The sequence below is a fragment of the Vicinamibacterales bacterium genome (genome assembly GCA_035699745.1).
GTDB lineage: Bacteria > Acidobacteriota > Vicinamibacteria > Vicinamibacterales > 2-12-FULL-66-21 > JAICSD01.
The window spans coordinates 57,672-173,014 of the sequence record DASSPH010000032.1 but is presented as its reverse complement, the minus strand read 5'-3'; the positions used below and the strand labels follow the sequence as shown (position 1 = coordinate 173,014).

Sequence of the window (115,343 nt, the reverse complement as noted above, 5' to 3'; positions counted from 1 at the left end):
CGTTGTTGTGAATCAGGTTGCGCAGCACGACGATGTCGGTGTGCGCGCCGAGGTAGACGGCGCTGCCGCCGGGTGCCGGGGTCATGCCGCGGATCTCGTTGTCGCGGACCGACTGATGATGGCCGACCGGCGCGACCTGCAGATTCTCGATGATGAATCCTTCGAGGACGACGTAGGAGCCGATCAGCGCGATGTTGCGGTTGTTGACGGTGCCGACGATGCGGGGCTTGCCGACGCCGCGATAGAAAATCGGCGCCGTCACCGTGCCGTTGCCGCCGACCGAGATGTTGACGCTGGTCGAATACGGACCGCCGTGCACTTCGACCACCGACCCCGCGGCGATTGCCGTTGGAATGGTCTTGCGGGGGACGCCGGGCGTGCCGTACTGCACCGAATCAGTGGACGCCGCGGCCGTGTTGTCCACGTAGTAGAAACCGGGCGTTTCGCGCGTCCAGCTCGACGGCACTGCCGGGGCCGTCTCGCGGACGCCAAAGGCCGGCGCCGGCACGCCGAGCGGCGCGGTCCAGAACTCGGCCGATTGCGCAGACACCCACGCGGGAATCAGTACCAGAACCGCCGCTGCTGCCGCGCTGAGCGCCGCACGAATCGTTCTACGGGACATTCCGCCTCCTGCCTCAGGCGCCGCGAACGATTGCGCCTGAGCTCACCACCCTGTTGCTTCCTGCTGACCTGCAGCCTTGTGCAAGGGAAACGCCACATGCGGGTTTCCCTATGAAATGGGCAAAAACGCCCCGGAAATCAGCCTCAGCCGCTGGGTCGGCGGTTCTCATCAGGACGCAAGTCGCGCAATTTCTACATTTTGCGGCAACTGAAGGATGAAAGATCTGCCTAGCTCGGCCGCTGAATCGGGGGCTGGTCAATCACGAGATTGACACGAGAAACGCAGCATTGCGGCCGGGCTTGGCGGCATTACAGATTTTTCCAGCGCATCCTCGTAAGATAGGCGAGCACCCCAAGGAACGCGGCGATTGGTTCATTTGAAAAGAGTGCTCAAGGCGACGCTCGCCCGATCTCCGTTCTGGGAACTGAGCGCCGCCGTCAGAGCAGCGGGCTGTGCCGTGCTGACGTATCACCGGGTCGGCACCAACCCGCACGGTTTCAAGCACGTCCCGGAAGACACATTCCGCCGCCAGATGCTCTGGCTCAGCCGTCATTGCCGGCCGGTCGCTCCTCACGACTTCCGCGAGGCGTGCGTGGATGGAAATCGCCGCCGCCCTCCGGTCTTGATCACGTTCGACGACGGCTACCGGGACTACCGCAGGGTCGCGTACCCGATCCTGCGGGAGCTGCGCATTCCCGCCATCAACTTCGTCGCCACGCAGTTCGTCGAGGATGGCGAGGCGCGGTTCTGGTGGGACCAGGTGGACCTCGCGGTGTGGGCGTCGACGCGCCCCGCCATCGAGCTGTTCTGGCGCGACGGGGAGCGGGTGACGCTGGACCACGCCGGCCGCGAACGGGTCCGCATGGACGTCCGCCGCTATGTCTGGAGCCGCCCCGACAGCGAAAAGCCGGCGACACTGGCGAGGCTGCTCGACGCGCTCGACGTGCGCCCGGCCGCCATCGCCATCGAGCGCCAGGTGATGACCTGGGAAGAGATCCGCGACGTCGGCGAGCTGACCACGATCGGCGGCCACACGCACACCCACCCGCTGATGTCCCGGGTGGACGGCGACCGGCTGCGGGAGGAAGTCGCCGCGTGCCGGGAGCGGATCGCACGGCACATCGGCGCGCCGGCGACGTTCGCCTACCCGGCAGGGGCGACGTCGGATGCCGCCAAGCGAGCCGTGCGCGACGGCGGCTTCGACCTGGCCTTCTGCACTGCGCCCGGCCTCAACGATCGCCGCACCGACTGGCTCGCGGTGCGGCGGTTCAACGCGCCGCGGGACGTCGATCGTCTCGCGTACCTTCTCTCGGGCCTCGCCTATCATTGAACAATGGCTGAGCGTGTTCTCGTCACCGGCGCCGCCGGTTTCATCGGAAGTCACCTGGTCGAGCGTCTGGTGCGCGAGGGCTACGCCGTGCGCGCCTACGTCCACTACAACGCGCTGAGCCACTGGGGGCATCTCGAGAAGCTGCCGCCCGACGTCCTGGGGCACGTCGAGATCATGCCGGGCGATCTCGCCGACAGCTTCATGGTGGATCACGCGGTCAGCGGCTGCGCCCTGGTCTTCCACCTCGGCGCGCTGATCGGCATTCCGTACTCCTACACGGCGCCGGCCGCCTACGTCGCGACCAACGTGACCGGCACGCTCAACGTGCTCCAGGCCTGCCGGCGCCACGGCGTGCGCCGGCTGCTGCACACGTCGACGAGCGAGGTCTACGGCACCGCGCAGTACGTGCCGATCGACGAACGGCATCCGCTCGTCGGCCAGTCGCCGTATTCGGCGTCGAAGATCGCCGCCGACAAGCTCGCCGAGAGCTTCTTCCTGAGCTTCTCCACGCCGGTCGTCACCGTGCGGCCGTTCAACACCTACGGTCCGCGGCAGAGCGCGCGCGCGGTGATTCCGACGATCATCTCGCAGGCGCTGAAAGGACCCGACGTTCAACTCGGGTCGACCGAGACGGTCCGCGACTTCACCTACGTGGAAGACACCGCCGCCGGGTTCCTCGCCGCGGCGCGCGCCGCGGACGTGGAAGGGGAGGTGCTCAACCTGGGCACCGGCGAGGCGGTCACGGTCGGCGAGCTGGTGCAGCGCATCGGCAAGATCGTCGGACGCACGCTCGCCGTGCGGCAGGACCCGGTGCGGATCCGCCCCGCGGCGAGCGAGGTCGGCCGGCTGATCAGCGACAACCGCCGCGCGCGCACGCTGCTCGGCTGGGCGCCGCAGGTCGGCCTGGACGCGGGACTCGCGCGAACCGTGGACGCGATCGCCGCGTCGCTCGGCGAGTACAAGACCAACGTCTACGGCGCCTGACGCGGGGCATATGAACGCACCCGATCCCGAAAACGTCACCGTCGCGCTGCTCACCGGCGGGCGCGGCACGCGGCTCGCGCCGCTCACCACCGTCTTTCCGAAACCGCTCGTGCCGCTCGGCGACAAGCCGGTGCTCGAGATCCTGCTGCGGCAGCTCGCGCGGCATTCCTTCCGCAACGTCATCCTGGCGACCGGCTACCTGTCCGAGCTGCTGATGGCGGTGGTCGGCGACGGCAGCAAGTACGGCGTCGCCGTCTCTTACCAGCACGAAGACACGCCCCTCGGCACCGCCGGCCCGCTCGCGCTGCTGCGCGATCGGCTGAGCGATCCGTTCCTCGTCATGAACGGCGACCTGCTGACGACCCTGAGCTTCACGTCGCTGCTGGCGCACCACGTGCGCGAGAAGAACGACGCGACCGTCGCGGTGTTCCCGCGCGAGGTCAAGGTCGACTTCGGCTTGATCGAGAGCGACGCCGAGGGCCGGTTCACCGGCTACCGCGAGAAGCCGGTCTACCGGTTCGAGGTGAGCATGGGCGTCTACGCGATGAGCCGCTCGGTGCTGCAGTACGTGCCCGACGGCGAGCGGCTGGACATGCCCGACCTGATCGCGCGCGTCCACGCCGGCGGCGGCCGCGTCGGCTGCTACCGCGAGAACTGCTACTGGCTCGACATCGGACGGATGGACGACTACGCCACCGCGCAGGATCAGTTCCAGCGCAACGCCGCGATGTTCCTCGGTCCCGACACATGAACGAATCCGTGTGGATCACCGGCGTATCCGGGTTCACGGGACGGCACCTCACGGCGTTTCTCCATCGGCTCCCCTCGCGTCCGCGCCTCATCGGCCTCGATCTCCGTGCCGCGTCCGTGCCGCATCTCGACGCGCTGCACGGCATCGACATCGGCGACGCCGCCGCGATCGGCGAGCTGGCGCGCGCCGAGCCGCCGACGCGGGTGATTCATCTCGCCGGGCTGATGCCGCCGGCGGCCGACGCCGACATGTGGCGTGCGAACGTGGGCGGCACCGGGTCGCTGCTGCATGGGCTCCACGCCGCGCGCGTCCCGATCCGCCGCATCGTCAGCATCGGATCGGCCGCCGAGTACTCGAGGGACGCGGCCAGTCCGCTGACCGAGGACGCGCCGTGTGCCGGCGCGTCCGCTTATGGCGTCACGAAGGTGGCGCAGACGCTCCTCGCCCGCCATCTCGGCGCCCAGTTCGGCTTCGCGGTGGACGTCGCGCGTCCGTTCAATCTCCTGGGACCGGGCCTGCCCTCCCATCTGGTTGCCGGATCGCTGGTGCGGCAGTTCGTCGAGGCGGATTCCGGCGCGGTGCGCGTCGGCAACACGCATACGGCGCGCGATTTCGTCGACGTGCGCGACGCCGTCCGGGCCTACTGGCTGCTGGCGTCGCGGGACGGCGCCGGCGGCGTCTTCAACGTCTGCTCGGGCGCGCCGACGACAATCGGGCGGTTGGTGCAGACGCTGCAGCGCCTCTCCGGACGCGAGATCCGCATCGAAACCGATCCAGCGCGGGTCCGCCGCGACGACCAGGCGGAAGTCTACGGCTCGGCTGCGCGGCTCAGCGCCGCGACGGGCTGGGCGCCCCAGATTCCGCTCGAGCGATCGCTCGGCGACATGCTGGAGCCGGCTTGACGCCGCTCCGCATCTGCATCGTCGGACTGAAGTGCTACGACCTGCTGGCGGAACGGGCGCGGCCGCGGTACGTCGGGGGGGCGGAGCGGCAGCAGGTGCTGCTCGCGCGCGGACTCGCCGCGCGGGGCCATCAGGTCACGCTGGTGACGCTGGATCACGGGCAGGCGGACGGGACGTCGCACGCCGGCGTGACGGTGCGCCCGGCCTACGCGGCCGCGGTCGGCGTGCCGGTGCTGCGCTTCTTCCATCCGCGCTGGACCGGGCTGGTGCGCGCGATGCGCCGCGCGGATCCCGGGATCGTGTATCAAATGGGCGGAGACGCCGAGACCGGGCAGGTGGCGCTCTGGTGCCGCGCGTCCGGCCGATCGTTCGTGTTCGCTCTGGCGTCCGACGCCGACGTCGACCCGGCGCTGCCGCTGCTGCGCACGCGGCGGCAGCGGGTGCTCTACCGCGCCGGGCTCCGGCGCGCGCGCGCCGTGGTGGCGCAAACCGAGGCGCAGCGCAGCCAGCTGCGCGCCGCGTTCGCGGTCGAGTCGACGGTGATCCGGAACACCTCGCCGGATCCGGGCTTCGCCGAGGACGGGTACCGGCAGCGTGCGGGGAATGAGCATCCCCGGCTGTTGTGGGTCGGACGGTTCGTTCCGGTGAAACGGCTCGAGGTGCTGCTCGATCTCGCCGCCGCCGAGCCGGGCTGGGACTTTCACGTGATCGGATCCGCCCCCGGCAGCGATTACGGGCGCAGCCTCGAAGCGCGGGCGGCGGCGCTGCCCAACGTGACGCTCCACGGCGGCATCAGCGACGCCAGCCTCGACGAGCAGTATCGCCGCGCCAGCGTGCTGCTCTCCACCTCGAGCGTCGAAGGGGTGCCGACGACGTTTCTCGAGGCGTGGGCGCGCGGCCTGCCGGTGGTCTCGACGCTCGATCCCGACAACGTGATCGCGTCGTGCGGCCTGGGAGCCGTCGCGGCGCCGGACGGACTCGCCGCGGCAGTGCGCGCGGTGATGTCGCAGGACCCCGCCGCGCTGTCGCGGCGCATCCGCGCCCACTATCTCGCGACGCACACGGTCGACGCGTACGTCGCCCGGCACGAGCAGCTGTTCCTGTCGCTCAGACGGTAGCGCGGGCGCCCGCGCCCAGCCGCTGGTACAACGCGACGGTCGCCGCCGCGACCGCGTCCGCGTGCCAGCGCTCCCGCGCGCTCCGGCGCGCCGCTGCGCTCATCGCCGATCGCAGCGAGGCGTCGCGCAGCAGCCGTCCCAGGCGATCGGCGATCATCTCCGGCTGCGCCGGATCGATCAGGAAGCCCGTGCGCCCTTCCTCCACCATGTCAGGGATGCCGCAGGCGTCCGTGGCGACCACGGGTACGCCCGCCGCCAGCGCTTCGGCGATCACCATCGGCGCGTTCTCCTGGAGCGACGGCAGCACCAGGGCGCACGCCCGGCTCAACTCCTCGCGGATGCCTTCGCGCGGGACGCTGCCGAGCAGCCGCACGTGGGGCGCGAGCTGGTGGGTGCGGATGTACTCGTCGATTCGCGCGGCGTACGCCGGGTCGGACGCGGCGCCCGCGGCGTGCAGCTCGATCGGCTGGCCGGCGCGCGTCAGCAGGCGGACGGCTTCGAGCGCGGCGAGCAGGTTCTTGCGCGGGTTGAGCCATCCGGCGAACAGGACGCGCCCCGCGACCTCGCGGCGCGCCACGGTGAAGAACTCGCTGCTGATCGCGTTGGGAATCTCCGCGATCTCGGCGCGCGAGACCCGGCGCAGCATCCGCGTGACGTAGGGGGCGATCGACACGAGATGCCGGTGCGGGCCGATGCCCGCCTGCTCCGCCAGCCGCCACAACGGCGCGCGCAGGCGCCAGGCGCGCCGCCGCTCGGTGCGCAGATTCAAGCTGTCGAACCCGTGCACCGTGAACACCACCGGCACCGTGTAGCCGCGCGCGCCGAACCCGTAGGTCTCCTGAAAATGGACGACGTCGGGATGCAGCGCGCGGATGTACGAGTCGATCGCGCGGCGGCCCGGACCGACGAAGACATCCGCGAGCATCGGCCACGTGCTGCGCGGCAGGCGGTGCACGGTGACGCCGTCGTGGACGGAGACCCGCGGCCGCTCGACGCCGCGCTCGAGGGTCACCACGTGGACGTCGACGTCGCCGCGCGCGGCGAGGCCGGAGACGAGGCCGACCGTCGCCGACTCGACACCGCCCCTGGGCCGGCCGGGCTGCTCGGGGAACCGACTGCAGATTGCGACGCGAATGGGCCGGGCGCCGCCGCTCACCGGCGCTATCGCTTCTCGACCAGCACGGGGGCCGACCATCGGCTGATCAGATTCTTGGGCCCGTCCTTGGCGACGGCGATCAGCCGCAGCTGGTGGACGCCGTGAGGAATCGGCGGCAGCTTGCCGCTGCACACGAATGGACCGCCGGCCGCGCCCCGGGCCTCGCAGCGTACGTCCTCGACGTCGCGCGGCCACTGGCCGATGACCGCCATGTAGCGGAATCCCTGCACCTCGGCGAGCGATTTGCCCGCCTGGTCCCACTCCACCCGCTCCTGGCCATCCAGGCGCGCCGGCTCGGGACCCGAGCGCCTGGGCGATTCGCTCTGCGCGAGCGCCGGGCTCCTGCGGCAGGCGCCGAGCGTGATCCCGCCGGCGAACAGACCGGCGAGGATTGCCGCGGCGGCGCACCGCCGGCCGCCGTCCCGGAACCCGAAGCTCACTGGCCTCCTTCGCGCGGATGAAGACGGAGGATGACGCCCCCCGCATCCGTATCGGCTCCGGAAGCAGCCGGCTGCACGCGGCCGGCAGCGGCCACGAACACGCTGCCGTATTCGTCCACGGTCATCGCACTCACCCGTCCGGCGTCGCCGAGCGAAATCTCGATCGACGCCCTGGCGGGCGTGCTCACATCGATCGCCTGCAGCGTCGCGCCGGCGGTGCCGACGAGCATGCGCCCGGCGAACGCGGCGATCGCCGTCCCGCCGTACCACGTCATCGCAACGGGACGCTCGGCCGCTGCCCACGCGTGCACCGGGTCCCCCTCGCGCCGCGCGGCCTCTGGACGAAGCCTCGTCAGCACGCGCGGGCCGTCCGGCGCGGTCATGGCGTAGACGTCGCCGCTGTCGGACGCCAGGTCCAGAGCGGTCACGTGCGGAACCACGGCGATGACGCCGTCCCTCGACGTGCTGCTCTCCGGCGTGCCGCCGCCGGCGTCGAGGCGATACACCCGATCGGCTGCCGCGATGGTCAGCGCGCCGTCGCGCGCGACGCGAACGATCGCCGCGCCTCCCGGCAGCGCCGAACCGATGGTGACGAGCGTCGCCAGCTCGCCGATGCGCCCGCCCACTTCACGGCCAGTGACGAGACGGTACGCGATCCCTTCCGGCACGGGCGCGCTGTAGACGAAGTACAGGCGGCGGCTCTTCTCGAAATCCGGCGCCACCGCGATCGAGAGGAGCGCAAGCGGCGCCGTGTCGCGCACCGCCTCCGGCAGCACGAGCGCGGGATCCCCCAGCGCGCCGCGGCGCAGGATGCGAATGATGCCCCGGCGCTGGGCGACGAAGACGCCGCCGCCGGGCGCGGCAGCGAGATCCGTCACGTCGCGGACGCCGCGGGCGACGACGTCGATCGACGGACGCGCGTCGTCCGCCGCGGCGGGGGCGTCCGCCGGCGCCGGTTGCGCGGCGGCGCTCGGCGTCACGGTGGACGCGCCGGCCGCGAGCATGTTCACGATGATGGCCGGCGAGCGAGCACCTTCGATGAAGCCGGCGGTCGTCTGGCGCACTGCCGCGAGCTGCAGCAGATGCCGTCCCGGACTCATGGGCGGCAGCGATGCGGAGCACGAGGCGGTGCTGCCGCCGCCGGTGCACGAGGTATTGCCGAGCATGGCGCGCGCGCCGTCGATGAACGCGACGAAGGCGAAGGTGCCGACGTCGGCGCCGGAAAGGCTCTGTTCCCACGCCAGCCGCTCGCTGCCGTTGAGCGTGACTTCGCCGGGAGACGGCGCCGGCGGCGGCGGCGGCGGTGGCTCGTCGGGATTCTGTGACTGCGGCCGCGACCCACACCCCGCAACCAATGCGAGGAGGAGCACGACGGCGGCGGCGGGTTTCACACGAGGACCCTGTCGAACATTGCCGGCAGCCCCTGCACGCCGGCCGCGGCGTAGGCCGCTGTATGCACTGTAGCCGGATCGGCCCAGTCCGCACCAGTGGCCAGCGACGCGTAGCTGTTGGCGCCGTAGCGCTCGACCAGGCGCTCGCGCCATCGGGGTTCGACCGGCGAGTCCGGCGCGGGCATCAGCGTGACGACGTGCGCCGTCGCCGGGAGCGGCCCCGCGGCAATGTCCACGGCGCGGATCTGCGCCTCGAGATCGCGCCCGAGCCGCATGCCGAGGACGCAGTTCTCCTTCCGCTCCGCGTCGGCCGGAGCGCGCCGCGACGGGTCCGTCAGCCACTCCTGCTCGAGCTGGCGCAGCCGATCGAAGTAGGCGCTGCCCGACACGACCGGCTCCCACATCGTCAGGATGTCGACATCGGTGCGGGTGAGGCAGGCGAGCCACGCCAGCGCCGCGCCGAAGCGCAGCCCGACAATCGACACGCGCGGCGTGCCGGACCGCCGCTTCAGCTCCTCGATCGCGGACGCGATATCCGCCTGCCAGCGGGCGATCGTCGCCGTCGACGAGTCGCCGTGCGAATCGCCCGTGCCGTAGTAGTCGAAGCGCAGCACGGAGAACCCGACGCGGGACAGGGCCACGGCGATGTTGCGGAACGCGCGATGGACCCGGAAGTACTCGTGGCCGATCGGCAGGCAGAGCAGGATCGCGCCGGGCCGCGGCCGCACGCGCGCCGCCGGGTGAAAGACGCCGAAGAGGGATCCATCCGGACCGAAATACAGGGGCTCGGATTGAACGGGACGAGAGGGTCGCGAAGACATCGTCGAGGGCGTGAACGGGGCGACGGGACTCATCGCCGCACCCATTGTTCCACGCCGGTCTGGAACTGTCGACGGCTCACCGCCATGGTGAGGCTGTGATCGCCGCGCGGCAGCATCAGCGTCTGCACGTTGCCGCCGCGGCCCAGGTGGCGCCCGAGAATCGCTTTCAGGTACTCGAGGCCGAGATCGTCCTCCGAGCAGGCGAGCAGCAGGCGCGTGCCGCGCGCCTGAAGACTGGCGAACTGTCCCGCGAGGCCGTCGGCAACCTGTGCGACCGACTCGTTGCGCGTGACCAGCGATTCGGCCCGCCGCTTCATGATCCCGGCCAGCAGCCGGTACTGGCTCTTGCCGGTGAGCGCCTTGCGCCAGCTCTGGAGACTGAACAGCTTCTGCCGCCAGTACTTCCGCGCCTTGGCCCTGCTGACCACGTAGTCGTTCCACTCGGCCGAGGAGACGAACCCCTGCGGGTTGATCAGCACCGCGCCGCAGACGCGCTGGTCGGCGACCGCGGTGTTGAACGCGACCACCGCCCCGGAGCACAGCCCGCCGGTGATGAACTCCGACACGCCGTAGTCCGCGGTGATGGCGGTCATCACCGACTGCGCTTCCATCACCGCGGCGCGCTCGAACGGGGTGTTGTCGCGCCGCGACTCGCTGTCGCCCAGTCCCGACAGATCGAGGCGCACGACGACGAACCCGCGCGCGGCGAGCCCGCGCGCGATTTCGACGTGCATGCGGTTGGGACCGACGCGGTGCACCACGCCGGCGTTCATGAGCACGACCGCGGCGCGCGGTGTCACCCCCGCCGGCGGCTCGGTCACGATGCCGACGAGGGTGTTGTCGTCGCCGAATCGCCGGGCGCGTTCGGTGACCTCGGCGTCCGCCGCCGCACCCTGTTGGCGGCTGTCGGCGATGGCCGTCGCGGAGGCGTGCTTCATACGAGGCGTTCCCTGGATGCAGCTTACGGCGTGCCGCCGGGCGTGGTGTTGATCACCGCGTAGTCGGCGCAGATCACGCCGCCGGTGCTCGTGCTCAGCGTCGACAGCGCGACCACGCGGCCGACGGGCGCGAGCGAGATCGGGATCGACGTCGACACGGCCGGCGCGATCGGCGGCAGCGCCGCGGACCACAGCAGATACGGCACGTTGTTGACGTACAGGTACTTGTTCCACGTCGTCGCGGTCGGCGCGCCGATCGTGAAATTCATCGTCAGCGTGTTGTTGGCGTACGCCAGCGAGACCGACTGGGTGCACGCGGGCAGCGCGGCCGGATTGGGCGTCGCCAGGAAGCCGCAGCCCCGGGCACACTCGGGCGACTGATAGCTGCCGACGACCTGGCCGCTGTCGTTGATCGCCCGCGCCAGCGAGGCGGTCGCGCCGGCGAACGGCACGGTGAACGACCGGAACGAAGCGAGGCTGGTGACGACGTAGCTCGACTTGAGCGTGCCCTGCTGGCTCCAGCCGGTGATCACGTGGCTGTTGTTGATGCCGCCGGCGTAGGTCTGGAGCGCGCCCGGGTAGTTCAGCGAATTGAAGATGCCGTTGAAATACCAGTAGCCGCGAAGGCGGTTGAGCGCATCCACCCAGGTGCCGGTGATCACGCCGTAATCGTTGATGCCGAAGGTGTAGGTCTTCGGGGCGCCGGGGAAATCGAGGCTGGTGTAGGTGCCGCCGTCCTTCACGAAACCGTGATCGGGCGTGCCGTAGCCGGCGTTGTAGATGCCGACCACCTGCCCGAGATTGTTGATGCCCCGCCCGTCCGTTTCGTTGAGCGGATAGTCGAACTCGGTGAAGACGCCGTTCTGATAGATGAACCCGTGATACGGACCCAGCGGGTTCGTCAGCGAGTATCCGCCGGTGAGCTGCCCGGCGGCGTTGATGCCGAACACGTAGGTGTAGAGCGCACCGGGATAGTCGATCGTCGTATAGGCGCCGGCGCTGTAGACGAACCCGTGAACGAAGCCCTTCGCGTCCGCATAGGTGCCCGCGACCGCTCCCGAATTGTTGACGCCCGTGGCCTCCGTATACGTGGAGCCCGGCACGTTGACCTTCACGAACGTGTAGCTGTTCGACTGCCCCGCGGCGGGCGCCGCGCCCGCGAGCACGACGGCTACCACGAGGCAAACCTGAGCCCGGACGGCTCGCATTGAACGCTTGATCACATCTCCTCCGTCTGCAGCGCTATTGGATGACGGCCGGTCGCCCCGCACCGGCGACAAAAGTCGCCGATCCGCTGGACTTCCAGCCACAATTCAGCCTTCTTCCGACCACGTGCCGAGCTGGTCCGCAATCGCCATGCCCGGCGACGCGTACCGCGGACTCCAAAACTGTCAGTACTGGGCGAGCGTCCCGGCGTAACGCGCATGCCTGAACGCCCAGGCAAAGAGCACCATCGACACCACGAACAGCACCAGCGTGAAGGCGGCGAGGACCACCACGTCCCCCATCACCGCCGGCAGGGGCACACCGTCGATGAACAGCCGCCGGATCGAGCGGAGGCCGTAGGTGAGCGGCACCACCGCCGACAGGGCCGCCAGCCATGACGGAATGACGTTGGTGGGGTAGTACACCCCGCCCAGCAGCATGGAGCCGGCAACAATCGCGGTGGGCAGCGGCCCGGTGGTGCGGAACGCCAGGACGCAGGCTGCCGCGACGATGCCCAGGGGCACGTACGCGAGCACGGTCAGCACCAGCACCAGTGCGGTCGGCAGCGCCTTGCTCCACACGATGTGCGCGCCGAGCGCCCACGCGCCGATGAGCAGCAGCACGGTGCGGATCAGCGTCCAGGTGAAGGCCTGCCCGAGCATCCCGGTCAACAGCGACGGCAGCGAGATCGGCGTCGCCAGGACCGCTTCGAGCGATCCGTTGCCGATGTCGGTGGTGAACGAGGTGTGCAGCGCGCTCGTCGCGGTGTTGACGAACGCCATGGTGACGAGACCGACCACCAGGAAGGCGAAGTACTCCTGCCCCTCGCCGCTGATCTTTCCCGCCATCATCGGCTGCATCGCGCGGCTGATGAAATAGATCGGCACGATCGACACGACCAGTCCCAGGGTCGAGAAGATCAACTGCAGCCGGTAGCTCAGCACGATCAGCCACCGGGCCCGAATCAACGCCATCGCCTCACGCATTGCTCTGCTCCTGGGCGCGGCTGCTCTGCTGCACGCGCTCGATCAACTCGGCGAGCGACACCTGCATCGGCTCGAACCGCGCGACCTCGACATGCCGCGACACCAGCGACGCCAGCACGCGCGCCGCCGCCGACGGACCTCCCGGCAGCCGCATCTCCATCACCGTCCAGCCGTCGTCTTCCACCGAGGTCTGCCGCACGTCGAGCACCTGCCCCGACGCCGCCAGCTCGTCGAGCGCGGCGCGGCCGGTCGCGCGCACCCACACGCGATAGCGCTCGTCGGTGAACGCCTCGGCCAGGCGCGAGGCGCGGCCGGTCGTGAGCAGCCGTCCGCGGTCGAGAATCGCCACCCGGTCGCACACGTTGAACGCCTCTTCGGCGTTGTGCGTGGCGAGGACGACGGTGCAGCCCTGCCCGCGGCAGACATCGTCCTTCAGGACGGTGCGCAGCGCGCGCGCCGAGAGCGGATCGAGCCCGCGCGTCGGTTCGTCGAGCAGCAGCACGCGCGGACGGGCGAGCAACGCGCGGGCAATCAGCAGCCGCTGCTTCATCCCGGACGAGAACTGCCCGGTCGTCTTGGTGCCGGTATTCGCCAGGCCGACGACGTCGAGCACGTGCTCGATTCGGCTCTTCATCTCGGCCTTGGGCACGCCGTAGAGCACCGCATAAAGGCGCAGGTTCTCCCAGGCGTCGAGACGCCAACGCAAGCTGCGCTCGTCGGCCACGACGGGGACGAGCTGGCGGCGCACCTCGCGCACCTGGCGCACGCAGTCGAAGCCGTTCACCAGGGCGCGGCCGCTGTCGGGAATGATCAGCGTCGCGAGAATCTTGAACAACGTCGTCTTGCCGGCGCCGTTGGGGCCGAGCAGGCCGAAGAATTCGCCGCGCTCGATGGTGAAGCTCACGTCGGTGAGCGCCTGGGCGTAGTTGTGGGTGAACGGCGACTTCAGGATCTGCGCCCACGTGCGCCGCAGTGCGAACCGCTTGTTCAACCCCTCGAGCGATACCGCGACGGACGCGGCCGTCTCGCGGGCGGCGGCGACTGGCGGAGCGAGCGCGACCACGCTCGAGACGGAATCCTCAGTTGTAGCAATCATGTGTGTGTTCACGCGCGCACCGTGGCGACCCCGGCGGTGTGTCCCTGCCGCGAGTCGACCAGCGCGGCGAGCTGGCTGGCCGTCTGGAAGATGAACTCCTCGATGGTGACCCGGATCCCGGTCTGCTCCTCTATCCGGCCGATCACCTGGATGGCGGTGAGCGAGCTGCCGCCGAGATCGAGGAAACTGTCGTAGATCTGCACGCCGGAGATCCCGAGGACGCTCTCCCAGATCGCGAGAACGCGCCGTTCCGTCGGCGTGAGCCCGTCGTCCACGATTGCCGCCGGCGCCGCCGGCGACGCCGACGCCGCGGCGTCCGATGCGGCGGGCCGCGGCGCGACCGGCTTCGGCTCGGTGTGCTCGCGGATCCGCGCCGCGAGATCGGACGTGGAGACGAACACCTGGCCGAGGCCGCGGGCGCGCATCAGCCAGTCGAACACCGTGACGCCCTGCGTCGGCGTCATCGCCAGCCGGGCGAGCAGCGAGGTCTTCGGCAGCTCGCCGCCGAACGGCTGCCAGGCGTCCCAGTTCACGACCGACCAGCCGCTCGCCTCGGCCTGATTGCGCGCCTGCACGTAGGCGTCGACATACGCGTTGGCAGCCGCGTAGGCGGCGTAGCCGACGCCGCCGAGGACGACGGAGAGCGACGAGGCGACGAGGCAGAAGTCGGGGCGCCGGCTGCCAAGCGCGCGATCCAGCGCGCGCAGGCCTTCCGTCTTCGGACGGAAGTGCGCCTGCACGGCCTCGCGATCGAGCGCCGCGAGCGGGGCAAAGCCGGTGTCGTCCATCAGGCCGGCGGCGAACACGACGCCGTGTATCGGTCCGAACCGCTGCTCGGCGGCTTCGAATGCCTGCTGCAGTTGGCGTGCGTCGGCGGCGTCCGCCGCCAGCGATGCCACGACGCCGCCCATCTGCGTCAGCAGCCGCGCTCGCTGGATCCGCACCGTCGTCGGATCGTGCGCCGGGTGGGTCTCGAGCCAGCGGTTCCACTCGTTCTCCGGCGGCAGCGCGGTGCGCGACACGAGTGAGACCCGCGCCTGCACCACCTTGGCGAGATAGCAGCCAATGGAGACGCCGATCGTCCCGAAGCCGCCGACGATGACGTAATGGCCGCCCGGACGAAGCGCGTGCTGATACGCCGGCTCTCCTTTGAGGCGCTCGACGTCAGGAATCCAGCGGCGCCCGCCCCGGATCGCAACCTGCGGGTCGGGCGCGTCGGACAGCAGCTCGGTCACCAGCGCTTCGAGATCCGCGTGCGACAGGGTTTCGGAACCCGGCGCGATGTCGACGCGCTGGCACGCGACGTTCGGCTGCTCCTGCGGCAGCACCAGGCACGCCGCCGACATCGTCGCGCGCGCCGGAACGATCGGTTCCGCTCCGGTGACGGAATCGACCCCCGCGGTGACGACCTTGACGATAGCGGCGGCGGGTCCGACGCGCGACAGGGACGCCGCGAGGCGTCCGAGCGCGAAGAACCCGTTCTCGAGCAGGAGGCGCTCGTCGTGCGCCGCATCGGCGCGGCCGGCACTGCCCAGATGCAGGATTCGCGGCGCCGCGTCGTGAGCCGGCAGCGACGCGAACAGGCTGTCGCTGACGTCGGGCGCGACGATCAGGCGATCCGCGCCGATCCGCGCCCGCAGCGCGCCGACGATCTGCGCCGAGATCGGCGAGCCGTCCGCGATCACGACGCAGGAACCGGAAGCGGCACCCGGTGCCGCCGTTCCCCAGCCCGACGGCGTCGTCTGCGTCCAGCAGCGCACGTAGAGCCACTCCGACGGGAACGGGCTCTTCTCGTTGGCGCGGACGCGCGCGCGCTTCCGCTCGACCTCCTCCTCGTCCGGCTCGATCCAGTGGCGCTGACGTTCGAACGGATACGTCGGCAGCGGCACGCGTCGCCGGCGTTCACCGGCGTAGAAGGCCGTCCAGTCGATTTCCGCGCCGCGGCCCCACACGCGCCCGAGCGCATCGAGCAGGACCTCGTGGTCGGAGAGCGGATCCTGCGCGCCCGGCAGGCTCGCCGCAACCGCAACGTCGGGCGCCTGCGCGCGGGCGAGCGTCGCGAGCGTCCGGCCCGGCCCCACCTCGAGGAGGAAATCGAAGCCTGCGTCCACGAGCGTCTGGACGCCGGCCGCGAACATCACCGGGGCGCGCAGCTGCTGCGCCCAGTAGGCCGGGCTCGTGGCCTGCTGGTCCGTGATCCAGGTGCCGGTCACGTTCGAGATGAAGCGCCGCTGCGGCGCGCGCAGCGCGACCCGCGAGACGGCGGCGGCGAAGGCGTCGAGCACGGGATCCATGGACGCCGAGTGGAAGGCGTGCGAGGTGTGCAGGCGGCGGCACGCGACCCCCGCTTCCCGCTGACCGGCCTCGAATCGCTCGATTTGATCCGTCGGGCCGGACACGACGACGAGCGCCGGTCCGTTGATCGCGGCAATGCTCAACGCCGATCCCGATTCGAAGCGCAGCGTGTCGGCCGGCAGCGGCACGGCAGTCATCGATCCGGCCGGCATGTCCTGCATCAGCCGGCCGCGCGCGGCGACGAGCCGGATTCCATCGGCCGCGGAGACCACGCCGCTGAGCGCGGCGGCGACCCACTCGCCGAGGCTGTGGCCGATCGCCGCGTCGGCGTCGACGCCCCAGTGCCGCCACAGCTGCGCGAGCGCATACCCGACGGCGAACAATGCCGGCTGCGCCAGCGCGGTCGGCGTCAGCGAGGCGCCGTCGCGATCCGCCGTGAGCAGCGCGAGCAGATCGATCTCGCTGCCCAGCGCCGCGGCGCAGGCGTCGATCTCGCGGCGGAACACCGGTTCGGACTGGTAGAGCGCTCGCGCCATTCCGGCGTACTGCGCACCTTGTCCGGTGAACATGAAGGCGATCCGCGCCGGCTGCCCGTCGAACCGGTGCGTCGCGACGCGCTCGCCGCTCTCGAGCAGATCCGCGGCTTCCGCGGCCGTGCGGCAGGCGACGCTGCGCCGGTGCGGGAACACCGCCCGGCCGGTATGCAGCGTGAACGCCGCATCCGCCAGGTTCGAATCGGGCGTGCCGCGCAGATGCTCGACGAGACGGCTCGACGCCGCATCGAGCGCCGCCGCGGACCGGGCGGACAGCGTCAGCATCTGTGCCGGCCGCGAGGGGCTCGACGGCGGCACTGCCGGCGCCTCTTCGATGATGGCGTGCGCGTTCGTGCCGCCGATGCCGAACGAGCTGACGCCGGCGCGCCGGGGAACGCCCGGCGCGGCGCCGGCCGCCCAGGGCGTGGCGTCCGCGGCAATCCGGAACGGGGTGCGGTGCAGCTGCAGCTCCGGGTTCGGACGGCGGTAGTGCAGCGTCGGCGGAATCAGGCGGTGCTCGAGCGCGAGCACCGTCTTCATCAACCCGGTGACCCCCGCGGCCGCGTCGAGATGGCCGATGTTCGTCTTCACCGAGCCAATCAGGCAGCTGCCCGGCTTCCGGCGCGCGGCCTCGAACGCCTTCGCCATCGCCTGGATCTCGATCGGATCGCCGAGCGCCGTGCCGGTGCCGTGCGCCTCGACGTAGCCGATCGACTCGGCGCCGACGCCCGCGGCGGCGAGCGCCTCGACGATCACCTGGCTCTGTCCGGTGACGCTCGGCGCGGTGAACCCGACCTTCAGCGTGCCGTCGTTGTTGATCGCGGTGCCGAGAATGACCGCGCGGATCGCGTCGCCGTGCTCGATCGCATCCTCGAGCCGCTTCAGCGCGACGATGCCGGCGCCGTTGCCGAACACCGTGCCGGCGGCATCGGCGTCGAACGCGCGGCAGTGCCCGTCGGGCGAATAGACGCTGCCTTCGTGGAAGAAGTAGCCGTGGCGGCGCGCGACGTCGACTGCCACGCCGCCGGCGAGGGCGATGTCGCTCTCGAAGTTGAGCAGGCTCTGGCAGGCCATGTGGACGGCCACGAGGGACGTCGAACAGCCGGTCTGCACGTTGCACGCGGCGCCGCGCAGATTCAGCTTGTAGGCGACGCGCGCCGTCATGTAGTCCTTCTCGTTCGCCAGCACGGTCTGCAGGATGCCGGCCTTGTCGTCGAACACGCCGGCCGGCAGCAGGTTCCACGTGACGTAGCTGTCGAAGATCCCGCCGCCGAACACCGAGATCGCGCCGTCGTAGCGCCCCGGATCGTAGCCGGCGTCCTCGAGCGCCTCCCACGCGCATTCGAGGAACAGGCGGTGCTGCGGATCCATCAGCTCCGCTTCACGCGCCGGGATGCCGAAGAACGCGGCGTCAAACCGCTCCATGTCGACGAGCGCCGCCGCCGGCACGTGCTTCGGGTTGCCGAGATCGGCGGGCGACGCGCCGGCCGCCAGCAGCTCGTCGGCGGACAACCGGCGGATCGATTCGACGCCGTCGCGCAGATTGCGCCAGAACTGACCGGGCGCATCCGCGCCCGGCAGGCGGCAGCCCATGCCGACGATCGCGACCGCCGAATCGGGATGCGGCTGCGCCACGCTCAGGCCCCCAGCGCTTCCCCGGACCCGACGGCCCGCAGTTTCTTCTCCCGCCGCCGCTCGCCGCGGGCGCGGCTCGCGTCGAACGCGGCCGCCGGCGCGGCTTCCGCCTGCTGCGCCTGGAGCAGCGCCGCCAGCGCCGCGATCGTCGGCGCCTCGAACAGCGTCACCGCCGAGATCTTCGCGTCCAGCTGCTTCTTCACGGTGGACGTCAGCTGAATGCCGAGCAGCGAATCGCCGCCCAGCTCGAAGAAGCTGTCGTTCACCCCCACGCGCTCCAGCCCGAGCAGGTTCTGCCAGATGGCGGCGAGCTGCTTCTCGAGATCGGTGCGCGGCGCGACGAAGTCGGTCTGCAGGTTGGGGCGCGGCAGTCTCACGCCCGCAGGCGCGGCCGAGGCGTCCGTCTCCGGCGCGGCCGCCGCGGCGGCAATCTTCACCCACTGATCGAGGCGCGTCTGCAGATCGCCGGTCGAAACCACGACCTGCGGGCCGCTGTGGTGCGCCAGGATGCGCCCGAACGCATCGGCCCCTTCCGCGCCAGTCATCAGGAACCCAGTGACCGGCTTGCCCGCCGCCGCCAGCGCCGCTTCTTCCTCGGCGCGGATCCAGCCGTCCCAGTTCACCGTGATCCAGCGAGTCGGGCTGGTGCGCGTGCGCGCGCGCGCCGCCCCGTCGAGGAACGCGTTCGCCGAAGCGTAGGCGGCGTAGCGAAGTCCGCCCAGCGTCACCGACAGCGACGACACCAGCATGCAGAAGTCGAGCGCGCGCGGCCCCAGCGCCGCGTCGAGCGCGAGCAGGCCCGTCACCTTCGGCTCGAACTGCCGCTTCACGATGTCGTCGTCGGTCTCGAGGATGGTGCGGAAGGCGTCGCCGGTCACGAGGCCGGGCGCATGAATGACGCCGTTCAGCGGGCCGAACCGGGCTTCCGCCTGTGCCAACGCGCCGCTCAGCGACACCGGATCGGTGACGTCGGCCTTCAGTACCAGCACGTCGCCGCCCAGCGACTGGATCCGGCGCAGCCGCTGAATGCGCAGCGCCGTGAGGTCCTTCGGGTTGCGGCGGAGATACGCGTCCCACGCCGATTCGTCCGGCGGCACCGAGCGCGCGATCAGCACTAGCCGGGCCTGTGCCGTGCGCGCGAGATACTCCGCGAAGTTCAACGCGATGTCGCCGAGACCGCCGGTGATCGCGTAGACGCCGCGCGGCCGCAGCCCTGCGGCGCCGTCGGCCGCCGGCAGCGCGACCGGGCGGAACGTCTCGACCCAGCGATGGCCGCCGCGATAGGCGACGAACGGATCCGCGCCGGGCGTGGACGCCTCATGCAGGATGTCGTCGATCGCGCGCGGCTGCAGCGCCGCGTCCGCCGACGCCAGGTCGATGCTGACGCACGACAGGTTCGGATGCTCCTGCGGGATGACGCGGCAGACGCCGAGCGAGGTCGCCTTGCCGGCGCGCAGCGGCTCGTCGCCGGTGACGTCCTGCGCCCCGGTGGTCACCACGACGACACGGACCGTGCCGGCGTTGGCGTCGGCCAGCGCCTGCGTGAGCAGCGTGAGGCTCCAGAAGAGCACGTAGTGCTCGCGCTGCATCGCGATCGCCGAGGCGTCCTGCGGCACGACGTCGCCGGCGCCCCAGCAGTGCAGCACGCGATCGAACCCCGCATCCTCGGCGGCGATCGCCTTGAGCAGGTCGTCGTAATCGCGGCGCGAGAACGGATCGATCGCCCACTCGCCGGACGCGAGCGAACGGAAGGCCGTCCCCTCCCGCACCACGGTGACGCGATGGCCGGCGGCGCGCAGGCGCGCGACGCAGGCGTCAGCGACGCCGGCGGCGTCGGCGAACACCAGCCACGACGCCGGCGCGGCGAGCGGATCCACGTCCGCGCGGCGGACCGACGCGGCCCGCGTCCAGCCCGGAATGTAGAACCAGCGCGACACGTCGGCAATGCGATCGTGCTTCTTCTGTGCCGCGGCCGGGCGCGGCGCGGCTGCCGGCGCCGACGCCCGCGACACCCAGTAGCGCTGGCGATCGAACTGGTAGGTCGGCAGCGGGATGCGCCGCCGCCGCGCGCCCGCGTGATACGCAGTCCAGTCGATGCGCGCGCCGGCGATCCACAGCTTCGCGAGCGCCGCCGCCACGGTCGCCGCGTCCGCGGCCCGCTCCTGCGGACGCCGCAGCGACGCGACCGGGGCGGGAGCGCCGGCGCCCGCCTGGCGGCGCACCAGCGTGGTCAGCGCCTGGCCGGGCCCGACTTCGACGAACAGGCGATCGGGCGTGGCGAGCAGCGCGGCGACGCCGTCGGCGAACCGCACGGCTTCCCGAATCTGTTTCCCCCAATAGGCCGGATCGGTCGCCTGCTCGGCGGTGATCAGCGCGCCGGAGACGTTCGAGACGAACGGAATCGACGGCGCCGTGAGCCGCACCTGGCGCACCGCCCCGACGAACCGCGGCACGGCGGCGTCCATCATGCCGGAATGGAACGCGTGCGACGTCTGCAGCCGCTGTCCGTCGATCCCGTCGGACTGCAGCCGCGCGTGCAGCGCGTCGATGCGCTCCGCCGAACCGGAGACCACGCACATCGAGGGCGCGTTCAGCGCCGCGAGCCACAGCCCGTCGCCGAGCATCGGGCGCACCGAGGCTTCCGGCAGCGGCACCATCATCATGACGCCGCGCGGCATCTCTTCCATCAGCCGCCCGCGCAGCGCGACCAGCTTCAGCGCGTCGGTCAGCTCGAGGACGCCGGCGAGGCACGCCGCCACCCACTCGCCGACGCTGTGGCCGATCATCGCGTCGGGGCGGATGCCCCACGACAGATACAGCTTCGCGAGCGCGTACTCGATGACGAACAGCGCCGGCTGCGCCAGCGACGTCCGGGTCAGGCGCTCGCCGTTCGCGGCGGTCGCGCCGTCGGCGGGGAACATCACCGTCCGCAGATCCACGCCGAGGTGCGGCACGAGCTGCGCGGCGCAGTCGTCGACGATCGAGCGGAACAGCGGCTCGGCGTCGTAGAGGCCCCTGGCCATGTCGACGTGCTGCGAGCCCTGCCCGGGGAACATGAACACGACCTGCCGGCCCGGCCCGTCATACGCGCCGGTGAAGACGGCGTTGGCGTCGAGCGACTCCATCGCCGCCGCCGCCTCCTCCGTCGATCGGCAGACGACGGCGCGGCGCTGCGCGAAGGCGCGCCGGCCGACCTGCAGCGTGTAGGCCGCGTCCGCCAGGCCGGTGCGCGGATGGCGGCGCAGGTGTCCCGCAAGGTTCGCGGTCGCGCGGTTCACGCCGTCCGCACTGCCGGCCGAGATCGGCAGCACCTGCCACTCGCGGGCGGCGTCGGTCGGATCGGGTTCCGGCGCCTCTTCGAGGACGACGTGCGCGTTCGTGCCGCCGAAGCCGAAGCTGCTCACACCGGCGCGCCGCGGCGCCTCGGCTTCGGGCTGCCACGCCTTGAGCGCGGTGTTGACGAAGAACGCCGTGTCCTCGAGGTGCAGATCGGGGTTCGGCCGCTCGAACATCGCCGCCGGCGGCAGCTGACGGTGGTGCAGCATCAGCGCGGCCTTGATCAGGCCGGCGACGCCGGCCGCGGCGTCGAGGTGACCGATGTTCGACTTGATGGTGCCGATCGCGCAGTACTGTTTGCGCGAGGTGTCGCGGCCGAACGTCTTCTGCAGCGCCTGGATCTCGATCGAGTCGCCGAGCGAGGTGGCGGTGCCGTGCGCCTCGACGTAGCCGATCGTGTCGGCCGAGACGTCGGCCGACGCCAGCGCGTCGGCGATGACCTGGCTCTGGCCGTAGACGCCCGGCGCGGTGAAGCTGGCGCGCCGCGAGCCGTCGTTGTTGATGGCCGAGCCGCGGATCACCGCATAGATCGTGTCGCCGTCGGCGAGCGCATCGTCGAGCCGCTTGAGCGCGACGACGCCAAGGCCGTTGCTGAAGACCGTCCCCGCCGCCCTGGCGTCGAACGAGCGGCAGTGACCGTCGGGCGAGAGGATGCTCTCTTCCTGATAGAAGTAGCCGGCCTTCTGCGGAATCCGCAGCGAGGCGCCGCCGGCGAGCGCGAGGTCGCACTCGGCGTTGAGCAGCCCCTGGCAGGCGAGGTGAATCGCGACCAGTGAGGTCGAGCACGCCGTGGTGACCGGACAGCTCGGTCCCTTGAGATCGAGCTTGTACGACACGCGCGTGGTGAGAAACGGCAGGTCGTTCGCGATCGCGATCGAGAGCGCGTCCGGATTCGGCAGCAGATCGTAGTGGGCGTAGAGGTACGGCTGGTACGAGCTCTGGGTCGCGCCGGCGTAGACGCCGATCAGCCCCTTGACCGCGCGCGGGTCGTAGCCGGCGGTTTCGAGCGCCTCCCAGCAGCACTCGAGGAACAGCCGATGCTGCGGATCCATCAGCAGCGCGTCGCGTCCGCTGTAGCCGAAGAACGCCGGATCGAACTGCTCGACCCCGTCGATGATCCCCTTCGCTTTCACGTACGACGGATGGCGCAGGACGGCGGGATCCAGGCCGAACGGATCCAGCTCCTCGTCGGCAAAGAACGAGATCGTCTCCTTCCCGTCGCAGATGTTGCGCCAGAACGTCTCCAGGTCGCGCGCGCCCGGGAACCGGCCCACCATCCCGACAATGGCGATGCCGTGGCTCAGCGTCTCGTCGCGTTCGTCACTCATGTTCTCGAAGTCTCCCGCATGGCGCCGCGGCGTCGTGCCTGCTGCTCTCGCTGCCGCCGCGCCCGATCGCGCCGCCGCTCGTCGTCTTCCGGATCCCCTTCCTCGACCGCCGGCGCCGAATGCGCCGCGCCGCCGCCGCCCGCCACGCCGGCCAGGAACGCGACGGTGAGCCCGTCGTAGAGGCGCGCGACCGGCATGTCCGACTGGAGCACGGCGTTGATCCGTCCCATCACGGTGATGGCGAGCAGCGAATGGCCGCCGAGCTCGAAGAAGTTGTCGTTCACGCCGACCCGCTCGATGCCGAGCAGGTCTTCCCACACGGCGCAGATCTTTTCCTCCGCCGGGGTGCGCGGCGCGAGGTATGGCGTCTGCAGCGCCGGCCGGGGATGGCGCGAGCCGCCGCTGGACTTCTGCGGCGCCGCGGCGGGCGCGTCGGCCGACGCCGCCGCCGCGACGCGCGGCCTGGTCTCGGCCGGCAGCGTCGCCGCCTGGAACAGCAGCCCCAGATCGTTCGGCATGATCGCGACCTGCCGCTCGCTGCTGCGCGCCAGGATCCGGCGGAAGGCGTCGATGCCGTCCTTGTTGCTGATGCCGCCGGCGAGCATCGCTCCCTTGAGCGACTCACGCAGATCCGCCGGCACGTTGGTGTCGACCGCCATGCCGACTTCCTGCCACGCGTTCCAGTTGATGGCGACGCTGAAGGTGCCGGTTTCGGCGGCGAACTGCCGCGCGAAGGCGTCGAGACAGGCGTTGGCGCCGCAGTAGTCCACCTGGCCGACGCCGCCGACCACCGCGGTCAGCGACGAGCAATACACCATGAAGTCGAGCGGCTCGCGGGCGAAGATCCGCGAGAGAATCCGCGCCCCATACAGCTTCGGCGCGATCACGTCCGCGGCGACTTCCGGCTTCTTCAACTGGATCACGCCGCCGCCGGCGATACCCGCGGAGTGCACGACGCCGTCGATCCGTCCGAACCGCGCCTTCGCCGCCTCGACGACCGCACGCATCTTCGCTTCGTCCGCGGCGTCCGCTTCGCCGACGAGGACTTCGGCGCCGAGACGCTCCAGCTGCTGGACCGCCTCGATGCGCTTGCGCAGCGCGTCGCCGGCGGGCGCCTGCGCGACGTAGCTGCCCCACTGGTCGCGCGGCGGCAGCGCCTTGCGCGCGGTGAGCACCAGCCGCGCCTGCAGCGTCGCCGCCAGATGCTCCGCCAGCACGAGGCCGATGCCGCCGAAGCCGCCGGTGATGAGATACACGCCGCGCTCGCGCAGCCGCGGCGCCGGTCCTTCCGGAACGGCCTCGAGCCGCGCCCCTTCGTAGCCCTGCATGTAGCGGCGGCCGCGGCGGTACGCCACCGAGAAGTCGCGCGTCGTCCGCAACGCGTCCGCGAGCAGGACGTCGAGCGCGCCGTCGCTCAGACCCGCGGACTCGGATGCGTCGAGGTCGATGTGGGTGCAGGAGACGTTGGTGAATTCCATCGGCACCACGCGGCACGGCCCGATCACCGTCGCCTTCTCGGGGACGATGGCTTCGCCGCCCGTCACTTCGTGGATGCCGTCGGTCAGCACCGCGAGCCGGACCGGCGTCGTGACGCCCAGCTCGCCGTACGCCTGCGCGAGATACAGGAGACTGTAGAACCCGCGCTGCTGCTGCTCGGCCGCGCGCGCATCGTCCGGATCCGGTTCGGCGCGTCCGGTCAGATTCCAGGCATGGACGACGACCGACGGCGGCGCGCCGCCGTCGCGCAGTTCCTTGAGGAGCGCCGCGTAGCCGGCCCGGTCGGGCGAGACGGTATAGGTGTCCGGCGCGATCCGCTCGACGCGGGATCCGGGCCGCACGGTCACGACGCGGCGTCCTGCCGACAGCCGCGCGGCGAGGCGCGCCTGCACGGGAGAGTCATCGGCGAACAGCAGGCAGGGTCCCGCCGTGGTCGGCGCGTCGATCGCCGGAGTGGGCGCGACGGACCGCTTCCACGACACGACGTGGAACCAGTCGGTCAGGTCCTGGCTCATCATCGAGCCGATCCGCTCGATCGACTTCCGGCGCGAGAACGGCTCCGGGTCGACCCAGTGGCGCTGGCGCTCGAAGGGATAGGTCGGCAGCGGCACGCGGCGGCGGCGCTCGCGTCCGTAGAACTCGGCCCAGTCGACCGTCGATCCTTCGCACCAGAGGCGCCCGAGCGCGGTGAGCAGCGTCACCACGTCCGGCGTCGGATCGTTCGGATGGCGCAGCGACGCCACCACCAACGGCGCGCCGCCGCGGCTCTGCTGCCGCACGAGTCCCGACAGCGTCGTTCCCGGACCGACTTCCAGCATGACGCGCGTCTGGTCGTTGAGCAGCTCGGCGATGCCTTCGGAGAACCGCACCGGCTGCAGGATGTGCTTCCCCCAGTACGCCGGATCGGTCGCCTGCGCGTCGGTGATCCAGGTGCCGGTGATGTTGGAAATGAACGGCACCGCCGGCGTGGCCGGCTCCGCGGCGCGCACCGCGTCGGTGAAGGCGGCGACGGCCGCTTCCATCAGCCCGGAGTGGAACGCATGCGAGGTGTGCAGGCGGCGGCAGTCGATCCCCTCGCGGCTGCGCGCTTCGATGAAGCGATCGACCGCCTGCGGCTGACCCGAGACCACGCACAACGACGGCGCGTTCACCGCCGCGAGCCACAGATCGGGCCCGAGCGACGCGCTGACGCGGTCCGCGGGCAGCGGCACCGCCGCCATCGTCCCCGGCGGCATCGCTTCCATCAGCCGTCCGCGGACGGCGACCAGCTTCAGCGCGCTCTCGAGCGTGAACACGCCGGAGAGGCAGGCGGCAACCAGCTCGCCGATGCTGTGCCCGATCATCGCCGCCGGCTTGATGCCCCAGGAGATCCACAGCCGCGAGAGCGCGTATTCGATCACGAACAGCGCCGGCTGCGTCAGGGACGTGTGCTTCAGGCGATCGGCGTCCGCTTCGCCGTTCCCGCCGAAGATCACCTCGCGGATGTCGACGCCGAGCTCGGGAAGGAGGAGGTCGGCGCACTCGTCGACGAGCTCGCGGAAGAGCGGTTCCTGCTCGTAGATGCCGCGCGCCATGTCGACGTGCTGCGCCCCCTGCCCCGGGAACATGAACACGACGGGCCGATCCTTCGCGCTGACGGCCGCGGTCGAGACGCGGCGCGGATCGCCGGTCTGCATCAGCTCGACGGCTTCGCCGCGCTCGCCGCAGACGACCGCGCGGCGCTGCGCGAAGGGGCGGCGGCCGACCGCCAGCGTGTAGGCGGCGTCGGCGATGGACAGCGGCTGGCGCTGCAGTTCGTCGGCGAGCCTGGCGGTCGCGGACTCGAGCGCCGTCGGCGTCCGCGCCGAGAGCACCAGCAGCTGGTGGCTGCGCGACGGGGCGCTGGTCTCGGCCGCCGGGGCTTCTTCGAGGATGACGTGGGCGTTGGTGCCGCCGAAGCCGAAGCTGCTCACGCCGGCGCGGCGGGGCGCCCCCTCGCCCGCCGTCCACGGCTGCAGCGTGGTGTTGACGTAGAACGGGCTGTTGTCGAAATCGATCTTCGGGTTCGGGCGCTCGAAGTTGATCGTCTGCGGGAGCTGCTTGTGCTTGAGCGCCATGATCGTCTTGATCAGGCTGCTCACACCCGCCGCGGCGTCGAGGTGGCCGATGTTCGGCTTGACGGAGCCGATCGCCACCGCGTGCCGCCGGCTGTCGCCGCCGTAGGCGCGGGTGAGCGCGGCGATCTCGATCGGATCGCCGAGCTCGGTCCCGGTGCCGTGCGCTTCGATGTACGACACCGTGTCCGGCGCGACCCCCGCGGCGCCGAGCGCCTCGGCGACGACGCGCGCCTGGCCGACGACGCCGGGTGCGGTGAAGCCGACCTTGAGGGAACCGTCGTTGTTGGCCGCGGCCCCCTTGATGACCGCGTGAATCGTGTCGCCGTCGGCGATCGCGTCCTCGAGACGCTTGACCACGACCAGGCCGACGCCGCTGCCGAACACCGTGCCGCGGGCGTTGGCGTCGAAGGTGCGGCAGATGCCGTCGGGCGACATCATGCTGCCTTCTTCGTAGACGTAGCCGCTGCGCTGCGGCACCGGCGCGGACACGCCGCCGGCGAGCACCATGTCGCACTCGTGGTTGGCCAGGCTCTGGCAGCCCATGTGCACGGCGACCAGCGAGGTCGAGCAGGCGCTCTGGATGAACACGGCCGGCCCGCGCAGATTGAGCTTGTAGGCGACGCGCGTCACCATGTAGTCGGGCACGCTGCCGAAGATCGCCGCGCGCATCCCGACGCTCTTCACCAGCTCGGGATTGCGCAGGATGGTCGCGTTCAGATAGCTGCCCAGCGTCGCGCCGCCGAAGACGCCGACCGAGCCGGGGAAGGTCTCGGGGTCGTAGCCGGCGTGCTCCATCGCCTGCCACGCGCACTCGAGAAACAGCCGATGCTGCGGATCGAGCAGGTCCGCCTCGCGCGGGTTGATGCCGAAGAAGCCGGAATCGAAGTGCTCGATGTCGTCGAGGATGAACGCCGAGCGCACCAGCTTCTTGTTCTGCAGCGCCGCCGGACTGTAGCCGGTGGCGAGCAGGTCCTCGTCGGTGAGGATGGTGCGCGACTCGACGCCGGCCTTGAGGTTCTGCCAGAACGTGTCGATGTCGGCGGCGCCGGGGAAGCGCCCCGCCATGCCGACGATCGCGAAGCCGCGCGCCGACCGATCCGGCGAAGGAATCAGGGACATTCTCGAACTCTCCTTGCGGCCCTCGGCCGGTTCCACTGGACGGGGCGCGACGGCGGCGCGGCGCCGCTCGCCACGCTCGCGGCCCGGTTGCGCGGCCTGCTTGCGGCCGCCTTCGTCCTGGATGAACGACGCGAGCGCCGCGACGGTCGGCGCTTCGTACAAACTCACCGGTGACAGCTCCGTCGACAGCTCCTTGTTCAACCGCGCCGTCACCTGCAGACCGCGCAGCGAGTCGCCGCCCAGCTCGAAGAAGTTGTCGGTCGAGCCAATCGGCTCGATGCCGAGCATGTCGCGCCAGACCGCGGCGATGCGGCGCTCGAGATCGGTCGCGGGCGCGACGTACTCGTTCCGCAGCGCCGGACGCGGATGGCGCGGCACGTCGGCCGGCGCCGACGCCTGCGCGTGCACGTCGTTCAGCGTCACCCACTGCGCGATCCGCTCCTGCAGATCGCCGGCGGAGACGACGACGTGGTCGAGGCCGTCCGCCGCCAGCACGCGCATCAGCGCGTCGATCCCGTCGGACGGGGTCACGCCCGGACGGCCCGCCGTCGCCGGACCCATGTGCCAGCCGTCCCAGCTCACGCTGATCCAGCGGCCCGGACCGCGGTCGCCCGCGGCGAAGGCGTCGAGGCAGGCGTTGGCGGCGGCATACGCCGCGTACCCGACCCCGCCGAGCTGCGCGGAGAGCGACGACATGAGGACGCAGAAGTCGAGCGCGCGTCCGGCGAGCACCGACTCGAGCGTCAGCACGCCGTCGACCTTCGGCAGGAAGTGCCGCTCGCAGGTTGCGACGTCGAGATCGCGGATGGGGCGGAAGCCGTCGCCGCCCAGCGCGCCGGCGGCGTGAACGACGCCGTTCAGCGCGCCGAAGCGCGCGTCGATCTCGGCGAGCAGCCGGCGCATCGCCGCCGCGTCGGCCACGTCGGCGTCGCTGACCAGGACTTCGGCGCCGGCCGCCTCGAGCGCCTCCACCGCGCGAATGCGGCGGACGATCGGATCGCTGGCGTCGCCGGCAGCACGCGCCGGCCATTCCTCGCGCGGCGGCAGCGGATGCCGTGCGGTCAGCACCAGGCGCGCGCCGGCAGTGCGGGCGAAATGCTCCGCGATCGTCAGACCGATGTTGCCGAGGCCGCCGGTGATCAGATACACGCCGCGGTCACGCAATGAGGCGTGACGTCCCGCGGCCAGGCGCAGCGGCTCGAACGACTGGGTCCAGCGCACGCCGGCTCGATAGGCCACCGCGACGTCGGCGGCATCGCTGTCGATCTCGCGCAGCAGCAGCGCGGGATCCGCGGCCAGTCCGGGCAGATCCGCCGGCGAAAGATCGATCGTTCGGCTGCGCAGGCCGGGATATTCCTGCGGTAGGACCCGGCAGATCCCGGCAATCGCCGCCTGCGCGAGTCCGGCCGGCCGCTCGACGCCAATCCCCTGCGCCCCGCTGGTGAAGGCGGTCACGCGCGACGCATCGAAGCCGCGCTCGCGCGCCAGGGCCTGCGCGAGATACAGCAGGCTGTAGAACGTGAGGTCGCGCGTGCGCCGCGCCGAGGCCGGGGAGTGGTTCTCCACCGGCGTCTCCAGACTCCACAGATGGACGATGCGCGACGGCAGCAGGCCGTCCGCGGCGAGCTCACTGGCGAGCCGGACGTAGTCACGCGCGGACGCCGGATCGATCCCGAAGCTCCCGTCCTCCATGCGGCGGAAGCCCGCGTCGGGGCGGACGATCACGGCGCGCCCGCCGGCCGGTCCGTTCAGCGCCGCCGCAATTGCGGGACCGAGGTGCGCGTCGGCGAACACGAGGGTGACGCCGCTGCCGGCGCGCGACGGCGCGTCGGGCAGGATCGAGCGCCGCCACACCGGCTGATAGAACCATTCGTCGACGCCGGCAACCGAACGCCGCGTCTGCGGCGCCGCGGCGGCAGCCGGCCTGGGATCGAGCCAGAACCGCTGGCGCTCGAAGGGATACTCCGGCAGCGGAACGCGCCGGCGGCGCTCGCCGGCGTAATACGCGCGGCTGTCGATCTCGATGCCGTTCAGCCACAGCGTCGCGATTCCCTGGGCCACGCCCTCGGGCGACAGCGTGCCGGGCTCGATCTCGAGGAACGCGCTGCCCCTGGCGGCGAGGTCGGCACGCTGCGTCTCGCACGACGAGGGAGTCTCCGCGCCGGCGGCGACGCCGCGCAGCGCGTCGGCCAGCGTCATCCGACCCGCCAGACACTGCGCCGCGAGATGCCCCACGCCCTCGCCGACGATCGCCAGCGGCGGCACGCCCAGGGACAACCACAGCATGCCGGCGGCATACTGCGCCGCGAACAGCGTGAACGCGTCGGATTCGCCGGGCTGACCAAGCTCGGACGTCCAGGTGCGGCGGCATGCGTCGACGGCATCGCGAACCGCGTGCTCGCGCTCGTACAACTGCTGCATCGACGCCGCGTCGGGACGGCCGGCGCCGCTGATCGTGATGGCGACGCTGGCCGCGCCGTCAGGCGCGACGGCGCCGTGGACGCGGGCCCCGGCGTCCCCCGACAGCCCGGCGACCGCTTCGTCAATCGTGCGGCACACCACGGCCCGGCGGTGCGGCAGACGGCGGCGCCCGCCGTGCAGCGTGAAGGCGACGTCCGCGAGATCGACGCCGGGATTGGCGGCGAGATGATCCGCGAGGCGCAGACTCAGCGTCTCCAGCGCCGCGGCGGAGCGCGCCGACAACAGGAGCGTCTGCCACTGGCGTCCCGCTGACGACGCCGCCGCGCGCGGCGCTTCTTCCAGCACCACGTGGGCGTTCGTGCCGCCGATCCCGAACGAGCTCACGCCGGCGCGGCGCGGCGAGGGTCCCGCCGGCCACGGCGCGAGCGAGGTGTTGACGAAGAACGGCGTGCTGTCGAAGTCGATCGCGGGATTGGGAGCGCGGTAATTGAGGCTCGGCGGCAGCACGCCGTCGCGCACGGCGAGCGCCGCCTTGATCAGGCTGGCGACGCCGGCGGCGGCGTCGAGATGGCCGACGCTCGGCTTCAGCGAGCCGATCGCGCAGTAGCCCCGGCGCGTCGTCCCGGCGCGGAACGCCTGCGTCAGCGCAGCGATCTCGATCGGATCGCCGAGCTCCGTGCCGGTGCCGTGGGTTTCGACGTAGCCGATCGTGTCGGCGTCGATCCCGGCGAGCGCCTGCGCCAGCGCGATGACCTGCGCCTGACCTTCCACGCCCGGCGCGGTGTAGCCCATCTTGGCCGAGCCGTCGTTGTTCACCGCGAAGCCGCGAATCACCGCGGCGATGTCGTCGCCGTCGGCGAGGGCCTCGGAGAGCCGCTTCAGCACGACGATGCCGATGCCCTGGCCGGGGACGGTCCCGCGCGCGTCGGCGTCGAACGCCCGGCAGCGGCCGTCCGGCGCAAGGATCGACCCTTCGGCCGAGAAGTAGCCGGTGCGCACCGGCACGACGACGGAGACGCCGCCCGCCAGCGCGATGTCGCACTGATAGGTCAGCAGCGCCTGCGCCGCCTGGCACACCGCGACGAGCGACGTCGAACACGCGGTCTGCACGCTGACGCTCGGACCGCGCAGGTTCAGCTTGTACGAGAGCCGCGTGGCGAGATAGTCCTTGTCGGCGCCGGCGAACTGCAGCATCTGCGGATGCGACGCCAGGTTCGAGAGCAGGTAGGTGTTCAGGCTCGATCCGGCGAATACGCCGATCGATCCGTCGAACGATCCGCCGAGATAGCCGGCGTTCTCCAGCGCCGCCCAGCCGCACTCGAGGAACAGCCGCTGCTGCGGATCCATCGCCTGCGCCTCGCTCGGCGTGTAGCCGAACAGCCCGGCGTCGAACATCTCGACGTCGTCGATCAGCCCCTTGACCTTGACGTAGCGCGGATGCCTGGCGAGCGCCGGATCGACGCCGGCGGCGATCAGCTCGTCGTCGCGGAGCGTGGTCGTGCAGAGGACGCCGTCGCGGAGGTTGCGCCAGAACTCGTCGACGTTGCGGGCGCGCGGAAAGCGCCCCGCCATGCCGATGATGGCGACGGCCTCGGCGGCCGGTTCGGGGGTGCCGGTCATCCGGCCACCTTGTCGGTCACGCCCGCGGGACGGCGGCGGAACGCCTGCCGCTGCCGGGCCGCGCGATCGAGCACCGCGGTCATGGCCGGGCCCTGGCCCGCCGCCGCGGCGATCTCGCTGCCCTGCGACAGACGCGCGGCCTGGCTCTGCACGGTCGGGAAGCGGAACAGATCGACGAGCGCGAGATCGGAGCCGAACGCTTCGGCCAGCTTCGCGTGCAACTGGATGACGAGCAGCGAATGGCCGCCCAGATCGAAGAAGTTGTCGAGCACGCCGACGCGCTCGCGGTGCAGCACGTCCGCCCAGAGCGCCGCCACGCGGCGCTCCACGTCGTTCGCGGGCGCGATGTAGCGTTCGCTGTCGTCGGCCGAGGACGCCGGCGGCGCCGGCAGCTCGGCGCGGACCACCTTCCCCTGCACGCTGCGCGGCAGCGCGTCGAGCGTGACGAACGCCGAGGGGACCATGTAGTCGGGGACGCGCTGCTGCAGGAACGACCGCAGGTCGCCGGCGAGCGTCGCGGACGGTTCGGCGGCAACGACGTAGGCGACGAGGCGCGGATCGCCGGCGCGATCCTCGCGCAGGATCACCACCGCGTCGCGCACGCCGGCATGGCCGGCGATGACCGATTCGATCTCGCCGAGCTCGATGCGATAGCCGCGCAGCTTCACCTGGTCGTCGGCGCGTCCGGCGAACTCGAGCACGCCGCCGGCCCCGACACGCGCGAGATCGCCGGTGCGATACAGGCGCGCGCCGGGCGTGCCGGTGAAGGGATCGGGCACGAAGCGGTCGGCGGTCATCGCCGCGTCGTGCACGTAGCCGCGCGCCAGCCCCGCCCCGCCGAGATACAACTCGCCGACGGTGTTGGCGGGGACGCGGCGGAACTGCCCGTCGAGCACGTACGCCTGCGCGCCCGGGATCGCGTCCCCGAGCGGCACCTCGGCACCGATCTCGGCCAGCGCGCTCAGATCGCACATGGCGGCGACGATGGTCGTCTCCGTCGGTCCGTAGGTGTTCAGCAGCCGCGGGCGGACGCCCACCGCCGCGCGCCACTCGCGGACGCGCTCGGCGAGCGCCTTCTCGCCGCCCAGGATGACGAGCCGCAGCGACTCGGGGACCCGCAGGTTGCTGCGCCCGATCTGCGCGGTGAGCTGGTGCCAGTACGCGGTCGGCAGATCGAGAACCGTGATCCGCCAGTCGGCGCACGCGCCGAAGAAGGCGGGCACGGACGCGAGCATCGCTTCGGTGCGCAGCACGAGCGCCGCGCCACTCGTCAGCGTCGGATAAATCTCTTCCGCCGACGTATCGAAGCTGAGCGAGGCGAACTGAAGCATCCGGTCGCCGGGACCGAGCTCGAAGCGGTGGCGCGCCACGCCCGTGTAGTGCGACAGCCCGCGCCGCGTCACGGCGACCCCCTTCGGGCGGCCGGTGGATCCCGACGTGTAAAGGACGTACGCGAGCTGCCCGGGGTGCACGGCGGCACGATCGGCCGCCGGCATCGCGGCGATGTCCGCCCGCTCGCGATCCAGGTACACGACCGTGCGTCCGCCGAGGACCGCGGCGTCGATTCCGCGCGCCGCGAGCACGTCGCCGCGCGTCACCACCGCCGCCGCGCGCGCGTGCTCGAGCATGTAACCGAGGCGATCCGCCGGCAAGGCGGGATCGAGCGGCAGGTACGGCCGCCCCGCGTGCAGGGCGGCGAGCAGGCCGACGACAGCATCCAGCGAGCGGTCGAGCAGGATCGCGATCGGCGCCTCCGGCGCAGCGGTCACGTCGCGCATCCGCGACGCGAGCCGGGACACGCGATCGAGCAGCTCCCGATACGTCAGACGCTCGGTGCCGGCGATGACCGCGTCGGCGTCCGGCGTGCGCGCCGCCTGCGCGAGAAATGCGTCGGAAACGTCCGTCTCCGCTTCAGCGAGAGGCGCCTCGCGCCACCCGCCCTCTCGCGCCGCCGTCTGCGGCGACACCCGCAGCACATCGGTGACGGGACGATCGGGCGCGGCGAGCACCGCATCGAGCAGCGCCGTGAAATCCGCGGCGAATCCCGAGAGCACGCCCGCGTACTCGGGCGCGTACTCGAGCGCGCCGACGATCCGGTCCGAGGCCTCGACCATCTCGAGCGCGACCGGGAAGATCCGGTCCGTCACCAGACGCGTCTCCTCGTCGGTGTCGAGATTCGCCGACATCAGCGGCCACGCCGTGACCCTGAGGCCGTCATTCGCGCCCGGCGCGCTTCCCTTCCGCGCCTCCGCCGGAAAGTTGTGCAGCAGGAACATCGCCTGATAGAGCGGCGGGTAGGTCGTTTCGCGCGTCGAGGAAACCGCCTTCACGATCGCGTCGAACGGCACATCCTGGTTCGCGTAGACTTCGACCGCGGTGTCGCGCACCCGCGACAGAAGCTGACGGAACGTCGGCGCGCCGCTCAGGTCGACGCGGAACGGCAGCGGGTTCATGAAGCAGCCGACGACGTTCTCCAGCTCGGGGCGCGTCCGGCTGGCCACCGGCGATCCGACGACCACGTCGTCCTGGCCGGTGTATCGCGAGAGGAGCAGCGTGAACGCGGCCAGCAGCGCCATGTAGGCGGTGACGCCCTGCGACTGCGTCAGCGCCCTCAGCCGCTGCGTGAGCTCCGGCGACAGCATCACCCGGCGCGTCAGCCCCGCGGCGGTAGCCGCGTCGACCGCCGAGGCGGGCAGGCGCAGCGTCGGCGAGCCCGCCATCCGGCGGCGCCAGAACGAAACCTGCGCCGCGGCGCTCTCGCTCTCGAGCCATTGACGATGCCACACCGCGTAGTCCGCGTACTGCAGCGGACACGCGGGCAATGCGGGCTCGCGTCCGTTGCGGCGGGCGTCGTAGCAGGCGAACAGCTCCTTCATCATCGTGGTCATCGACCAGCCGTCGGAGATGATGTGGTGCATCGACAGCACGAACGCGTGCTCGTCGTCCGCCAGTCGCCAGAGCGCGGCGCGCACCGCGGGGGCCGACGCCAGCTCCCAGAGCCGATGCCCTTCCTGGTGCGCCAGGCGCTTCACCTCGCCGAGGCGCTCCGTCTCGGACAGATGGCGAAGGTCGCGTGACGCCGGGATCAGATCGAACGCCGGCTGGATGCGCTGAACGGGCGTGCCGCCATCCAGCTCGAACACGGTTCTGAGCACCTCGTGGCGGCGCGTGAGATCCGCCAGTGCGGCGTCGAAGGCGGCGCGATCCAGCCGCCCGAGCACGTGGAACACGCGGACGACGTTGAAGCCGGTCGTGTTCGGAAAAATCTGATTGAGGACCCAGTACCGCTGCTGGGCGTAGGACAGCGGAAAGGTGCTGGACGTCCGTGGCTGCGGCTGGATCGCTGTCGGCGAGGCCGTGTTCCGGCTCTTCAGGAGCCGGTCGACGAGGGACCGGCGCTCCTGCTCAGACAGCTGCGCCAGACGGGACCGCGCGTCCTTGGACAAACCGCAAACCTCCACCAGACAGGAAAATTAGGGTGGTAACCCCAAACACCACAGAGACTGTTGCGTGCGGGTTCTCTTCAGCAAGAATCCAACCCCCGGGCATCCTGGCCAGACTCCGTCGTAAGTCTTTACAGGCCATGACTTTCGGTGGGCTGCCGAAAAAATGGTCCGTCGTTGGGGGAACAAAACTCTTCCTGGGAGGTGAATTTAGTCTCCCTCCCGGAATCTGGCCTGCGAACCTACGCTGAATCAGCGACTTGCGCCCCGGCGACCCGGTTGGCCGGCGGTCGCTAGGCGGGTGGGCCGGCGGAGGCGGCGCCCGCGTCCTGCTCGAGCATCTTCTCGAGAAGCGCGTCCGCGAGCCCGGCGATGGTCGGGTGTTCGAACAGGCTGCGGACCCCGACCTCGACGCCGAACGTCTCGCGCAGCCGCGCGATCACCCGGGTGGCCATGAGCGAGTGCCCGCCCGCATCGAAGAAGTTGTCGTGGATCCCGACCTTCTGGATTCCGAGCACCGACCGCCAGATCTCCGCGACGGCCTCTTCCAGCTCGTTGCGCGGGTCGACGTGCGCGGCGGCCCCGTCCGCCGCGACTGCCTCCGGAGGCGGCAGGGCACGGCGATCCACTTTCCCGTTCGCCGTGAGCGGGAGTTCCGGCAACAGGACCACGGCCGAGGGCACCATGTAGTCCGGCAGCCGATCGCGCAGGTAGTTGCGCAGCTCGGAGGGGAGCTCCCGATCGTCCGATCGCGCCACCGGGACGTTCGCGAGCCCGGTCAAATCGCCGTGAGCCGGAGGCGCGGGAAATTCCGGCGCGCTCTTCGCGGCCCCGCGGGCGCGGAACAGCACGTCCATCGACCCGTCCGCATGCCCCGCGGCCCAGCTGATCTCGGCTTCGCATCCGAGATCCGCGGCGAGCGCCCAGATATCTTCAGGGTCGACGCCCGGATCGCCGTCGACGCGGAGGCCGGCTGCCATCGCGCCCGCGTCCGCCGCGGTCAGCCGTCGCTGCGCGGCGAGATGGGACTGCAGGCGTGCGTTGGGCACGCGTCGCACCGCCAACGGCAGCTCTCCGGCGCGCAGCTGCGCTTCGATCCGCCCGAACGTCAGGTCGTCCGCGCTCCAGTCCCGCCATTCGAACGGGCCGTCCACGGCGGCCGCGCCGCCCACCTGCAGGAGCGCGTCGAAGCGGAATTCCGACAGCTCGTGGCGATGCCGTCCGCGCTTGGGCTCGATCCGGACGTGCGCGATATCCGGGTGGCGCGCGCGCAGCGCCGCGAAGAACACCGGCGAGAGACAGAGCTCCTGCTCGCGCGCGACCTGGTAATCGACTCGCTGGCGCAGTGCGCCGGCGGTCAGATCCGGCCCCGCCTGGTGCAGCTGCACCGCGGTGTGGAAGGTGCGGAGCAGACCGAGGTGCCGCACGTCCCCGAGCATGAGCGTGCCGCCCGGCGACAGCGCGCGGATGGCGCCGTCGATCACGCGAAGCAGATAGTCGGCGTCCGGGAAATACTGGATCGTCGAATTGATCAGGACGAAGTCGAACGTCCCGGGCTCGATGCCGGTGAAGTCGTGCGCCACCCGCTGCTCGAGCGTGACGCGCCCGGCCAGGTCGTCCGGCAGGTTGCTGCGGACGAAATCCACCGCGACCGACGAGAAGTCGGTCGCCGTGTAATGCTCGCAGTGCGGCGCGATCGCGAACAGCAGCAGCCCCGTGCCGCAGCCGATCTCCAGCACCCGCTTCGGCGACCGCGCGAGCACGCGTGCCACCGTGCCGTCGACCTGCTCGCGCATCGCGTCGGCGCCGAGCGGCTGACGGGTGTAGCTGCTCATCCACCCCGAGATGTTGAACGTCGGGTTCTCGGCTGCGCCCGTCTCGGCGACGACCCCCTCGTAGATCACGTCGTCGTAGACACTCCGCCAGTCGGCGATGCGCTGATCGGACCAGTCGTCGCCGCGGGCGCCGGTCCCGGGCACGACGTAGGCGACCAGGCGCCTCTCCCCCGGCGTATCCTCCCGCGCCAGGACGACGGCGCGGCGCACGGACGGATGGCGCTCGATCACCGTCTCGATCTCTCCCGGCTCGATGCGGAACCCGCGAATCTTCACCTGGTCGTCGACGCGTCCGAGGAACTCGATCGCGCCGTCTTCACGCCACCGCACCACGTCGCCGGTGCGATAGAGACGATCGCCGCGTCCTCCGCCGAAGGGGGACGGGACGAATTTCTCGGCGGTCAACCCCGGCCGCCCGAGATAGCCGCGCGCCAGGCCGTCGCCGCCGATGAACAGCTCGCCGGGGACGCCGATCGGGACCGGCGCCATGCGCCGGTCCAGCACGTAAAGCGTCGTGTTGGCGAGGGCGGCGCCGATCGGAACCGTGCTCGCCCGGTCCGGCACGTTCACGACTTCGTGCCAGGTCGCGAACGTCGTCGTTTCCGTCGGTCCGTAGACGTGGAGTAAGCGCGCCGGCGCCCCATCGCGCAGCACGCGCCGCACGGCGCCGGGATCGACGGCCTCGCCGCCGAACAGGAGCGTGCGCAGCGGCGCGAAGATGTCCGGCACCTCGCTCGACAGCTGGTTGAACAGCGCGGTCGTCAGGAACAGCGTCGTGATGCCGCGCGCGCGGATCTCTCGTGCCAGCGCGTGGGCCGACAGCGCAACGTCCCGGCTGACGCCGACCAGCGTCGCGCCATGCAGCAGCGCTCCCCAGATCTCGAACGTCGCGGCGTCGAAGGCGCTGTTCGATGCCTGCGCGATGCGATCGCAAGGCTCGATCGCGATGTAGTCCGTATTGCAGACCAGACGGGCGATGGCGCGATGCGTCACCGCCGCTCCCTTCGGCGTGCCCGTGGATCCGGACGTGTAGATCACATATGCGAGCCGATCGCCGCCTGCCGCCGCGCCCGGATTGGTGGCGAGCGCCGCCGCGATCGTCGACCGATCCGCGTCGAGCCGGACCGCCCTCACGCCGGGCTGCGATCCGAGCTGATCGAGCAGAGCGTCGGTGGTGACGACGACGGTGACGCCCGCATCGCGCACCATCCAGGCGAGGCGTTCGGCCGGATACGTCAGGTCGAGCGGCACGTAGGCGCCGCCGGCCTTGAGCACCGCGAGCATCGCGACGATCGCCTCGGGCGATCGCTCGAGCAGGATCCCGACCCGCGCCTCCGGCGCGACCCCCTGCGCCCGCAAGCAGTGCGCGAGCTGATTTGCGCGGCGGTTCAGTTCCTCGTAGGTCAGCGTGTCGTCGCCGTAGACGACGGCCTGGGCCGTCGGAGTCCGGTGCGCCTGCGCCTCGAAGAGCGCCGCAATGCTCTCGCTTTCCGGGAACGGCCTCGCCGTGGCATTCCAGCCGACGACCACGCGCGAGTGCTCCTCGTCATCCATCAGCGGCAGATCCGCGACCGGCCGATCGAGATCCGCGGTCATGCCTTCGAGCAGCCGGCAGTAGTGGCGCTGCAGGCGCTGGATCGACGCCTCGTCGAACAGATCCGTCGCATAGACGAACTGCATCGCGAACGCGTGCGGCATGTCGCGGACGTAGATCTCCAGATCGAGGCGCGTGGTGACCACCGGCGTCTCGTAGGGCAGCAGCGCCAGCGCCGGCAGGTCGAGCGACCACGCCGGCATGTTCTGCACGGCGAGCATCACCTGGAAGAGTGGATTGCGGCTCAGATCGCGCTGCGGCTGCAGTTCCTCGACGACGCGATCGAACGGCAGGTCCTGGTGCGCGTAGGCCGCCAGGGCGACCTCCTTGGCGCGCCGCAGCAGCTCGCGTCCGGTCGGACGGCCGGCCAGGCTGACCCGCATCACCAGGCTGTTGACGAAGAAGCCGATCAGGTTCTCGAGCTCCGCGCGGGTGCGGTTGGCGATCGGCGATCCGACGACGATGTCCCGCTGGCCGCTGTATCTCGAGAGCAGCGCGCTGAACGACGCCAGCATCGTCATGAACAGCGTGACGCCTTCGCGCTGGCTGACGGCGCGGAGCCGGTCCGCCAGGTCACGGGGCAGCGTGATCACCGACATCGCGCCGCGAAGGCTCTGGGCCGGCGGCCGCGGGCGATCCGCCGGCATGTCGAGCGCCGGGGCATCGGCGAGCTGCTGCTTCCAGTAGGTCAGCTGCGCCTCGGCGACCGGGCCGGCCAGACGTTCGCGCTGCCAGGCCGCGAAGTCGGCGTATTGCACCAACGGATCGGGCAGCGGCGACGGCTGCCCGGCCGCGAACGCCGAATACAGCACGCCCAGCTCGTGGCGGAACAGCCCCAGCGACCACCCGTCGGCGACGATGTGGTGCAGGACGAACAGCAGGACGTGGTCCTCGGCGTTCAGCCGGTACAGAACCGGCCGGAGCAGCGGGCCGGTTCCGAGATCGAAGGGGCGAAGGCATTCCTGATCGACCAGGCGGCGCAGCTCCGCTTCGGCGTCCGCCGGGTCGGCCGACGACAGATCCACCGTCCGCAGCCTGACCGCCGCGCCTGCCGCCGCCGGCTGCACGACCACCTCGCTGCCCTCGAGGTGCAGCGTTGTCCGGAGCGTCTCGTGACGGCGCACGATCTCGGCGATGGTGCGCTCGAGCGCGCCGACGTCGAGCACGCCGCGCAGCCGCACGGCGCCGCGCAGGTTGTACGCCGGATTGTCCGGCTCGAGCTGGTGCACCATCCAGAGGCGCTGCTGGGCGAACGACGCCGGCAGGGCGCCGGCGCGATCGCGCCGCGGAATCGAGTCGGCGCCCCCCGCGGGCCCGGCCGGGTGGGCGAAGAGCGCCAGCAGCTCGGACTTGTGCGCCGCCAGCGCCGCCCGCAGCTCCTCGGTCAGCGCGCCCTGCGGCGCGCGGATCCGGAGGCGATCGCCGTCCGCGGCGATCTCGATCTGGGCCGCGCGCAGGCGATCCAGCAAATCAAGCAACGTCATAGTTCGACTTCCTGCACTCCAGCGCCCGCCGGCGACGCGGCCGTGGCGGTGCCGCGCGCCCATCGCACCGCCTCCAGGTACCGCGCGAGGCCTGCGACGGACGGCTCGTCGAAGATCACACGGATCGGCAGATCGATCCCGCTCAGCGCGCGAGCCCGCGCGACCAGCTGTGTCGCCAGCAGGGAATGACCGCCCAGTTCGAAGAAGCTCTCGTTGATGCCCACCGCCGGGACGCGCAGGACGTCGGCGAAGAGAGCGGCCAGCTGCGTCTCGAGCGGCGTGCGCGGTCCCTCGACGGCCGCGGGACGCGCCTCCGACGCCGGCGCCGGCAGGCGGCCGCGATCCAGCTTGCCGCTGTCGGTGCGCGGCAGCTCGTCGAGCATGACCCACGCGGTGGGCACCATGCTGGACGGCAGGTCGCGGGACATCCCGTCCATCAGGTCGCGCACCGTCACGCCGGCGGCGGCGACGACGTAGGCGCAGAGGAACTTGGTGCCGGATCCGTCCTCGCGATCGACGACCGCCACGTCGCGGACGCCTTCGTACCCGCGCAGCGCGTTCTCGACCGCACCGAGCTCGACCCGCTCGCCGCGAATCTTGACCTGATGATCGCGGCGTCCGCGCAGTTCGAAGTTGCCGTCTTCGAGTACGCGCCCGAGATCGCCGGTGCGATACACGAGATCCCCGGCGCGCGCGCTGAACGGGTTCTGCACGAAGACGGCGCGGGTGAGGTCCTCGCGGCCGTAATATCCGAGGCTGCGGTAGGGCGTGCGGATGTAGATCTCTCCGACCGCGCCCCGCGCGCACGGCCTGCCGGCGTCATCCACCACGATGGCGCTGGCCCCCTCCATTGGCACGCCGATCGGGATCGACGGCTTGTGCCGATCCGCCGGCTGCACCATGTAGAAGAACTTGGTCATGGTGGTCTCCGACGGCCCGTAGAGATTGACCAGCTGAATGCGGCTGCCGAAGAGATCGCACCAGCGTTCGACGTCCACCGGCAGCAGCGGCTCGCCCGACAGCAGCACGTGCCGCAGCGCCGGGAACGACGTGGGCCGGAGCGGCTGCGCGAGAATCGTGCGGAACAGCGACGGCACGCAGTGCACCAGATTGACGCGGGCCTCGTCGAGGAAGCGGGCCAGCGCGGCGCCGTCGAGGCGGACGTCCGGACTCTCGGGTGCGCAGACGGTGCCGCCGGCGCACAGCGGCGTGAAGATGTCGCGCAGGAACGCGTCGAACGAAGGGGAGATCAGCTGGCTGACGCGCACGCCGCGCTGCAGACCGAAGGTGGCGATCTCCCAGCGGATGAAGTGGTCGACTGCCTTCAGCCGGCCGACGATCCCCTTCGGCTGCCCGGTCGATCCGGACGTGAAGTAGACGTAGCACGGATCGTCCGGCGCCCAGACCGCCGGATCCGCCGCCGCATCGCCCGCGCCGGGCGTCACGCCCCGCACGTCGACCACGGCAGGCTCCACGCCGGCGGCGTGCGCCGCCGCCGCGGCCAGCGGCGCGAACCGCGGCTCGACGGCGAACCAGGCCGCGCCGATCTCCGCGATCAGCGTCTGCAGACGCCGCTCGGTGATTCGCGGATCGAGCGGCACGAACATCGCGCCGGCGCGCAGCACACCGAGAATCGCGGCCGCCGTCATCGCCACGTCGTCGGCGAGGACGATGACGGGCGCCCGCGGCGGAAGGCCGCGCGAGCGCAGCGCCGCGGCGATCGCGGCGGCGCGCGCCTGGAGCGCCGCATAGGTGATCCGCTCGGCGCCGCGCTCGATCGCAACGCTGTCAGGCGATTCCGCGGCCGTCCGCGCGAACCACTCGTGAACCGGCTGCCAGCTCATCGCCGGCCTCCGGCAACGGCCGACGACGCCAGCAGCGCCTCGAGGTCGCGGGCGATGATGAACAGCGGGTCGATGCAGCCGCCGCCGTGCTGGCGAACGTGGCGCTTGGCGAAGAAGTGCATCTCGGTGCAGCCGGCGATGAAGCTCGTGACGCCGTAGGCGGGCAGCAGCGCGGCAAGCGCCGGCGCAATCGCGTCGATCGAGCCGTTCACCTTCAACTCGTAAATCAGTTCGTGGACCCTCGTCTGGTCGCGGTCGGAGAGCAGCGCCACACGATCGCGGATCTCCGCCCACCGCGGGTGCCGCTCGAACAGCCCGAGACGGCGCGTGCCGGTGGTGCAGAGGAGCAGGTGCTTCTCGCCGCTCGCGGTCACCGCGTCGGCGATCACGTCGATCAGCGAAACCACCTGGCCGCGCAGATCCGAGGGGACCCGCGGCAGCACGTGATGCATGGTCACGCAGCAAATCACCGTGCGCGCCACGCCCGCGCCGCGGACCTGCTCCAGCGCCGAGATCAACTGACGCGTAATCGGCTCTTCCTCGCCGGCGAGGAAGGCGGACGTCCGGTCGGGAAAGCTGGGATCCGAGTACAGGAGCACGCGCGGCGCGTCCTGCTCGCGCGCCCCGATCCCCTCCTCGTAAATGGTCTTCAGGAACTCGGCAGAGACGAGCGGACCGAGCCCGCCGATCACGCCGAGCCACGCGCCCCGCGGTTCGAGTGTCGTCATTCGAGCGTGTCGTTGAAGGCGCCGATCAGGGCGGCCATCTCCGACTCCTCCATCACCGCCAGCTCGCTGACCCGCGCGCCCGGGTCGCGCAGCGCGGCCTCGAGCACGCGCTGGAACTCCCCCGCCAGCCGCTGGATGCTGCCGGCGTCGAACAGATCCGGGTTGTAGGTAAACACGGTCCAGAGGCCCTCGGCGGTCTGGTTGATGAACAGCGTCAGGTCGAACTTCGACGCCTGGTGTCCCGTGGCCACGCTCTGCACGCCGAGCCCCGGCATCGTCAGGCGCGCGTCGCGAAGGTCGAAGACGTTGAAGAACACCTGGAACAGCGGATTGCGGCTGCGATCTCTCGGAACCTGCAGCGCCTCCACCACCTTTTCGAACGGGACGTCCTGGTGCATGTAGGCGCCCAGCGCCGTCTGCCGGACGCGCCTGAGCACCTCGCGGAACGTCGGATCGCCGGACAGGTCGACGCGCAGCACCACGGTGTTGACGAAGAAGCCGATCAGGTCTTCGATCTCGCGCTGCGATCGGCCGGCAATCGCGGAACCCACCGCCAGATCGGGCTGGCCGGTGCGCTTGTGCAGCAGCGTGGCAAACGCCGCCAGCATGGTCATGAAGAACGTCGTCCCTTCGCGCTGGCCGAGAGCGAGCGCCGCCGCGGCGAGCGGCGCCGGCACGAGCAGGGATTCGACGGCGCCGCGCGACGTCTGCACGGCGGGCCTCGGCCGATCCGCCGGCAGATCGAGCGGCGGCACCCCGGCGAGGCTGCGCGACCAGTAGTCGAGCGACGGCTGCAGCGTGCCGGCGTCGAGATGGCGGCGCTGCCAGACGGCGAAATCGGCGTACTGCAGGGCCGGCGGCGGCAGGGGCGACGGCTGGCCCGATCGGAAGGCGTCGTAGATGGCCGCGAGCTCCCGCATCAGCACGCCGGCGGACGAACCATCGAAGACGACGTGATGGGCGTTGAGGATCAGCAGACAGTCCTCGGCCTCGATCTGTACCAGCGTCGCCCGGAACAGCGGCCCGGCCGCGAGGTCGAACGGCTCCTGAGCGTGCCGGCGGGAAATCTCGGACGCCGCCTGCTCGCGGCGATCCGCGGGCAGGTCGCCGAGGTCGATCAGCTCGGCGCGCCACTCACCCGGCGGATGAATGCGCTGCCGAGGCTCCCCGTCGACCACGGCGAATGTGGTGCGGAGGATCTCGTGCCGGCCGACGATCTCCTGCAGCGCGCGCCGCAGAGCGTCGACGTTCACCGCGCCGTGCAGACGGAACGCGCCCGGCATGTTGTAGGCGGCGTTGCCGGGGTCCAGCTGATCGACGAGCCACAGCCGCTCCTGCGCGAACGACAGCGGCAGCGCGCGGTCGCGGGGCACCGCAGTGAGCGGCAGGCGCACCGGAGCGGCGGCGCCGCCGCTCCCGGCCGCCTCGATCGCTGCGGCGAGCCCGGCGATGGTCGGCGTCTCGAACAGGGCGCGCAGCGGAAGCTCGACCTGGAAGACCTCACGGATGCGCGAGACGAACTGTGTCGCGATCAGCGAATGGCCGCCGGTCTCGAAGAAGTTGTCGTGGACGCTCACCTGCGCGACGTTGAGAATGCTTCGCCAGATCTCCGCCAGTCCCTCTTCGATCGGACTGCGCGGCGCGACGAACGGCGTCTCGACGTCGGGCCGGCTTTGATCCGGGGCGGGCAGCGCGCGCCGATCGACCTTGCCGTTGACGGTCAACGGCATCGCCTCGAGCACGACGAACGCGGCCGGAACCATGTACTCGGGCAGCCGTTCGGTCAGGTAGCTGCGCAACTGCGGTCCGAGCGCCCGCGCCGCGGTGCCGCTGCCCGGATCGCTCGTGAAGGCGGTGAGCGCGCCTTCGGCCGCCGGCGCGGGAAACTCGACACGCGCCGCAGGAACGGCTGTGCGGCGGCGGATCATCACGTCGAACGATCCGTCCGCGCGCGACGACGCCCAGCTCAAATCCACGGTGTACGGGACATCGTCCGCGAGACGCCACAGGTCTTCGGGATCCACCGCTCCGCCCGCCGCGGCCGCGGCCTGCCGCAGCTCGCCGCTGCGCTCCGGCGCATCCGCCGATCCCAGGAGGCGGATAGCCTCGACCGCGGTCGCGAGGCGCGCGTTGGGCACCCCGAGGAATGCGATCGCATCCGCTCCCGGCTCGCGGAGCATCGCCTGCAGCCGCGCCAGCGTCATGCTCTCGCCGCGCCAGTCGCGCCACGCGACATCCGGCGATCCGGCCGGGGCTCCGCCGAATTCGACGATGGCGTCGTAACGGAATTCGTTCAGCTCCTGCCAGCGGCGTCCGCGCTTGGGTTGGATGTGCACGGCGGTGATCGCCGGCGATTGCGCGCGCAGCGCGGCGAAGAACGCAGGGGCGATCAGCAGCTCCTGCTCCTGGGCGATGTGTTGCGCGATCCGCTGCCGCAGCCGATCCACCGGCAGATCGTCAGGCGCCTGGAACAGCTGCACGGCGGTGTGATACGCCTCGAGCAGCGCATGGTTGCGCAGGTCCCCGAGGTAGAGGATCCCGCCCGGCGCGAGCACCCGGGCCGCACCGTCGATCACCCGCAGGAGGTATTCCGCGCTCGGGAAGTACTGCACGACCGAGTTGAGGAGGACGACGTCGAACGAGCCGGGCGCCATGCCGCTGAAGTCGTCGGCGACGCGCGGCAGCAGCGTCACGCGCTCGCGCAGCGCCGGCGGCAGCCGGTCACGCAGATAGCTGATGGCGACCTCGGAGAAGTCGGTCGCGCAGTACTGCTCGCATGCCGGCGCCAGGCGGAACAGCAGCATCCCGGTGCCGGCGCCGATCTCGAGAATCCGCCGCGGCCGCCGCTCGAGCACGCGCGCCACCGTCTGGTCGACCTGCTCCTGCATCGCCGCCGCGTCGATCGGCAGGCCGGTGTAGGTGCTCAGCCAGCCGGCGGTATTCAGCGTCGGATCCTCCTCCTCGCCGGCGGCGACGACCTCGTCGTACAAAACGGTGTCGTACACCTTCCGCCACTGCGCGACGCGCTCGGCTTCGTAGCGCTCGTCGACGGCTCCGCCGGGCGCGGCGCTGTCCTCGCGGCGCGGCACGACGTACGCCACGAGGCGCCGATCGCCGGGCGCGTCCTCGCGCACGATGACGACCGCATGCCCCACCGCGGGATGCTGCTCGAGCGCCGAGGCGATCTCCCCCGGCTCGATGCGGAAACCGCGGATCTTCACCTGCTCGTCGAGGCGCCCGGCGAAATGAATGTTGCCGCCGGCGTCGTAACGCGCCAGGTCGCCGGTGCGATACAGGCGCGCGCCCGGCGTCGCGGAAAACGGATCCGGGACGAAGCGCTCGGCGGTGAGATCGGGACGGCCCTGGTAGCCGCGTGCCAGGCTCGCGCCGCCGACGTGCAACTCGCCGGTCACCCCGACCGGAACGGGAGCGCCGGCACGGTCGAGGATGTAGGCGGTGACGTTGTCCACCGGCCGGCCGATCGACGGCGCGCTGCCGTCCGCCCCCGCGTGCACCGGCCCGCAGGTGCTGACCACCGAATTCTCCGTCGGCCCGTAGTGGTTCACGAAGGCGAACGGCAGCGGCCGTTCCGGCGCCTGGGCCAGGCGATCGCCGCCGGTGAGCAGCGCGCGCAGCGCGAGTCCGGAAGGCGGCGCGACCTGCAGCGCCGCCTCAGCGAGCGGCGTCGGCAGGAAGCTGATGGTGATGCGGCTGGCGGCCAGCCACTGCCACAGCGCCGCGGGATCCAGCGTCGTCTCTTCGCTTGGAATATGGAGGCTGGCGCCGGAGGTCAGGTAGGGCCAGATCTCCCAGACGCTCGCGTCGAACCCGACGCCGGCGAGCTGCGTCGCGCGATCCGCCGGCGAGACGGCATAGACGCGGCAGTGCCAGTCGACGAGATTCAGCAGGCCGCGGTGCGGGATCTCCACTCCCTTGGGCTGCCCCGTCGAACCCGAGGTGTAGATCACGTACGCCAGGTGGTCGAGACCGGCGCGGCTCGCGACCGGACCGGCGTCGATGCGCTCGAGCGCGGCCCACTCGCCGTCGAGCGCCACCACGTCGGCGGTCGTCTCGGGCAGGCGGCCCGTCAGGCGCGGTTGCGTGAGCAGCACCGTGGCGCGGGTATCGGCCAGCGCGAACGCGACGCGGGCGGCGGGGACGGCGGGGTCGAGCGGCACGTACGCCGCGCCGGCCTTCAGCACCCCGAGCAGCGCCGCGACCATCTCCGCCGATCCGTCCATGAACACCGGGACGCGTGACTCGGGGCCGACGCCGCGTGTCTGCAGGAGACGCGCGACCTGGTTGGCGCGCGCATCGAGCTCGCCGTAGGTCAGGGTGAGCGTCCCGTCGGCGACGGCCGTCGCCGCCGGATGCCGGGCGGCGTGCGCCGCGACGCGCTCGTGCGCGAGCGGCTCGGCCGGCGCCCTGCCGGGCGTGGCGTTCCAGGCGACGACGATGGTCTGCCGCTCCGCCTCGTCCAGCATCTGCAGGCGCGCCACCGGCGCCGCGGGCTCGGCCGTCGCGGAGGCGAGCACGTTGCGGTAATGCCCCAGCAGCCGGCGGATCGTGGGCGCGTCGAACAGGTCGGCGTTGTAGATGCACCACAACCGCCACGCGCCGGGCTGCCCGATGACGTGCATCTCGAGATCGAAGCGGGTCGTCTGCACCGCGGCGCCGAAGCGCTCCAGGGTGAGTCCCGCGAGATCCAGCGCCTCGGCCGGCGCGTTCTGCATCGCGAACACGACCTGGAACACCGGGTTGGCGCCGAGATCGCGTTCCGGCGCGAGATCCTCGACGAGACGCTCGAACGGCAGATCCTGGTGCGCGAACGCGTCATGCGCCACCGCCGCCACGCGGCCGACGAGATCGCGGAAGCTGCAATCGCCGCTGACCGCGGTCCGCAGCGCCAGGCTGTTGACGAAGAACCCGATCAGCCCTTCGATCTCGCTGCGGGTGCGGTTGGCGATTGGCGAGCCGACGACGAGATCCGTCTGTCCGGTGTAGCGGTGCAGCAGCGCGTTGAACGCGGCGAACAGGGTCATGAACGGCGTGACCTGCAGCTCGCGGCTGAGCGCGTCCGCGGAGGCGCTGAGATCCGCGCCGAGGTCGAGCCATTCGGAAGCGCCGCGGAAGCTCTGTATCGCCGGGCGCGGGTGGTCGGTCGGAAGCTGCAGCCGCTCGACGGCGGAGAGCTGCCGCCGCCAGTAGGCGAGCTGCGCGTCGAGCGCCGTGCCGGCCAGGCGCTCCCGCTGCCACACCGCGAAATCGGCGTACTGCACCGGCAGCTCCGGCAGCGGCGACGGCCGGCCGGCGGCGAACGCCGGATACAGCGCGTTCAACTCGCGCGTCAGCACGCCGAGCGACCAGCCGTCGGCGGCGATGTGGTGGATCGTGAGCAGAAGCACGTGGTCGTCCGGCGCGAGGCGCAGCAGCCGCGCCCGCACCAGCGGACCGACGGCGAGATCGAACGGCAGGAGCGCTTCCTCGCGTGCGAGGCGATGGGCCTCGGCTTCGCGGGCGTCCGCGGCGCCGAAGGTCGTCAGATCGAGCGGATCGAGTGACAGCGCCAGCGACGGCGCGGCCACCTGCGACGGCTGTCCGGCCTCGACCGGAAAGGTCGTCCGGAGCACGTCGTGGCGGCGCACGATCTCGTTCAGCGTCCGCTCCAGCGCACCGGCGTTCAGCGTCCCTCGGAACCGCAGGGCCAGCGGCATGTTGTAGGCGGCGCTGCCCGGTTTCAGCTGGTCGAGAATCCACAGCCGCTGCTGCGCGAACGAGAGCGCAGCCGGGCCCGCGCCGCTGCGGCGCGGAATCGCCGCCGGGCGCGCCGCGGCGCCGCCGCGCAGCCGCTGCTCGAGCAGCGCCCGCTTCGCATCCGACAGGGGCGCGCGCGCACCCACGCGGGCAGTACCGTCCGACATCTATTTCGACTCCTGGGCGTTCGCCGCGGCGCCGCCGACGAGACGGGCCGCGTCCTCTTCGCTCATCGCGTCGATCTGCTCGGCCACGAGATCCTCGACCAGCGCGGCGATCTGCTCGACGGTGCGCGCCTCGAACATGCGGCGGAGCGGCAGCTCGATGGCAAAGGTGTCGCGCAGCCGCGACACGACCTGGGTCGCCAGCAGCGAGTGCCCGCCCAGCTCGAAGAAGTCATCTTCGACGCCGAACCCGTCGCGCCCGAGCACGTCCGCCCAGATGCCGGCGACCACACTCTCCACGCCGGTGCGCGGCGGGACGATCGCCGCGCGCGTCTCGGCCGGCGGCTCCTCATCGGGCAGCGCCCGCCGATCCAGCTTGCCGCTGGGACTCAACGGCAGCGCCGCCAGCCGCACGAACAGCGACGGCACCATGTAATCCGGCAGCCGTTCGCCGAGGTAGGCACGCAGCTCGCGCACCGGCACCGGCTCGCCGCCGCATTCGGCGATGTAGGCGACCAGCCGCGTATCCCCGGCCGTCCGCTCGCGCGCAATGACGGCCGCCTCCGCGATCGCCGGATGGCTGGTGAGCACGGCCTCGATCTCGCCGAGCTCGATGCGGAACCCGCGCACCTTCACCTGGTGATCCGTGCGCCCGGCGTAGTGCACCGATCCGTCGTCGAGATAGCGGGCCAGGTCGCCGGTGCGATACAGCCGCGCACCCGGGACGGTCGAGAACGGATCCGGGACGAAGCGCTCGGCCGTCAGCGCCGGACGGTTCCAGTAGCCGCGGCCCACCTGCACGCCGCCGAGATACAGCTCGCCGAGCACGCCCGGAGGCACCGGGCGGAGATTGCGGTCGACGACGTAGGTCTGCGTGTTGGCGACCGGACGTCCGATCGGCACGATCGAGCGCGCGTCGTCGCGCACGCACGCCCAGTAGGTCACGTCGACGGCCGCTTCGGTCGGCCCGTAGAGATTGTGCAGCTCGGCGTTCAGCGTGGCGAAGAACCGCTGCTGCAGATCGAAGGGCAGCGCTTCGCCGCTGCAGATCACGCGGCGCACGCCGCTGCACCGCGCGGCCGACGGCTCGTCGAGAAACGCGCGCAGCATCGACGGCACGAAGTGCAGCGTCGTCACGCCGGCGGACCGGATGATCTCCGCGAGGTAGGCGGGATCCTGGTGGCCGCCCGGCCGCGCGACGACCAGCGGCGCGCCGGTCATCAGCGGCCAGAAGAACTCCCAGACCGAGACGTCGAAGCTGAACGGGGTCTTCTGCAGCACGCGATCGGCCGGCGTCAGCCCGTACTGCTCCTGCATCCACAACAGGCGGTTGCAGATCCCGCGATGCGCGTTCATCGCCCCTTTGGGCGTGCCGGTCGAGCCCGAGGTGTAAATCATGTAGGCCAGATTGCCCGGCGTCACCGCAACGCGGAGCCGGTCGGCCGACTCCGCGGCGATCCGGGCGGCGTCGCCGTCCGTCGACAACAGCGGCGCGCCCACCAGCGGCACCCGATCGCGGACCTGCTCGTGGGTGACGATCACCGACGGACGCGCGTCGGCCGTCATGAACGCGAGCCGCTCCGCCGGATAGCCCGGATCCAGCGGCACGTACGCGGCGCCCGCCTTCAGCACGCCGACCAGCGCGACGACGAGGTCGAGCGAGCGTTCCATGCACACGCCGACCAGCGACTCCGGCCCCGCCCCGAGCGCGCGGAGACGGCGCGCCAGCTGGTTGGCGCGGCGATCGAGATCGGCGAAGGTCAGCCGCTCGCCGCCATACATGACGGCGACGGCGTCCGGCGTCCGATCGATCTGCGCCTCGATCAGCTCGTGCAGCAGCGCCGGCGCGTCGTAGCGGCGCGCGGTGTCGTTCCACTCCGTCACGATGCGCTGCTCGTCCTCGGCGGACAGCATCCGCAGATCCGCGACCGGCGCCGCCGGCGCAGCCGCGGCCGATTCCATCAGCCGCGCGAAGTGCGACGCGATCCGCTCGATCGTGCCGGCGTCGAACAGGTCCGAGCTGTAGATGTACACCGCGTCGAAGGCGCCGCCGCTCTCCCAGATGTGCAGCTCGAGATCGAAGCGCGACACCGTGCGGCGCGCGCGGACCGGGCTGATCGCGAGCGGCCCGAGGCGCAGATCGCCGAGCGGCAGGTTCTGCACGGCGAAGCTGACCTGGAACAGCGGGTTGCGCGTCAGATCGCGATCCGGCTGCAGCTCGTCGACCAGCTTCTCGAACGGCAGGTCCTGATGCGCGTAGGCGTCGAGCGCGGCGTGCCGGACGCGATCCACCAGCTGCTCGAAGGTGGGGTTCCCCGACAGATCGGTGCGCAGCACGAGAGTGTTCACGAAGAAGCCGAGGAGATCCTCGATCTCCTCGCGGTTCCGGTTGGCGATCGGCGATCCGACCGCGACGTCCTCCTGGCCCGAGTAGCGCGCGAGCAGGAGCTGGAAGCCGGCGAGGAACACCATGAACGGCGTCACGCCGCGCTCGCGGCACATGCGCTGCACCGCCGCCGCCAGTCCGGCCGGCAGACGCTCGATGTGCACCGCGCCCTTGTAGCTCGGCAGCGGCGGCCGCGGACGATCGGTCGGCATCTGCAGCGGCGTCAGGCCGGCCAGCTGCTCGCGCCAGTAGGCGAGATGGCCTTCGAGCGTGTCGCCCTGCAGCGTTTCGCGCTGCCAGGCGGCGAAATCGGCGTACTGAATCTGCAGCGGCGGCAGCGACGGCGTCTCGCCGCTGACGAAGCTGCCGTAGAGCGCGGTCAGCTCGCGGGCGAGCACGCCCAGCGACCACCCGTCGGCGACGATGTGATGGAACGTCAGCGCGAAGAGATGATCGTCGGGCGCGGCCTGGAACAGCCGCGCGCGGACCAGCGGACCGGCGGTCAGATCGAACGGCCGGTTCATCTCGTCCATCAGCAGCGACTCGCGCGCGTCCGCCGACAGGCCGCTGACATCGTCCAGCGGGAGCGGGATCGACAGCGCCGGCTGCACCAGCTGGTATGGCTCGCCGCCCGATTGATGGAACGTCGTCCGCAGCGTGTCGTGGCGGCGGATGATCTCGTTGACCGCGCGCTCGAGCGCGCCGCGATCGAGCGGCCCCTGGAGCCGGAGGGCAACCGGCGTGTGATACGCCGACCCCGATCCGAGCTGCTCGAGGAACCACAGCCGCTGCTGCGCGAACGACAACGGCGCCCGCGCGCCGCGAGGCCGAGGCACGATCGGCGCCGCCGCGGCGCCGCCGGCGTGCCGAACCGCTTCGACCATGCGCGCCAGCCCGGCGATGGTCGGCGCTTCGAAGAGCGCGCGCAGCGGCAGGTCGATGCCGAACATCGATCGCACCCGCGAGACGACCTGCGTCGCGAGCAGCGAGTGGCCGCCGGCCTCGAAGAAGTTGTCGTGGACGCTGGGACGCTCGATGCGCAGCACGTCGCACCAGATGTCTGCGAGCGCCTCCTCGACCGGGCTGCGCGGCGGCACCGCCACGCTCTGGCCGAGCGTGCGCAGCGTCTCGGGCCGCGGCAGGCGCCGGGCGTCGATCTTGCCGTTCGGGGTGAGCGGCAGCGCGTCGAGCTGCACGAACGCGGAGGGCATCATGTATTCCGGCAGCGTTTCCGCCAGGTGCTGCCGCAACTGCGGCACGACGCCGCGGGCCAACGTCCCGGCAACCGGTTCGTTCGCGAACGCGCCGAACGACGCCTCCTCGCGCTCCGCGTCCGCCTCGAATCCGACGGGCGCCTCCGCGGCGGCGCCGCGCGGCCGGATGAACGCGTCGAACGTGCCGTCCGACCGGCCTGCCAGCCAGCTCAATTCGACCTCGCAGCCGAGTTCCGGCCCGAGCGCCCAGAGATCTTCGGGATCGACCCCGCCGGCGGTGTTTCCCGCGCGCACGGTCTCGATCGACGCCGCATCGTCCGCCGCGGCGAGCCGTCGAACGGTCTCGACGTGCGCCGCGACGCGCGCGTTGGGGACGTTCCGCAGGAGGATCGCATCGCGCGATCCGCCAAGCATCTCGCGCAGCCGCTGGATCGTCAGCCCGCCGGCGTCCCAGTCCAGCGGCGAGACCGATGGCGGCGCGGCCGGACGTCCGCCGACTTCCAGCGTCGCGTCGTAGCGGAATTCCGTGAGCTCGTGGACGTGGCGGCCGCGCTTCGGCTGCACGCTGGCATGCGTGACGCCGGGAATGCGGCGGGCCGCGGCCGCGAAGAAGCGCGGCGAGACGAGCAGCTCCTGTTCCTGCGCGATGTGCTGCGCGATCCGCGCGCGCACCTGCCCGGCGGCGCTGTCGGGCGGCGCCTGGAAGACCTGGACCGCGGTGTGGAACGTCTCCATCAGCGCGTGGCTGCGGACGTCTCCCACGAACACCGCGCCGCCCGGCGCCAGCACGCGCACCGCCCCTTCGACGACGCGGAGCAGGTAATCCCAGCCGGGGAAGTACTGGACGACGGAATTCAGGATGACGGCGTCGAACGATCCCGGCTCGAGGCCGCTGAAGTCGTCGGCCATCCGCTGGCGCAGATCGACGCGTCCGCGCACGTCCTCGGGCAGCCGCGCCGCGACGTAATCGAGCGCGACCGCGGAGAAGTCCGTGGCGCAGTAGCGCTCGCAGTCCCGCACGAGGCGGAACAGCAGCAGGCCGGTGCCGCAGCCGATTTCGAGGATGCGGCGCGGCCGCCGCGCCGCGATCCGCGCCACCGTCTGTTCGACCTGCTCGCGCATCGCCTCCGCGGGAATCGGCTGCCCCGTGTAGGTGCTGTTCCATCCCGCGATGTTGAACGTCGGGTCCTCGTCGCCGCCGCGCGCGCCGCCGCGCACCTCGTCGTAGATGACGGTGTCGTAGACCTTCTGCCACTGCGCGACGCGATCGGCTTCGAGCGCGCTGCTGTTGGCGGCGCGCTCGACCGGCTGCGTGACGACGTAGGCGACCAGGCGGCGATCGCCCGGCTCGTCCTCGCGCGCGACGACGGCGGCGTTGCGCACGGCGGGATGGCGCCGCAGCGTGCTCTCGATCTCCCCCAGCTCGATGCGGAAGCCGCGAATCTTGACCTGCCCGTCGAGCCGGCCGATGAATGCCAGCCGTCCGTCAGGCAGCCAGCGCACGACGTCGCCGGTCTTGTACAGCCGTCCGCCCTGGCGGAACGGATCCGGAATGAAACGTTCGGCGGTCAGCTCCGGACGGCGCAGGTACCCGCGCGCCAGCCCGTCGCCGCCGATGTACAGCTCGCCGGGCACGCCGGGCGGCTGCGGATTCAGCGCCGCATCGAGCACGTAGACGCGGGTGTTGGCGATCGGACGTCCGATCGACACCGAGGGCGCATCCGCGGGAAGGTCGCGCGGAATCGGATAGCAACAGGTGAACGTCGTGCTCTCGGTCGGACCGTAGCCGTTGACGATGGTCGTCCCGGGAAGCGCGGCGAGGGCGCGGCGCACGTGATCGACGGAGAGCGCTTCGCCGCCGGTGAGCAGCTGCCGCACCGGGCGGAGGATCTCAGGCGACTCGTCGACGATCGCGTTGAACAGCGATGCCGTGAGCCACAGCGTCGTGACGCCTTCGCCGGCGAGGACCTGTCCGAGCTCGGCGGTCGTGGGGACGGCGCCGGGATAGAGCGCGCAGCGCCCGCCGTGCAGCAGGGCGCCCCAGATCTCGAGCGTCGACGCGTCGAATGCGACCGGCGCGAGCTGCAGGAACGTCTGGTCCGCCCCGAAGCGGATGTAGTCGACGCCGAACAACAGGCGCAGCACGCCGCGGTGCCGGACCTCGACGCCCTTGGGGACGCCGGTCGATCCGGAGGTGTAGGTGACGTAGGCGAGGTCGTCGGTCGTGGACGTCGAGGCGATCGCCGCGTCACTCTCCGCGGCGATCTCTGCCCAGTCCGCGTCCAGGCGCAGCACGCGCGTCGCCGGCGCCGCGTCGAGCGGCAGCCGCTCGATCAGGTGCGCCTGGGTCAGCAGCACTGGCGCGGCGATGTCGTTCAGCATCAGCGCGAGCCGCTCGCGCGGATAGGTGGACTCGAGCGGCACGTACGCCCCGCCGGCCTTGAGGATCGCCAGCAGGCCGACGACCATGTCGAGCGAGCGTTCGGCGGCGAGGCCGACCAGCACGTTGGGTCCGACACCCAGGCCGCGGAGCCGCCGGGCCAGTTGGTTCGCGCGGCGATCGAGCTCGCCGTAGGTGAGCGGCGCACCGCCGAACGAGACGGCGACGGCATCCGGCGTCGTCCGCGCCCGATCGGCGAACACCTCGTGGACGGTGCGGTCGCTCGGATACGGCGCGCTGGTGGCGTTCCACTCGTCGATCACCAGCCGGCGATCGTCGCTCGACGCCATCGGAATGGCGGAGATCGCGCGGTCCGCGCGCGCCACCACGGATTCGAGGATCCCTTCGTAGTGGCGGAGCATGCGCCGCACGGTCGCGGCCTCGAACAGATCCTCGCGGAACAGCAGCTCGACGGCCCACGTGCCGGCGCGCTCGCGGACGTACACCTCGAGGTCGAACCGCGTCGTGGTGACGTCCAGCTCGAAGGGCTCCACGTGCAGGTTGGTGAGCGCCGCCTCGGTGGCCGGCGCGTTCTGCACGGCGAAGATCACCTGGAACAGCGGGTTCTCGGCGAGACGGCGTTCCGGCTGCAGGTCCTCGACGACCTTCTCGAAGGGGACGTCCTGGTGCGCGAACGCGCCGAGCGCCACGTCGCGCACGCGGCCCAGCAATTCGACGAACGTCGGGTCGCCGGACACGTCCGTCCGCGTCACCAGCGCGTTGACGAAGAAGCCGATCAGCGGCTCGATCTCCGCGCGCGTCCGGTTGGCGATCGCGGAGCCGACGACGAGGTCGTGCTGGCCGGTATAGCGGTGCAGCAGCACGTTCCACGCCGCGAGCAGGATCATGAACGGCGTCGCCCCGTGGCGGCGGCCGAGCTCGCGAAGGCCCTCGCCGATCGCCGGCGACAGCTGCAGCCGCTCGCGTCCGCCGCGGAACCACGGCGCGTCGGTGCGCGGGCGATCGGTCGTGAGCTGCAGCGGCTCGAGACCCGCGAGCTGACGCCGCCAGTAGCCCAGCTGTTCGTCGAGACGCGCCCCCGACAGCCGCTCGCGCTGCCACACCGCGAAGTCGCCGTACTGGATCGGCAAGGCGGGCAGCTCCGGCGTGCGGCCGCTGACGATCGCCTCGTAGGAGGCGCCGATCTCGCGGGTGAACAGCGCCGCCGACCAGCCGTCCGAGATGATGTGATGCCCGGTGAAGAGCAGCACGTGATCGTCCGGCGCGAGTCGCAGCAGCATCGTCCGGATCAGCGGCGGCTCGGCCAGCGCGAACGGCTTCTCGGCCTCGTCGCGCGCGAAGCGGCGCACCGCCGCCTCCTGCTGCGCCGGTTCGACGTGCTGGAAATCGATCTGCCGCAGCGGGATGGTCAGCGCCGGGCGCACGACCTGCGCCGGCTCGCCGCCATCGGCGACGAACGCGGTGCGCAGCACGTCGTGGCGGCGGACGACTTCGTTGATGCTCTGCTCGAGCGCCGGCACGCTGAGCGCGCCGCGCAGGCGGATCGCCGCCGCGATGTTGTAGGCCGGGCTGGCGGGATCGAGCTGGTGCAGCAGCCAGAGCCGCTGTTGTGCGAACGACAGCGGATACCGTCCCGATCGCGGCGCCCGCGGGATTGCCGCGTCTCCCTCGGTCGTGCCGCCGCGCAGCAGCGCCAGGATGTCGGGCTTCAGCCGCGTCAGCTCGGCGCGCAGCTCCGCGGTGAGCGCCGCCTCGGATCCGCGGACGCGGAGCCGGTCGCCGTCGACGGCGACGTGGATACCGCTGGCGCGCAGGCGGGCGAGCAGATCGATGGCGCTCACAGCTCGAATTCCTTCGCCGGCGCCGCGGCGTCCGCGACCGGCGCGGCGGCGGCCCACTGCAGCATGTCGACGCGCTGCGCGATCCCCGCGACGGTCGGCGCCTCGAACAGGCTTCGCACCGGCAGGTCGACCTGGAACGCGGCGCGCACCCGCGAGATCAATTGCGTCGCCAGCAGCGAGTGGCCGCCCAGCTCGAAGAAGCTGTCGCGCACCCCCACGGCCGGCACGCCGAGGACTTCCGCGAACATCGCGCCCACCCGCCGTTCGAGATCGGTTCGCGGCGGCTCGGACACGGGGCGGTCGGCGGCGACGCGCGCAGTGGCGGGGAGCTGCGCGCGATCGATCTTCCCGGAGGTCGTGCGCGGCAGCCGGTCCATGCGGACGAACACACCGGGCACCATGCTCGGCGGCAGCTCGGCGGCGAGCCGCGCGCGGAGATCCGCGACATCGATCGTCTGCGGCGCGACGACGAACGCGCACAGGTATTTCGTCCCGGCCGCATCGTCGCGATCGATCACCGCGACGTCGCGCACGTCCGGACAGGTGCGCAGCACGTTCTCGATCGCGGCGAGCTCGATCCGCTCGCCGCGGATCTTCACCTGCTGGTCGCGGCGGCCGCGCAGCTCGAAGCTGCCGTCGGCGAGGACGCGGCCCAGGTCGCCGGTGCGATAGACGATGTCGGCGGGATCGCTGCCGAACGGGTTCTGCACGAACCGATCGCCGGCCGGCGCCTGGCCGAGATAGCCGAGCGAGCGATACGGCGTGCGGATGTAGATCTCGCCGACGAGTCCGCGCGGCACCGGCCGCCCGCGCCGATCGACCAGGATCGCGGTGGTCCCGGCCATCGGGCGGCCGATCGGCACCGAGGCCCGTGACTGGTCGGCCGGCTGCACGCGATGGAAGAACTTGACCATCGTCGTCTCCGACGGTCCGTAGAGATTCACGAGCTGGACGCGCGGGCCGAAGACGTCGAACCAGCGCTTCACGTCGGCCGGCAGCAGCGGCTCCCCGGAGAGCAGCACGTGGGTGAGCGCGGCGAACTGTTCGGGCCGCAGCGGCTCGTTGAGCAGCGTGCGGAACAGCGACGGCACGCAGTGCACCAGATTGATGCGCGCCGCATCGAGCCAGGCGGCGAGCCGGGGCGCGTCGAGCTTCAGGTCCGGCGACTCAGGGACGCAGACCGTTCCTCCGGCGCACAGCGGCACGAACACGTCGCGGAGGAATGCGTCGAACGACGGCGTGATCAACTGGCTGACGCGAAGCCCGTCGCCGAAGCGGAACGCGTCGATCTCCCACCGGATGAACTGATCGATCGCCTTGAGGCGGCCGAGAATCCCTTTGGGGCGGCCCGTCGATCCGGACGTGAAGTACACGTAGCAGGCGTCGTCCGGATCGCGCGCCAGGTCGAACGGGGCGGCGCTCCCCGTCAGGCGATCGACGGCGGTGACGACGCGATCGGGGCCGGCAATGGCGGCGGCCAGAGACGCGGCATCGCCCGAGGTGACGAAGTACTTCGCGTCCACTTCGCCGACGAGCGTGTCGAGATGGCGGCGCGGCGAGCGCGGGTCGAGCGGTACGAAGATGCCTCCCGCGCGCAGCACGCCGAGGATCGCGACGATCGCGTCGGCCGACGTGCCGGTCAGCACGACGACCATGCCGTGGCGCGGCAGGCCGGCGGCCCGCAGCGCGTTGGCCAGGGTCCAGGCGCGCCGATCGAGCTCCGCGTAGGTCACGCGCTCGCCGCCCTGCTCGATCGCGACGCTGTCGCCGCGCCGGCCGGCGACGTCGCCGACCCACGCGTGGACCGGCCGGAAGATCGCGCGCTCGGTCACGATCATGCGAGCGCCACGTTGAAAGCCGCAATCTCGCCGAGCTGCTCGACGTCGCTGACCAGCGGCAGCGCCGACAGCCGGCAGGCCGGATCGGCGGCAATCGCCTCGAGCAGCAGGGCGTACCGCTGCAGCATTTGATCGATGGTCGCGGCGTCGAACAGGTCCGCCGCGTAGACCATGCGCAGCAGGAGATCGTCCGGACGCTCGATTGCGTAGAGGGTCAGATCGAACTTCGCCCCTTCCTCCTCGGCGTCGATCATCTGGACGGAGAGGCCGCGCAGCGCATGCGGGGCGGCGGCGAGGCTGACCATGTTGAAGAACACCTGGACGAGCGGGGCGCGCGTCAGATCGCGCTCGAGCTGCATCGTGTCGACGACCTTGTCGAACGGCACTTCCGCGCGCTGGTAGGCGTTCAGCGCCGTCTCGCGCACGCGGCCCAGCAGCTCGAGAAACGACGGGTCGCCCGACAGGTCCGTCCGCAGCGCCAGCGTATTCACGAAGCAGCCGATGAGCGGTTCGGTCGCCGGATTCGAGCGCCCCGCGACGGGCGAGCCGACGATCACGTCTTCCTGATCGGAGTAGCGCGCCAGCAGCGTCTTGAACGCCGCGAGCAGGACCATGAACAGCGAGCCGCGGCCGCGCTGGCCGACCGCGCGCAGCGCGCGCACCTGCGCGAGACTCAGCGTGCGCCAGGCGATCGCTCCGCGGTGGCTCGTGTGCGCCGGACGCAGGCGGTCGGCCGGCAGATCGAGAATCGGACTTCCCGCGAGGCGCGACGTCCAGTACTGAAGCTGTTCGCCGACGGCCGGCGTGTCCACGTGCCGCGCTTCCCACGCCGCGAACTCACTGAAGGCCATCGGCAGCGCCGGCAACGACGGCGGCACGCCGGCGGCGAAGGCGTCGTAACCCGCGGCGATTTCCCGCAGGAGCACGCCGACCGACACGCCGTCGCACACGAGATGATGCGCGGTCACGAGCAGCACGTGATCGTCCGCGGCCAACTGCAGGAGGCGCATCCGCACGATCGGCCCGTTGACGATGTCGATCGGCACGCGGATCTCGTCGCGGCACACACGCCGCACGGCCTCTTCACGGGCGCTCGGATCCGCCGTGGTCATGTCTTCGATGGCGAGCGGGACCGGCCGCGGCGGCGCCACCTGCGCCACCGGCCGATCGTCGACCAGGGGGAACGTCGTCCGAAGCGCGTCGTGGCGCGCCACGATCTCGCCCAGCGCGCGCGCGAGCGCCGCCCGATCCAGCGATCCGCGGATCCGGATCGCGACCGGGACCAGGTACGCACACGTGCCCGGGGACAGCTGCTCGGCGAACCAGATGCGCCGTTGCCCGAACGACAGCGTCCACGGGCGGTCGGCGGCCGGCGCGGAGACACGGACGCCGGCGGCCGCGCGCTCCGAGAGCAGGCGGGCGAGCAGGGTTCGCTTCGCTTCAGACGGCAAGCCAGACGACAACTTGGATGCTCTCCTGACGTGGACTCAATTGGGTGCGGGGGGGGCATTCCAAGATGCGGGCCAGTCTCGGGGGGCGGAACGGCCGTAAACTCTCGAAAAATCGAGTGTTCAGGCTCGAAAGGGACAAATGTCTCCCGGATGGATGACTTTAGTCTACCTTCCGGATTGGGGAAAAAGCCGGGCCGGCGCACCGTGCGGCGTGCCGGCCCTGGGGGAGCCGAGTCGACTTCTTCGGTGCGTCCTTACTTGACCGTTACGCAGGCCGAGAATTCCGAGGTGTTGCCGGTCGAATCGGTCGCGGTCGCCGCAACCCCGAATCCAACCGGCACCGTGAACGGGAGGACCACATCGAAGGCGCCGTTGCCGGCGCCGTTCGTCACCACGTTCACCTGCCCGAGCGCGTAGCGCCCTTCGCCGTGTCCGCCCGCCGGATCGCACACCGTGTCGGCGAAGAGCTGCACGAGGAACGTGCCATTCGCCGTGCTGTTCAGCGTGCCGACCAGGCGCGTGGCGCCGCCCGCGGTGGTTACCGAGGTGAACACCGGGAAGTTCTGGAAATTGTTCGGCCCCGAGTCGCCGTCGCCCAGGTCGTTCGGCGTGATCGCCTGCGGCGTACCGAGGTCGATCCCGCGCAGCCCGTTCGAGTGGATCGAGTTCGAGACGATGCGGTTGCGCAGCCCCTGCGCGATCCACACGCCGTTGAACCCCGCCTCCATCGGATCGCCGATCGGACCGCGGCCGTTGAACGCGATGAGGTTCCCCTGGATCAGGTTGTCGGTCGAGTCCTCCCAGATCAGGACGCCGTCGTAGGTGTTGCCGGCGATCACGTTGCCGAGAATCTGGTGGCCGCTGCCGCCCCGGATCTGCACGCCGCGATCGTTGGCGATGAAGTCGGTGACGGTGCGGTTCACGCCGAGGAAGTTCCCCTGCACGATGTTGTTGCTGGAGCCGCCCAGCATGCGGACGCCGGTGGCGCGGTTGCCGGCGATCAGGTTCCCCATGCCGGCGCCCGGTCCGCCGATCAGCAGGTTGCTCGACCCGATCACCGCGATGCCGCGGGCCTCGTTCGAACGCTCCAGCATGCCGGTCACGTCGACGCCGATGAAGTTCCCCTGGATGACGGCGCCGTTCGAGCCGTCGACGACAATGCCGCCGCCGCCGCCCTTCGCCTTGTTGTTGCTGATCACGTTGCGCTGCGAGACCGCCGGACCGCCGATGCGGTTGTTCGGCGAGTTCTGCATCACGACGCCATGGCCCGTGTTGGTGCCGGTGTCCCCGTCGGCGCTCAGCCCGACGTAGTTCATCTCCAGGACGTTGCCGCCCTTGGTCTTCAGCGTGATGCCGTCACCGCTGAATCCGGTGACCGCCAGGCCGCGCAGCGTCGAGCTGCCCGCCGTCACCTGGATGCCGCCGGGCGCGCCGTTGCCGTTGACCTCGATCAGCGGCCGATCGACGAACCCCGGCTGCGTCGTGCCGTCGAGCACCACCGGGCTGGTGATGATCGGCAGCGCGGACCCGACGTTGATCCGCTGCAACCCGGTGCCAATCGCGAAGTGGATGGTGTCGGTGCCGGCGACGGCGTTGGCCTGCTGGATCGCGGCGCGCAGGGTGCACGGACCGTTGCCGGCCGTCGCGCAGACGCCGTCCCCGGTGTTGCTGTCGGCCCCATCGCCGGTGCTGGTGACGACGAACGTCACGCCGCTCTGAGCCGAGGCGACGGCCGGGAGAAGACCGACCGCGGCAACCCACGCGGCAACGAGTCGAACTGCAAGTCGCATGTTGAACAATCCTCCGGAATATTCCGATGACAATCGAGGCTGAGGGACTGTGCAAACACGCGGCCTGAGCTGATCCGTGGACATCCGGCGGAATTGGCGCCGGATCCGGCGGGGAAACCGACGTAAGTCGCGCGCGGCGCAGACTAAAGGTCCGCGCCGCCGCTACTCGACGGATTTCGGGGTCACGAGCCGGCCGACAGGACGCCGAGCAGCCGCTCGACTTCCGCGTCGCTCAGCTCCTCGAGCTGCCCCAGAAGCCGCTGCGCCTGCTCGGGCGTCAGATCGGCGGGCAGCCGACCCGGCGCAGCGGCAGGTCCCGCTCCGGCGCCGTCCGCCCCGTCGAGCGACTCCATCACCGCCGCCGCCAGCCCCTCGACCGTGGTGCCGTCGAGGAACACGCCGACGGCCACGGATACGTCGAGGGCGCGCTGAATCCGGTTCCGCAGCTCGATCGCCATCAGGGAATCGACGCCGAGATTGTTCAGCGGCTCGCCGACCGGCGTGCCCTGGATGCGCAGGACCGCGCCGACCTGCTCGGCGCAGAACGCCTGCACCAGCGCAAGCCGCCCCTCGGGGTCGGCCTCGAGCACGGCGCGCCGGGTCAGACCGGTTCGTCGCCGCGCGGCGGAGCGTGCCGCGGCCGCCGCCACCGCCTCGTCGTCGCTCAACCGGCTGCCGTCCGCCGCCGCGATCCAGTGCCGCGTCCGCTGGAACGGGTAGGTCGGGAGCGACGCCGTGTGCCGGGATCCCTCGGCGCTGACCTGCGCCCAGGCGATGGACGCCCCGTCGACGTACATCGCGGCAAGGGCGCGCAGACGATCCTCCCGGCTGCGCGTGGCGCCCACCTCGAGAACGACGCGAAGTCCCTTGTCGCGAAGCGCGGCAATCGCTTCCGGCATCTTCGCGCTGCCCGCGGCGTTGAGGACGGTGCCGGACGTGAACGCGAGCGCCGGCGCCGCGCACTCGCCCGTCGCGGCGGATGCGAACGTGAGCCGCGAGGGGGCATACGACACCGCACGGGCGATGCGCTCGAGCGTCTCCCGATCGCCGGCATTCACCGCCGCCAGACGCAGCGCGTCGTCCAATGAGATCGCACCCGCGACGCACGCGGCGACGAGCTCTCCGGTTCCCTCCCCGACGACCCCGGCCGGCTGAACGCCCCACGCGCGCCACGTCTCCGCCAGCGCGTACTCGAACGCGAACCGCCGGTTCAACCGCGGCCCGGCGATCTCGCGGCACCGATCGTACGCGGCGCGAAAGGCAGCGTCGGTCGCGGACGCGCGCTCGATCGCGGCCTCGTCGACGTCGCCGCCGCGGAAGACGAACGCCACCCTGGGCGGGCGGTTGTCCGTGGCGCGTCCGCGCATCACCCGCGGGTCCGCCGATGACGCCGCCTGCGGCAGCACCGCGCGCAGCTCCGCCATGTCGTGCGCCAGGATCGCCAGCCGGTGCGCGAAGTGCGCACGCCCCGCGTTCGCCGTATGGCAGATGTCCGCGAGCGAATCACGCGTCCCGGCCAGCGCCGCGGCAACTCGATCGATCTGCTGCTCGAGCGCGGCCTCGTCGCGCGCCGAGAGCGTGAAGAGGTGCGGACCGGCCGGCTCCCTGTCGCGCCCGATCGCCGCGGGGCCCTGCTCGACGACGACGTGCACGTTCGTGCCGCTGGCGCCAAACGAGCTGACCCCGGCGAGCTTCCGCTCGCCGGCCCAGACGGTAGCCGCGGTCGGGATGGCCACGCGCCCCGGATCCACCGTGATGTCGGGATTCAGCTCGCGCAGGTGCAGGTGCGGCGGAATCTCCCCGTGCTGGAGCGCGAGCACCGTCTTGATCAATCCGGCGGCGCCCGCGGCCGACTCGGCGTGACCGATGTTGGTCTTGACCGATCCGACGAGCAGCGGTCGCGAGGAACGGGCGCCGCCCAGGACGGCGTCCAGCGCGCGCACCTCGATGGGATCGCCGAGGCGCGTCCCGGTGCCGTGCGCCTCGACGTAGCTGATGTCGCGCGCGTCGACGGCGGCGTCGCGCAGCGCGTCGCGAAGCAGCGCCTCCTGCGCAAGACCGTTCGGCACCGTGATGCCGCTGCTGCGCCCGTCCTGGTTCATCGCCGATCCGCGGATGACCGCAAGGATCGGATCGCCGGCGTCGAGCGCCGCCTGCAGCGGCTTGAGGATCAGAATGCCGCACCCCTCCGCACGGACGATGCCGTCGGCGGCGGCGTCGAACGTGCGGCATACACCCGCGGCCGACAGCATGCCGGCCTTGGCGGCGACGACCATGCCATCCGGCTGCAGGATCAGGTTCACGCCGCCGGCCACCGCCATGTCGCAGTCGCCGTCGCGCAGGCTGCGGCACGCGAGATGAATCGCGGTGAGCGACGACGAGCAGGCGGTGTCGACCGCGAGCGCCGGCCCCTGCAGGCCGAGGATGTACGAGAGACGGCCGGCGGCGAAATTCAGGCCGTTGCCGGTCATCAGGTAGGCGTCGGTGTACTCGGCGCCGCCGGCGGCGACGATCTGCGCGTACTCGCTGTTGCTGATCCCGACGAACACGCCGGTCCGGGATCCGCGCAGCGCGGACGGATTCTGACCGCCGCGCTCGAACGCTTCCCACGTCACTTCGAGCAGCAGCCGGTGCTGCGGATCCATGCTGTCGGCTTCGCGCGGCGAGATGCCGAAGAACCCCGCATCGAACCGATCGACGCCGTCCACGAAGCCGCCGTGGCGCGCGTAGGTGCGGCCCGGCGCGTCGGGATCGGGATCGTAGTAACGATCGGCATCCCATCGATCGGGAGGGACCTCCGTCACCGCATGCTGTCCGTGCCGCAGCAGATCCCAGAACGCCTCGGGTGTGTCGGCCCCCCCGGGGAATCGGCAGGACATTCCGACGATCGCGATCTCGCGGTGGTCCGCGGCGGCGTGCGGGTGCGGCGCGGCGATCCGCTCCCCCGCCGGCGCTGCCGCGATGCCCAGCTGCTCGTCCAGATGCCCGGCCAGCGCGGCGACGCTGGGGTAGTCGAACGTCACCGTCGGGGAGAGCGAACGCTCGAACTGCTTCTCGAGCACGCGGCGCAGCTCGGTCGCCATCAGCGAGTCCATGCCCATGTCGAACAGGCCGTCCTCGTCGCCGATCGCCTCCGGATCGTCCGCGCCGACGACCCGCGCGACCAGGCGGCGCACGGCGCGCGCGATCGCGTCGCGGCGCTCCGCTTCCGGCAGTTTCGTCAGCGCCTGCACCAGACCCGGCACGAATGCGTCTCCCGCGGACGAGGACGCGGGCGCCGCGCTCGCCGCCGCGGCGCCGCGCAGCCGCTCGACGAGCGGACGGCTGCCCTTGGCTTCGTACACCGGGAGGAAGCGATCCCACGCGACGTCCGCCACGACGACCTGTGCGGCGTGCCCGCCCATCAACCGCTCGAGCGCGTCGAGGGCGGGCCCGGGCGGCAGCGCCGCGACGCCCATGAGCGCCAGCCACTTCTCGCCCTGCGCGTCGACCATGCCGCCGCCCGCCCACGGACCCCAGTTCACGCTGAGCGCCGGCAGGCCGCCGGCGCGGCGGTGATGCGCGACGGCATCGAGGAAATGATTGGCGGCAGCGTAGGACGCCAGCGTCTTCGATCCCCACACGGACGAGATCGAGGAATACAGCACGAAGTGATCGATGGGCAGCGAGAGCGACGCCTGGTGCAGCCACCACGTCCCGCCGACCTTCGCATCGAACAGCGCCGCCAGGCCGTCTGGCGTGAGATCGCTGATCGCCGCGGCACGCGCGACACCGGCGGCGTGGAAGATCCCCCTGATCGGCGGCGCATCCGCCGCGAGCCGGGCGAACATCTGCCCGACCGCGTCGCGCCGGCCGATGTCCGCGGCGTACACGTGAACGGTGGCCCCCATGCCCTCGAGCCGCTGCACCGCCGCGATCCGCCGGCCCGCATCACTGGATGGATCGACCGCCGCCCACTCCGCGCGGGGCGGCACGCCCCGCCGTCCCGCGAGCGCGATATGACGGGCGCCGCGCCGCACGAGGCGCTCGGCGGTGTGCAGCCCGAGGCTGCCGAAGCCGCCGGTGATCACGTAGGTGGCGTCCGCGCGCAGCGCCAGCGGCGCCGCGGCCGGGGCCGCCGCCGGTTCGAGACGCGCGACATACCGCCGGCCGGCGCGGTAGGCGATCTGATCCTCGAGGATCGTGACGCCGCGCAGATCGCCGGCGACACGCCGCAGCGTGTCACCCGGCGGATCCGGCGAATCGAGATCGATGAGCCCGCCCCAGATCTCGGGGTGCTCCAGCGCGACGACGCGGCCGAGTCCCCACAGCGGAGACGCCGCCACTGACGGCGAATCTCCGGCGACGACCGGTTGGGTGTTGGCCGTGATCGCCCAGACGCGCGGACGCGCGGCGGCGGGCCGGGCGGCGGCCGCCTGCGCGATCGCCAGCAGACTCCGCGTGACGTGGTGGGCGCGATCGAGCGCCGCGGGGTCGTCGCAGCCCGGCCGCGCGTCACCGCCGGCGACGAGAGCGACATCGGACGCGCCGTCCATCCAGGACGCGTCGTCAACCGACGTCACCATGCGGCACGCGTCCCCGCGGCCCTCGATCGCTCGCTGCAGTCCGGCCGCCAGCGGATCGTCCGCATCCGCGATCAGGACGAACGCGCGCGGACGATCCGACGGATCAGCCGTCCGCTCGTCCGCGATCCAGGCCAGCCGGTACAGACGATCGTCGATCCACGACGGCACGGCCGGCGCGCTGCTGGCAGCCGCCGGGACCGGCGGCGCCGCACCGAGCCAGTGACGCTGGCGCTCGAATGGATAGGTCGGCACCGTCACGCGCGAGCGTCCGTAGGGACGATCGAACGCGGGCCAGTCGAGATCGATGCCGCGGGTGAACAGCTCCGCGGCGGAGCCGAGCATTTCACTCCACGCCGGACGCCCCTTGCGCAGGGACGGCAGCCACACCGCGGCGTCGTCGGCGACGACGCGCCTTGCCATCCCGAGCAGCGTCGGCGACGGACCGATCTCGAGGAACAGGCGCTGCCCCTGCGCGTGCAGCGCGCGCATGCCGTCGGCGAAGCGGACCGCCTCCCGCGCGTGCCGCCGCCAGTAGGCGCCGCCGAAGGTGAACGACGGATCGAGCGCCGCCCCTTCGAGCGTCGACACGAACGTCAGCTTCGCGGGGGCGTGCGCGATCGAGGCCGCGATCCGCTCGAACTCGCCGAGCATCGGGTCCATCAGCCCCGAGTGAAACGCGTGCGACACGGTGAGCCGCTGCGACTTGACGCCGGCGGCGGCGAGCCGTTCGAGCGCCGCGTCCACCGCCGCGGCGTCCCCGGAGATGACCGTGTTCTCCGGTCCGTTCAGCGCGGCGATCGACACCCGCGGATCGTCGGCGAGCGCGCGCCGGGTGGCGGAGCCGTCGGCCAGCACGGCGGCCATCGCGCCGTTTCGCGGCAGCGCCTGCATGAGCCGTCCGCGCGCGGCGACCAGGCGCAGCGCGTCGGGCAGCGTGAGCACGCCGGCCACGCAGGCGGCGGCGAACTCGCCGATGCTGTGGCCGAGGACGGCGCCGGGCTCGACGCCCCACGATCGCCACAGCGCCGCAAGCGCGTACTCGATCGCGAAGAGCGCCGGCTGCGCGTATGCCGTGTCGTCGATCGGGGATGTTTCGCCCGCCGACGGATACATGACCGAGAGCAGCGGACGCTCGAGCTGATCGCGCAGAAGCGCGTCGCACTCGTCGAGCGCGCGGCGGAACTCGGGCGCGCTCTCGTACAACTCGCGGCCCATGCCGGCGTACTGCGCGCCCTGCCCCGTGAACAGGAACGTCACGTCGGGCACGGCGCTCTTCCGCACCACTCCCTGGCGCACCCGCGCAGCCGGCCGGCCCGCGGCGATGTCGGCCAGCGCCGCGGCGGCGCTCGCGCCGTCGTCCACGACGAGCGCGAGGCGGTGATCGAACCGCGCCCGGCCGCTGTTGGCGGTGAAGCAGACGTCGGCCAGCGCCGCGTCACCGGCGCGCAGCAGTTCCGCGAAGCGTGCCGCCATCTCGCGCAGCGCCGGGTCGGTGCGCGCCGAGAGCGCGAGCACGTGCGACGGTCGATCGACGGACGCGGCGCGCGGCTGCGGCGCCGGCGCTTCCTGCAGGATGACGTGCGCGTTCGTGCCGGTGAAGCCGAAGGAGCTGAGGCCGGCCAGGCGCGGACCGGCGCCGGCCGTCCATTCGGTGCGCGACGTCGGGATCACGATCGGGACGCCGTTCACGTCGATGTGCGGATTGAGCGCGCGGAAGTGCAGGTGCGGCGGAATCTCGCGGTGCCGCAGCGCCAGCACCACCTTCATCAGCCCCGCCATCCCCGCCGCCGATTCGAGATGGCCGATGTTGGTCTTCACCGATCCGACGACGAGCGGCGCGTCCGCGGCGCGGCCGGGCCCGAGCGCCGCCGCGATGGCGTGCATCTCGATCGGATCGCCGAGCGCGGTCCCGGTGCCGTGCGCTTCGACGTAGCTGATGTCCGCCGGCGCGACCCGCGCGTCGCGCAGCGCCTTGGTGATGACCGCCTGCTGCGCCAGCTCGTTCGGCGCCGTGAAGCCGCCGCTGCGCCCGTCCTGGTTCACCGCGGAGCCGCGAATCAGCGCCAGGATCCGATCGCCGGCGTCGACGGCGTCCGACAGGCGCTTAAGCACGACGACGCCGCAGCCCTCGCCGCGGACGTAGCCGTCGGCCTCGGCGTCGAACGTGCTGCAGCGGCCGCGCGGCGACAGCATCCGCGCCCGGCAGCAGTTCACCGTCACGTCCGGATTCAGCATCACGTTGACGCCGCCGGCAATCGCGAGCTGCGACTCGCGCGTGCGCAGGCTCTGACAGGCCAGGTGCACCGCCGAGAGCGACGAGGAGCACGCGGTGTCGAGCGCCATCGCCGGCCCCTGGAAGCCCAGGATGTAGGACAGGCGTCCGGCGGCCGCGCTCAGCAGGTTGCCGGTGCCGGCCGCGTACGAATCCGCCTCCCGCGCCTGCACGAGAAGCTGGCCGTAGTCGTTGATGCTGATGCCGACGAACACGCCGACGTCGCGGCCGGTGAACCCGTCGGGCGCGTAGCCGGCGTCTTCGAGCGCTTCCCAGGTCAGCTCGAGCAGCAGCCGCTGTTGAGGATCGATGGTGCGCGCTTCGCGCGGCGTGATCCCGAAATGCGCGGCGTCGAACCGATCGATGTCGCGAAGGAACGCGCCGGCGCGCGTGTACATCTTGCCGCGCGCGTCGGGATCGGGGTCGTAGAAGGCGTCGATGTCCCAGCGGTCCGCCGGCACTTCCGACACCGCGTCGCGCCCGTCGCGCAGGAGCGTCCAGTAGGCCTCCGGCGACGTGGCGCCGCCGGGAAACCGGCAGGCCATGCCGACGATGGCGATGGGCTCGTGGGCGGCGCGCTCCAGTTCCTCGAGCCGCGCGCGCATCTTGCGCAGGGCGAGAAGCGCTTGTTTTTCGGGCGTGAGGTCGCCGGGACCCGGGGACGTCGGATTACTCATCGGATGCAAACCGGGGGAAACTCAAAAGACGCGCCAGCGGAAGGGGCGGAAACGCCCGTCAGAGGGCACATTTCCGGCGTGGGCGCGGGAAAAGTCTGCCCTTGGGTAGACTTTAGTCGCCGTCGCCGAGCGCCCCCAGCAAGGCGTCTTCCAGCAGGGACGCCAGGCCCGCCACCGTCGGCGCGTCGAAGACGGCCGCCAGCGGCACCGTCACCCCGGTCAGCGACGACAACCGGCCGGCGATCCGCCGCGCGGTGTCGGCGTCACCCCCCGCGGTCAGGAAGCTGTCATCCAGCGTGACCCGCTCCCGTCCGAACATCTCGCGGAAGATCTCCGCCACCGCCTCCTCGGACGGCGTGCGCGGCGCCGCGGCCCGCGCGAGCAGCTCGGAGGTGCGGTCGCCGGGCGCCTCGACGATCGCCGCGAGGACGCCTTCCAGCTGCCGCGCCCACGTCGCCACCCTCGCCTCGTCGAACAGATCGGTCGCGTACTCCCAGTTGCACGTCAGGCCCTCAGCCAGGTCCACGACTTCGAGCGAGACGTCGAACTGCGCGATCCGCAGGTCGAGATCGAGCCGCCGCAGGCGCAGATCGTGGGCGGAGGCGGCGCCAGCCGTCAGATCGATCCCCCCCTGCACGTGATGCGGCTGGTTCAGCACGAACATGGTCTGGAACAGCGGCGCCTGATTGGCGCTCCGCGCCGGGCGCAGGCGCTCGACCAGCAGTTCGACCGGATAGTCCTGATGCTCGAGCGCGCCGCGCACCTGATCGCGCGCGCCGCGCAGGACGGTGCGGAACGGCGGGTCGGCGGCGAAGTCGGCGCGGAGCGGCAGCGAGTTGAGCATGTAGCCGATCAGCTGCTCGAACTCGGCGCGGCTGCGGCCGGCCATCGGCGTGCCGACGAGCACGTCCGGCTGCCCGGACGCGCGATGCAGGAACAACTGATAGGCGGCGAGCAGCACGACGAAGAGCGTGACCCCTTCGGCGCGCGCCAGCTCGCGCAGCCGCGCCGCGAGATCGGCGGGAATGCCGCGCGACAGCACCGCGCCGTGAAACGACTGCACGGGCGGCCGCGGATGGTCCGCCGGCAGCTCGAGCACCGGCAGCGCGCCGGACAGCACGCCTCGCCAGTAGGTCCACAGACGCTCGCCGTCCGCCGCCAGGCGTTCGTGCTGCCAGCGCACGAAATCGACGTATTGGGTCTCCGGCGGCGGCAGCGGTCCGGCGCCGGTGGCAGCCGCGCGGTACAGCGCGCCCAGCTCCGCGAGGAAGGTCGCCATCGACCAGAGGTCGTAGGCGATGTGATGGAAGGTGACCAGCAGCACCGGCGCGTCGGCGGTCGTGAAGACGCGCACGCGGAACACCGGTCCGTGCTCGAGATCGAACGGCCGCTGCGCTTCCGCCCGCAGCCGCTCGTCGAGATCGGCCGCGGCCGATTCGCGCGCGTCGACTTCCGCAAAATCCAGCGGCCGTCCGGCATGCACCACCTGCACCGGCGCCGCCGCCGAATACGTCGTCCGCAGGATCGCGTGCCGCGCCGTCAACCGCTCGAAGGCGCCGCGCAGCGCCGCGGCATCGAGCGGCGATTCGACGACGAAGGCGTAGGCGACGTTGTAGGCGGCGCTGCCGGGCGCCAGCCGGTGCATGAACCAGAGCGATCGCTGATTGAACGAGAGCGGATGTTCGACCTGCGGCGCTGCGATGCGCTCCCGGAGGAGACGCGCCAGCGCCTCGCGCTTGTCGGCGTCCGCCGGCGGCTTCACCGGGCGGTCGCCGTTCATGACCGCGCCGCGGCTCTCAATATGTATTCTCGACCAGCGTGCAGACGAGGCCCTTGCAGGTCCGCAACGCATTCAACCAGGCGTTCAGGCGTGCCACCTCCGTCTGACGGGCGGGAGCGGTGAACACGTTGTCGATCTGGTGGGGATCGAGCGACAGGTCGTACAGCTCGCCGTTCACCCCGGCGGTCACCGTCGGATAGCGCACGAACATCCGCGGCGCGGCCGCGTCGGTACGCGCCGCCAGGTACGTGGGCGGCGAGGCGAACGGGGTGTCGAGCGGAGGCACCAGCGCATGCTCGATCAGGCCGATCCGGCGCCAGGTCGCCAGGGCCGGGTTCTGAATCAGGGGCAGCAGCGATCGTCCGTCCATGGTAATCGTCGGCAGCGCCGACGCGGCGTGCACGATCGTCGGCGCGAGGTCGGTCGCCAGGACGAGACGGGGGATCGTGACGGGCTGGCTGCCTCCGGCCATCCGCACGTACAGAGGAACCCGAAGCGCCTGCTCGGACGCCAGCATCTTCTCGGGGAACCGGTGGCGCCCGTCGTTGTCTCCCGCGTCCGAGGTCAGGATCACCATCGTATTGTTGAGGGTTCCCGCGGCCTGGAGCGAGCCGATCACGTGGCCGACGAGATCGTCGACGCCGCGCAGGGCCTCGAGCTTGCGCCAGTAGCGCTTCTGGAGGCAGTCGATGTCGGTCTCGGTAAGCTGCGGGTTCTGCTGTGCCCACAGCGGCTTGTCCGACATGTCCTCTTCGTTGAAGGACGGCGGCTTCGGCAGCGGAAACGCGGTCACGTCGCCGGTCACCGTGTCGATGTGCCGCGCTGCGGGCTTTTGTGCCACGCCCCAGTAGTTGCCGCCGAACACCGTGTCGGCCGGGTTCGGGCACACGTTGTGGATCGTCGGGCCCGGCCACCGCTCGCGGTTGAACACGACCGGGGTCACGGTCAGGAAGAACGGGCGCAGGTACAGGGGCGCGCTCCTGATGAACGTGCCGGCAAGGTAGGCGAGGATGTCGGTCTGATGCAGCTCGACTCCGGAGGCGGCCGCGGCGGCGCCGACATCGACGAGCGTGCCGTTGACGTTCAGCACGTATTTGTCCATGCTCCACGTCGTCGGGTCGATGAGTGCCGACCAACTATCCCAGCCTGGAGGAATTCGGGTTGCCGGCGTGAAGAGCCCGTAGCCGGTGAGATGCCGTCCGACCAGCCCGGTGCGATACCCGGCCGTTTTCAGCCATGTCGCAACCGTCGCTGACTCGTTCAACCGCGGGGCGCCGCCGAGAATCGGGTCGGTGCCGAATTCGCCGTGGTTGTGCGCGTACTGACCGGTCAGGTAGGTTGCGCGCGCGGGACTGCCGAATGTGGTCGTCGTGAACGCATTGGTGAACGTGTAGCCCTGGCCCGCAAGGTATTGGGCGATGTTCGGCGCCAGCCCCTTCGCGACCGCAACCTCCAGGGTTTCCGCGTCGAAATCGTCCAGCAGGATCACCACGATGTTCGGGCGGGTTTGCGAGTGACCGGGGCGCGCCTGCCACAGTGCACCGGACGCGACAACGACGGCACAGACGACGGCGCGGAGAAGACGGCGAATGTTCATCGGACTCCCTAGAAAGCGAAATAGGTCTCGTAGATATAGCACGTGATCCCGCGGCACGACTTGAGCGCGTTCAACCAGAGGTCGAGGCGCGTCCGCTCGGTCTGCGTCGCCGGATCCGTGAACTTGTTCTGCAGCTCGTGCGGATCGGTGGTGAGGTTGTAGAACTCGCCGGGGACGCCCGTGGTGACGGTCGGATACTTGACGAACAGGCGCGGCGCGGCGGAAGAGGTGCGCACCGCCTCATAGTACGGGGGCCCCACCAGGCCGTAATTCTCCTCCCCGTCCGGCGTGTGCTCCAACAGACCGATGCCGCGCCACGGCGTCAGCGCCGGATTGTTGATGAGCGGCAGCAGCGAGCGGCCGTCGACCGGGTGCGTGCTCGGCGGCGTGACGTTGGCGAACGACGCGATGGTCGGCGCGAGATCGGTGGTCAGCGCCATCCCGCGCACGAGCGTCATCGTCGAGCTGGTGCGCGTCCGGATGATCAGCGGCACGCGAATCGCCGACTCGTACGCCGGGGTCTTCTGCGGAAAGCGGTGCTGCCCGTCCATGAACCCGTTGTCGGCAGTCAGGACCACGATGGTGTTGCTCAGGGCGCCGGTCGCGGTGAGCGCGCTGAAGATCGTGCCGACCATCTCGTCCACCGAGCGCAGCGTCTCGAGCTTGCGCCAGTGGCGGCGGGTGGCGCAGGTCACGTCCTCGGCGGTCAACGCCGGATTGGCCTGCACCCAGTCCGGCTTGTCGCTGACGTCCGCCTCGTTGAACGAGGGGGGCGTCGGGAGCGGGAAGTAGGTCCCGAGGTTGACGATGCTGTTCCAGTGGCGATTGGCCGGACGCATCGTCGCGCCCCACAGATTGCCGCCGAAGATCTGCCCCTCCACCGGACACTCGTTGTACGGCGGGTTCTCCGGGTTGAACACGGTGGGCGCCACCAGCAGGAAGAACGGCTTCTGGTAGGTCGGCGCGGTCTGGATGAAACTCTGCGCCCGCCAGCCGACGATGTCGGTCTGATAGAGCTGCGTGTTGTAGGCGGCGGCCAGCAGTCCCCAGTTCACCAGGCTGCCGTTGATGTTCATCCGGTACTGGTCGACGCTGATGCTGCTGGGGTCGATCAGCGCGTTCCAGTCGTCCCATCCGGGGTAGAGCTGAAACTCCGACGTCCACCATCCGTAGCCGGTGACGTAGCGCCCGACCAGGCCGGTGCGGTAGCCGGCGTCGTGCAGCCACGTGGCGACGGTGGAATTGTGGTTCATGTTGTTGATGCCGCCGAGCGGCGGATAGTTCGCCCGCACGCCGTGGTTGTGCGGATACTGGCCGGTGAAGAACGACGCCCGCGCCGGTCCCCCGAGCGAGGCGACCGAGAACGACTCGGTGAAGACGTAGCCCTTGTCGATCAGGTTCTTCTTGATGTTCGGCAGGAAGCCCGTATTGAGCATCTGGCCGAGGCCGGCAAGCTCGATGTCGTCCAGCATGATGACGACGATGTTCGGCGTGGCCGTCTGCGCCTGGCCATGGATGCCGGTACGCATGGCGATCATCAGCGCGGCGGTGGCCGCCGCGAGCACGATCGCGCGCGAGAATCGTCGGACTCTCATCTTCGGACCTGTCCCCTTTCTAGTGCGCTGACGCCGGCTTCCTGAGCACCAAATGGTGGTATTCGAATTTGCGCTGACCGAAGAGGTCGCGCAGGCTCTCGAACTCCGGCCACAATTGCCCGCCGAGCGCGTCGCGCAGCTCGTCGAGGCTGCGCCAGGCGTTGCCGGTGATGTCTTCGTGATGGTCGACGATGAATCCGGCCTGCTCGAACTGGCCGCGCAGCCGCTGCCCGCACGACTCGCCGGGCGGGACCTGGCGCAGGTCCGAGAAGCAGAACACCCCGCCGGGGGCCAGCACGCGGAACACCTCGGCGGCGAACCGATCGAACATCGGATACGAGTGCGAGCTCTCCACGTTGATCGCGACGTCGAACACGCCGGTCTTCAGCGGGAGCTGCTGCGCGTCGCCGCGGTGGAACACGAGCGTCGGCGCCAGCCGCGCGTAGCGAGCGCCGCAGAGCGCGATCTGGGTCGGATGCAGATCGACGCCGACGTACTTCGCCGGCGGCCTGACCTGCGTCAGGAACGCGGCGCCGTCCCCCTGACCGCAGCCGACCTCGAGCACGCGCTTGCCGCGCAGCTCGGTGCGCGACGTCACCTTCAGATACATCTGCATGTGCAGCCGCTTCTGCACGTCCGTGAACCATTGGGCGAGCGGCGCCCATTCCGGCACCGGGGCGTCCGGCGCGTAGCCGACGTCGATGCCCGCGCCCGCCGTCTTGTACTGCGAGTCGTTGCGCAGCAGCGCGATCTGCGAGCGCAGGTCCGATTTCGGCAGCCGCGTACCGAGATAGACGTCGAGGATGGTCCGGTGCAGCGGCTCCTCCAGCGATCGAATCTGCCGCCGCAGACGGTAGGCGGCCTTCCAGAACGTCAGCATCGCCAGCTCGGCGACCGACGTGCTGATTTGCGACGGATTGAACCGCCACCGAAGGTCGACCTCGTTCAGCTTGTGATCCACCGCGTCGAACCGGTGGAAGTGGAACCTCCATCCGGCGTCGCGCTGCGCCGCAGCACTCATCAGGCGATGCCCGCTACCTTTCCTCGGCCGTCCACGATTCCAGCGACGCCAGTTCCTTCGCCAGCAGGTCCCGTGCGGCGTCGTCCGAGAGATCGTGGACGGCGTCCGCCTCCTTGTCCTTCACGTCCGCCGGCGGGGCTGCGGCGGCCGCCGGCGGCTCGCCGCCGACCTGCGCGATGACGAACTCCGACAGCCCTTCCAGGGTCGGATGCTTGAACAACAGCGTCGCCGGCAGCGTCCGGTCGAGCGCCGCCGCGATGGCGTTGCGCAGCTCCACCGCCATCAACGAATCCAACCCCAGCTCGCTCAACGGCTGCCGCGGATCGAGCTCCACGGACGCCGCGAGTCCGAGCACCTTCAGCGCCTCGCCGTGCAGGAACGCGGCAACCGCCGCGCGGCGCCGGCTCGGCGCGACCCCGTCGAGCTCCTCGGCCAGCCGGCGGCCGGCGGGACGCGCCGAGGCCGGTCTGGCGTACGCCGACGCAAGCTCCGCCAGCATCGGCGGCTCGCTGCCGGCCGCGAACTGCTTGAACAGGGTTGGCCAGTCGATGGGCAGCACCGCAATTCCCGGGCCGACTCCCAGGCGGATCAGTCTGCTCAGAAGTGACACACCTTCGGACGGCGGGATGCTGCCGTACCCCTCGGCCCGCCAGCGCTGACGGTCCCGTTCGCTGACGCGGCCGGCCATGCCGGCGCCCGCCCACGGGCCCCAGTTGATGCTGACGGCCGGCAGCCCCTGCGCCTTGCGCGACCGCGCCAGGCCGTCGAGGAAGCCGTTGGCCGCGGCGTAATTCCCCTGCCCGGCGCCGCCGAACACCGAGACCATCGACGAGAACAGAACGAAGAAGTCCAGCGGCAGTCCCGCCGACACCACGTGCAGATTCCAGGCGCCGGCGAGCTTCGGCGCGAGGACCGTCTCGAACCGCGCCCACGACTGGCTGGCGAGCAGACCGTCGTCCAGGACGCCGGCGGCGTGAACGATGCCGCGGATAGGGGGCATGCCCGCACGCGCCTCCGCGAAAACGCGGGAGACGTCATCTTGGCGACTGATGTCTGCCTGCGCGATGACTATTTCCGCCCCCGCGTGTCGTAAGGACCCAATGGCCGCGGCCGCGGACTCCGTCGGCGCTCCGCGCCCGACGAGCACCAGGTGCCTCGCGCCGTCGTCGACGAGGCGGGCAGCAACCGCGAGACCGAGCGCGCCAAGGCCTCCGCTGATAACGTATGTGGCGTCCTCGCGAACGCCGGCGCCGCGCGCGCCGGCGCGCGACACTTCGATGAGGACCTTGCCGATGTGTTTCGCCTGCGCCATGAAGCGGAAGGCATCGCTCGCCGCCGTCAACGCGAACACCCGTCGGTTCAACGGCCGCAGCGACCCGTCGGCGAATCCCTGCAGCAGGTCCGCGTACATCCGCTGCACCATCGGGTGATCGTCCGGGCGGAAATAAATCGGGAAATACGTGACGTCGGGCCGCGCCGCCGCCATCTGTTCCTCGCTCCAGATTCCCGCCTTGCCGATCTCGAGGAAGCGGCCGCCTTTGGCGACCGCGGCGACACTCTTGTCGACGAATTCCCCCGACAGCGAATTGAGGACGACGTGCACTCCTTCGCCGGCGGTGAGACGCAGGATCTCCGCGGAGAAGTCGAGCGTGCGCGAGCTCATGATGTGCTTCACGCCGAGCGATCGCAGATACGCGTGCTTCTCCGGACTGCCGGCGGTCGCGAAGATTTCAGCGCCGGCGCGCTGCGCGACCTGCACCGCCGCGAGCCCGACACCGCCGGCGGCGGCGTGAATCAGCACGCGCTCGCCGCGCCGCAGCCGCGCGAGGTGCATCAGCGAGTACTGCGCGGTGAGGAACGCGACCGGAATCGTCGCCGCCTCGTCGAAGGCGAGCGCCTCGGGCTTCTTCACGAACGCACCCGCCGGTGCGGTCACGAACGTGCTGAAGCTCGCCGGTGCCATGCCGAGCACCGCGTCGCCGGCGGCGAAGTGCGTGACCCCGGCTCCGACGCGAACCACCGTGCCGGTGCATTCGCTGCCAAGCGGCCCCGGCTCTCCTTCATACATGCCGAGCGCGTTGAGCACGTCGCGGAAGTTCAGGCCGGCGACGGCAATCTCGACCTCGATCTCTCCCTCGCCGGGCTCGCGGCGCGACCACGGGCGAAGCTCCAGTCGATCGAGCATGCCGCGCGCGCCAATCTCGAGCGTGACCGGACCGGCGGCGTCACCGGCCGCCACCGCCTCGGCGGCGGCGCTGCGCACGAGACGGGCGACCAGCCGTTTGCCGTCGCGATATGCGATCTGATCGTCCGCGCCCGGTGCCGCCGCTTCCGCGGCGACGTCGTCATAGCCCGGCGCCTGACGATCGAGATCGATCGAACGGCAGCGCAGGTCCGCATGCTCGACGGCGACCGTGCGCGTGAGCGCCCAGAGCGGCGCCTGGTCGACGGCGACGTCCGCACCGCCAGCGTCCGTCGCGCCGCGCGTGACGACGATCAGCCGCGGCCGCGTCTCGCGGTCGCTGCGGACGATCGCCTGGGTGAGATGCAGCAGGCTGCCGCAGTGCCGCCGCACACCCTCCGCCGGCGCGGCCGGCGACGACGACCCGTCCGCCGCGATCATGTGAACGACGCCGTGCAGTCCTCCATCCGCCGCCGCCCGCGACAGCAGCTTGTCGAGGTCTTCGATGCTGTCCGGATTGAACCCGGAGCCGGCGACGGCGGTGATCGCCGTGTTCCCCGTCGCGGTGAACGCCGCGGCCGCGGCCTCCGCGCCCGCCTGTGTTGCCGCGACGATCAGCCAGGCGCCGGTCTCAGCGGCCGGCGAAGTCTCGATCGCCTTCTCACGCCACGCCACTTCGTGCAGCCACGACGCCATGGTCTTGCGCGCCGCGACCTGCATCGCGTCCGCGGAGATGCGCTTGTGGTACACGTCCTCGATCTCGGCGGCCACGCGGCCGTCGTCCGCGTAGAGGCGGATGTCGGCCGAGAAGCCGGTGGTATCCCCTTCCGACGGCACGCGCACGCGGACGTGGCTCCATGCCGCCTTCGCGCCGTCGACGTGGACGCGCACGCGGCCGAGGCTCACCGGGAGGTAGGTCTCCCCTTTCGCGGCGTCCTTCAGTTCGGCAGGCACGGCCGCGGCGAGCGGCTGCATCGAGGCGTCGAGCAGCACCGGATGGATGCGATACGCCCCCGCTTCTCCGGCGATCGCGTCCGGCAGCGCGATCGCCGCCAGCGCTTCCCAGTTGCCGCGCCGCATCTCGGTAATGCCGCGGAACGCGGGACCGTACTCGTGGCCGTCCGGCACGAGCGACGCGTAATAGCCGTCCACGTCGATGGCCTCGGTGCAGCGCGCCTTGACGGCGTCGAGCGGCTCGGGCGCGGGACCGCCGGCCGCCACGGCGCGGATCGTCCCCATGCCGTGCTGCCGCCAGCGCTCCGCCTGGCCGGCGCTCTCCGGCTCGAGACTGAACAGCCGGAACGTCACGCTGCCGTCGCCCGCCGGCGTCAGGACGGTCTGCACGCGCACGTGCGCGTCGCCGAGCACGAGCGGATCGCTGATCACCAGCTCCTCGAAGACGTGCGCGCCGGCGCCGAGCACTTCGCGTGCGGCCGACAGGCCCATCTCGAGATAGGCGGTCGCCGGAAACACCGCGGCGCCGCGCTTGCGGTGGTCGGTGAGATACGCCGGCGAGTCGACGCCGATCTCGGCGTCGAACTGCGCGTGCTCCAGCGCGGAGCTGAGGCGCGTGCCGAGCAGCGGATGTCCCGTCGAACGCCCCGGCTGGCCGCCCTTGCGCGCGCCGTCGGCGCTGACGCCCGCAAGCCAGTGCCGTTCGCGCTCGAAGGCGTAGGCGGGCATCGGCAGCTTGTAGCGGACGTAGTCGCGATCGAAGCCCGGCCAGTCGATGTCGGCGCCGCGCCCGTACAGCTCCGCCAGCGTCTCGAGCATCCGCACCCAGTCCATGCCGGCTTTCCGCAGGGACGGCAGGAACACCGCGTCCTCCGCGACGCTGCGCCGCGCGAGCCCGGACAGCGTCGGACGCGGCCCCAGCTCGAGGAAGACGCGGTAGCCGAGGTCGTACAGCGCGCGGGCGCCGTCGGCGAACCGCACCGCTTCACGCAGGTGCCGGCGCCAGTACGCCGCGGACGCGATCTCTCCGCGGATCGGCTGACCGGTGAGATTCGAGACGATCGTCACGCGCGGCGGGTTGAACTTCACGCCGGCGGCGGCCTTCTCGAACTCGTCGAGAATCGGATCCATCAGCCCGGAGTGGAACGCGTGCGAGACCGTCAGGCGCTCCGACGAGACGCCCGCCGCCTGCAGCGCCGCGAGTACGGCGGCGACGTCCTTCTCCGGACCGGAGATCACGGTGTCGTCCGGTCCGTTGACGGCGGCGATGGCGACGCCGCCGTGCGGGGCGAGCGCCTCCTTGACCACGTTTTCGTTCGCGAACACGGCCGCCATGGCGCCGCCGCCGGGCAGCGACTGCATCAGCCGCCCGCGCGCCGCGACCAGCGTCAGCGCATCCTCGAGGGTGAAGACGCCGGCGAGCAGCGCCGCGACGTATTCGCCGATGCTGTGCCCCATCACCGCCGCCGGGACGATGCCCCACGAGCGCCACAGCTCGGCGAGCGCGTACTCGATCGCGAACAGCGCCGGCTGCGTGCAGGCAGTCTGATTGACCAGCGCCTCGTCGCCGGCCGCGGGGAACAGCACCGAGATCAGCGGCCGTTCCATCAGCGGACGCAGGATCGCGTCGCAGCGATCGATGGCGGCGCGGAACGTCGGCTGCGTGTCGTACAGCTCGCGTCCCATGCCCGCGTACTGCGCCCCCTGTCCCGTGAACAGGAACGCGAGGCGCGGCCGATCCGCGCTGGCGACCCGCATGCGGACGGAGCGCGGCGCGCGTTCGCCGGAGGCAACCGCATCGAGCTGGCCGCGCAGTTCCTCGATCGATCCCGCGATCAGCCCCACGCGCTCGCTGAGATGCGCGCGGCCGGCGTTCGCGGTGAACGCCACGTCGCGGATGTCCAGGCCGCCCGCTCCCGTGGACGCGGCCAGCTGGTCGCGCCACCGCGCGGCCACGCGCTGGAGCGCGGCGTCGTTGCGCGCCGACAGCGTGACGAGGTGCAGCGGACGGTCGGCGCCGCGCTCCACCGGTGCCTGCGCCGGCGCTTCGCCGACGACGATGTGCACGTTGGTGCCGCTGAAGCCGAACGAGCTGACGCCGCCCACGCGGGGGCCGCCGCTCTCGACCCACGGGCGCAGCGAAGTGACGACTTCGACAGGGAGCGTCGGCCACGGAATGAACGGATTCGGCTTCTCGAAGTGCAGGTTGGGCGGAATCTGGCGGTGCTGCAGCGCCAGGACCAGCTTCACCAGACCGGCAATACCCGCCGCCGCCTGTGTATGGCCGATGTTCGTCTTCACCGATCCGATCAGCAGCGGACGGTCCGCCGGGCGCCCCTCGCCGAGAACGGCGGCGAGCGCCTGCACTTCGATCGGGTCGCCGAGCGACGTGCCGGTCCCGTGCGCTTCGACGTAGCCGACGTCGGCCGGCTTGACGCCGGCGCGCTTCAACGCCGCCCGGATCACCGCTTCCTGCGCCGGGCCGTTCGGCGCGGTGAGCCCGCTGCTCGCGCCGTCCTGGTTGATCGCCGAGCCGCGCACCAGCGCGAGAATCCGGTCCTTGTCGGCGATGGCGTCGGAGAGCCGCTTGAGGACGATGACCGCGCAGCCCTCCCCTTCGACGAAGCCGTCGCCGCGGCCGTCGAAGGTCTTGCACCTGCCGTCGGCCGCCAGCATGCGCAGCTTCGAGAACACCACCATGTTGATCGGCGTCAGCGTGACGTGCACGCCGCCGGCGACCGCGACGCGGCAATCGTCGTTGCGCAGGCTCTGACAGGCGAGGTGGATCGCGACGAGCGACGACGAGCACGCCGTGTCCACCGCCATCGCCGGTCCCTGCAGACCGAGCACGTAGGCGAGCCGTCCGGCCGCGATGCTGTGGGCGCTGCCCGACAGCGAATACGCGTCGATGCTCGCGAGGTCGCAGTTCTGCAGCTGCAGCGTCGCGTAATCGATGCTGTTGATGCCGACGAACACGCCGGCCGGCACCCCCTGCAGCTTCTCGGGCGACGTGCCGGCGTCTTCCAGCGCTTCCCACGTGGTCTCGAGCAGCAGACGCTGCTGCGGATCGATCCCCGCCGCCTCGCGCGGCGCGATGCCGAAGAACTGCGGATCGAACCGGTCGATCCCGTCGAGGAACGCGCCCCAGCGGCCGTAGGCCTTGCCGGGCACCGCCGGATCCGGATCGTAGTAGTCGTCGCAGTTCCAGCGATCCTTCGGGACCTCCGTCACGGCGTCGCCGCCGTCGCGCAGCAGCGTCCAGAACGCCTCCGCGCCGTGGCTGCGGCCGGGAAAGCGGCAGCTCATGCCGACGATGGCGATCGGCTCGTTGCGGGCGCGATCGGCCGCATCGAGCTTCCCCTTCATCTCGTCGAGCGCGATCAGCGCCCGCTTGAGCGGGGACAGTTCCGTGGGACTGGCCATGGCTTACAAGCTCTCCAGTTTCTGAATCAGCAGCGCTTCGGCTTCTTCGTCCGACAGCTCGGCGATCTTCGCCGCTGCCAGCGCCGCGTCGGCGGCGGCCGCCGCCTCGGGCGCCGGGGTCTCGGGCCCCAGCACCTGCCGCCGCAGATAGCGGGCGATCGCTTCGATCGTCGGATAGTCGAACATCAGCGTCGCCGGGATCGCGATGCCGCCGCCGACGCCCGTCGCCAGCCGGTTGCGCAGCTCGACCGCCATCAGCGAATCGAGGCCGAGATCCATCAGCCGCTGCCGCCGCTCCGGGATCGCCGAGGGATCGAGCCGCAGCACGCCGGCGACGTGGCCGCGCACGAACTCGACGAGAATCTCTTCCTGTTCGGTGGGCAGCGCTTCCGCCAGCCGCAGCCGCAGCGCCTCGGCGTCGCGCGCCGCGTCGGCGCCGGTCGACCCGCCGCGCCGCGCCTCGATCGCCCGGGTGAACTCGTCGAGGCTGGCGCCGTCCGCGGCAGCGCCCGAGAGCGGCGCCCGCGCGATGATCACCGACTGCCCCATGATCGCCGCCGGGCAGTCCTGCTCCGGATACGCGACGGCGAGATCGAAGCCGCCGTCCGCGAGCGCCTGCTTCCACGTCTCCGCCGCGACCAGCGGATGATCGCCGCGGAGATCGTCGCCGAAGCGCTGCCAGCCGTCCATCAGCGCGATCGTGATGTCGAAGAACGAGTGATAGCTCGTGTCTTCGCACAGCACGAGGATGCCGCCGGGCGCGATCAGCGAGCGCGCGTGCGCGATGGTCCGCCGCAGGTCGCTCGTCGCGTGCAGCACGTTGGCGGCGAGCACGACGTCGAAGAAGTGCGCCGGATAGCCCTGCCCCTGCGGCTCCTCCTCGATGTTGAGCAGCCCGTAGCGGACGAAATCGAACGCGGCGAACTTCCCTTCGGCGCGCTTGAGGAAGAAGTCCGACACGTCGGTGAACCAGTACTGCGCGCCGCCGGCCGGCAGCGCCGGCAGCATCGACGACGTGGTGCCGCCGGTGCCGGCGCCGAGCTCCAGCAGGTTGATCGTCCGGCCGCGCCGGGCGTTGACGAACGCGGCGACGGCCGAACGCGCCAGCCCGTTGATGTAGCGCGAGGGGGCGGAACGCTCGTACAGGCCCTCGGCGATGTCGAGGCGGCCGTCCGGGAACAGGGTTTCGACGGAGCTGGCCTTGCCGGTGATCACGGCGGCGAGCGCGCCGCCGGAGCGCTGGATGTACTCCTTCAGGAACGGCACGTCCGCGAGATCCGCCGCCGCCGCCCACAGCGCGTCGACGTCACGGCGCGGCAACGGCGCATCGGCGACGAACGCGGCGCCGTCGGCGCGCAGCAGGCCTTCCAGCGCCAGCCGCGACAGCCACCGGCCGAGCAGCTTGCGGTAGGTCGGGGTAACCGCGAACCGCTCGATCAGCGTGTCCTGATCCTGACGATCGCCCGCGCGCGTGAAGGCGCCCAGCGCGACGAAGGCGTTCACGATGTAGGCGGTGGTCAGCTCCTCGAGCGCGCGCCACTTGCCGTCGTAGGTGTGGAGCGCGAGATCGAGCGGGCCTTCGAACGACTGCCGCCGCGCGGCGGCGTCGACGTCGACGAACACCTGCGGTGCCGCCGCCGGGACGGGCGCCGCCGGCCCGGTCTCGATCCAGTAGCGCTGCCGCTGGAACGCATACGTCGGCAGCACCACCTTCTCGCGCCGGTACGGCGCATCGAAGCCGGCCCAGTCGATGGCCACGCCGTTGACGTACAGCGCGGCCGCCGTCTCGAGCATCTGCTCCCAGTCGTCGCGCCCCTTGCGGAGCGAGGGCACCCACAGCGCCTCCCGATCCCCCGCGGCGCGCCGTCCCATGGCCAGCAGCGTCGGCGACGGGCCGACCTCGAGGAATACCCGGCATCCCTGCTCGTGCAGCGCGAGAATCCCGTCGCCGAACCGCACCGCCTCGCGGGCGTGCTTCCGCCAGTAGGCCGGATCCGCGAGCTCCGCGTCGGCCGCGACGCTGCCGGTGACGTTCGACACCACCGGGATCCGCGCCGGATGCCACGTCATTCCGGAGAGCACCCGCTCGAACTCGTCGAGCATCGGCTCCATCAGCGGCGAGTGGAAGGCGTGCGAGACCTCGAGCCGCGTGGCGCGGACGCCCTCCTTCTCGAGCTGCGCGACGATGGCGGCGACCGCCTCCGCGGCGCCGGAGATTACCGTGTTCCCCGGTCCGTTCAGCGCCGCGATCGACACCGACGCGGCGTGCGGCGCGATCGCCGTCCGCACGGCGGCTTCGTCGGCGAACACCGCCGCCATCGCGCCCGGCGCTGACAGCGCCTGCATCAGGCGTCCGCGCGTCGCCGCGATCCGCAGGCCGTCCTCCAGGCTCACGACGCCGGCCACGCACGCGGCCACGTACTCGCCCAGACTGTGCCCCATGACCGCCGCGGGCTCGATCCCCCACGAGCGCCACAGCTGCGCCAGCGCATACTCGACGGCGAACAGCGCCGGCTGCGTGAACCGCGTCTCGACCAGCGCCCCGTCGTCCACAGCGGGATGCACGATCGAGAGGATCGAGCGCCCGAGCTCCGGCGCGAGCAGTGCATCGCAGCGATCCAGCTCGGCGCGGAACACCGGCTGGGTCTCGTAGAGCGTCCGCGCCATGCCGGGATACTGCGATCCCTGGCCGGTGAAGAGGAAGGCGACGGCGGGTTGTTCGTCGCCGTCGACTATGCCCCGCGCGACGTTCGGAGAGGTCTTGCCCTCGGCAATCGTGCCGAACGCCGCCGCGAGGTCCGTGCGGTCTTTCGCCAGGACCGCGGCGCGGTGACTGAACGGCGAGCGCCCCGTGTTCAGGGTGAACGCCGCGTCCGCGGCGGACAGCGACGCGTCGTTCTCGAGGGCGGCCGCCACCGCCGCAGCGGTTGCGCCCAGCGCCGCGTCGTTCTTCGCCGAGAGCACGGCGATATGCAGACTACGCTCGGGGCCGGCTGCGTCTGAATGCAACGCGGCCGTCTCGCCGTAGCCCTCCACGGATGCAGGGGCGAAGGCGGACAGCACGATGTGCGCGTTGGTGCCGCCGAAGCCGAACGAGCTCACCCCGGCAACCCGCTGCGTGCCAGCGTCCTTCGCCGCCGGCCACGGCATCGGCGCGGTCGGGATGACAATCGGCGCGCCGCCGGTCTCGATGTGCGGGTTCATCTCCGTGAAGTGCAGATGCGGCGGGATCTCGCCGTGCTGCAGCGCGAGCACCACCTTCGCGACGCCGGCGATGCCGGCGGCGGCCTCGAGGTGGCCGAAGTTGGTCTTCACCGAACCGACGACCAGCGGCCGTTCCGGGCTGTGCGCGGCGCCGAACACTTCCGCCACCGCCTGCAGCTCGATCGGATCGCCCAGCGACGTGCCGGTGCCGTGCGCCTCGATGTAGCCGACGTCCTCAGGGCTCACGCGCGCGGCCGCCAGCGCCTCCCGCAGCAGCGCCTGCTGCGCCGGGCCGTTCGGCACCGTGAGACCGCTGCTGCGCCCGTCCTGATTGACCGCCGATCCGCGGATGACCGCGAGGATGCGATCGTTCGCGGCGACGGCGTCGCTCAGCCGCTTGAGGACGATCATCCCCGCCCCTTCGCCGCGGACGTAGCCGTCGGCCGCCGCGTCGAAGGTCTTGCACCGGCCGTTCGGCGCCAGCATGCGCGCGCGGCAGAAGTTGATCGTCAGCTCGGGCGTGAGGATCAGGTTGACGCCGCCGGCGAGCGCCAGCTCGCATTCGCGGTTGCGCAGACTGCTGCAGGCGAGATGGATGGCGACGAGCGACGACGAGCACGCGGTGTCGATCGCCATGCTCGGCCCCTGCAGGCCGAGCACGTACGACAGCCGCCCGGCGGCGACGCTCAGCGAATTGCCGGTGCCGACATAGGCGTCGAGCCGCGACGGATCGTTGATCTTCGCGAACATCTGCCCGTAGTCCTGGGTGCTGATGCCGACGAAGACGCCGCTGCGCGTGCCGACGAGCTTTTCGGGCGCCTGGCCGGCGCGCTCGAGCGCTTCCCACGCGACTTCCAGCAGCAGCCGCTGCTGCGGATCGAGGCTGACCGCCTCGCGCGGCGAGATGCCGAAGAAGGCCGGGTCGAAGCGGTCCACGTCGCGCACGAACCCGCCGTCGCGCGTGTACATCTTGCCGGGCTGCGCCGGATCCGGATCGTAGTAGGCGTCGATGTCCCAGCGATCCCTGGGGACTTCGGAGATGGCGTCGACGCCGCCGCGCAGCAGGTCCCAGTATTTCTCCGGCGTGTCGGCATCGCCCGGCAGACGCAGGCCCATCCCGACGATCGCGATCGGTTCGTCGAACGACGCCGGCGCCGGCGCGGCCGGCTCCTGCACGGCAGCCGACGCCTGCGAGAGGTTCAGGACGTCCTTCACGAGATACGACGTCAGCGCCTCGACGGTCGGGCAGTCGAACGCCAGGGTCGAGGGCAGCGCCCGGCCGATGCTGCGCTGCAGGCGGTTGCGCAGCTCGACCGCCATCAGCGAGTCCATCCCGAGATCGCGCAATCCCTGGGTCACGTCGACCGCGGTGGAGCTCCCGATACCGAGCACCTGCACCACCTGCTCGCGCACGTGCGCCTGCACGGCGCTCCGGCGGCGGCCCGCCGGCATGCGATCGAGCTCGGCGACGAAGCCGCCGCTCGCCGCCTGCGGGGCCGCCGCGCGTGACGCGGGACGGCGGACGAGATCCGCGAGCATCGGCGGCACGTCGTCTCCCGCCGCGTCGCCGACGCGCTTCCAGTCGGCGGGCAGCACCGTGATCTGCGGATCCGTCCGCGACAGCACGTGCAGGAACGCAGACACGCCCTGCTCCGGCGAGAGGCTGAGCAGCCCGCTGCGGCTGACGCGCGAACGATCCTGCTCCCTGAGCGACGCGATCATGCCGCCGTCCGCCCACGGTCCCCAGTTGATGCTGATCGCCGGCAGCCCTTCCGCCGCGCGCCGCAGCGCGAGCGCGTCGAGCGCCGCGTTGGCGGCGGAATAGTTCACCTGTCCCGGCGATCCGAGCACCGCGGCCGTGGACGAGAACAGCGCGAAGAAGTCGAGCGGCGTGTCTGCCGTCAACTCGTGCAGGTGGAGCGCGCCGAGCACCTTCGGCGCGAACACCGCGTCGAACTTTTCGGCGCTCTGTTCCGCGACCACCGCATCGGCGAGCACGCCGGCGGAGTGCACGACGCCGCGGAGCGGCGCCATGGCATTGGCGCGGCCGAGCGCCGCGGCGACGTCCTGCCGGCGCGAGATGTCGCCGCGGACGACGGCGACGCGTGCCCCCGCCGCTTCGAGCGAGCGGATTGCCGCAAGCGCCGGATCGCCGGGCTCGCGGCGTCCCATCAACACGAGATGCCGCGCGCCCGCCTCGACCAGGCCGCGGGCGATGTGCAGCCCCAGCGCGCCGAGGCCGCCCGTAATCAGATAGCTCGCGTCGGCGCGGACGGCGGGGGCGGACGCCGTTGCCGCAGCGGGCGGAACGAGCACGACCTTGCCGATGTGCCTGGCCTGCGCCATGAAGCGGAACGCGTCGGCGGCCTCGGTGAGCGGGAAGACGCGGTACGGCAGCGGCTTCAGCTCGCCGCGGTCGAACGCGGCGACGAGATCGCGCATCATCGACTGCACGATCGCAGTGTCGACGTCGCCGAGGTAGATGGCGTGGTAGGCCACGTCGGGGCGGGCCGCCCGCATCTGCTCGGCGGTCCAGATCCCGGTCTTGCCGATCTCGAGGAACCGCCCGCCGGCGCGCAGCGTGCGCAGGCTCTCCGGGATGAAGTCGCCGGCCAGCGAATTGAGGACGATGTCGATCCCTTCGCCGTTGGTGCGGGCGAGGATCTCGGACGCGAAGTCGAGCGTCCGCGAGCTCATGATGTGGCGGATGCCGAGCGACGCCAGGTACTGCCGCTTCTCGTCGCTGCCGGCGGTGGCGAAGATCTCGGCGCCGGCGCGCTGCGCCAGCTGCACGGCGGCGAGGCCGACGCCGCCGGCCGCGGCGTGAATCAGCACGCGATCGCCGCGCTTCATCCCGGCGAGCTGGTCGAGCGCGTAGCCGGCGGTGAGATACGTCACCGGTATGGTGGCGGCTTCCTCGGCGGTCAGGCGCGAGGGACGCGGCGCGACGTAATCCGCGATGGTCGTCGCGTACGAGCTCAGCGTGCCGCCGCCCATCGCGATGACGTCCTGCCCCACGGTCACGCTGGTCACACCGGCACCGACCGCCGACACGCGTCCGACGCATTCGTTGCCCAGCGCCCCGGCGTCCCCGGGGTACATGCCGAGCGCATTCAGCACGTCGCGGAAGTTGAGTCCCGCCGCCGCGACCTCGATTTCGACCTCGCCGGGGCCGGGCGCGCGGCGCGCCAGCGGTTTCAGCTCGAGATTGTCGAGGATGCCGCGGACCGGAATCGTCAGTTCGACGGCACCGGGCCGGCCGGCGTCCGTCGTCGCCCGCGCCGCACGCTGCAGCCGCGCGACGTAGCGGCGGCTGCCGCGGATCGCGATCTGATCCTCGCTTCCGGCAGAGGCGATCTCCGCCGCCAGGTCCGCCGACACGTCGGCAGCAGCCGGATCGAGATCGATCGTCACCGACTGCAGTTCGGGATGCTCGAGGCGAAGCGTGCGCGCGAAGCCCCAGATCGACGCCTGCGCGAGCGACGGCGCGCCGGACTCCACCACCTGTGCGCCGCGCGTGGCGATCCACAGGCGGGGCTTGCCGCTCGCCGAGGATCGGGCCACCGCCTGCACGAGCGCGAGCAGGCCGCTGCACGTCCGGCGGATCTCCTCGTGTGTCGACGCGGCGTCTTCCCCGTCGCGCCGCGACAACGCGCGGAGGTCGAGGATGTTGGCCGAACCGGTGACGTCGGCGTCGTCGAGCGCGGCGGCTTGCCGGACCGCATCGCCGCGCGCGGTCAGCCGCGCGGCGACCGCGTTCGTCATCGCCGGCTCGCCGAGGACGAGCCAGGAGGTGGACGCCGGGCTCGCATTCGACGCCGGGCGGACCGCCGGTTTCCAGGCGACCCGGTAGAACCAGTCTCCGGCGCCGGCGCGCGCCGCGGCGCGCAGCGCGTCGCGGCTGGCGCGCTTCAGGCGCAGACCGCTGACGTCGGCGAGCACGGCGCCGGCGGCATCGAACAGCCGGAAGTCGGCCACGAGCGTTTCACTCGATCCCGTGTCGCGCACGCGGACGTGGCTCCACGCCGGCTGCGCCGCGCCATGGCGCGCCAGCCGGTCGATGTCGACGAGCAGATACACCGCGTCGGGATCGGCGGCCGCCTCGGCGGGCAGCGCCGCGCCGAGGATCTGGAAGCAGGCATCCGCGAGCGCGGGATGCAGGTGGAATCCCCCCTCCGCCACGCCATCGGGCAGCCGGATCTCCGCCAGCGCTTCGCCGCGACCGCGCCAGAGCTGCGTGATGCCCTGGAAGCTGCGGCCGTAATCCATGCCGGTGCCGCGAAGCAGCTCGTAATACGCGTCGACGGGCTGCGCCTGAGAGCAGCGTGCGCGCACCGCGTCGAGCGCCTCGCCAGCCGGCGCCGCCGCGGGCTGCGGCTTGATCGCCGCGGTCGCGTGCAGGCGCCACGGCGCCTCCCCCTTGCCGTGTCCGTCCGGACGGCTGAAGAACTGGAACGTCCCGGAAGCGGCGCCGTCGGGCGTGAGCACCACCTGCGCGATGTGCCGCTCCCCCTCGGCGAGCACCAGCGGCTCGGCGATGGAGAGGTGCTCGACCGCGGTCGTTCCGGCGCCGAACGCTTCCTCGGCCGCGGCGATCGCCATCTCGAGTGCGCCGGTCGCCGGGAAGACGGCGGAGCCGAAGACGCGATGATCGGCGAGGAACGGCAGCGTCGCCGGATCGATCCTGCCTTCGAAGATGATCTCTTTGATGGGCGACGCGATGCGGCGGCCGATCAGCGGATGCACGTCCGCGGAGGTCCCGGCGCTCGACGCGGCGGCCAGCGCCGCCTTGTCCAGCCAGTAGTGCTCACGCTGGAACGGGTACGTCGGCAGCGCCACCTTGCGCCGCGCATAGCCCGACTCGAACGCCTTCCACTGCACGTCGACGCCGCGCACATACAGCGCACCGAGCGACGCCAGCAGCGTGTCCCATGCGCCGCGATCCTTGCGCAGCGACGGCAGCCACGCCGCCTCGTCCACCGGGACGCAGCCCTGCCCGAGGCCGAGCAGCGTGGCGGCCGGGCCGATTTCGAGGAACACGCGCGCGCCTTCGGCGGCGAGCGCCTGCATGCCGGCGGCGAACTGTACCGTGCCGCGCACGTGCCGCCGCCAGTACGACGGCTGGCTCAGCTCGTCCGGCGCGGCGCGCCGCCCGGTGACGTTGGAGATGACGCCGATCCGCGGGCGCGAATACGTGATCGACGCCGCGATCCGCTCGAACTCGTCGAGCATCGGATCCATCAGCGGCGAATGGAACGCGTGCGACACGGTCAGCGCCTGGGTGCGGATGCCTGCGGCCTTCCACGACTCGCAGAGCGCCGCCACGTCCGCCTGCGGACCGGCCACCACCACGCTCGCCGGACCGTTGACCGCCGCGATCGACACACGCGCGGCGACCGGCGCGATCGCGTCGCGGACCGCCGCTTCGCCCGCCCACACCGCCGCCATCGCGCCCCCCGCCGGCAGCGCCTGCATCAGGCGTCCGCGCGCGGCGATGAGCTTCAGCGCGTCTTCCAGCGTCATGACGCCGGCGATGCACGCGGCAACGTACTCGCCGACGCTGTGGCCGATGACGAGCGACGGCAGCACGCCCCACGACTGCCACATCTCGGCGAGCGCGTATTCCAGCGCGAACAGCGCCGGCTGCGTGTAACGCGTCTCGTCAATGGGCGAGGACGCGCCGTCCGCCGGGTACAGCACGGACAGCAGCGGCACGTCGAGCTCCGTGCGGAGCAGCGCGTCACAGCGATCGAGGGCGGCGCGGAAGGCAGGCTGCGTGTCGTACAGCTCGCGCCCCATGCCGGCGTATTGCGATCCCTGTCCGGTGAACAGAAACGCCACCGGCGGCGCGACCACGCCGCTGACCTTGCCGCGAATCGTCTCGCTGTCCGCGAGCAGCTTGCGACGGACGTCGGGGGCGTCGGCTCCGGCGACCGCCAGGCGGTGCGCGAAGTGCGCGCGCCCCGCATTCGCCGTGTAGCAGACGTCGGCGAGCGGCTCCTTCGTCGTCTCCAGGAACGTCGCATAGCGCGCCGCGAGCGCATCCAGCGCCGCCTCGGTTCGCGCCGACAGCGTCAGGATGTGCCGGGGCCGCTCCGCCGCGTCTGAATCCGGTGCGGCCGCGTCGCCGGCGCGCCCCGAGGGCGCGGAGGCGGACGCGCCTTCGATCACGATGTGCGCGTTGGTGCCGCTGAAGCCGAACGAGCTCAGGCCGGCGATGCGGCGGCCTTCGATCTCGGGCCACGGGGTCGCCTTCGTCGGGATCACGATCGGCAGCTCGGCCCAGGGAATGTGCGGGTTGGGGGTCTTGAAGTGGATGTGCGGAGGGATCTCCCCCTCCACCATCGACAGCACCACCTTGATCAGTCCGGTGATTCCCGCCGCGGCTTCCAGATGCCCGACGTTGGTCTTCACCGAACCGACGAGCACCGGCCGGTCGGCCGGCCGTCCTTCGCGAAGGACGTTGGCGAGCGCGAGGATCTCGATCGGATCCCCGAGCGTCGTCCCGGTGCCGTGGGCTTCGACGTAGCCGACGTGGGCCGGCTCGACGCGCGCCTTGGCGAGCGCCTGACGGATCAACGCCTCCTGCGCGACGCCGTTGGGCGCGGTGATGCCGCTGCTGCGGCCGTCCTGGTTGACCGCCGAGCCGCGGATCACGGCGAGCACCCGATCGCCGTCCGCCTGGGCCTCGCTGAGCCGCTTGAGGATCACCACGCCGCAGCCTTCGCTGCGGCCGAACCCGTCCGCGGACGCATCGAACGTCTTGCAGCGGCCGTCCGGCGCCAGCATGTGCGCGCGCGACAGCACCACGTTCGCCTCGGGCCCGAGGATCACGTTCACGCCGGCGGCGATCGCCATGCGGCACTCGCCGCTGGAGAGGCTCTGACACGCCAGGTGCAGCGCCACCAGCGACGACGAGCAGGCGGTGTCCACCGACACGGCCGGACCGTGCAGCCCGAGCAGATAGGAGAGCCGCCCGGCCGCGACGCTCGAGGCGTTGCCGGTGCCGACGTAGGTCTCGAGCTGCGCGAGGTTGCCGCCTCGCGTCTGCAGGTGCAGGTAGTCGTTGCTCGAAATGCCGACGAACACGCCGGTCTGGCTGCCGAACAGGTGGTCGATCGGCTGGCCGGCGTGCTCGAGCGCCTCCCACGTCACTTCCATCAGCAGCCGCTGCTGCGGATCGAGCGTCGGAACTTCGCGCGGCGCGATGCCGAAGAAGTGCGGATCGAAGAGATCGAGGCCGTCGAGGAACCCGCCCTCGCGGACGTACATCTTTCCCGGCGCGTCCGGATCGGCGTCGTAGCAGCCTTCGACGTCCCACCGGTCGGCGGGGATCTCGCGCACCGCGTCGACGCCGTCGCGCAGCATCTCCCAGAACGCGCGCGGGTCGCCCGCCCCGCCCGGCACGCGGCAGCCGAGGCCGACGATCGCGATCGGATCGTGCCGGGTCTGCTCCGCCTGATCGAGGCGGGTGCGCAGCTCGAGCGCGAGCAGCGCGAGCCGCTTCGGCGGCAGCTTGGAAATGCGTTCGAGGAACTCGTTCATTTAAGCACCCGGGCCCGTCACTCGCGAGGCGAACAGCTTGTCGACCTCTTCGTCCGAGAGGTTCTCGATGTCCAGCAGGAGATCGCCGACTCCCGTGGCGCTCGCTTCGACCGCGGCGGCGGGCGGCGCCGCGGCAGTCGATTCCATTTCCAGCTCCAGTACGTCGACGGCGATGTGCCTGGCAATCGCGTCGATCGTCGGATAGTCGAAGGCCAGCGTCGATCGCAGCGAGCGCGCGATCGAGCGCTGCAGCCGGTTGCGCAGCTCGAGCGCCATCAGCGAATCGAGGCCGAGATCGCGGAGCCCCTGCCGCGCGTCGAGCCCCGCCGGATCCAGTCCGAGCACGCGTCCCGCCACGTCCGCCACGTGCGACAGCAGCAGCGGCCATTTCTTGAGTGGCGGCGCCGCCTCGAGCTCCTGCATGAACGCCGGCCGCGCCGGTTCGGCCGCCGCGGCAGCCGCCGGGGCCTGCGCCGGCTCGAGATCCCGCAGCAGCGCGGGGCGCCAGCCCGCGGACGGCGCGAGCAACCGGCGCCAGTCCGCGTTGACGACGACGGTCTGCGCGACGCCGGCGCCGATCAAGTGGTCGAGCACGACCAGGCCGCTGCGCGGATCGATCGATCCGAGCCCCAGCGCCTCGCCGCGATCGGCCGCGCCGGCGCGCGCCGCCGCGCCTACCTGGCTCCACGGCCCCCAGTTGATGCTCAGGGCCGGCAGCCCGCGCGCGCGCCGGTGATGCGCCAGCGCATCCATGAAGGCGTTCACCGCCGCGTGATTGCTCTGGCCCGCCGGCCCGAGCACCGCCGCGCTGGTCGAGAACAGCACGAAGAAGTCCAGCGCCAGGTGTTCGGTCGCGGCATGCAGGTTCCACGCCCCCTGCACCTTCGCCTCCATCACCGTGCGGAAGCGATCCCACGTCTGCTGCGACACCACGCCGTCGTCCACGGTGCCGGCGGAGTGCATCACGCCGCGGAGCGGCGTGCCATCCGCCGTCAGCTCGCCGATGATCCGCGTCACCGCCGCGCGATCCGACACGCTCACCAGCGTGACGTCGACGCGGGCGCCGGCGCGCTCCATCGCCGCGATCGTCTCGCGCGCCGCCGCGGACGGCGCGGTGCGCCCGAGCAGCAGCAGACGCCGCGCGCCATGCGCCACCATGTGTTCCGCGACCAGCAACCCGACGCCGGCGAGACCGCCGGTGACGAGATACGCGCCATCGGGATGGAACAGGCCGTCCTCGCGCGGCGCCGGCGCCTTCCTCGCCGCCCCCGGCGCGAGCCGCAGCGCGAGGCGCTCTCCGGCGCGCAGCGCGAGCTGGTTCTCATCCAGCGACGCGGTCAGCACGTCGTCGTACAGCGCTTCCAGCTCGTCGCCGCGGTCGGGCGCGGCGGCATCGAGATCGACGCAGGTGAAGCGCAGCTCCGGCAGTTCCCGTGCGACGACGCGGCTGAAGCCCCAGACCATCGCCTGCGCGGGAGACACCGCCGCCGGGCCGCCGGCGCCGGCGGGCGCGACGGCCTGCGCGCCGCGGGTGACCACGGTCAGCGGCGCTGAACCACTTGGGGAAGCAGCCAACGAGTGTACCAGGTGCAGCACGCTGCCGCACGCCCGTTGTGCCGCGAGATCGATCTGCTCGGCCGTGTCCGCGGCAGCGAGCGATTCGTCCAGGCCCCACAGGTGCACGATGCCGCCGGGCGGCGCCGGTGACACGGCGGCAAGGACGCGATCGATGTCGTCGCGACGCAGCGGATTGGCGGTGAACGCATCGGCCCCGTGGCGCGCGAACGCGGCGCCGGCACGCACGATCGCACAGCGGCCGCCGCGCGCGGCGATGACCGCCGCCAGGCGATCGCCGGTGCCGCCGGCGTCGGCGAGGATCAGCCAGCGCGTAGGATCCGCGGACACGGCGCGCGGCAGCGCCGCGGCGTCGTCACGCCGGCCGAGAATCACCGCCGCCCCGGTGTCGTGTCCCTGCACGAGATTGCCGGCCAGCGCGGTCTGGGAGAATCCGTTCGCGTGCAGCAGCGACGTCCAGGTGGCGGCGTCGGCGAGGGCCGAGCCGGGACGGACGTCCGTGTCGGTGAAGTTCCACCAGCCGTCGGTCATGCCGAACGTGAGGTCGAGGAACCGCGTGCGCGCGGTGCTTTCGAGCAGCATCAGCAGACCGCCGGGCGCCAGCAGCGAGCTGACGTTGGCGATCGTCCGCCGCAGGTCCGGCGTCGCGTGGAGAACGTGCGACGCGACGATGACGTCGAACGATCCCGCCTCGAATCCCTGCGCCGCCGGATCCTGGCTGACGTCGAACAACCGGTAATCGACGAACGGAAACGCCGCGAACTTCTCGCGCGCCCGCGAGAGGAACGCGTTCGAGAGATCGGTGAACGTGTAGCGCGCCCGCTTCGGATCGAGCGCCGGCAGCAGGTAGGCGGCGGTGCTGCCGGTGCCGGCGCCGATCTCGAGGATGCGGATCGCGCGCCGCCGCGGGGCGCCGGCGAGCGCGGACTGGAGCGTCTCGCGCAGCAGGCTGTTGAACACGCGCGAGCCGGGCGCGTCCTGATAGACGCGCTCGAGTTGATCGAGCGAGCCCTGCGGGAACAGCAGTTCCATCGCGTTGGCGCGGCCGCGCAGCACGTCGGCCAGCTCGCGCGCGCAGCGCGAGGCCAGCGCGATCTCCCCGCCGTACTCGGGATACGTGGAGAGCAGGCGCGCGGCCTGGGCATCGGGATCGGCCGGCGCGGGCACCGAGGCCACCGACCAGCCGGACGCCGTCCGCGCGAGCAGCCCGTCCTCGGCGAGGATCTCGAACATCCGGCCGAAGAGCCGCGCATGGCGATCGAGCACGCCCATACGCTGCCGCAGCGCGTCGACGGCGACGGTGGTTTCGCGCTGGAAGTCCCATCCGAGCTGGGCGAAGGCGCGCGCGACGTAGTCCGCGCACATCCGATCCAGCTGCGGTTTCATCGACCAGTAGGTGCCGAGGCCGTGCTGCGATGCGAGACCGTCCGCCTTGGCCACTGCCCGGCCCGCCAGATCCACAGCCGGCGCGATCTGCAGCGGCAGCGAGGTCGAGCCGGCCGACGGCTTCGGCTGCCACTCGAGGTCGTAGAGCCACTCGCGCCACGGTTCGGCAGGCACGGTCGCCCGCGCCCCCCGCTTCGCCGGATCGATCTCGACCCAGAAGCGATCCTTCTTGAACGGATAGGTCGGCGCCGTGACCTTGCGCGCGGCGACCCCGGCGAAGAGCGCCGGCCATTCGACCTCGGCGCCGCTGGTATAGAGATCGCGGACGCACTCGAGCATCTGCGGCCAGTCGCCGCGCCCCTGGCGCAGCGTCGGGATCCAGATCGTGTCGTCCGGCAGGCGCCGGCGGCCCAGCGTCGACAGCGTCGGCGTCGGCCCGACTTCCACGAACACGCGGCAGCCGCGCGCGTAGGCCGTGTCGAGCGCGGCGGCGAACCGGACCGGATCCGAGAGGTGCGAGGTCCAGTAGCCGGCGGTCACGTCACCCGCACCCAGGACCTGGCCGGAATGATCGGAGATGCACGCGATGCGCGGCGCGGCATACGTCGGCCGCGAAGCCGCCTGCTCGAACGCCGCGCGCACCGGCGCCATGAGAGGCGAATGGAACGCGTGCGAGACGCGCAGCCGCTGCGACCGGACGCCTCGCGACGACAGCGCGGCGAGGATCGCATCGACCGCCGTCCCCGCACCCGAGATCACGAGGCTGTCGTCGCCGTTGATCGCGGCGATCGAGACCGCGTCCTGATGCGGCGCGATCGCCGCGCGGACGACGTCCTCGGTGGCAAAGACCGCGGCCATGGCCCCGCCGGCCGGCAGCGCCTGCATCAGGCGGCCGCGGGCCGCAATCAGCGCCGCGGCGGCCTCGACGCTCATGATGCCGGCAGCGCACGCCGCGGCGTAGCCGCCCACGCTGTGGCCGAGCACCACGGAGGGTTCGATGCCCCACGAACGCAGCAGCTCGGTCAGGGCAATCTCGATCGCGAACAGCGCCGGCTGCGTGACGGCGGTCTCGTCGACGGCCGCGGCGTCGCCGGCTGCGTCGAACAGAATCTCGGCGAGCGTGCGCCCCAGCACCGGGCCGATGAACGCCGCGCAGCGATCGAACGCCTCCCGGAACACCGGCTGTACCGCGTACAGCTCGCGCCCCATCCCCAGGTACTGCGCGCCCTGTCCCGTATAGAGGAACGCCACGCGCGGACGGAGCGTCGCCGACACATCGGCCGCACGCACCGCCTCGTCCGGCTCGCCGCCGACGAACGACGACACCGCGCGCGACGCCTCGTCGCCCGACTTCACGACCGCCGCAAACCGGTGCGCGAAGTGCGCGCGGCCGGCGGCCGCGGTGAAGGCCACGTCGACGAGCCCGCGCCCCGGGTTCGCCGCGAGGTCGTCGCTCCAGCGCCGCGCCAGATCGCGCAGCCCGTCGGCCGACTTGGCGGAGAGCACCAGCAGTTCGGCGCCGCGCGGCGCTGCCTGGGCCGGCGGCTCCGGCGCCTGTTCGACGACCACGTGCGCGTTCGTGCCGCTGGCGCCGAACGAGCTCACGCCGGCGATCCGGCGCGAGTACGCCGCAGGCCACGGCTGGCGCTCGCGCGCGACCGCGATTGGAATGTCGTTCCAGTTGATGTGCGGGTTCGGCTCCGCGACGTGCAGGTGCGCCGGGATCTCCCCGTGCTGCAGCGCGAGCACCACCTTCATCAGCCCCGCGATGCCGGCGGCAGCCTCGAGATGCCCGACGTTGGTCTTCGCCGACCCGACGAGCAGCGCCTTCGACCGATCGCGCGACGCGCACAGGGCAGTGTTCAACGCCCGGATCTCGATCGGATCGCCGAGCGGCGTGCCCGAGCCGTGCGCCTCGACGTAGCCGACCTCGGCGGCGTCGATGCGGCTCGCCTCGATCGCCTCCCGGATCAGCGCTTCCTGCGCCGGGCCGTTCGGCACCGTCAGCCCGCTGCTCCGGCCGTCCTGGTTCGTCGCCGTGCCGCGGATGATGGCGAGGATCCGATCGCCGTCCGCCTGCGCGTCGCTCAGCCGCTTGAGGACGACGATGCCGCAGCCCTCGCCGCGGACGTAGCCGTCGGCAGCCGCGTCGAAGGTCTTGCACCGCCCGTCCGGCGCGAGCATGCGCGCCTTCGAGAGCAGCACGTTGTGATCCGGCACCAGGATGGCGTTGGCGCCGCCCGCCAGCGCGAGACGCGACTCGCCGAGCCGCAGGCTCTGACATGCCAGGTGGACGGCGACGAGCGACGACGAGCAGGCGGTGTCGACCGTCAGGCTCGGCCCCTGCAGCCCGAGCAGATACGAGATGCGCCCCGCCGCGAAGTTCGCCGCGTTGCCGGTCAGATTGTAGGCGTCGAGATCGTCGGGCAGCGCCTCGCGCAGCAGCTGCACGTAGTCGTTGCTCGACATGCCGAGGAATACGCCCGTGCGCGTGCCGGCCAGGCGATCGGGAGCCTGCCCGGCGTGCTCCAGCGCCTCCCAGCCGACCTCGACGAGCAGCCGCTGCTGCGGATCCATCTTGATCGCTTCGCGCGGCGCAATGCCGAAGAACTGCGAATCGAAGCGATCGAGATCGCGGACGAAGCCGCCGTGCCGGGTGTGCATCTTGCCCGGCGCGTCGGAGTCCGCGTCGTAGTAGGCGTCGACGTCCCAGCGGTCGGCGGGCACTTCGGTGATGGCGTCGATGCCGCCGCGCAGGAGCTGCCAATACGCCTCCGGCGTCGACACGCCGCCGGGGAAGCGGCAGCCGAGACCGATCACCGCGATCGGCTCGACCCGCTTGCCTTCGAGCTCTTCGACCCGCGCGCGCAGGCGGCGCAGCGCGATCAGCGCCTGTTGCTCTGGCGTCAGACTCACCCCTGGTCCTCCCCGATTCCGTCGAGCGACAACGCGGCGAGCTCGCCGGCGAGCAGCGCCCGCACTTCCTCCTGCGTCATCGTCCCCACCTGCGCCACGTCGGCGTCGAGCCCCGGCGCCGCCTTCACGTTCGCGCGCGCCGGCTCGGGCGACGGCGCAGCCGCGGCCGGCGCGACCAGCCCGAGCAGGTACTCCGCCATGGCGTCCAGCGTCGGGCAGTCGAACGCCAGCGTCGGCGCCAGCGCGACGCCGAGCGCGTGCTGCAGGCGGTTGCGCAGCTCGACCGCCATGAGCGAGTCCATGCCGAGCTCGGTGAGACCCTTGCGCGGATCCGGCGCGGCTCCTTCGACCGCGAGCACGGCCCCCGCGTGCTGCTGCAGCGCCTCGATCAACACGCCGCGGCGATCGCCGGGCAGCGCTGCCACGACCCGGCGGGCGAGATCCCCGCTGCCGGTCCTGCGCTCAGGACTCTCGGACGGCGCGAGCTCGTCGAGCAGCCGGCGCGGCGCGCGTGAGCGGTAGATCGGGCCGAACACGCGCCAGTCCACGGCCGCCGCGACCAGTTGCGGAAGGCCGGTGGACAACGCGTGCGCGAAGGCGGCGATGCCGTCGGCCGTCGCGAACGCGCTGACGCCCATCTGGGCCATGAGGCGCTGACCCGCCGCGTCGGCCATCCCGGTCTCGGCCCACGGGCCCCAGTTGATGCTCGTCGCCGGCAGGCCCTCGGCGCGCCGCGCGTGCGACAAGGCGTCGAGAAACTGGTTCGCGGCGCCGTAATGCACCAGACCGCGCGAGCCCCAGATCGCCGCGCCCGACGAGAACAGCACGAACAGGTCGAGCGGCAGGCCGCGGGTCAGCTCGTGCAGGATCCACGCGCCCGCGATCTTCGGACGGCAGACGTCGCGCACCTGCTCCGTCGTCACCTCGCCGACACTGTCATTGCGGAGCACGCCGGCGGCGTGAATCACCCCGCCCAGCGGCGCGCCGGCCGCATCGATCTCGCGCAACACCGCTTCCATCTGCGCTCGAACGGCCACGTCGGCGCTGACCACGCGCAGGTTGACGCCGCGGCGTTCCAGCGCCTCGATCGCGGCAAGCGCGTCGCCGGCCGCCGGGCGGCCGCGCCGCGAGGTGAGCACGAGGTGCGTCGCGCCGGCAGCGGCGAGCCACTCCGCGACGGCGAGGCCGAGGCCGCTCGCGCCGCCCGTCACGAGATACGTGACACCGGCCCGGATCTGCGCGGGCTTCACCGCCGCTGCGGTCGAACGCGCCAGGCGGAGCGCGCGGCGCGTGCCGCTCCGGTAGGCGACTTCGTCGTTCCCGTCAGCGGCAAGCTCGCGCAGGACCGCCGCCGCCGCGTCGTCCGCGGACGCCGCCGGATCGACGTCGATCGAACCGCCCCAGATCTCCGGATGCTCGAGCGCGATGACGCGAGCCGCGCCCCAGATCGGCGATTGCGCCACGGCGCCGCCCAGCGCCGGAGCGGCGCCGCGGGTGACGCTGAACACGCGCGCGCGCGCGCCGGTTCGCAGCAGCGCCTGAGCCGCCGTGACGAACGTTTCGACGCCGTCGCGCTGCGCGATGGCCAGCGCGTCGCCGGTCAGTTGCGCGTTCGGCTCGGCATCGAGACTCCAGAGGTGGACGACGCCGCCGAGATCGGCCTGCTGCCGGACGGCAGATTCGATTGCCGCGACCGGGTCCTCGCCGCGGCGGACGATCACGACGGGAGATCCCACCTTCAGGAGCGCCGCGGCGAGCCGATCGCCGACGCCGGAGCCGTCCGAGAGGACAATCCACGCGCGCGCCGCGCCGCTCCCGGCGGCGGACGAAAGCGGCGCCTCACGCCACTGAAGCTCGTACAACGCGTCCTGTACCGGCGTGGAGGCATCCGGGGTCCTGGCGTCCACCCAGTAGCGCTCGCGCTGGAACGGATACGTCGGCAGCGCCACCTTGCGGCGCGCGTAGCCGGCGTCGAACCCTTTCCAGTCGATCCCGGCGCCGCGCACGAACAGCCCGCCGAGCGATTCGAGCAGCGTGCTCCAGGCGTCGCGATCGCGCCGCAGCGACGGCAGCCATAGCGCATCGCCGTGGCCGGCGCAGGCCTGACCGAGACCGAGCAGCGTCGCCGAGGGACCGATCTCGATGAACGCGGTGATCCCGTCGTCGGCGAGCGCCTGCATGCCGGCGGCGAACTGCACCGTCGCGCGTACGTGGGCGCGCCAGTAGGCCGCGGTCCCCAGTTCCGACGCCGTCGCGCGCCGGCCGGTGACGTTCGAGATCACGCCAATCCGCGGACGCGCATAAGTGACGTCCGCCGCGACGGCCTCGAACGCGTCCAGCATCGGATCCATCAGCGGCGAGTGGAACGCGTGCGAGACGGTCAGGGACCTGGTGCGCACGCCCTCGGAGCTCCACTGCTCGCAGAGCCGCGCGACATCAACCTCCGGCCCCGCGACGACGACGCTCGACGGCCCGTTCACGGCGGCGAGCGCCACGCGGCCGCCGGTTGCCGCCAGTGGAGCGCGAACTGCCTCCTCGGACGCCCACACTGCCGCCATGGCGCCGTCGGCGGGGAGGGCCTGCATCAGACGTCCGCGCGCCGCGACGAGACCGAGCGCGTCCTCGAGGCTGAACACGCCGGCGACGCAGGCGGCGACGTACTCGCCGATGCTGTGCCCCAGCAGCAGCGCGGGCGTGACTCCCCAGGACTGCCACATCCGCGCCAGCGCGTACTCGACGGCAAAGAGCGCGGGCTGGGCGTAGCGCGTCTCGTCGATCCGGCTGGACGCCTCGCCGTAGAGGATGTCGAGCAGCGGCACGTCGAGCCCGGCGCGGAGAATCGCGTCGCATCGATCCAGCGCCTCGCGGAACGCGGGCTGCGAGTCGTACAACTCGCGGCCCATGCCGGCGTATTGCGCTCCCTGGCCGGTGAACAGAAAGGCCACACGAGGCGTGGTTTCGACCGCCGCCTCGCCGCGGAGCGCGCGCGGATCCCCCTCACCTCGAGCGATGGCGTCGAGGCCGCGACGCGCCTCGTCGATCGTGCGCACCGTGATCGCCGCCCGTCGTGCCAGCGCCGTCCGGCCGGCGTTCGCGGTGAACGCGACGTCCGCGATCGGCAGCGCCGGGTTGGCGGCCAGATGCGCGCCGAGCCGCGCCGCCGCGGCGCGCAGCGCCTGCTCGTCACGTCCCGTCACCGTGAGCAGGTGCAGCGGGCGCTCGAGCGCTGCCGATGCCGCGCGCGGCGCCGGCGCCTCTTCCACGACCACATGCGCATTGGTGCCGCTGATCCCGAACGAGCTGACGCTCCCGATCCTCGGCGCGCCGCCGGCGGGCCAGGGACGCGCCGCGGTCGGCACGACGAGAGACACGTGCCGCACGGCTGCCTTCGGGTTCAGCGATCTGAAATGCAGGTGCGGCGGGATCTCCCCGTGCTGCAGCGAGAGGATCACCTTGATCAGGCCGGCGATGCCGGCGGCGGACTCCATGTGCCCGAAGTTCGTCTTCAGCGATCCGACGACGAGCGGCTGGTCGGGCCGGCGTCCTTCGCCGAGCACCGCGTCGAGCGCGTCGAGCTCGATCGGATCGCCGAGCGAGGTGCCGGTGCCGTGCGCCTCGACGTAGCCGACCGACGCCGGCGCGATGCCGCCGTTGCCGAGCGCCTGGCGGATGACCGCTTCCTGCGCGCGCCCGTTCGGCACGGTGAAGCCGCTCGTCGCGCCGTCCTGGTTCATCGCCGAGCCGCGAATCACCGCCAGAATCCTGTCGTCGTCTGCGATCGCGTCCGACAGCCGCTTCAGCACGACGAAGCCGCAGCCCTCGGCGCGCACGAACCCGTCGGCCGAGGCGTCGAACGTCTTGCACCGCCCGTCCGCCGCCATGAATCCCCACTTGTGGAAGGCGAAGAACGAGTCGGCGTTGTGGATGGTGTTCACGCCCCCGGCGAGCGCGAGGTGGCTCTCGCCGGCGCGCAGGCTCTGACAGGCGAGGTGCACCGCCGAGAGCGACGACGAGCAGGCGGTATCGACGGCGAGGGCGGGCCCCTGCAGGCCGAGCGCGAACGCGACGCGGCCGGCCGCGGCGTTGTGCGAGTTGCCGGTGGCGATGTAGACGTCGAGCCGCGTCGGATCGGCGGCGCGCAGGTGCTGCCAGTAGTCGCTCGCGGTGATGCCGACGAAGACGCCGGTGAGGCTGTCCTTCAGCGAGCGCGGCGCGTACCCCGCGTGCTCGAGCGCTTCCCAGCACACCTCGAGCACCAGGCGGTGCTGCGGATCCATGCTGACGGCCTCGCGCCGCGAGATGCCGAAGAACCCGGCGTCGAAGCGATCGACGCCGTCGAGGAACGCGCCGTGCAGCACCGGCTTCGCCGCGGCCAGCTCCGGATCCAGATCGAAATAGCGCTGCGCGCTCCAGCGATCCGCCGGCACCTCCGTCACCGCGTCGACGCCGTTGCGCAGCAGCTGCCACAGCGCCTCCGGACCGTCCACGCCGCCGGGGAAACGGCAGCCGATGCCGACGACCGCGATCGGTTCGGTGCGGGCGCGCTCCGCCGCCTGGAGCTTCGCCTGCATCTCTTCGACGGCGCGGAGCGCGTCCTTGAGCAGCGCGCGGCGATCGGGCGTCTGGGGGGTCTCGGCCATCACTGAATCTGCGCCAGCTTCGACGCCAGCAGCGCCGCGAGATCATCCTCGGTCAGCTCGTCCGGATCGACGGACGCCGCCGGCGTCTGCGCCGCGGCTCCAGCCGCCGGGACGGCGACGGCAGGCGGCCGCGCGATCAACTCACCGCCGAGGAATTCCGCGACCGCGGCAACGGTCGGGTACTTGAACGTCAGCGTTCCGGGGAGCGAGAGACCGGTGCCCGCCTCGAGACGACGGCGCAGCTCCACCGACAGCAGCGAATCCATGCCCAGCTCGAAGAAGCCGCGCTGCGGATCGAGCTGGCGCGCCGCCAGGCCGAGGACGCCCGCCGCCGCCGCGCGCACGTGCGCGAGGATCACGTCCGGCTGGCGTTCGGGCTCGACGCCGGCGAGTTCGTCGCGCAGCGTCGCCGCCGGGCGTGCCGGCGCCGGCGCCGCCTCACCCACCACATCGAGGAAGGGACGCCGGCGGCGGGTCTCGTACACCGGCTTGAACGTGTTCCAGTCGACGTCGGCGACGACGGCGCGGCTGACGTTGGCGGCGATCAGACGTCCGAGCAGATCCAGCGCGGCGCGCGAGGCGAGCAGCCGCATGCCCGAGCGCGCGAACACGTCCTTGTGCTGCTCCGAGCCGCGCAGGTTCTCCCATGCGCCCCAGTTCACGCTCAGCGCGGTGAGACCGCGGGCGCGGCGATACTCGGCGAACGCGTCGAGCGTGCTGTTCGCCGCGGCATAGTGCCCGAGATCGGCGGTGCCGATGAGCGCCGAGATCGAGGAGAAGAGCACGAAGAAGTCGAGATCGAGGTCCTGCGTCAGGCGATACAGGACCCACGCGCCTTCCGCCTTCGGACGAATCATGCCGGCGAGCGACGCGGCGGACATGTCGTGCAGCTTCGCGGCGCCCATCGCCGCGGCGGCGTGCACGATGCCGCGCAGCGGCGGGATCGAGTCCCCGAAGCTGCGGAAGAACGCCGCCGCCGCGGCTTCGTCGGCGGCGTCGAACGCGCCAACGTACACCGTCGCGCCGAGCCACTCGATCGCGCGAATGCCGGCAATCTTGCGGGTGACGTCGGCGTCGGCGCCGCCCTCGGGCAGCGAGTCCCACGCCTCGCGCGGCGGCAGCGGGCTGCGGCCGGTGAGCACGATGTGCCGCGCGCCCTGCTCGGCGAGCCACTTGCCGATCTCGAGCCCGAGCACGCCGAGGCCGCCGGTAATCAGATACGACGCGTCGGGCCGGCAGCCGGCGAACGCAGCGGAAGGAGCGGCCTGCGGCGTCAGCCGCGCGGCGTACCGCCGTCCGCTGCGCAGCGACAGCTGATCTTCATCTCCGCCGTCGTCGATCGCCGACAGGACGTCCGCCGCGCCGGTGTTCGCGTCGGCGTCGATCAGTGCGCCCCAGAGCTCCGGATGTTCGACCGCGAGCGTGCGGCCGAGGCCCCACACCGCGGCCTGCGCCACCGACGCCTCGGTCCGCGACGCGTCCGCTGCATGGACGCCGCGCGTGATCGCGTAGATGGGCGCGGTCACCGACTGGCGCAGCAGCGCCTGAACGAGCGCGCGCAGGCTCTCCGCGTCGCCGAGGTGAATCACGCCGGCGAGCGTCGCCGGCTCCGCGAGCAGGCTCACGAGCATGCCGAGCTGGGGCAGCACGTGGCACTGATCGCCGCGGGCGCGCAGCCCGGCAATCACCTCTTCGGTCAGCGGATCCGTGGACGGCACCACGATCCAGCGGCGTCCCGGCGGTGCCGCGTTCGCCGCCGCCGCTTTGGCCGGCACCCACTCGACGCGATACATCTCGCTCGCCGCCGCAGCCGGGATCTGCGGCGCGGGCGCGGCCGCGGCGACCGGCGCCGCCGCCGCATCGGCCGGAACCAGGCCGCTGCCGTCCAGCCAGTAGCGCTCGCGCTGGAAGGGATACGTCGGCGCGGTCACCTTGCGGCGGGTATATGGCGCGTCGAAGGCGCGCCAGTCGACGGTGACGCCGGCGGCATAGACCTGCGCCGCGCTCTCGGCCAACTGGACACGGCTGTCGCGCGGCGGCCGCAGCGAGCTGACGAACGCAACCGGCGTCGCGTCGGGCAGCGCGCGCCTGGCGAGACCGAGGAGCGTCGGCCTGGGACCCGCTTCGATCCATACCGCGCACCCCTGCGCCGCGAGCGTCTCGATGCCGGCGGCGAACCGGACCGGCTGGCGCAGGTGCGCCCGCCAGTACGCCGGCGCGGCAATCTCGTCGCCGGCGAGGCGTCCGGTGAGATTCGAGACCAGCGGCAGCACGGGCGCGTGGAACTGCACGCGCGCCGCAATCCGTTCGAACTCGTCCAGGATCGGATCCATCGCCGCCGAGTGGAAGGCGTGCGAGACGGCGAGGCGCTGCGTGGCGATGCCGCGTGCGCTCAGCGCCCCCTCCGCGGCGTCGATGGAAGCCGCGTCGCCGGAGATCACGGTGTGCGCCGGACCGTTCACGGCGGCGATCGAAATCGAGGCCGCGAGCGGACGGATCGCGTCGAGCACGTCGGCCTCGGCGCCGAAGGCCGCCGCCATTGCGCCCGGCGCCAGCGCCTGCATCAGCTTGCCGCGCGCCGCGATCAACCGCAGGCCGTCGTCCAGCGAGAAGACGCCGGCGACCGTCGCCGCCACGTATTCCCCGACGCTGTGCCCCAGCACCGCCGACGGCGTGACGCCCCACGACTGCCACAACGCGGCCAGCGCGTACTCGATCGCGAACAGCGCCGGCTGCGTCAACGCCGTCTGATTCAGCTTCGCCGCCACCGCGGGATCGTCCGAGAACAGCACCTCGAGCAGCGGCGTGTCGAGCTCGCCGCGGAGGATCGCATCGCACCGTTCCAGCGCCTCGCGGAACACCGGCTCGGCGGCGAACAGGTCCCGCCCCATCCCCGCGTACTGGGCCCCTTGACCGGTGAACAGCAATGCGACGTGCGGCGCCGACGCGCGTTCGCCGGCATGCACACCGGCCGCGGGCTCTCCCGCGGCGTATGCCGTCAGCGCCGCCGAGGCTTCCGCTGCCGAAGCAGCCGGAATCGCGAGCCGATGCGCGAAGTGCGTGCGGCCGGCATTGGCGGTGAACGCCACGTCGGCCAACCGATCCGCCGTCGTCTCGAGATGCCGCGCGTAGCGCGCGGCGAGCGCGCGAAGCGCGTCCGGCGTCCTGGCCGACAGCGCCAGGACGTGTGCGGCGCGATCGTCGACCGCCGGAGCGGCCGGCGCGGGCGCCTGGACCGGCGCCTCTTCGATGATCACGTGCGCGTTCGTGCCGCTGAACCCGAACGAACTGACCCCGGCGATGCGGCGGTCCGCGCCCGCCGGCCACGCGCGGCGGCCCGTTGCGATCTCGAGCGGCGCGCTCCCCAGCTCGATGTGCGGATTCAGCGTCGAGAAGTGCAGGTGCGGCGGGATCTCCTCGTGGCCGAGCGACAGCACCACCTTGATCAGCCCCGCCACGCCGGCGGCCGCTTCGAGGTGGCCGATGTTGGTCTTGACCGAGCCCACCACCAGCGGACGGTCGGCCGGGCGTCCGTCCATCAACACCGAGCGGAGCGCTTCGATCTCGATCGGATCGCCGAGCGCGGTTCCGGTGCCGTGTGCCTCGACATAGCCGACGTGCGCCGGCTGCACGCCGGCGCGCGCGAGCGCGTCGCGGATCACGGCCTGCTGCGACGGTCCGTTGGGCACCGTCAGTCCGCTGCTGCGGCCGTCCTGGTTCACCGCCGTGCCGCGGACCACCGCCAGGACGCGATCGCCGTCGGCCAGCGCGTCGCTCAGCCGCTTCAACACGATCACGCCGGCGCCTTCGGCGCGCGCGTAGCCGTCCGCCGAGGCATCGAACGTCTTGCACCGGCCGTCGGGCGCGAGCATGTGCGCGCGGCAGCCGTTGACCCACGGCTCCGGCGTCATCATCAGGTTGACGCCGCCGGCGAGCGCGATCCGGCACTCGCCGTCACGCAGGCTCTTGCACGCGAGGTGCACCGCGACGAGCGACGAGGAGCAGGCGGTGTCCACCGCAAGCGCGGGCCCCTGCAAGCCCAGGCTGTAGGCCAGCCGGCCCGCCGCGACGCTCAGCGACGTCCCGGTCCCGAAGTAGGCGTCGAGCGCCGCGGGATTCGGCTGCTTCATGTGCAGCAGCGCGTAGTCGTACGTGCCGATGCCGACGAACACGCCGCTGCGCGTCCCGAGCAGGCGATCGGGCGGCTGCCCGGCGTGCTCGAGCGCCTCCCAGGCGACCTCCAGCAGCAGGCGCTGCTGCGGATCGAGGCTGATCGTCTCCCGCGGCGAGATGCCGAAGAAGTGCGGATCGAAGCGGTCGATGCGATCGAGGAAGCCGCCGCTCCGCGTATACATCTTCCCCGGGGTCTCGGGGTTGGGATCGTAGTACGCGTCGACGTCCCAGCGGTCCGCGGGAATCTCCCGGATCGCATCCACCCCCTCGCGCAGCAGATCCCAGAACTCGTCCGGAGTGTTCGCGTTGCCCGGCAGCCGGCAGCCCATGCCGATGATCGCGATGGCGTCGCCGGCGGGTTCGACGATCGGCGCGAGCGCCGCCGCAGCCGGGGCCTCCGCGCTCTCTTCAGCGACGCCGAGCACATCGTCCGCGATGTACGCGCTCAGAGCCGCAACCGTCGGACGATCGAACGTCAGCGTCGCGGGGAGCGGCTTGCCGGTGGTGCGCTGCAGCCGATTGCGCAGTTCGAGCGCCATCAGCGAATCCATGCCGACGTCGCGCAGCCCCTGGTGCGGCTCGAGCGTGAATCCCGGCTCCAGCGCGAGCACCTGGCGCACCTGCTCGCGGACGTGCGCGAGCACCGCCTCGCGGCGGCGATTGCGCGGCGCGCGCTCGAGTTCGTCGATCAGCGCGGGTCGCGAGCCCGCGGCGGCCTGCGCCTGAGGCGCGGCCGGCGCGGCCGGCGCCGACGCGACCAGATCGGCGAGCAGCGGAATTCCGCGCGGACGCTCTTCGGCGAACTTGCGCCAGTCGGCGGCGACCACCGCCAGCTGCGGCACGCGCGCCGGCAGGGCGCGCACGAACGCCCGCGCGCCGTCGTCCGGCGGAATGAAGCGCACGCCGTGACGCGCCCAGCGCTGCTGTTCGCGCGCGGAGAGCCCGGCGGCCATGCCGACCTCGTCCCAGGGTCCCCAGTTGATCGCGAGCCCCGGCAGCCCGAGCGCGCGGCGGTATCTCGCCAGCGCGTCGAGGAACCCGTTCGCGGCTGCGTAGCTCCCCTGCGCCGGCGACGGCAGCACCGACGCCGCCGACGAGAACAGCACGAAGAAGTCGAGCGCGAGCGTCTCGCTGTGGCGATGGAGGTTCCAGCCGCCGGCGACCTTCGGCGCCAGCACGCCGGCAAGACGATTCGCGTCGAGCGCCGGCAGCAGACCGTCGTCCCGAAGACCGGCCGCGTGCACGATGCCGGCGAGCGGCGGCATCGCGGCGGCGATCTCGGCGAACACTCGCGCCACGTCTTCGTCGCGCGAGACGTCCGCGGCCGCGGACATCACGCGCACGCCGCGCGATTCGAGGGCGGCGACGGCCGGCGCGGCGGACGGAGTCACGCCGCTGCGGCCGGCGAGCACGAGGTTGCGCGCGCCGGCGTCCGCCAGCTCGGACGCGATGCGCAGGCCGAGGCCGCCGAAGCCGCCGGTGATGAGATAGGTCGCATCGGCGCGGACCGTCACTGCGCCCGCCTCCGGGTCGCGGGCGATGACGATCTTGCCGACGTGGCGCGCCTGCGCCATGTGGCGGAACGCGGACGCCGCGTCCGACAGCATGAACACGCGCATCGGCAGCGGCTGCAGCACGCCGCGGCTGAAACGCGATGCCAGGTCCAGCAGCATCTCGTAGATGAGCGCGTCGTCCACGTCGGCGAGGAAGATCGTGAAGTTGCGGACGTCCGGCCGGACCGCCGCGATCTGCGCATCGGACCAGATGCCGCGCTTGCCGATCTCGCAGAACCGGCCGCCCTGCCGCAGCACCGCGATGCTCTTCGGGATCGCCTCGCCGGTGAGCGAATTGAGGACGACGTCCACCCCTTCGCCGCCGGTCGCCGCGAGGATCTCGTCCGCGAAGTCGACGGTTCGCGAGTTCATCACGTGCGCGACGCCGAGCGACCGCAGCAGCGCACGCTTTTCCTCGCTGCCCGCCGTCGCGAAGATCTCGGCGCCCGCCTCTTTCGCGATCTGCACCGCGGCGAGGCCGACGCCGCCCGTGGCGGCGTGGATCAGCACGCGCTCGCCGCGCTTCAGGCCGGCGAGCCGGTTGAGCGAATACTCCGCGGTCGTGAACGCCATCGGGATGGTGGCGGCCGCGCGGAAATCCATTCCCTCCGGAATGCGCACGACCCACTGCCCCGGCGCGACGACGAACGTCTGGAAGCCGCCGTGCACGAGCGCCATCACACGATCGCCGGCCGAGACGTGCGAGACCCCCTCGCCCACGGCCGCGACGACGCCGACGCACTCGTTGCCGAGCGCGCCCGGATCGCCCGGATACATGCCGAGCGCGTTGAGGACGTCGCGGAAGTTGAGGCCGGAGGCGCGAACCTCGATCTCCACTTCGCCGCGAGCCGGCGCGCGGCGCGTCATCGGCACGAGCCGGAGGTTGTCGAGGATGCCGCGCTCGGAGATGGCCAGCGCGACCGGCCCCGACGCGCGCGCCGTTCCCAGCGCGTCGGACGCTGCACGCTCGAGCCGCGCGACGTGGCGCCGGCCGCCGCGATAGGCGATCTGGTCTTCGGCATCAGGCCGGGTCAGATCTGCCCACAGCAGATCGAGCTCGGCGGCATCCGCCGCATCGAGATCGATCGACGCGCACGGGATGTCGGGATGCTCCGCGCCCAGCGCGCTGACGAGCGAGAGCAGCGGCTGACCGGCAAGGCCGCGCTCCGTCGCGCTCGTCGCGCCGCGGGTCACGACCGTCACGCCGGCGAGCTGCGCGACGGTCGGCGTCAACGAAGCAATGCGGCCGAGGATTCCCGCGGCCTGCGGCAGGCGCGCGATGCCGGCGTCTGCCCCGGCACGATCGTCCTCCGACGCGAAGACGAGAATTCTCGACGGCCGCGCCGCCGCGCGTACGGCCCAGGCGTCGAGCGCGGCGCCGGCGTCGGCATGCGCCGCGCGCTGCACGTCGAACCGCTCGGCGCTCAGACGCTCCGCAATGGTCGCCGCCGCCGGCGTGCCGTCGTCCACGACGAACCAGTCCGCCGGGGCAGCAGGGGTCGAAGCGGACGCAATCTCGCGCGGCCGCCACTGAACTGTGTGGAACCAGGCGTCCGTCGAACGCTGCGCCGACGCCTTCACGGCGTCCGCGGTGGCGCGCTTCGCCGTCAGCCCGGAGATGGACGCGAGGACGCGGCCGTCGCCGTCGAACACCGTCACGTCGCCGGTGAACGCCTCCGGCTGATCGCTCGCGATCGGGCGCAGCCGCGCGTGCGCCCAGACCGAGGAGCCGGCGGCGCCGCTGGCGGCGAGGCGGTCGAGGCTGACGGGCAGATAGAAATGGCGTCCGGTGAACGCGGCGGCGCCGCCAGGGAGCGCGGCGAGCAGCGCGTGGAAACAGGAATCGAGCAGGCCGGGGTGCAGCGTGTACCCGTCCGACGTCTCATCGGAAGGAAGCTCGATCGAGGCAACCGCTTCGCCTCCGCCGTGCCACAACTGCGTGATGCCGCGGAAGGACTGGCCGTACTCGAGCCCGCTGCGCGAGAACAGATCGTAATGCGCCGCCGGCGAGACGCTCTCGCCGCAGCGGCCGCGGACGGCCGTGAGCGCATCGGCGGCCTCGACGGCAGCGCCGTCCAGCCGCACGAGGGCAGTGGCGTGCAGGTGCCATTCGGCGGCGTCGCCGGATGACGCGCGGCTGAACACCTGGAAGGTGCCATCGCGATCGCCGCGCGGGGTGAACACCGCCTGCACGCGCCGCTCACCGGCTTCCGGCAGGACCAGCGGCTCGGCGATGACGAGTTCCTCCACCGCCGGAATGCCGCCGCCGATCGCGCGCCCCGCGGCCAGCGCCATCTCGAGATATCCGGTGGCGGGAAAGACGACGGCGCCGAACACCCGATGCTCGGCGAGATAGCGCGGCCGGTCGGCCGACAGGTACTGCTCGAACACGACGTCGCGCAGCGGCGAATCGTTGCGAACGCCGAGCAGCGGATGCACGGCGTCGCCCGATCGCTGGGGCATGCGCGCCGCCGTGCTGCCGTCGTTCGCGAGCCAGTACCGCTGCCTGCGGAACGGATGGCCGGGCACCGGGACGCGGCGCCGCGGGCGGCGGCCGTCGAACGCCGCCCAGTCGATCTCGCAACCGGCGACGTACAGCGTTGCCAACGCCGCCAGCATGTCCTCCCAGGTGTCGCGGCCTTTGCGCAGCGAGGGAACCCAGTCGACGCCCGGCGCATCGGCGAAGCGGCGGGCGATGCCCAGCAGGGTCGGCTGCGGGCCGATCTCGAGGAACACGCTCGCGCCCATCGCGCGGAGCGTCTCGATCCCGTGCTGGAACCGCACCGGCCGGCGCGCGTGGCGCACCCAGTAATCCGCCGACGCGATCTCGGAGCCGGCGCGCTCGCCGGTCAGATTCGAGACGATCGGAATCCGCGGCGCGGCGAACGACACCTTTCCGGCGGCCGCGCCGAACGCCTCGAGCATCGGATCCAGCAGCGGCGAATGGAACGCACGCGACGCCTCGAGGTCGCGGGCATTGATGCCCTGCGCCGCGAGGCCGGCGGCGATCGCGTGCACGGCGGCGCGCTCGCCCGAGATCACCACCTGCTCCGGCCCGTTGAGCGCCGCGATCGAGACGGCCTGTTCCTGCCCGGCAATCGCCGCCCGGACCGTGCTCTCCCCCGCGAACACCGACACCATCGCGCCGTTGTCGGGCAGCGCCTGCATCAGGCGGCCGCGCGCCGCGATCAGGCGGAGTCCGTCCTCCAGGCCGAAGACGCCGGCGACGCACGCGGCGACGAGTTCGCCGACGCTGTGCCCGAGTACCGCGGCGGGCAGGATCCCCCACGACTGCCACAACTGCGCCAGCGCGTACTCGACCGCGAAGATCGCCGGCTGCGCGTACGCGGTCTGCGAAAGCAGGCGCGTGTCGTCGTCCGATCCGAACAGGACGCCGAGCAGCGGCCGCTCCAGCTCGGTCGCGAGCAGGCGATCGCATTCGTCGATCGTCTGGCGGAACGCGGGCTCGGATTCGTAGAGCCCGCGAGCCATGCCCGCGTACTGCGCCCCCTGGCCGGTGAACAGGAACGCCACCTCGGGGGCGCCGCTCTCGACGCTGCGGCGGACGACGCGCGGCGTCTCGCTCCGGCGCGCCTCGGCGATCGCGTCCGCCGCGTCCGCGGCAGTGCCCGCCACCACGGCGAGACGATGCGCCGCATGCAGCCGTCCGGCGTTTGCCGTCGCGCAGATCTCCGGGAGCGGCTCGGACGTCTGCCTCAGGAATTGCTCGAAATCCGCCGACAGCTCGTCGAGCGCCTCGGTGCTCCGCGCCGACAGCGTGAGAAGCTGGCGCGGACGCTCTGCCGCGCCCGGCGCAGCGGCTGTCGCCGGCGCAGCCTCGACGACCAGGTGCGCGTTGGTGCCGCTGAACCCGAACGAGCTGACGCCCGCGAGACGCCGGCCCGACGCGGCCGGCCACGAGCGCGGCGCCGTCAACACCTCGACCGGGAGCGACGACCACTCGATGTGCGGATTGCGTTCGCCGAGATTCGGATGCGCCGGAATCGTCTCGTGCCGCAGCGCGAGCACGACCTTGGCGAGCCCGGCGATGCCGGCCGCGGCCTCGAGATGCCCGATGTTCGCCTTGATCGAGCCGATCGCGACCGGGCCGCCGCCGACGCCGCGGTCCGCCATCACGCGGCCGAGCGCCCGTACCTCGATCGGATCGCCCAGCGACGTCCCGGTGCCATGGGCCTCGACGTACGCGACCTCGGACGGCTGGACGCCGGCGATGTCGAGCGCGCGGCGGATCACCGCTTCCTGGGCGGGACCGTTGGGCACGGTCAGGCCGCTGCTGCGTCCGTCCTGGTTCACGGCGGAGCCGCGGATCACCGCCAGGATGCGATCGCCGTCGCGCTCGGCGTCCGACAGCCGCTTCAGCACGACGACCGCGCAGCCTTCGGATCGGACGTAGCCGTCGGCGCGGGCGTCGAACGTCTTGCACAGGCCGTCGGGCGACATCATCTTCGCCTTGGAGCAGGCGATGTTGATGTCAGGCGAGAGAATCAGATTGACGCCGCCCGCCAGGGCGACGCCGCATTCCTGGTTGCGCAGGCTCTGACACGCGAGGTGCACGGCGACGAGCGACGACGAGCACGCGGTGTCGACCGCGAGACTCGGGCCGCGCAGGCCGAGCACGTACGAGATGCGGCCCGCCGCCACGCTGCCGCTGGTGCCCGATCCGAAATACGCGTCCACCGCCTGCGGATCGGTGAACGCCATGCGGTAGTAATCGATGTTGCTCAGGCCGACGAACACGCCGGTCTGCGATCCCGACAGGCTGCCAGGCGAGATCGCCGCGTCCTCGAGCGCGCGCCACGCGGTCTCGAGCAGCAGCCGCTGCTGCGGGTCCATGCTGACCGCTTCGCGCGGCGAGATCCCGAAGAAATGCGGATCGAACCGATCCACGTCCGACAGGAAGCCGCCGCGGTAGGTGTACATCTTCCCCGGCGCCTCGGGATCGGGGTCGAAGTACGCCGCGACGTCCCAGCGGTCGGCGGGAACGTCGACGATGCCGACGCGGCCGTCGCGGAGCAGATCCCACAACCGATCGGTATCGGGCGCGCCGGGAAAGCGCCCGGCCAGACCGACGATCGCAATCGGTTCGGTGCGCTCGCGCTGAACGTCATCGAGACGCGCGCGCAGCTCGCGGATCTCGGCGAGCGCCAGCTTGACCGGGGACAGCGTCGACTTGTCAGCCACGCGGGTACCCCGACGATGCGGCGCCGCGGGCGCGGTTCAGCTCGGCGAGCTCTTCGGCGAGCAGCGCCTCCGCTTCCTCGTCCGACAGCGATTCGAGATCCTCAGCCGCCGCCGCGGGTGCGGCGGCCGGCGCACCGGCGTGCGCCGCCGACCCCAGCACCTCGCCGATGAAGCCGGCGAGTGCGGCGGTGGTCGGATAATCGAAGGCCAGCGTGGACGGCAGCAGCTGCCCCGTTGACGCCTGCAGCCGGTTCTTGAGTTCGAGTGCCATCAGCGAATCGAGTCCCGCGTCCCGCAGCCCCTGCTCGTCGTCCAGCCGCTGGCTGCCGGCGAGCCCGAGCACGGCGAGGACGTCGCGCCGCACGTGCTGCAGCACCACCGCTTTGCGCCGCTCGGGCGGCGCGTCCTGCAGCGCCCGCAGCAGCGGCGGAGCCTGCGGCGCCGCGGCGGTCTCCGGCGCGCGATCGAGCCGCGACAGCAACGGCAGCGGCACGCCGCGGTACGCGCCGTAGCGATCCCAATCCACCGCCATGATGGCGGTGTGAGCGCGGCCGGAGTCGATCGCGCTCTCCAGCGCGTCGAAGGCCGCATCCGGATCCATCTCGATGAAGCCGGCCTCGGTCAGCCGCCGCCGATCGGCCTCGTCGAGCGCGGCCGCCATGCCTGAACCGCCCCAGCGGCCCCAGCCGACGCTCACCGCGGGCAGCCCTTGCGACCGGCGCAGATGCGCCAGCGCGTCGAGGAAGGCGTTGGCGGCGGCGTAGTTCGCCTGCCCGGCGGATCCGAGCACCGACGCGAGCGACGAGTAGAGGACGAAGAAATCGAGCGGCAGCGCCGCCGACGCGACGTGGAGATTCCATCCGCCGGCGATCTTCGGCGCGAAGACCCTGCGCAGACGATCCCGGGTCTGCTGCATCGCGACGCCGTCGTCCAGGACGCCGGCCGAGTGCACGATCCCCTTCAGCGGGAAGCCGCTCGCGGCAATCGATGCGAACAACCGCTCGACGTCGGCCTTCTTCGACACGTCCGCGCGGACGGTTTCCACGACGGCGCCGGCGGCGCGCAGGCGATCGATCCCGGTGGAGGCCGCCGGCGATGGCGCGGAGCGCCCGGTGAGCACGAGGTGGCGCGCACCGCGATCCACGAGCCACGCCGCCGTCTGCAGGCCCAGCGCGCCGAGACCGCCGGTCACGAGGTAGGTGGCGTCGTCGCGCAGCGTCAGCGGCGCGTGCGGCGCCGCCGTCCGGGCGAGCCGATGCACCAACCGGACGCCGTCGCGATAAGCGATCTCGCGCTCCTCGCGCGGAGCGGCCAGCGCGTTGACGAGCGCGGACACGGCGCCGTCGACGTCTGCCGGAACGTCGACGCAGACGCACGCGGTGGACGGATGCTCGATCGCCAGCGTGCGCGCGAGGCCCCACACGGCCGCCTGCTGCACCGAGGGTGCGTTGCCGATCGGCTGCGCGGCCGTGGTGACGAGCCAGCACGCGGGCGCGGCGGCATCGGGCGCCAGCGTCGACAGCGCCTTCACCACGCCGAGCGCGGCCGCGCACTGGTCCGCCTCGGTGGACGCGAGCGCGTCCGCGTCGTTCGGATCCGCCGCGGGCGCGTCGAGGCTCCACAGGTTGACGACGCCACGCAGCGGCAGCGTGGTGCTCTGGATCGCCTGCCGGCAGACGTCCGCAACCGCGTCGA

Annotated in this window: 37 protein-coding genes (2 of these 37 cut by a window edge); 5 read left to right on the top strand and 32 right to left on the bottom strand. The window is 71.7% G+C overall.

What is annotated here, in order from left to right:
• Positions 1-622 carry the beginning of a hypothetical protein gene (locus VFK57_06475; GenBank protein HET7695336.1) on the bottom strand. The gene continues 977 nt to the left of window position 1, outside the view, so 622 of the gene's 1,599 nt are visible here — the first part of the coding sequence; it begins with the start codon at positions 620-622; its stop codon lies beyond the left edge, outside the window.
• A 385-nt stretch (positions 623-1,007) separates the two neighbouring features.
• Between VFK57_06475 and VFK57_06470 the strand changes: the two genes are divergently transcribed.
• Genes VFK57_06470 through VFK57_06450 form a run of 5 tightly spaced genes read left to right on the top strand, consistent with a single transcriptional unit; the run spans position 1,008 to position 5,707 of the window.
• Positions 1,008-1,952: a polysaccharide deacetylase family protein gene (locus VFK57_06470; protein ID HET7695335.1), complete on the top strand. Its 945-nt coding sequence runs from the start codon at positions 1,008-1,010 to the stop codon at positions 1,950-1,952.
• A gap of 3 nt (positions 1,953-1,955) precedes the next feature.
• Positions 1,956-2,936, top strand: a complete 981-nt coding sequence (locus tag VFK57_06465) for an SDR family NAD(P)-dependent oxidoreductase (protein HET7695334.1) — start codon at positions 1,956-1,958, stop codon at positions 2,934-2,936.
• A gap of 10 nt (positions 2,937-2,946) precedes the next feature.
• Positions 2,947-3,687, top strand: coding sequence for a sugar phosphate nucleotidyltransferase (locus tag VFK57_06460; protein HET7695333.1), 741 nt, complete (start codon positions 2,947-2,949; stop codon positions 3,685-3,687).
• A complete protein-coding gene (locus VFK57_06455) occupies positions 3,684-4,589 on the top strand; it encodes an NAD-dependent epimerase/dehydratase family protein (GenBank protein HET7695332.1) in 906 nt (301 codons plus the stop codon). The genes VFK57_06460 and VFK57_06455 overlap by 4 nt, the downstream gene beginning before the upstream one ends.
• A complete protein-coding gene (locus tag VFK57_06450; GenBank protein ID HET7695331.1) occupies positions 4,586-5,707 on the top strand; it encodes a glycosyltransferase family 4 protein in 1,122 nt (373 codons plus the stop codon). The genes VFK57_06455 and VFK57_06450 overlap by 4 nt, the downstream gene beginning before the upstream one ends.
• Here the strand turns inward: VFK57_06450 and VFK57_06445 are convergent.
• From VFK57_06445 to VFK57_06295, 31 genes are all read right to left on the bottom strand, one after another.
• Positions 5,697-6,863 carry a glycosyltransferase family 4 protein gene (locus VFK57_06445; protein ID HET7695330.1) on the bottom strand — a complete coding sequence of 389 codons (1,167 nt, stop codon included), beginning with the start codon at positions 6,861-6,863 and terminating at the stop codon, positions 5,697-5,699. The two genes, VFK57_06450 and VFK57_06445, sit on opposite strands and share 11 nt — an antisense overlap.
• A gap of 5 nt (positions 6,864-6,868) precedes the next feature.
• Positions 6,869-7,303, bottom strand: a complete 435-nt coding sequence (locus VFK57_06440) for a hypothetical protein (GenBank protein HET7695329.1) — start codon at positions 7,301-7,303, stop codon at positions 6,869-6,871.
• Positions 7,300-8,694 (bottom strand): PQQ-dependent sugar dehydrogenase, encoded by a 1,395-nt coding sequence (locus VFK57_06435; protein ID HET7695328.1) that lies wholly within the window; start codon positions 8,692-8,694, stop codon positions 7,300-7,302. Before VFK57_06435 ends, VFK57_06440 begins: the two co-directional genes overlap by 4 nt.
• On the bottom strand, positions 8,691-9,548 hold the full coding sequence (locus tag VFK57_06430; GenBank protein ID HET7695327.1) for an alpha/beta hydrolase: 858 nt from the start codon (positions 9,546-9,548) through the stop codon (positions 8,691-8,693). Before VFK57_06430 ends, VFK57_06435 begins: the two co-directional genes overlap by 4 nt.
• Complete coding sequence (locus tag VFK57_06425; protein HET7695326.1) at positions 9,545-10,453, bottom strand: alpha/beta fold hydrolase; 909 nt, start codon at positions 10,451-10,453, stop codon at positions 9,545-9,547. The genes VFK57_06430 and VFK57_06425 overlap by 4 nt, the downstream gene beginning before the upstream one ends.
• A gap of 23 nt (positions 10,454-10,476) precedes the next feature.
• The gene (locus VFK57_06420) at positions 10,477-11,631 is read right to left on the bottom strand and encodes a hypothetical protein (protein ID HET7695325.1); all 1,155 of its coding nucleotides are present in this window, start codon (positions 11,629-11,631) and stop codon (positions 10,477-10,479) included.
• 213 nt (positions 11,632-11,844) lie between these two features.
• Positions 11,845-12,645 carry an ABC transporter permease gene (locus VFK57_06415; protein ID HET7695324.1) on the bottom strand — a complete coding sequence of 267 codons (801 nt, stop codon included), beginning with the start codon at positions 12,643-12,645 and terminating at the stop codon, positions 11,845-11,847.
• Positions 12,638-13,741, bottom strand: coding sequence for an ABC transporter ATP-binding protein (locus VFK57_06410; GenBank protein HET7695323.1), 1,104 nt, complete (start codon positions 13,739-13,741; stop codon positions 12,638-12,640). The genes VFK57_06415 and VFK57_06410 overlap by 8 nt, the downstream gene beginning before the upstream one ends.
• Before the next feature lie 8 nt (positions 13,742-13,749).
• On the bottom strand, positions 13,750-18,204 hold the full coding sequence (locus VFK57_06405) for an SDR family oxidoreductase (protein HET7695322.1): 4,455 nt from the start codon (positions 18,202-18,204) through the stop codon (positions 13,750-13,752).
• 2 nt (positions 18,205-18,206) lie between these two features.
• Positions 18,207-22,868 carry an SDR family oxidoreductase gene (locus VFK57_06400; GenBank protein ID HET7695321.1) on the bottom strand — a complete coding sequence of 1,554 codons (4,662 nt, stop codon included), beginning with the start codon at positions 22,866-22,868 and terminating at the stop codon, positions 18,207-18,209.
• A complete protein-coding gene (locus VFK57_06395) occupies positions 22,865-31,621 on the bottom strand; it encodes an SDR family NAD(P)-dependent oxidoreductase (GenBank protein ID HET7695320.1) in 8,757 nt (2,918 codons plus the stop codon). The genes VFK57_06400 and VFK57_06395 overlap by 4 nt, the downstream gene beginning before the upstream one ends.
• The gene (locus tag VFK57_06390; protein ID HET7695319.1) at positions 31,618-35,067 is read right to left on the bottom strand and encodes an amino acid adenylation domain-containing protein; all 3,450 of its coding nucleotides are present in this window, start codon (positions 35,065-35,067) and stop codon (positions 31,618-31,620) included. The genes VFK57_06395 and VFK57_06390 overlap by 4 nt, the downstream gene beginning before the upstream one ends.
• A gap of 290 nt (positions 35,068-35,357) precedes the next feature.
• Entirely contained in the window at positions 35,358-39,977 is a 4,620-nt protein-coding gene (locus VFK57_06385) for an amino acid adenylation domain-containing protein (protein HET7695318.1), read from the bottom strand.
• Positions 39,974-41,821, bottom strand: a complete 1,848-nt coding sequence (locus tag VFK57_06380) for a non-ribosomal peptide synthetase (GenBank protein ID HET7695317.1) — start codon at positions 41,819-41,821, stop codon at positions 39,974-39,976. Before VFK57_06380 ends, VFK57_06385 begins: the two co-directional genes overlap by 4 nt.
• The gene (locus VFK57_06375; protein ID HET7695316.1) at positions 41,818-42,549 is read right to left on the bottom strand and encodes an aspartate/glutamate racemase family protein; all 732 of its coding nucleotides are present in this window, start codon (positions 42,547-42,549) and stop codon (positions 41,818-41,820) included. Before VFK57_06375 ends, VFK57_06380 begins: the two co-directional genes overlap by 4 nt.
• Positions 42,546-48,470: an amino acid adenylation domain-containing protein gene (locus tag VFK57_06370; protein HET7695315.1), complete on the bottom strand. Its 5,925-nt coding sequence runs from the start codon at positions 48,468-48,470 to the stop codon at positions 42,546-42,548. The genes VFK57_06375 and VFK57_06370 overlap by 4 nt, the downstream gene beginning before the upstream one ends.
• On the bottom strand, positions 48,471-56,309 hold the full coding sequence (locus VFK57_06365; GenBank protein HET7695314.1) for an amino acid adenylation domain-containing protein: 7,839 nt from the start codon (positions 56,307-56,309) through the stop codon (positions 48,471-48,473).
• Positions 56,306-58,147: a non-ribosomal peptide synthetase gene (locus VFK57_06360; protein HET7695313.1), complete on the bottom strand. Its 1,842-nt coding sequence runs from the start codon at positions 58,145-58,147 to the stop codon at positions 56,306-56,308. The genes VFK57_06365 and VFK57_06360 overlap by 4 nt, the downstream gene beginning before the upstream one ends.
• Positions 58,144-59,598: a condensation domain-containing protein gene (locus tag VFK57_06355; protein ID HET7695312.1), complete on the bottom strand. Its 1,455-nt coding sequence runs from the start codon at positions 59,596-59,598 to the stop codon at positions 58,144-58,146. The genes VFK57_06360 and VFK57_06355 overlap by 4 nt, the downstream gene beginning before the upstream one ends.
• Before the next feature lie 254 nt (positions 59,599-59,852).
• A complete protein-coding gene (locus VFK57_06350) occupies positions 59,853-61,388 on the bottom strand; it encodes a right-handed parallel beta-helix repeat-containing protein (GenBank protein ID HET7695311.1) in 1,536 nt (511 codons plus the stop codon).
• A gap of 182 nt (positions 61,389-61,570) precedes the next feature.
• Positions 61,571-68,902 (bottom strand): SDR family NAD(P)-dependent oxidoreductase, encoded by a 7,332-nt coding sequence (locus VFK57_06345; protein HET7695310.1) that lies wholly within the window; start codon positions 68,900-68,902, stop codon positions 61,571-61,573.
• Positions 68,903-69,014: 112 nt separating this feature from the next.
• The gene (locus VFK57_06340) at positions 69,015-70,682 is read right to left on the bottom strand and encodes a condensation domain-containing protein (GenBank protein HET7695309.1); all 1,668 of its coding nucleotides are present in this window, start codon (positions 70,680-70,682) and stop codon (positions 69,015-69,017) included.
• Between the two features lie 16 nt (positions 70,683-70,698).
• Positions 70,699-72,279 carry a sulfatase-like hydrolase/transferase gene (locus VFK57_06335; GenBank protein HET7695308.1) on the bottom strand — a complete coding sequence of 527 codons (1,581 nt, stop codon included), beginning with the start codon at positions 72,277-72,279 and terminating at the stop codon, positions 70,699-70,701.
• 8 nt (positions 72,280-72,287) lie between these two features.
• Positions 72,288-73,874, bottom strand: a complete 1,587-nt coding sequence (locus VFK57_06330) for a sulfatase-like hydrolase/transferase (protein HET7695307.1) — start codon at positions 73,872-73,874, stop codon at positions 72,288-72,290.
• A 19-nt stretch (positions 73,875-73,893) separates the two neighbouring features.
• Complete coding sequence (locus VFK57_06325; protein ID HET7695306.1) at positions 73,894-74,895, bottom strand: class I SAM-dependent methyltransferase; 1,002 nt, start codon at positions 74,893-74,895, stop codon at positions 73,894-73,896.
• Between the two features lie 13 nt (positions 74,896-74,908).
• Positions 74,909-81,454 carry a type I polyketide synthase gene (locus tag VFK57_06320; GenBank protein ID HET7695305.1) on the bottom strand — a complete coding sequence of 2,182 codons (6,546 nt, stop codon included), beginning with the start codon at positions 81,452-81,454 and terminating at the stop codon, positions 74,909-74,911.
• A gap of 3 nt (positions 81,455-81,457) precedes the next feature.
• Positions 81,458-92,203: an SDR family NAD(P)-dependent oxidoreductase gene (locus VFK57_06315; GenBank protein ID HET7695304.1), complete on the bottom strand. Its 10,746-nt coding sequence runs from the start codon at positions 92,201-92,203 to the stop codon at positions 81,458-81,460.
• Positions 92,204-98,080: an SDR family NAD(P)-dependent oxidoreductase gene (locus VFK57_06310; GenBank protein HET7695303.1), complete on the bottom strand. Its 5,877-nt coding sequence runs from the start codon at positions 98,078-98,080 to the stop codon at positions 92,204-92,206. It lies immediately after the preceding gene.
• Positions 98,077-102,720, bottom strand: coding sequence for a type I polyketide synthase (locus VFK57_06305; GenBank protein HET7695302.1), 4,644 nt, complete (start codon positions 102,718-102,720; stop codon positions 98,077-98,079). The genes VFK57_06310 and VFK57_06305 overlap by 4 nt, the downstream gene beginning before the upstream one ends.
• Positions 102,720-113,648 (bottom strand): SDR family NAD(P)-dependent oxidoreductase, encoded by a 10,929-nt coding sequence (locus VFK57_06300; protein HET7695301.1) that lies wholly within the window; start codon positions 113,646-113,648, stop codon positions 102,720-102,722. Before VFK57_06300 ends, VFK57_06305 begins: the two co-directional genes overlap by 1 nt.
• Positions 113,641-115,343, bottom strand: the 3' end of a protein-coding gene (locus VFK57_06295; protein HET7695300.1) for a type I polyketide synthase. 2,986 nt of this gene lie beyond the right edge of the window; the window shows 1,703 of its 4,689 coding nt (coding positions 2,987-4,689); the start codon falls outside the window, past its right edge; the stop codon is at positions 113,641-113,643. Before VFK57_06295 ends, VFK57_06300 begins: the two co-directional genes overlap by 8 nt.

Excerpts from the sequence above, each read along its gene's own strand:
- VFK57_06455 (HET7695332.1), top strand. The coding sequence starts at position 3,684 with ATGAACGAATCCGTGTGGATCACCGGCGTATCCGGGTTCACGGGACGG.
- VFK57_06340 (HET7695309.1), bottom strand. The coding sequence starts at position 70,682 with ATGAACGGCGACCGCCCGGTGAAGCCGCCGGCGGACGCCGACAAGCGC.
- VFK57_06325 (HET7695306.1), bottom strand. The coding sequence starts at position 74,895 with ATGAGTGCTGCGGCGCAGCGCGACGCCGGATGGAGGTTCCACTTCCAC.
- VFK57_06335 (HET7695308.1), bottom strand. The coding sequence starts at position 72,279 with ATGAACATTCGCCGTCTTCTCCGCGCCGTCGTCTGTGCCGTCGTTGTC.
- VFK57_06380 (HET7695317.1), bottom strand. The coding sequence starts at position 41,821 with ATGAGCTGGCAGCCGGTTCACGAGTGGTTCGCGCGGACGGCCGCGGAA.
- VFK57_06410 (HET7695323.1), bottom strand. The coding sequence starts at position 13,741 with ATGATTGCTACAACTGAGGATTCCGTCTCGAGCGTGGTCGCGCTCGCT.
- VFK57_06430 (HET7695327.1), bottom strand. The coding sequence starts at position 9,548 with ATGAGTCCCGTCGCCCCGTTCACGCCCTCGACGATGTCTTCGCGACCC.
- VFK57_06350 (HET7695311.1), bottom strand. The coding sequence starts at position 61,388 with ATGCGACTTGCAGTTCGACTCGTTGCCGCGTGGGTTGCCGCGGTCGGT.
- VFK57_06320 (HET7695305.1), bottom strand. The coding sequence starts at position 81,454 with ATGGCCAGTCCCACGGAACTGTCCCCGCTCAAGCGGGCGCTGATCGCG.
- VFK57_06395 (HET7695320.1), bottom strand. The coding sequence starts at position 31,621 with ATGACCGGCACCCCCGAACCGGCCGCCGAGGCCGTCGCCATCATCGGC.
- VFK57_06460 (HET7695333.1), top strand. The coding sequence starts at position 2,947 with ATGAACGCACCCGATCCCGAAAACGTCACCGTCGCGCTGCTCACCGGC.
- VFK57_06370 (HET7695315.1), bottom strand. The coding sequence starts at position 48,470 with ATGTCGGACGGTACTGCCCGCGTGGGTGCGCGCGCGCCCCTGTCGGAT.
- VFK57_06360 (HET7695313.1), bottom strand. The coding sequence starts at position 58,147 with ATGATCGTGACCGAGCGCGCGATCTTCCGGCCGGTCCACGCGTGGGTC.
- VFK57_06345 (HET7695310.1), bottom strand. The coding sequence starts at position 68,902 with ATGAGTAATCCGACGTCCCCGGGTCCCGGCGACCTCACGCCCGAAAAA.
- VFK57_06385 (HET7695318.1), bottom strand. The coding sequence starts at position 39,977 with ATGACGTTGCTTGATTTGCTGGATCGCCTGCGCGCGGCCCAGATCGAG.
- VFK57_06400 (HET7695321.1), bottom strand. The coding sequence starts at position 22,868 with ATGAGTGACGAACGCGACGAGACGCTGAGCCACGGCATCGCCATTGTC.
- VFK57_06465 (HET7695334.1), top strand. The coding sequence starts at position 1,956 with ATGGCTGAGCGTGTTCTCGTCACCGGCGCCGCCGGTTTCATCGGAAGT.
- VFK57_06305 (HET7695302.1), bottom strand. The coding sequence starts at position 102,720 with ATGGCCGAGACCCCCCAGACGCCCGATCGCCGCGCGCTGCTCAAGGAC.
- VFK57_06315 (HET7695304.1), bottom strand. The coding sequence starts at position 92,203 with ATGAACGAGTTCCTCGAACGCATTTCCAAGCTGCCGCCGAAGCGGCTC.
- VFK57_06330 (HET7695307.1), bottom strand. The coding sequence starts at position 73,874 with ATGAGAGTCCGACGATTCTCGCGCGCGATCGTGCTCGCGGCGGCCACC.
- VFK57_06415 (HET7695324.1), bottom strand. The coding sequence starts at position 12,645 with ATGCGTGAGGCGATGGCGTTGATTCGGGCCCGGTGGCTGATCGTGCTG.
- VFK57_06425 (HET7695326.1), bottom strand. The coding sequence starts at position 10,453 with ATGAAGCACGCCTCCGCGACGGCCATCGCCGACAGCCGCCAACAGGGT.
- VFK57_06375 (HET7695316.1), bottom strand. The coding sequence starts at position 42,549 with ATGACGACACTCGAACCGCGGGGCGCGTGGCTCGGCGTGATCGGCGGG.